This window comes from Rhizobium sp. BK312 (assembly GCF_014193605.1).
Lineage (GTDB): Bacteria > Pseudomonadota > Alphaproteobacteria > Rhizobiales > Rhizobiaceae > Rhizobium.
In genome coordinates, this window is the sequence record NZ_JACHZP010000002.1 from 228,988 (window position 1) to 343,079 (window position 114,092).

105 protein-coding genes, 1 pseudogene and 1 riboswitch (1 of these 107 running past the window's edge) are annotated in these 114,092 nt (G+C 59.7%); of the genes and pseudogenes, 54 read left to right on the top strand and 52 right to left on the bottom strand.

All coding sequences use genetic code 11. The annotated features are described in order from the left end of the window. Positions 1-284 precede the first annotated feature (284 nt). Together FHT85_RS05780 and FHT85_RS05785 are read right to left on the bottom strand one after the other, a co-directional pair. On the bottom strand, positions 285-1,394 hold the full coding sequence (locus FHT85_RS05780) for an acyltransferase family protein (protein ID WP_112410287.1): 1,110 nt from the start codon (positions 1,392-1,394) through the stop codon (positions 285-287). A gap of 209 nt (positions 1,395-1,603) precedes the next feature. Continuing rightward, entirely contained in the window at positions 1,604-2,452 is an 849-nt protein-coding gene (locus FHT85_RS05785) for an alpha/beta fold hydrolase (RefSeq protein ID WP_112410288.1), read from the bottom strand. 154 nt (positions 2,453-2,606) lie between these two features. Between FHT85_RS05785 and FHT85_RS05790 the strand changes: the two genes are divergently transcribed. Further along, positions 2,607-3,527: a LysR family transcriptional regulator gene (locus tag FHT85_RS05790; protein ID WP_112410289.1), complete on the top strand. Its 921-nt coding sequence runs from the start codon at positions 2,607-2,609 to the stop codon at positions 3,525-3,527. Positions 3,528-3,635: 108 nt separating this feature from the next. Then, positions 3,636-4,010 (top strand): VOC family protein, encoded by a 375-nt coding sequence (locus FHT85_RS05795; protein WP_112410290.1) that lies wholly within the window; start codon positions 3,636-3,638, stop codon positions 4,008-4,010. A gap of 86 nt (positions 4,011-4,096) precedes the next feature. Here FHT85_RS05795 and FHT85_RS05800 read toward each other — a convergent pair whose 3' ends face one another. Together FHT85_RS05800 and speB are read right to left on the bottom strand one after the other, a co-directional pair. Continuing rightward, complete coding sequence (locus tag FHT85_RS05800; protein WP_112410291.1) at positions 4,097-4,393, bottom strand: hypothetical protein; 297 nt, start codon at positions 4,391-4,393, stop codon at positions 4,097-4,099. 154 nt (positions 4,394-4,547) lie between these two features. Beyond that, a complete protein-coding gene (gene speB, locus FHT85_RS05805) occupies positions 4,548-5,603 on the bottom strand; it encodes an agmatinase (RefSeq protein WP_112410292.1) in 1,056 nt (351 codons plus the stop codon). A gap of 96 nt (positions 5,604-5,699) precedes the next feature. Between speB and FHT85_RS05810 the strand changes: the two genes are divergently transcribed. After that, entirely contained in the window at positions 5,700-6,863 is a 1,164-nt protein-coding gene (locus tag FHT85_RS05810) for an aminotransferase (protein WP_112410293.1), read from the top strand. Here FHT85_RS05810 and FHT85_RS05815 read toward each other — a convergent pair. From FHT85_RS05815 to FHT85_RS05830, 4 genes are all read right to left on the bottom strand, one after another. Next, positions 6,840-7,379, bottom strand: coding sequence for a flavin reductase family protein (locus FHT85_RS05815; RefSeq protein WP_112410294.1), 540 nt, complete (start codon positions 7,377-7,379; stop codon positions 6,840-6,842). The genes FHT85_RS05810 and FHT85_RS05815 overlap by 24 nt on opposite strands. An 11-nt stretch (positions 7,380-7,390) precedes the next feature. Then, on the bottom strand, positions 7,391-8,731 hold the full coding sequence (locus FHT85_RS05820; RefSeq protein ID WP_183774015.1) for an LLM class flavin-dependent oxidoreductase: 1,341 nt from the start codon (positions 8,729-8,731) through the stop codon (positions 7,391-7,393). A 110-nt stretch (positions 8,732-8,841) separates the two neighbouring features. Next, positions 8,842-9,783: a LysR family transcriptional regulator gene (locus FHT85_RS05825; RefSeq protein WP_112410295.1), complete on the bottom strand. Its 942-nt coding sequence runs from the start codon at positions 9,781-9,783 to the stop codon at positions 8,842-8,844. Beyond that, the gene (locus FHT85_RS05830; protein WP_112410445.1) at positions 9,780-10,523 is read right to left on the bottom strand and encodes a UTRA domain-containing protein; all 744 of its coding nucleotides are present in this window, start codon (positions 10,521-10,523) and stop codon (positions 9,780-9,782) included. Before FHT85_RS05830 ends, FHT85_RS05825 begins: the two co-directional genes overlap by 4 nt. Before the next feature lie 230 nt (positions 10,524-10,753). Here FHT85_RS05830 and FHT85_RS05835 point away from each other — a divergent pair, with 230 nt between their 5' ends. The 4 genes from FHT85_RS05835 (at position 10,754) to FHT85_RS05850 (ending at position 13,773) form a co-directional block, all read left to right on the top strand. Next, a complete protein-coding gene (locus FHT85_RS05835) occupies positions 10,754-11,581 on the top strand; it encodes a transporter substrate-binding domain-containing protein (RefSeq protein WP_112335940.1) in 828 nt (275 codons plus the stop codon). Between the two features lie 97 nt (positions 11,582-11,678). Further along, positions 11,679-12,320 (top strand): amino acid ABC transporter permease, encoded by a 642-nt coding sequence (locus FHT85_RS05840; protein ID WP_112398887.1) that lies wholly within the window; start codon positions 11,679-11,681, stop codon positions 12,318-12,320. Continuing rightward, positions 12,317-12,985 carry an amino acid ABC transporter permease gene (locus FHT85_RS05845; RefSeq protein ID WP_112335938.1) on the top strand — a complete coding sequence of 223 codons (669 nt, stop codon included), beginning with the start codon at positions 12,317-12,319 and terminating at the stop codon, positions 12,983-12,985. Before FHT85_RS05840 ends, FHT85_RS05845 begins: the two co-directional genes overlap by 4 nt. Then, positions 12,982-13,773: an amino acid ABC transporter ATP-binding protein gene (locus FHT85_RS05850; protein WP_112335937.1), complete on the top strand. Its 792-nt coding sequence runs from the start codon at positions 12,982-12,984 to the stop codon at positions 13,771-13,773. Before FHT85_RS05845 ends, FHT85_RS05850 begins: the two co-directional genes overlap by 4 nt. 233 nt (positions 13,774-14,006) lie before the next feature. On the opposite strand, the gene atzF is transcribed toward FHT85_RS05850, so the two are convergent. From atzF to FHT85_RS05890, 8 genes are all read right to left on the bottom strand, one after another. Further along, positions 14,007-15,818 (bottom strand): allophanate hydrolase, encoded by a 1,812-nt coding sequence (gene atzF / locus FHT85_RS05855; protein WP_112410296.1) that lies wholly within the window; start codon positions 15,816-15,818, stop codon positions 14,007-14,009. Further along, a complete protein-coding gene (gene uca, locus FHT85_RS05860) occupies positions 15,818-19,354 on the bottom strand; it encodes an urea carboxylase (protein WP_112410297.1) in 3,537 nt (1,178 codons plus the stop codon). Before uca ends, atzF begins: the two co-directional genes overlap by 1 nt. Before the next feature lies 1 nt (position 19,355). Then, positions 19,356-20,006, bottom strand: coding sequence for an urea amidolyase associated protein UAAP2 (locus tag FHT85_RS05865; RefSeq protein ID WP_112410298.1), 651 nt, complete (start codon positions 20,004-20,006; stop codon positions 19,356-19,358). Between the two features lie 15 nt (positions 20,007-20,021). Then, the gene (locus tag FHT85_RS05870) at positions 20,022-20,840 is read right to left on the bottom strand and encodes an urea amidolyase associated protein UAAP1 (RefSeq protein WP_112410299.1); all 819 of its coding nucleotides are present in this window, start codon (positions 20,838-20,840) and stop codon (positions 20,022-20,024) included. 2 nt (positions 20,841-20,842) lie between these two features. Next, on the bottom strand, positions 20,843-21,664 hold the full coding sequence (locus FHT85_RS05875; RefSeq protein ID WP_112410300.1) for an ABC transporter ATP-binding protein: 822 nt from the start codon (positions 21,662-21,664) through the stop codon (positions 20,843-20,845). Next, a complete protein-coding gene (locus FHT85_RS05880) occupies positions 21,661-22,479 on the bottom strand; it encodes an ABC transporter permease (RefSeq protein ID WP_112410301.1) in 819 nt (272 codons plus the stop codon). The genes FHT85_RS05875 and FHT85_RS05880 overlap by 4 nt, the downstream gene beginning before the upstream one ends. A 53-nt stretch (positions 22,480-22,532) precedes the next feature. Further along, on the bottom strand, positions 22,533-23,606 hold the full coding sequence (locus FHT85_RS05885) for a putative urea ABC transporter substrate-binding protein (RefSeq protein WP_112410302.1): 1,074 nt from the start codon (positions 23,604-23,606) through the stop codon (positions 22,533-22,535). 74 nt (positions 23,607-23,680) lie between these two features. Then, positions 23,681-23,794: riboswitch (guanidine-I (ykkC/yxkD leader) on the bottom strand. A gap of 160 nt (positions 23,795-23,954) precedes the next feature. Beyond that, positions 23,955-24,854, bottom strand: a complete 900-nt coding sequence (locus FHT85_RS05890; RefSeq protein ID WP_112410303.1) for a LysR substrate-binding domain-containing protein — start codon at positions 24,852-24,854, stop codon at positions 23,955-23,957. 104 nt (positions 24,855-24,958) lie between these two features. Here FHT85_RS05890 and FHT85_RS05895 point away from each other — a divergent pair, with 104 nt between their 5' ends. The 5 genes from FHT85_RS05895 to FHT85_RS05915 all read left to right on the top strand — a co-directional run bounded on the left by FHT85_RS05895 (position 24,959) and on the right by FHT85_RS05915 (position 28,231). Further along, positions 24,959-25,717, top strand: a complete 759-nt coding sequence (locus FHT85_RS05895) for an SDR family NAD(P)-dependent oxidoreductase (RefSeq protein WP_210290316.1) — start codon at positions 24,959-24,961, stop codon at positions 25,715-25,717. Positions 25,718-25,979: 262 nt separating this feature from the next. Beyond that, positions 25,980-26,417, top strand: coding sequence for a curlin (locus FHT85_RS05900; RefSeq protein ID WP_112410305.1), 438 nt, complete (start codon positions 25,980-25,982; stop codon positions 26,415-26,417). A gap of 69 nt (positions 26,418-26,486) precedes the next feature. Then, on the top strand, positions 26,487-26,885 hold the full coding sequence (csgH, locus tag FHT85_RS05905) for a curli-like amyloid fiber formation chaperone CsgH (RefSeq protein ID WP_112335926.1): 399 nt from the start codon (positions 26,487-26,489) through the stop codon (positions 26,883-26,885). A gap of 173 nt (positions 26,886-27,058) precedes the next feature. Next, positions 27,059-27,472 (top strand): curlin, encoded by a 414-nt coding sequence (locus FHT85_RS05910; protein WP_162709610.1) that lies wholly within the window; start codon positions 27,059-27,061, stop codon positions 27,470-27,472. Between the two features lie 174 nt (positions 27,473-27,646). Further along, positions 27,647-28,231 carry a DUF4337 family protein gene (locus FHT85_RS05915; RefSeq protein ID WP_112410307.1) on the top strand — a complete coding sequence of 195 codons (585 nt, stop codon included), beginning with the start codon at positions 27,647-27,649 and terminating at the stop codon, positions 28,229-28,231. A gap of 26 nt (positions 28,232-28,257) precedes the next feature. On the opposite strand, the gene FHT85_RS05920 is transcribed toward FHT85_RS05915, so the two are convergent. The 9 genes from FHT85_RS05920 to FHT85_RS05960 form a co-directional block, all read right to left on the bottom strand. After that, positions 28,258-29,223: a magnesium transporter CorA family protein gene (locus tag FHT85_RS05920; RefSeq protein ID WP_112398900.1), complete on the bottom strand. Its 966-nt coding sequence runs from the start codon at positions 29,221-29,223 to the stop codon at positions 28,258-28,260. Between the two features lie 109 nt (positions 29,224-29,332). Then, entirely contained in the window at positions 29,333-30,340 is a 1,008-nt protein-coding gene (locus FHT85_RS05925) for a hypothetical protein (protein ID WP_112410308.1), read from the bottom strand. Between the two features lie 383 nt (positions 30,341-30,723). Beyond that, positions 30,724-32,022 (bottom strand): flagellar hook protein FlgE, encoded by a 1,299-nt coding sequence (locus FHT85_RS05930; RefSeq protein WP_112410309.1) that lies wholly within the window; start codon positions 32,020-32,022, stop codon positions 30,724-30,726. A 160-nt stretch (positions 32,023-32,182) separates the two neighbouring features. Further along, entirely contained in the window at positions 32,183-32,899 is a 717-nt protein-coding gene (locus tag FHT85_RS05935) for a hypothetical protein (protein ID WP_112410310.1), read from the bottom strand. A 122-nt stretch (positions 32,900-33,021) separates the two neighbouring features. After that, positions 33,022-33,651 carry an exopolysaccharide biosynthesis protein gene (locus FHT85_RS05940; RefSeq protein WP_112410311.1) on the bottom strand — a complete coding sequence of 210 codons (630 nt, stop codon included), beginning with the start codon at positions 33,649-33,651 and terminating at the stop codon, positions 33,022-33,024. A 36-nt stretch (positions 33,652-33,687) separates the two neighbouring features. Further along, positions 33,688-33,999: a hypothetical protein gene (locus FHT85_RS05945; RefSeq protein ID WP_112398904.1), complete on the bottom strand. Its 312-nt coding sequence runs from the start codon at positions 33,997-33,999 to the stop codon at positions 33,688-33,690. 70 nt (positions 34,000-34,069) lie between these two features. Beyond that, on the bottom strand, positions 34,070-35,059 hold the full coding sequence (locus FHT85_RS05950) for a TerC family protein (protein ID WP_112410312.1): 990 nt from the start codon (positions 35,057-35,059) through the stop codon (positions 34,070-34,072). A gap of 162 nt (positions 35,060-35,221) precedes the next feature. After that, complete coding sequence (locus FHT85_RS05955; RefSeq protein ID WP_246779894.1) at positions 35,222-35,851, bottom strand: cyclopropane-fatty-acyl-phospholipid synthase family protein; 630 nt, start codon at positions 35,849-35,851, stop codon at positions 35,222-35,224. Between the two features lie 236 nt (positions 35,852-36,087). Continuing rightward, positions 36,088-36,567 carry an Lrp/AsnC family transcriptional regulator gene (locus tag FHT85_RS05960; protein WP_015343530.1) on the bottom strand — a complete coding sequence of 160 codons (480 nt, stop codon included), beginning with the start codon at positions 36,565-36,567 and terminating at the stop codon, positions 36,088-36,090. 300 nt (positions 36,568-36,867) lie between these two features. On the opposite strand from FHT85_RS05960, the gene FHT85_RS05965 reads away from it, so the two are divergent. The 5 genes from FHT85_RS05965 to FHT85_RS05985 all read left to right on the top strand — a co-directional run bounded on the left by FHT85_RS05965 (position 36,868) and on the right by FHT85_RS05985 (position 43,496). Then, a complete protein-coding gene (locus FHT85_RS05965; RefSeq protein WP_112410314.1) occupies positions 36,868-38,622 on the top strand; it encodes an alkaline phosphatase in 1,755 nt (584 codons plus the stop codon). Positions 38,623-38,695: 73 nt separating this feature from the next. After that, entirely contained in the window at positions 38,696-39,160 is a 465-nt protein-coding gene (locus FHT85_RS05970; protein WP_112335913.1) for a hypothetical protein, read from the top strand. Between the two features lie 5 nt (positions 39,161-39,165). Continuing rightward, positions 39,166-39,852 (top strand): ABC transporter ATP-binding protein, encoded by a 687-nt coding sequence (locus tag FHT85_RS05975; protein ID WP_112410446.1) that lies wholly within the window; start codon positions 39,166-39,168, stop codon positions 39,850-39,852. After that, entirely contained in the window at positions 39,849-41,126 is a 1,278-nt protein-coding gene (locus FHT85_RS05980) for an ABC transporter permease (RefSeq protein ID WP_112410315.1), read from the top strand. Before FHT85_RS05975 ends, FHT85_RS05980 begins: the two co-directional genes overlap by 4 nt. A gap of 147 nt (positions 41,127-41,273) precedes the next feature. After that, a complete protein-coding gene (locus tag FHT85_RS05985; protein WP_112410316.1) occupies positions 41,274-43,496 on the top strand; it encodes a DUF1217 domain-containing protein in 2,223 nt (740 codons plus the stop codon). Between the two features lie 85 nt (positions 43,497-43,581). Here FHT85_RS05985 and FHT85_RS05990 read toward each other — a convergent pair whose 3' ends face one another. Continuing rightward, positions 43,582-44,865 (bottom strand): cystathionine gamma-synthase family protein, encoded by a 1,284-nt coding sequence (locus tag FHT85_RS05990; protein ID WP_112410317.1) that lies wholly within the window; start codon positions 44,863-44,865, stop codon positions 43,582-43,584. Between the two features lie 336 nt (positions 44,866-45,201). Here FHT85_RS05990 and FHT85_RS05995 point away from each other — a divergent pair, with 336 nt between their 5' ends. Continuing rightward, on the top strand, positions 45,202-45,981 hold the full coding sequence (locus tag FHT85_RS05995) for a class I SAM-dependent methyltransferase (protein ID WP_112410447.1): 780 nt from the start codon (positions 45,202-45,204) through the stop codon (positions 45,979-45,981). A 99-nt stretch (positions 45,982-46,080) separates the two neighbouring features. Here the strand turns inward: FHT85_RS05995 and ppk2 are convergent, their stop codons facing one another. Together ppk2 and FHT85_RS06005 are read right to left on the bottom strand one after the other, a co-directional pair. Beyond that, positions 46,081-46,995: a polyphosphate kinase 2 gene (gene ppk2 / locus FHT85_RS06000; RefSeq protein ID WP_112335909.1), complete on the bottom strand. Its 915-nt coding sequence runs from the start codon at positions 46,993-46,995 to the stop codon at positions 46,081-46,083. A 147-nt stretch (positions 46,996-47,142) separates the two neighbouring features. After that, positions 47,143-47,931 carry a 3-hydroxybutyrate dehydrogenase gene (locus FHT85_RS06005; RefSeq protein WP_015343521.1) on the bottom strand — a complete coding sequence of 263 codons (789 nt, stop codon included), beginning with the start codon at positions 47,929-47,931 and terminating at the stop codon, positions 47,143-47,145. A gap of 205 nt (positions 47,932-48,136) precedes the next feature. On the opposite strand from FHT85_RS06005, the gene FHT85_RS06010 reads away from it, so the two are divergent. Beyond that, on the top strand, positions 48,137-48,883 hold the full coding sequence (locus tag FHT85_RS06010) for an acetoacetate decarboxylase (RefSeq protein WP_015343520.1): 747 nt from the start codon (positions 48,137-48,139) through the stop codon (positions 48,881-48,883). Positions 48,884-48,919: 36 nt separating this feature from the next. After that, entirely contained in the window at positions 48,920-50,077 is a 1,158-nt protein-coding gene (locus FHT85_RS06015) for a patatin-like phospholipase family protein (RefSeq protein ID WP_112410318.1), read from the top strand. Positions 50,078-50,265: 188 nt separating this feature from the next. Here the strand turns inward: FHT85_RS06015 and FHT85_RS06020 are convergent, their stop codons facing one another. Together FHT85_RS06020 and FHT85_RS06025 are read right to left on the bottom strand one after the other, a co-directional pair. Next, positions 50,266-51,495 (bottom strand): ATP-binding protein, encoded by a 1,230-nt coding sequence (locus FHT85_RS06020; RefSeq protein ID WP_112410319.1) that lies wholly within the window; start codon positions 51,493-51,495, stop codon positions 50,266-50,268. After that, the gene (locus tag FHT85_RS06025; RefSeq protein WP_112410320.1) at positions 51,492-52,184 is read right to left on the bottom strand and encodes a response regulator; all 693 of its coding nucleotides are present in this window, start codon (positions 52,182-52,184) and stop codon (positions 51,492-51,494) included. The genes FHT85_RS06020 and FHT85_RS06025 overlap by 4 nt, the downstream gene beginning before the upstream one ends. Positions 52,185-52,386: 202 nt before the next feature. On the opposite strand from FHT85_RS06025, the gene FHT85_RS06030 reads away from it, so the two are divergent. From FHT85_RS06030 to FHT85_RS06040, 3 genes are all read left to right on the top strand, one after another. Next, positions 52,387-53,148, top strand: a complete 762-nt coding sequence (locus FHT85_RS06030) for a phosphatase PAP2 family protein (protein WP_112410321.1) — start codon at positions 52,387-52,389, stop codon at positions 53,146-53,148. 515 nt (positions 53,149-53,663) lie between these two features. Continuing rightward, positions 53,664-54,293: a ParB-like protein gene (locus FHT85_RS06035; RefSeq protein WP_112336116.1), complete on the top strand. Its 630-nt coding sequence runs from the start codon at positions 53,664-53,666 to the stop codon at positions 54,291-54,293. Between the two features lie 214 nt (positions 54,294-54,507). Next, positions 54,508-55,695 carry an arabinose transporter gene (locus FHT85_RS06040; RefSeq protein ID WP_183774017.1) on the top strand — a complete coding sequence of 396 codons (1,188 nt, stop codon included), beginning with the start codon at positions 54,508-54,510 and terminating at the stop codon, positions 55,693-55,695. A 91-nt stretch (positions 55,696-55,786) separates the two neighbouring features. On the opposite strand, the gene FHT85_RS06045 is transcribed toward FHT85_RS06040, so the two are convergent. The 4 genes from FHT85_RS06045 to FHT85_RS06060 form a co-directional block, all read right to left on the bottom strand. Then, positions 55,787-57,136, bottom strand: coding sequence for a c-type cytochrome (locus tag FHT85_RS06045; protein ID WP_112410322.1), 1,350 nt, complete (start codon positions 57,134-57,136; stop codon positions 55,787-55,789). Positions 57,137-57,256: 120 nt separating this feature from the next. Continuing rightward, positions 57,257-59,521 (bottom strand): xanthine dehydrogenase family protein molybdopterin-binding subunit, encoded by a 2,265-nt coding sequence (locus tag FHT85_RS06050; RefSeq protein ID WP_112410323.1) that lies wholly within the window; start codon positions 59,519-59,521, stop codon positions 57,257-57,259. Beyond that, positions 59,518-59,979, bottom strand: coding sequence for a (2Fe-2S)-binding protein (locus FHT85_RS06055; RefSeq protein WP_112410324.1), 462 nt, complete (start codon positions 59,977-59,979; stop codon positions 59,518-59,520). The genes FHT85_RS06050 and FHT85_RS06055 overlap by 4 nt, the downstream gene beginning before the upstream one ends. A 274-nt stretch (positions 59,980-60,253) precedes the next feature. Beyond that, positions 60,254-60,973, bottom strand: coding sequence for a CDP-diacylglycerol diphosphatase (locus FHT85_RS06060; protein WP_112410325.1), 720 nt, complete (start codon positions 60,971-60,973; stop codon positions 60,254-60,256). 336 nt (positions 60,974-61,309) lie between these two features. Between FHT85_RS06060 and FHT85_RS06065 the strand changes: the two genes are divergently transcribed. Continuing rightward, positions 61,310-61,513, top strand: a complete 204-nt coding sequence (locus FHT85_RS06065) for a hypothetical protein (protein WP_112336114.1) — start codon at positions 61,310-61,312, stop codon at positions 61,511-61,513. Positions 61,514-61,604: 91 nt separating this feature from the next. On the opposite strand, the gene FHT85_RS06070 is transcribed toward FHT85_RS06065, so the two are convergent. Then, on the bottom strand, positions 61,605-61,952 hold the full coding sequence (locus tag FHT85_RS06070; protein ID WP_112410326.1) for an NIPSNAP family protein: 348 nt from the start codon (positions 61,950-61,952) through the stop codon (positions 61,605-61,607). 125 nt (positions 61,953-62,077) lie between these two features. On the opposite strand from FHT85_RS06070, the pseudogene FHT85_RS30425 reads away from it, so the two are divergent. From FHT85_RS30425 to mgrA, 5 genes and pseudogenes are all read left to right on the top strand, one after another. Next, positions 62,078-62,227 (top strand): annotated as a pseudogene (locus FHT85_RS30425) (transposase); the annotation flags it as partial. Between the two features lie 259 nt (positions 62,228-62,486). Next, positions 62,487-62,960, top strand: a complete 474-nt coding sequence (locus FHT85_RS06075; RefSeq protein ID WP_075852751.1) for a (2Fe-2S)-binding protein — start codon at positions 62,487-62,489, stop codon at positions 62,958-62,960. After that, positions 62,960-63,943 (top strand): FAD binding domain-containing protein, encoded by a 984-nt coding sequence (locus tag FHT85_RS06080; RefSeq protein WP_112410449.1) that lies wholly within the window; start codon positions 62,960-62,962, stop codon positions 63,941-63,943. Before FHT85_RS06075 ends, FHT85_RS06080 begins: the two co-directional genes overlap by 1 nt. Continuing rightward, entirely contained in the window at positions 63,940-66,228 is a 2,289-nt protein-coding gene (locus FHT85_RS06085; protein WP_112410327.1) for a xanthine dehydrogenase family protein molybdopterin-binding subunit, read from the top strand. The genes FHT85_RS06080 and FHT85_RS06085 overlap by 4 nt, the downstream gene beginning before the upstream one ends. Before the next feature lie 291 nt (positions 66,229-66,519). Continuing rightward, positions 66,520-67,563: an L-glyceraldehyde 3-phosphate reductase gene (gene mgrA / locus FHT85_RS06090; RefSeq protein ID WP_112410450.1), complete on the top strand. Its 1,044-nt coding sequence runs from the start codon at positions 66,520-66,522 to the stop codon at positions 67,561-67,563. 63 nt (positions 67,564-67,626) lie between these two features. Here the strand turns inward: mgrA and FHT85_RS06095 are convergent, their stop codons facing one another. The 4 genes from FHT85_RS06095 to FHT85_RS06110 all read right to left on the bottom strand — a co-directional run bounded on the left by FHT85_RS06095 (position 67,627) and on the right by FHT85_RS06110 (position 72,554). Next, a complete protein-coding gene (locus FHT85_RS06095; protein ID WP_112410328.1) occupies positions 67,627-68,880 on the bottom strand; it encodes an LVIVD repeat-containing protein in 1,254 nt (417 codons plus the stop codon). Positions 68,881-68,954: 74 nt separating this feature from the next. Then, positions 68,955-69,998, bottom strand: a complete 1,044-nt coding sequence (locus FHT85_RS06100) for a substrate-binding domain-containing protein (protein ID WP_112410329.1) — start codon at positions 69,996-69,998, stop codon at positions 68,955-68,957. Positions 69,999-70,038: 40 nt separating this feature from the next. After that, a complete protein-coding gene (locus FHT85_RS06105; RefSeq protein WP_112410330.1) occupies positions 70,039-71,073 on the bottom strand; it encodes an ABC transporter permease in 1,035 nt (344 codons plus the stop codon). Continuing rightward, entirely contained in the window at positions 71,073-72,554 is a 1,482-nt protein-coding gene (locus tag FHT85_RS06110) for a sugar ABC transporter ATP-binding protein (protein ID WP_112410331.1), read from the bottom strand. Before FHT85_RS06110 ends, FHT85_RS06105 begins: the two co-directional genes overlap by 1 nt. Positions 72,555-72,889: 335 nt before the next feature. Between FHT85_RS06110 and FHT85_RS06115 the strand changes: the two genes are divergently transcribed. Then, positions 72,890-73,039 (top strand): hypothetical protein, encoded by a 150-nt coding sequence (locus FHT85_RS06115; protein WP_162700956.1) that lies wholly within the window; start codon positions 72,890-72,892, stop codon positions 73,037-73,039. Positions 73,040-73,119: 80 nt separating this feature from the next. On the opposite strand, the gene FHT85_RS06120 is transcribed toward FHT85_RS06115, so the two are convergent. Then, the gene (locus FHT85_RS06120) at positions 73,120-75,003 is read right to left on the bottom strand and encodes an MFS transporter (protein ID WP_112335891.1); all 1,884 of its coding nucleotides are present in this window, start codon (positions 75,001-75,003) and stop codon (positions 73,120-73,122) included. A 369-nt stretch (positions 75,004-75,372) separates the two neighbouring features. Next, on the bottom strand, positions 75,373-76,572 hold the full coding sequence (locus FHT85_RS06125; RefSeq protein ID WP_112410332.1) for an MFS transporter: 1,200 nt from the start codon (positions 76,570-76,572) through the stop codon (positions 75,373-75,375). Positions 76,573-76,928: 356 nt separating this feature from the next. Between FHT85_RS06125 and FHT85_RS06130 the strand changes: the two genes are divergently transcribed. The 6 genes from FHT85_RS06130 to FHT85_RS06155 all read left to right on the top strand — a co-directional run bounded on the left by FHT85_RS06130 (position 76,929) and on the right by FHT85_RS06155 (position 82,883). Next, entirely contained in the window at positions 76,929-78,488 is a 1,560-nt protein-coding gene (locus FHT85_RS06130; RefSeq protein WP_112410333.1) for a DUF4070 domain-containing protein, read from the top strand. A 465-nt stretch (positions 78,489-78,953) separates the two neighbouring features. After that, positions 78,954-79,196 (top strand): DUF1127 domain-containing protein, encoded by a 243-nt coding sequence (locus FHT85_RS06135; RefSeq protein WP_112335887.1) that lies wholly within the window; start codon positions 78,954-78,956, stop codon positions 79,194-79,196. 356 nt (positions 79,197-79,552) lie between these two features. Further along, complete coding sequence (locus FHT85_RS06140; protein WP_112410451.1) at positions 79,553-80,227, top strand: response regulator transcription factor; 675 nt, start codon at positions 79,553-79,555, stop codon at positions 80,225-80,227. After that, the gene (locus tag FHT85_RS06145; RefSeq protein ID WP_112410334.1) at positions 80,224-81,579 is read left to right on the top strand and encodes a sensor histidine kinase; all 1,356 of its coding nucleotides are present in this window, start codon (positions 80,224-80,226) and stop codon (positions 81,577-81,579) included. The genes FHT85_RS06140 and FHT85_RS06145 overlap by 4 nt, the downstream gene beginning before the upstream one ends. A 96-nt stretch (positions 81,580-81,675) precedes the next feature. Next, positions 81,676-82,266 carry a class I SAM-dependent methyltransferase gene (locus tag FHT85_RS06150; protein ID WP_210293605.1) on the top strand — a complete coding sequence of 197 codons (591 nt, stop codon included), beginning with the start codon at positions 81,676-81,678 and terminating at the stop codon, positions 82,264-82,266. After that, positions 82,263-82,883, top strand: a complete 621-nt coding sequence (locus tag FHT85_RS06155) for a DedA family protein (protein WP_112335883.1) — start codon at positions 82,263-82,265, stop codon at positions 82,881-82,883. The genes FHT85_RS06150 and FHT85_RS06155 overlap by 4 nt, the downstream gene beginning before the upstream one ends. Before the next feature lie 23 nt (positions 82,884-82,906). Here FHT85_RS06155 and FHT85_RS06160 read toward each other — a convergent pair whose 3' ends face one another. Next, positions 82,907-83,938, bottom strand: a complete 1,032-nt coding sequence (locus FHT85_RS06160; RefSeq protein ID WP_112335882.1) for a class I SAM-dependent methyltransferase — start codon at positions 83,936-83,938, stop codon at positions 82,907-82,909. A 196-nt stretch (positions 83,939-84,134) separates the two neighbouring features. Between FHT85_RS06160 and FHT85_RS06165 the strand changes: the two genes are divergently transcribed. Beyond that, positions 84,135-86,135 (top strand): putative bifunctional diguanylate cyclase/phosphodiesterase, encoded by a 2,001-nt coding sequence (locus FHT85_RS06165; RefSeq protein WP_112335881.1) that lies wholly within the window; start codon positions 84,135-84,137, stop codon positions 86,133-86,135. Positions 86,136-86,169: 34 nt separating this feature from the next. Continuing rightward, entirely contained in the window at positions 86,170-86,556 is a 387-nt protein-coding gene (locus FHT85_RS06170) for an ester cyclase (protein ID WP_112335880.1), read from the top strand. Positions 86,557-86,577: 21 nt separating this feature from the next. Here FHT85_RS06170 and FHT85_RS06175 read toward each other — a convergent pair whose 3' ends face one another. The 5 genes from FHT85_RS06175 to FHT85_RS06195 form a co-directional block, all read right to left on the bottom strand. Beyond that, positions 86,578-87,777 (bottom strand): MFS transporter, encoded by a 1,200-nt coding sequence (locus tag FHT85_RS06175; protein ID WP_112398930.1) that lies wholly within the window; start codon positions 87,775-87,777, stop codon positions 86,578-86,580. Between the two features lie 120 nt (positions 87,778-87,897). Next, positions 87,898-90,228: a cation:proton antiporter gene (locus FHT85_RS06180; RefSeq protein ID WP_112410335.1), complete on the bottom strand. Its 2,331-nt coding sequence runs from the start codon at positions 90,226-90,228 to the stop codon at positions 87,898-87,900. A gap of 153 nt (positions 90,229-90,381) precedes the next feature. Next, positions 90,382-91,587 carry a 3-oxoadipyl-CoA thiolase gene (gene pcaF, locus FHT85_RS06185; RefSeq protein ID WP_112335877.1) on the bottom strand — a complete coding sequence of 402 codons (1,206 nt, stop codon included), beginning with the start codon at positions 91,585-91,587 and terminating at the stop codon, positions 90,382-90,384. A 93-nt stretch (positions 91,588-91,680) separates the two neighbouring features. Continuing rightward, entirely contained in the window at positions 91,681-92,370 is a 690-nt protein-coding gene (locus tag FHT85_RS06190) for a CoA transferase subunit B (RefSeq protein WP_112335876.1), read from the bottom strand. After that, positions 92,367-93,074 carry a 3-oxoacid CoA-transferase subunit A gene (locus FHT85_RS06195; protein WP_112410336.1) on the bottom strand — a complete coding sequence of 236 codons (708 nt, stop codon included), beginning with the start codon at positions 93,072-93,074 and terminating at the stop codon, positions 92,367-92,369. Before FHT85_RS06195 ends, FHT85_RS06190 begins: the two co-directional genes overlap by 4 nt. A gap of 152 nt (positions 93,075-93,226) precedes the next feature. Here FHT85_RS06195 and FHT85_RS06200 point away from each other — a divergent pair, with 152 nt between their 5' ends. Continuing rightward, a complete protein-coding gene (locus tag FHT85_RS06200) occupies positions 93,227-93,982 on the top strand; it encodes an IclR family transcriptional regulator (protein WP_112335874.1) in 756 nt (251 codons plus the stop codon). 3 nt (positions 93,983-93,985) lie between these two features. On the opposite strand, the gene FHT85_RS06205 is transcribed toward FHT85_RS06200, so the two are convergent. Beyond that, positions 93,986-94,870 (bottom strand): helix-turn-helix domain-containing protein, encoded by an 885-nt coding sequence (locus tag FHT85_RS06205; RefSeq protein ID WP_112410337.1) that lies wholly within the window; start codon positions 94,868-94,870, stop codon positions 93,986-93,988. Between the two features lie 116 nt (positions 94,871-94,986). Between FHT85_RS06205 and pobA the strand changes: the two genes are divergently transcribed. Beyond that, positions 94,987-96,159, top strand: coding sequence for a 4-hydroxybenzoate 3-monooxygenase (pobA, locus tag FHT85_RS06210; protein WP_112398934.1), 1,173 nt, complete (start codon positions 94,987-94,989; stop codon positions 96,157-96,159). Positions 96,160-96,344: 185 nt separating this feature from the next. Here pobA and pcaQ read toward each other — a convergent pair whose 3' ends face one another. After that, positions 96,345-97,271 (bottom strand): pca operon transcription factor PcaQ, encoded by a 927-nt coding sequence (gene pcaQ / locus FHT85_RS06215; RefSeq protein ID WP_112410338.1) that lies wholly within the window; start codon positions 97,269-97,271, stop codon positions 96,345-96,347. Between the two features lie 94 nt (positions 97,272-97,365). Between pcaQ and pcaD the strand changes: the two genes are divergently transcribed. The 10 genes from pcaD to FHT85_RS06265 all read left to right on the top strand — a co-directional run bounded on the left by pcaD (position 97,366) and on the right by FHT85_RS06265 (position 105,745). Further along, a complete protein-coding gene (pcaD, locus tag FHT85_RS06220) occupies positions 97,366-98,166 on the top strand; it encodes a 3-oxoadipate enol-lactonase (protein WP_112410339.1) in 801 nt (266 codons plus the stop codon). Between the two features lie 5 nt (positions 98,167-98,171). Continuing rightward, positions 98,172-98,576, top strand: coding sequence for a 4-carboxymuconolactone decarboxylase (pcaC, locus tag FHT85_RS06225; RefSeq protein ID WP_112335869.1), 405 nt, complete (start codon positions 98,172-98,174; stop codon positions 98,574-98,576). A 12-nt stretch (positions 98,577-98,588) separates the two neighbouring features. Then, a complete protein-coding gene (pcaH, locus tag FHT85_RS06230; protein WP_112410340.1) occupies positions 98,589-99,338 on the top strand; it encodes a protocatechuate 3,4-dioxygenase subunit beta in 750 nt (249 codons plus the stop codon). Next, a complete protein-coding gene (pcaG, locus tag FHT85_RS06235) occupies positions 99,338-99,952 on the top strand; it encodes a protocatechuate 3,4-dioxygenase subunit alpha (RefSeq protein ID WP_112410341.1) in 615 nt (204 codons plus the stop codon). Before pcaH ends, pcaG begins: the two co-directional genes overlap by 1 nt. Positions 99,953-99,955: 3 nt before the next feature. Beyond that, positions 99,956-101,008 (top strand): 3-carboxy-cis,cis-muconate cycloisomerase, encoded by a 1,053-nt coding sequence (locus FHT85_RS06240; protein ID WP_112410342.1) that lies wholly within the window; start codon positions 99,956-99,958, stop codon positions 101,006-101,008. 145 nt (positions 101,009-101,153) lie between these two features. After that, positions 101,154-102,326 carry an ABC transporter substrate-binding protein gene (locus FHT85_RS06245; RefSeq protein ID WP_112335865.1) on the top strand — a complete coding sequence of 391 codons (1,173 nt, stop codon included), beginning with the start codon at positions 101,154-101,156 and terminating at the stop codon, positions 102,324-102,326. Between the two features lie 91 nt (positions 102,327-102,417). Next, positions 102,418-103,281 (top strand): branched-chain amino acid ABC transporter permease, encoded by an 864-nt coding sequence (locus tag FHT85_RS06250; RefSeq protein WP_112410343.1) that lies wholly within the window; start codon positions 102,418-102,420, stop codon positions 103,279-103,281. A 1-nt stretch (position 103,282) separates the two neighbouring features. Beyond that, positions 103,283-104,287 (top strand): branched-chain amino acid ABC transporter permease, encoded by a 1,005-nt coding sequence (locus tag FHT85_RS06255; RefSeq protein WP_112335863.1) that lies wholly within the window; start codon positions 103,283-103,285, stop codon positions 104,285-104,287. After that, positions 104,284-105,048, top strand: a complete 765-nt coding sequence (locus FHT85_RS06260) for an ABC transporter ATP-binding protein (protein WP_112335862.1) — start codon at positions 104,284-104,286, stop codon at positions 105,046-105,048. Before FHT85_RS06255 ends, FHT85_RS06260 begins: the two co-directional genes overlap by 4 nt. Then, positions 105,029-105,745, top strand: a complete 717-nt coding sequence (locus FHT85_RS06265) for an ABC transporter ATP-binding protein (RefSeq protein WP_112398775.1) — start codon at positions 105,029-105,031, stop codon at positions 105,743-105,745. Before FHT85_RS06260 ends, FHT85_RS06265 begins: the two co-directional genes overlap by 20 nt. Positions 105,746-105,773: 28 nt before the next feature. Here the strand turns inward: FHT85_RS06265 and FHT85_RS06270 are convergent, their stop codons facing one another. Next, a complete protein-coding gene (locus FHT85_RS06270) occupies positions 105,774-106,256 on the bottom strand; it encodes a hypothetical protein (RefSeq protein ID WP_112410344.1) in 483 nt (160 codons plus the stop codon). Between the two features lie 198 nt (positions 106,257-106,454). Here FHT85_RS06270 and FHT85_RS06275 point away from each other — a divergent pair, with 198 nt between their 5' ends. The 4 genes from FHT85_RS06275 (at position 106,455) to FHT85_RS06290 (ending at position 112,361) form a co-directional block, all read left to right on the top strand. After that, positions 106,455-110,099 (top strand): hydantoinase B/oxoprolinase family protein, encoded by a 3,645-nt coding sequence (locus FHT85_RS06275; RefSeq protein WP_112410345.1) that lies wholly within the window; start codon positions 106,455-106,457, stop codon positions 110,097-110,099. Between the two features lie 84 nt (positions 110,100-110,183). Next, positions 110,184-110,711 (top strand): winged helix DNA-binding protein, encoded by a 528-nt coding sequence (locus tag FHT85_RS06280; protein ID WP_112335858.1) that lies wholly within the window; start codon positions 110,184-110,186, stop codon positions 110,709-110,711. A gap of 302 nt (positions 110,712-111,013) precedes the next feature. Next, a complete protein-coding gene (locus FHT85_RS06285; protein ID WP_112410346.1) occupies positions 111,014-111,844 on the top strand; it encodes an MBL fold metallo-hydrolase in 831 nt (276 codons plus the stop codon). A gap of 79 nt (positions 111,845-111,923) precedes the next feature. Continuing rightward, positions 111,924-112,361, top strand: coding sequence for a VOC family protein (locus FHT85_RS06290; protein WP_112410347.1), 438 nt, complete (start codon positions 111,924-111,926; stop codon positions 112,359-112,361). A gap of 12 nt (positions 112,362-112,373) precedes the next feature. Here the strand turns inward: FHT85_RS06290 and FHT85_RS06295 are convergent, their stop codons facing one another. Further along, positions 112,374-113,120, bottom strand: a complete 747-nt coding sequence (locus tag FHT85_RS06295; protein WP_112410348.1) for a polysaccharide deacetylase family protein — start codon at positions 113,118-113,120, stop codon at positions 112,374-112,376. Further along, positions 113,110-114,092, bottom strand: partial view of a glycosyltransferase family 4 protein gene (locus FHT85_RS06300; protein WP_112410349.1) — the 3' portion only. 115 nt of this gene lie beyond the right edge of the window; only the last 983 of its 1,098 coding nucleotides appear in the window; its start codon lies off the right edge, out of view; its stop codon occupies positions 113,110-113,112. Before FHT85_RS06300 ends, FHT85_RS06295 begins: the two co-directional genes overlap by 11 nt.

Genomic DNA, 114,092 nt, shown 5'->3' on the forward strand with positions numbered 1-114,092 from the left:
CCGGCGGCGGAGCCGGTTGACGTGCCGGTTCGTATCCTCGATATCGCAGGTCTCGCAGCGAAAGCGGTTCTTGTCCGGCATGATGTTTTCGCCAAGGTGCCCAATCTCGGGAAACCCACCGATATGAAGTGTCTTGTGGAGGTCGTTCGATCGCTTTGAAGCCTTCCCGAAAGGTCGATGGTCATTGCTTTGTGCGCTCTGCGGGGCCGCCCAGCGGAACCGACGAGCGCGGAAAGTTCCCTTTGAGGGAGACTGCCATGACCGTCTCGGCGCCCGGCGAATCTTCATTCCGCTCCGGAAATACCTTTCTTAGGCCGAGGTAGATAAAACCCATTCTCAAATAGCCGCGTCAAAACTGACCTGGTCAGCCGTCGGGACGGCTCATCGAAGAAGCGCCAAAGCAGGTATGAAATGCATATCAGAAGCAGTACGGTCATCGTCACAACGGTTTCCGGCGAAGCCGTCGCTCCGACCTTATTGAAGATTACGTAACCGATGTGCTGATGCAGTAGATAAAAGGGATAGCTGATGCCGCCAAGCGCGAGCATCATGCCTCCAGGCAAAAGCGAACGCTGTCGCTTTATTGCCAAGGCGACAATTGCCACAATGGCAAGGCAGGAACAGACAACAACCAGATCGCTATAGTCCACACCGTAATTCTCGCGATTCCATTGGGTCATTTCCAAGGATTGGTACAGGGCAACCGCAACCGATAAGGCAAGCAAAACGAAATTGCGAAGCGTGTAGCCTTCGCGAAACGCGGCGTAAAAAACCAAGCCGATACAGAAAAAGCCGCTTTCGTCGGTCAGCGCGAGATGGCGCATCAAAGGATTGGCAAAGAAAGCACGATCTACTGTTGAAACAAGCAGCCAGCCGACAACAAAGGCCGGATACAGCCGCGGCTTGAAACCGCCCAGTTTTATCAGAACGAAAACCCAACCGTAAAACACGACCTCGTAAGAGATCGACCAATAGGAGCCGTCCATGATCTCTTGCCCTAGCAGTCCGGGCTGGAGGAGTAGATTAGCGGCCCATTGCGCAACGGTCGCGTTGATCTGCGGCGCGCCATAAATGGCGACGATCAGGAACGTCAATGTCATGCATAATACGAACATCGGATAAATTCGCGCAAAGCGCGCGATAGCAAATTGCCCCGGTGTTCGCCCTTCCGCCGAGTAGGCGATGACGAAACCGCTTATCACGAAGAACATCTGCACGCCCAGATATCCGTATTTCAACACTGATATCCAGTCTGGAAGATTCATCTCGGTAAAACCAAGCGTTTTGCCTCGGAACCCGAAATGAAAGAGCGCCACCGCAAGTGCAGCCAGGAACCTGAGCTCATCAAGTACGCCGATCCGCTCAGCGGAAGTGACATGTGGCACCTGCGTCATAGCGACGTCCAAGTCATTCAGCGAGCCCCGCGGTAAAGACAATCCTAAGCTTCAGCATCCTTACACTCAACCGAAGGTCGGAACAAGAAGGCCACTATCGAGCGAGCGTCGACCCGCGACGTCTTGCCCTTCGCCTGCAGTTTTCGGCCTGGACAAGCGCCGCCTGCCCAGGTTTCGCAGGCGGTGCTCGTCCGGACTCGACCAGGATTTCAAGCGGATTTTTGGTTGAGAAACGCCACAACCTCTTCGCTGAAGGCTTGCGCAAACTCGATATTGGAGAAGTGTACGGTCGGGAAGGTTTTCAACCTCGCTCCGGGGATCGTATTGGCGATTGCTTCACCCATGGCGTGCGACGTCACGGTGTCGAACTCGCCGGCGATCACGAGCGTCGGGCTCTGGATGAGGGCGCTGGTACGGCGCATGTCGGCATCGCGCACGGCGGCAAACAGACCAGCGAGTCCCTTGCGTGATATGTTCAGCAACATCTCTCGAAACTGGCGAACAACCGGTCCGTTCGCGGCGATCATCGTTTTCGGAAACCAGTTGCCGAGGAAGGTCTCCGCGGCTTCCCTCATGTCCGGCGCAGCAAGCGTTGCGGCTATCGACCTGTCGAAGGTTTCGGCGGGGCCGAGGTAGGAAGAGGTATTGCTGAGGATCAGACGGTCGATCCGTTCCGGTGCGTGGATGGCAAGCCATTGGCCTACCCAGCCGCCGAGGGACAGGCCAAGAAAATGCGCTCTCTCAATCCCGAGCCAGTCCATCAGCTCCAGCACGTCGCGGCCGAGCCTTCCGTCGGAATAGGCGCCAGCCGGCACGTCCGAGCCGCCATGACCGCGGTAATCATAGCGGATGACCCGAAAGTGTTCGGCGAATTGAGGGATCTGGAGATCCCACATCTGCAGGGTGGTCGCAATGGAATTAGCAAGGATTAGTGCCGGGCGGTCGTCCCGCCCATCGATCCTGTAGGCGATCCGGACGCCATCGCCGGTGGTGAAGAACGACAGGGCGGCCGGCTCTTCGGGATTGAGCGTGGCGAGTTCTGCGGAATTATTCGTCATCGATATGGTCCTTCTCTTGTTGTTGGCACCTGCCGCATTGCCGCAGAATCTGGTTCCGGAAAGCGGGGCGGGGTCGAGAACAGTCCGACGCTAATTCTTTCTTCCTTCCAAAAAAATTGAAAAGATTGGAAAGTCATTGTAAATAGAATCTACAATGCAGCCATTCACGCTCCAGGAAATCCAATGTTTCGATGCGGTGGTCCGCGAAGGCGGCTTTCAAGCGGCGGCCTCCGTGTTGAACCGGTCGCATACGGCCGTGTTTGCAGCGATCGCCAAGCTCGAGGCCAATCTCGGCGTCGCCCTCCTCGATCGTACCGGCTATCGCGTAGATCTCACCGAAGCTGGTCGCTCCTTTCATCGCAAGGCGCAGGCCCTGCTCGGCGAAATGGAAGCGCTACGGGTGCATGCCCGTCAGCTCACAATGGGAGAGGAGACGTATCTGCGCGTGATCCTTGGCGACACCTGCCCGTTGCATGATGGCCTGCAATTGCTCGGTGGCTTCTTCGCCGCCTGTGCGAACACGCGGCTCGATCTGCATTTCGAGACGATTGGCGGACCATCCGAGCGGCTTTTAGAAGACGAAGCCGACCTGATCCTCCATTGGATCGATAAATCCGATCCGCGGCTCGAATGGATCGATCTCGGCGCGATCTCCTTCGTGCCGGTGGTTGCTCCTGACTTCCTGCCATTCGCACCCTCGCGATCGATCACTCCAGAACAAATGCGTGGGTTGACCCAATGCATCATCCGAGACACGGCGCGCGATATTGCAAAACCCAGTTTCTACGTGGTCGAGGGTGCACCGCAATGCACGGTCGCCGATCACGCGATGAAAAAGGAGATCGTCCTTCGCGGCATGGCCTGGGGGCATCTGCCCCGCTTCATGATCGAGGAGGAGTTGCGTGACGGACGTCTGCTCTCCATCACGGGACAGCATTTCCCGGGCATGGATATCGACCTTGTGGCGGCACGCCGCCGCGACCGCCCGCACGGACCCATCGCCAGCCGACTCTGGCACTACATCCAAACGCATCCCCGATTTGCGGATAAGGCCTCGACTTCATCGCCGAGATGAGCAGAATGAGTAGGAGATCGCTCTCCATCAAGAGCTTTGCGGCTGGCCTACGGCAAGGTTAGGCTAGCATTGAATGGGAGCCATTGGGTATTTTACCGGAGATGAAGCATGTTCACTCACGTCATGATCGGCAGCAACGATTTGGAACGAGCCAGAAGCTTCTACGACGCCACATTCGCTGCATTGGGTGGTAATCCGGGCGAGATGGATGAGCGAGGCAGGCTGGTCTATATCCACGAGGGTGGTCGGCTGATGATCACGAAACCGATCGATGGCAAGCCTGCGACCGCGGCTAACGGCGGGACTATCGGTATAGCCGCCGCGAGCCCCGGCCATGTTCTGGCGTGGCATGCCGCCGGTGTCGCGCATGGTGGCATGGCGATCGAAAGTCCGCCCTCCGAGCGCCCGAACGGAGCATTCGTCGCATATCTTCGCGATCCTGACGGAAATAAATTGTCCGCGCGGTCTCACCCGACGAAATGAAATGGGCGTCAAGCGGCGCCTGGGGCAGCCATGGTAATGTCGAGTTCGGGCGGATTTCCGTCACGGCAGCATCAGGTCAATAGCGGTCAATCCCTTCTTTCGGGGATCAGGCGTATCTGAGTTCCATGACGTGCCGAGACCTTGATCGCCGTCGATATCTCACGAAGCGGTCCACGCGCGACGAGCGCCTCCGGCTGAGGGACATTTCCAGGACCCGCATCGATAAAGGCGGCCCAGTCGTCTTCGGAATCGAGCATCGCCATGAACGACGTTGCGACGATTGCTTCGCCGCAGGCGGCGCATCGGAGTATGTATGAGCCTCCGTGGACGATCGATTCGGTCTTGTCTAGTCCGCATGAGGTGCAGAGCAACGTATCACTCATTGCGTCACCCCAATGTCGACTGGTTCAAAGACGTCGCGACAACAGAATTCAACATGCGTTCCAAGAGGATCGATGGCGACACACTGTTGTTTGTTCCGTATCGCCATGAAAACCCAGCCTATGCAGCGAAATTGTCTTTCGCCGAACGCAATGCTCAGCGGTTGCCGATCGACGGACTGAACACCATGAGGCTCAGTATCTCGAAGAGCACTTGAGCTCCAGCATGTGCGGTGTTGGTCGTTGCGTCATATTGGGGAGCGACTTCGACGACGTCGCCGCCTACGAGATTGATGCCTTTCAGTCCGCGTATCAGTTCAAGAACTTCGCGCGTCGTCAATCCGCCGACTTCCGGCGTGCCTGTACCGGGGGCAAAACTCGGATCGAGGCTGTCGATGTCGAAGGATAGATAGGTCGGGCCGTCACCGACGATGGATTTGGCCTTGGCAATGACCGCTTCCATCCCCATTGCGCTGATGTCTTCTGCGTGGATCACGGTCATTCCCGATTTATAGGAGAATTCCCATAGATATTCCGCCGAACCGCGGATGCCGATCTGGATCGTCCTTGTCGGATCAAGCACGCCATCCAGCACGGCGTTGCGAAACGGTCCGCCGTGATGAAACTTCGTCTGATCGAAGGCGCCGCTGGTGTCGCAGTGCGCATCGATATGAATGAGACCCACCGGCTCCTTCCGGCCGACCGCCTTCAAAATGGGATGGGTAATGGAGTGGTCACCTCCGACCGAGAGAGGCACGACGCCGGCATCGACGATCTGGCCGATACGCTTTTCGATGTCCTCGTGACTGAGCTCCAGCCTATAGCGGCTCTGGAACGGCACGTCGCCAATGTCGGCGACGCGAAGATCGAAGACCGGCGCCGTTCCCAGAACGTGGTTATAAGGACCTATCCTTTCGATGGCGCGAAGGGCGCGTGGTCCGAAGCGGGAGCCGGGGCGGTTGGTGACGCCGAGATCCATCGGAATTCCCGTGATCGCGACCTGGAGATTGCCGAAATCAGGCTCGTCGGCTGCGACCTGCATGTAGGGCGCGCTGAGGAAAGTCGGCACACCGGCATATGGTGCCAGTCTTGTGCCGCTCTTGGAGATGATCTTCTCTGCGACTTTGCGAAACTTCTCGTCGAATATCTCGCCGCCTTTGCTGTCTGCAAATTCCGCACGCAGCTGTTCGAGCCGCATCTTGTCCCACACCATTCGCATGCGTCTCCACTTGAGATCCGTATCACTCAACAAAGAGGTTGAGAAAGCAATTGGTATCGTTGTAGCAATCGGTATCAAAGAGAAATCGATATGACCGCTGCAAAATCCAATTCGCTTGTTGCCCGCCTCTCCCCTCCACCCATCCCTTCCGTCGTTGCCTGGGGCCGCGAATACAAGGGATTGAGGGGTCCACTTATTGATCTGTCGCAGGCCGTGCCCGGTTATCCTGCGCATCCTGAAATGCTGCGTCTGCTTGGCGAGACGGCTGCACAACAGGCGATGACGGGATACGGCCCGATCGAGGGCGAGCATTTGCTGCGGCAGGCCTATGCCGCACATGTCGCAAAAGTTTACGGCGCGGACATATCTGCCGGCAATATCCATATCACGGCCGGCTGCAATCAGGCGTTCATGTGCACGGCGATTGCTCTTGCAGGCGCCGGCGATACGGTCGCGCTCACCAATCCTTTCTATTTCAATCACGATACGACGCTGTCGATGCTGGGTATCGGGCGGCGGCTGGTCGACTGCGATCCCGCAACCGGCTTCCTTCCGGATCTCGGTTCAGCAGAGGCCGCGCTTTCCGCCGGCGCGAAGATGCTTGCCGTCGTGACGCCCAACAATCCTACCGGAGCAGTCTATCCGCCCGAGCTGCTTCACGCGCTTTTCAGGCTCTGCCGAAAATATGGCGCCTGGCTGGTCGTCGACGAAACCTACCGCGATTTCCTGGCCGAAGATTACGGCCGGCCGCATGCCCTGCTATCGGAGCCGGGTTGGGAGGATACGCTCGTTCTTCTCTACAGTTTCTCGAAATCCTTCTGCATCCCCGGTCATCGCCTCGGTGCCGTCACGGCAGGTCCCGAGCTCATTTCAGAGATCGCGAAGGTCATGGACAATATGCAGATCTGCGCCCCGCGTTCGGCTCAGATCGCAGTCGCGGCGGCTCTGCCTATCCTTGCCGACTGGCGGGCCGGCAACCGGCTGGAAATTGCTCGCCGTGCCGATGCCTTGAGGGGAGCGTTTTCCGAGCTGGCTGGCTGGGAGATTGCAGCGATAGGCGCCTATTTTGCCTTTGTTCACCATCCTTTCGAGGGGCGATCGTCGTCCGAGGTTGCCGAAGAACTTGCGAGGGAACGCGGCGTGGTCTGCATACCCGGGGCATATTTCGGGGAGGGGCAGGAGCGCTACCTTAGACTTGCCTTTGCCAATGCCGATGCCGCTTCGATCGGACTATTGCCGGATCGGCTGCGCTAGGCAGCGTTCATCAACGGCGGTCGGAAGGTCATGATAGCCGCCTCGCCAGTAGAGCAGCGGTCCGATGTCCTGCCGGATTTCCATCGCACAGATATGCCCGATCAGAATGGCATGGGAATGGTGATGGAATGCGGTTTCGAGCTTGCAGTCGAGGGCTGTCAGGGCATTTTCAAGTGCGGCGGCACCTGTCTTGAGGCGGTACCACCCGGCACCCTCGTAGCGGTCGGCGCCCTTGCGTCCGCCAATGCCGGAAAAGGATTGCGCGACGTGCTGTTGGTCGGCCGCAAGCACGTTGACGCAGAAACAGCCATACCGCTGCAGCGCCGGCCAGGAGGAAGAGATCCTGTTGATGCTGACGATGACGGAAGGCCGATCGGCCGAAAATGAAGAAACCGATGTTGCGGTGAAGCCGGTGCGGTCTTGGCCATCACCCACCGTTATCACGCTGACCGCACCGGCCAGATGACGCATCGATAGTCTGAATTCCGCGTCGCTGATCAGAGCCTCGTCACCCATTGAACAGGCCCTCAGCTCTTGGCAAAACGGTTTGCCGGCGTTGAAATGCCGAGGTTTTCGCGAAGGGTCCTGCCTTCATATTCCTCGCGGAACAGGCCGCGGCGGCGAAGCTCCGGCAGGACGAGCCGCACGAAGTCGTCGAGGCTGAATGGCAAGGTCGGAAACATCAGGATAAAGCCGTCGGCGGCACGCGTCTCGAACCACTCTTCCATGTAGTCGGCGATCTGGGACGGCGTGCCCGTTATGCCATTGCCGGTGTGTTTCTCCGCATAATGCCGGATCAGCTCACCGACGGTGTGACCGCTCTTGACGAAATCGACCAGTTCGTCGAACAGGGCACGCGACCCTTTCGGAGCGGCCGGCAGCCGGTCCATCGGGAAAGGCGCATCGAGAGCCACGCCACGCAGGTCCGCCTCCAGGAATTCGGAGAGCATCAACCGCCCGACATCGGGATGCATCTTGTCGATCAGATAGTCCACCTTCGCCTTTGCCTCGGCCTCGGTTTCACCGACATTGACAACGATCCCCGGCATGATTTTCAGATCATCCCGATCGCGGCCATGGGCGGCCATCCGGCTTTTGACATTGTCGTAGAAGGACCGGTTCCGTTCGATGTTCGATGCGAGGCTGAAGACGATCTCGGCGGTGCGTGCCGCCATATCCATTCCGGGTTCGGAACCACCGGCCTGGGCGATGACGGGACGGCCCTGTGGCGTTCGGGCGATGTTGAGGGGTCCGCGAACCTGGAAGTGCTTGCCCTTATGGTTGAGCGTGTGGTGCTTGTCCTTGTCGTAGTAAACACCGTTTTCGCGATCGAGAAGGAGCGCGCCTTCCTCGAAGCTGTCCCATAGGCCGAAGACAACGTCGACGAATTCGTTGCCGCGTTCATAGCGTAGCGCGTGCGGATCGAGCCCCTCGCGATTGAAGTTATAGCCGGTTTCGTCATGGTCTGACGTGACGACATTCCAGCAGGCGCGGCCCTTGCTCAGATGGTCGATCGAGGCAAACAGACGGGCGACATTGTAGGGCTCATAGTAGCTCGTCGAGACCGTTGCCACGAGACCGAGATCGTTGGTCGTGACCGCGAGTGCCGAGAGCAGCGACAGGGGCTCGAAGCGATTCATCTTTGTAGGAATGCGGGCGAGTGCGTTCGGATCGCCGACGGCCGCTGCCGGAGAATCGGCCATGAACATGAAATCGAATTTCGCCGCCTCGGATCGTTTGGCGACATCGAGCAGATGCGCGAAGTCGTTGGCGCCGTTGACATCGCTTGCCGGATGCAGCCAGGAGGCTGGATGAAAGCCGAACGTATAGACGAAAGTTCCGAGTTTCATCTTGTCGGTCCGTGCCATCGAATTCTCCCTTTATGTCAGTCTCGCATTCCTTTGAAGGCGAATGCGCAAATTATCGCCAGGCGCAAAATTTCATCAATATCGTGCAGCTGAGTTCCGTTTTAGTTTTTCTAAAATGTTGGTGCGGGCGCCGATACCAGACCCTGCTGGCGGGAAATGGCGACGAGCCACTCGCGAAACTGGCGCCCGTGCGGTTTTTCCAAGGCGGCCCGGTCCCAGGCGAGAAAGTAGCTTTCGCGCAGGGGAATGCGTATGTCGAGGGGAATGATGAGCGTCTGCGCCTCCAGCTCATCTGCGATCATCGACATCTGCGCGAGAACGACGCCGCGCTTGTTGACGGCGGCATCAATTGCGCTGCTCGAGAGCGTGAAGGAAAGGCCGGCGGCGGTTTCCTCGAGTGCCGCTCCCGTCTTCGCGGCGAATTCAAGCCAGCTTGGATAGGGCGTGAAATGCCGCTCCCATTCGACATGCAGGAGCGGATATTGAAGAAGTTGCGTCGCAGAAGGCGCTTTGCCCTTGATCAGGGCTGGCGAGCAGGCGGGAACCACCCAATCGCGGAACAGCTCGGTATAATGTTCATGCTGCAGTACGTCCGATCCGTAGCTGATGCGGAAATCGATGTCGTCGAAGCCCATGCGCGGTTCCTTGTCGCGACCGACGATCCTGACATGCGCATTTGGATGAAGGGCCTGCCAGTCGAAGATCCGGCGCCCGATCCATTTGTTGACGACGGAAGACAGCGCGCTGAGAACCAGGGCATTCTCGTTGCGAGCCCGTTCCAGGATCTGCTCCGCGGCTGCGAATTGTTCGAATCCCTTCGATATTTCCTGATGATAGAGCCGCCCCCATTGGGTGAGCTCCACCGTTCGACCATTGCGCTCAAGCAAGGTGACGCCGAGAAAGCTTTCGATCTTCCGAATCTGCTGACTGATCGCCCCGGGCGAAACCTTCAGCTCCAAGGCCGCGGCGCTCACGCTGCCGCAACGGCCGACGGCTTCGAAGGCTTGCAGACCTTTGAGCGGAACTGCCTTGCTGATCCGGTTCTCGTTCAAGAAGCATCTCCCGGTATCGGTAGATCGGTGACGGCTCTCTCATTCGGGTAAAAGTCGCCGGCAAACTGGAAACGATCACCGGGATGGATGAACTCGACATAGGTGACCGTGCGGCTGCTCTGCCATGTCTGACGGATGAGCGTCAGGCAGGCTTCGCCGCGTTCGGTTTCAAGCAGGCGCGCCGTCGCGGCATCTGCCGAGACGGCTCGAATGACATGCCGGGCTTTCGACCAGGGCACCATGTCCAGCAACCATTTGCCTGGTGGTACCGAAGCGAAACTCTCGGTTCTTGCTAAAGGCACCAGGTCCAGCATGATGATGCGCCGCTCAAGCGCATTCGCCTTGCCGTCGACCGCATGCAGGCAGTGAAGCCGCAGGATTTCCGCCCCCACGGTTTCGCCGAGCCGCACCGCGGTAGCAGAATCGAGCCTTTCGACCTTCCGCATCAGCATCGTGTGGCTATGTTCATGTCCCGCCAACTCCGCTTCCGTGGAAATGTCCTGGATGTCCATGACCGTGCGGTCGATTTGCCGCGAAGCGACAAAGGAGCCGAGCTTGCGACGACGTATGATCATGCCACGCTCAGCCAGGGTCGAGAGCGCCTTGTTCACGGTCATCCGAGAGCATTGATATTCTTTCAGCAGCTCGTGTTCGACAGGTATTCGGTACCCCGGCGGCCAGATGCCGCTCACGATCCTGCTTTCGATATCCTTCAGAATTCTCTGATGAATTGGGACCAACGCTCGCCTTGCTCCGGCAATGAATTCAATGTCCGTGAAAACCGCTTCTGCCAGATCCATCGGGCATCATGCGGCATAATTCTTGCGTTCGTTATGTTTTGTATTTGACAGTGTAGGCGAGGCTGTATCTATTTGTATAGACAAAAAAGGTCATAGAAATCGGCCTGACGGGACAATGCTTGGGGAACCTGAACCTTCCGAAGGAAGGGCACAAAACTGGAGAGAAAGACATGACGAAGAATTCGCTTCTGAAGGGGTTGGTTGGCGCCGCACTTTTGTTTGGCGCAACGATTTCGGCCCATGCGGCTGACACGCTTGCCGCGGTCAAGGCCGCCGGCACCCTCAAGGTAGGCACCGAGACTGCCTTCGCCCCGTTCGATTTCATCGATGCAGGCAAGCATGTCGGCTTGAACGTCGACCTCTTCGACGAGATCGGCAAGGAACTGGGTGTGAAGATCGAATGGGTCACGCTTCCATGGGATGGCGTTTTCCCGGCGCTTGAAGCCGGCAAGTTCGACGTCGTTGCCGGTCCGGCAACCATCACCAAGAAGCGCATGGAGCGCTATCGCTTCACGCCGCCGTTGGCCGAAGCGACCATTGCGATCCTGAAGAAGGCGGGTGACAAGACGATCAGCAAACCGGAAGACATCGCCGGCAAGAAGATCGGCGTTGGTAAGGCGACGGCGCAGCTCGACCAGCTCAAGGAATTTTCTGACACCCTGCCGACGAAAGCCGATATCCGCGAATATCCGGCCTTTACGGAATCCTACGCCGACCTGGCAGCCGGCCGTATCGCCGGCGTTGCCAATTCGCTGCCGAATATTGCGTTCGTCGCCAAACAGCGTGAAGGCACGTTCGAAGTCGTGCTGCCGCCCTTCGGCAAGAAGTCCTATTTCGGCTTCATCGGCCTGAAGGACGCCGATCACGCGCCGCTGATGGACGCCATCGATGCCGCCATGTTGAAGATCAAGGCCGACGGCCGCATGGCGACGCTGCAGAAGAAATGGTTCGGCGCAAGCTTTGACACGCCTGACGCTGTCAAGGACCCGGCATTCTGATCAGTCCTCGGAAATCGGCCGTGCCCGCTTTCTTGTCGGGCACGGCTGACGAGCGAGATCACAGCTTCCTGGTCACCACGCGGGCGAACACTCAACAATGTCCATCGAGCTCTTTGGATTGCTTGTGCAGGCATCCATCTACACGGTGACGATCAGCTTTGTGTCGATCTTTATCGGTTTTGCAATTGCGATCCTGATTTCGGGAATGTTGCTGACGGGGCGTAGCCTTTTCGTGCGACCTGCCCAGTTTTTCATCAGCTTTTTTCGCGGCGTGCCGCTGCTGGTGCAGTTGCTGCTGATCTACAATCTGCTCCCGGCCGTCGGCCTCAACGTGCCGAGCATCGTGGCCGCCGTCATCGGCCTGTCGCTCTGCACGGCTGCCTACCAGGCAGAGAATCTGCGCGGCGGCTTTGCCAGCGTGCCGTTGGGCCTTGTGGAGTCGGCGGAGATGGTTGGCCTGACGCCGCGCCAGATCTTTCGCCGCATCAAGGTTCCGATCGCGCTGCGGCTAACCTTTCCGGCTCTTGTCAACGAGGCGATCCTCATTCTGAAGGCATCGTCGCTGGTCTCTGTCGTCGGCATCGTCGAACTGACCCGCATGGCCCAGGATCTTGCCGGCAGCACCTTTCTGCCGCTGCAGATCTTCGCCTCAGCCGGCCTTATCTATCTCGTGATCAACTGGGTGGTGGCGCTTGCCGGCGGCTTGATCGAAAGCAGATTGCCCGGAGTACCGCGATGACCTTCGACATCAACGTCCTGATCGGGCAGTGGCCCGCCATCCTCAGCGGCGCCGGCGTAACGATCATGATCTGGATTATAGGCACCATTGCCGCGGCCATTATCGGTTTCCTGATGGCGGTTGCCCGGCAATATGGCGGCGTGGTGGTCGACAAGGCGCTGGGTGCCATCGTGGCGGTGCTGCGCGGCACGCCGTTTCTTATCCAGATCTTCCTCGTCTATTATGGCGGCCCTTTCGTCGGCCTTGAGCTCGATCCAGTGCCTGCCGGACTGATCGGCATTTCGATCTATGGCGCAGCCTATTTCAGCGAAATCTTCCGTTCCGGATTTCGGGCCGTGCCGAAAGGCCATATCGAGGCTGGCGAATGCGTCGGCTTGACGCGGGGGCAGATCATCAGGCGCATTCTCTTACCCGAGATGACGATGCTGGTGCTGCCGCCCTGCGTGAACATGACCGTCATTCTGATGAAGGAGACGGCAGTCCTCTCCATCATCACCGTGCCGGAATTGACGGCGACGCTCAGTGCGATCGGATCGCAGCAATATGCCTTCGTCGAGGCGCTTTCGGCCCTGGCGCTCTTCTACTGGGTGCTTGTCGAAGTCACCGGCTGGCTTGGCAACCTTGCAGAAACGAAACTTTCCAGATTCAGGTTTTTCAACGCATGAGCGTCCCCGCTATAGAAGTCAGGAATCTCGTCAAGACCTTCGGAGAGACGACGGTCCTTCATGGCATCGATCTTGCCATCGAGCCGGGGCAGGTCTCCTGCCTGATCGGTCCATCCGGTTCCGGCAAGAGCACGCTCTTGCGATGCATGGCTTTTCTTGAAGAGGCAACGCGGGGGACGATCTCCATCAATGGCGAGGTCCTTGGCTTTGCCGAGGATTCTCAAGGGCGTCGTGAACGGATCTCGGCAGCCACCAATCGCTCGATCCGCGCCCAGATTGGCATGGTGTTCCAGCAGTTCAATCTTTGGCCGCATATGACGGCGCTCGGCAATGTCAGCGAGGCATTGAAGACGGTTCACAAGATGAGCCGAAAGCAAGCCGAGGATGCGGCCATGGTGCAACTCGTCAAGGTCGGGCTTGAGGCGAGAGCCGGGCATTATCCCTCGCAACTTTCCGGCGGACAACAGCAACGCGTGGCGATCGCCCGCGCCCTCGCTTTGAAGCCGAAGATCATGCTGTTTGATGAGCCGACATCATCGCTCGATCCGGAACTGACCGGCGAGGTCTTGAACGTCATGCGCGACCTGGCAGCCGAAGGCATGACGATGGTTGTCGTTTCGCATGAAATCGGTTTCGCTGCGACAGTCGGCCAGCAGATCATCTTTCTCGATCACGGCAAGGTGCTGTTTAGCGGGCCGCCCCAAGAAGTGTTCAAGAAGCCGAGAAATCCTCGTCTCGAGCAATTCCTCGATACCTATCTCGATCGTGGTGCATCGATGTTGCTCTGATGCTGATGTGGTGACCGGAGTGAGTGCAATCATCTCGTATGACGGCACTCACTCGTCGGCGTTTTCCCTTCGGCATCGGTGAACCCGCCGCGTACAAAATATTTTATTGGTCTCCGAGGCTGCTTTGCTGCGAGCGAGGCAGCTCATGGCTGCCAATTGCCTGGGTTCTCGCGATCAGGCCATGAAGGACGATTTGCAATGCCTGCAGGAGAATCTTTCTCATCTCGTATCCTTTAAGCCGTGGCATTCGCGGCGCGAATGAAATTTCGCCAGCCGCCAAACCCGGTGATATCCTTGGCACCGGCTGTGGCATGGGCTTCACAGAGGAATCCGGAAACATGGCTGCCGTCCTCAAGCCGGATCTTGCCGATCCCCAGCGGGGCGGGAATATTCTGGACGAAGTGGGCAAATGCGGCCGGCGGTAACGCCCATACCTCGATTTCGATACCGTTGCCGGCAAAGTTCGGATCGCGCACCAAACCCGGCTTGGGTGGTATCGTCCCCGGCAGGGCGAAAAGTCGGTAACTGCCGTCCGTTCGACCCGTCATCATTCTGTATCCGCCTTTTCCGGTGAGCTCGTGGTTGAGCGGCATACCGGTCAGATGCGCGCCGACAACGACGATCGGAACGACGTCAGCGGTTTCGGGTGTTACGCGGCTTCTGTCCGGCAGTGCCGCCATGCGATCCCGACCCATTCCGCTATTTACCGCTCGATGCATGGCATCGGCGAAAGGCGCCAAAGCATCGTCGGTAAAGGCCGGCCCGACGAGCATCACACCGGCCGGCAGATGGCCGTCGGCATCGAAGCCTGCGGGTATGGCGATCGCCGCGCAATCAAGCAGGTTGGCGAAATTGGTATAACGGCCGAAATGGCTGTTTCTGACGATCGGATCGGCCTGCATTTCCTCGACCGTATAGGTCGTGGGGGATGTCGGCAGCATCAGGAAATCGACCTTCTCCCATTCCGCCTTCGTCTTTTGCCGCAATGCTTCCAGCCTGTACTTGCCCTCGAAGGCGGCGACCGCGTCGTAGCCTTTCGCGCCCTCGATGATGGTTCTGACCGTCGGATCGAAATCGCCGGCATTGCTTGCGAGGAAGTCCTTTACCGCCGCGAGGCGCTCTGCAACCCAGGGGCCGTTGTAGAGCAGTTCGGCAGCCTGCCGGAAAGGCGCATAGTCGAACGGGACGATCTCTGCCCCGAGCGATCTCGCCCTGTCGATGGCGGCATCGTAGAGGGCCTCGACATGCCTGTTGCCATAAAATTCGCGCTCGGCCCCATCCAGTACGCCAACGCGCGGGCGCGCCGACGGTAGGCTCGCTGGAGCCGCTTCTCGCGAGAACGGATCACGGGCGTCGTAGCCTTCCATGATCCGGCGAATGGCGACCCCGTCACCAACCGTCGCGGCGAACACCGTGACGACATCGACGCTGCGGCAAGCCGGTACGACGCCAACATTGGGAGCAAGCCCCGGCGTCGGCTTGATGCCGACGAGATTGTTGAAGGCGGCCGGCACCCGGCCGGAGCCTGCCGTATCGGTGCCGAGAGAGAAACTGGCAAGACCTGCCGCCACGGCAACGGCGGAACCGGAACTGGAGCCGCCGGAAACATAGGCGCGATCGAAAACTGAGCGGGGCGCACCATGGGGCGAGCGCGTGCCGTTGAGGCCGGTTGCGAACTGGTCGAGATTGGTCTTGCCGATGACGATGGCGCCGGCAGCCCGCAGACGCGCAACCACTGTCGCATCCGCTTGAGGATGATAGGCAAAGGCCGGGCAGGCGGCCGTTGTCGGCAGACCTGCGACATCGATATTGTCCTTGACTGCAAAAGGTATGCCCCAGAGCGGCAGGCTATTTGGCTCGGGTGCCGTCGTCAGCAATTCCGTCGCCGCAACTCGCAAGGCTTCAGGAGATGTCGGCGTGATGAAGATTGCCGGATCATCTGACGCCCCGCATCGGGCGATAATCTCCTCCACGAGATCGAGCGGCGATAGACCTGCTCCATAAGCCTCTTTCAACGAGGTTAGGTCGAGAATAGTAGGCAGCATCAGATTTCCTCCAGAATGACAAGCACGTCGCCGGCCTTGACGTTGCGCCCAGGTGCTGCGCGCAGATCGCGGACGCGTCCCGCAGCGTGGGCGGTGACGTTGATTTCCATTTTCATCGACTCGATGATGGCCAAAGTATCGCCGGCTGCGACCGGCTGGCCTTCCTCGACAAGTATCTTCCAAACATTGCCGGGCACCGCGCTTTCGATGCCGAAGCAACCTTCCGGTATATCTCCGGCCAGGGCAGGGCTCGCTCCTTCGTCAACGGAAAAGCTGTCGAGCCCCAGCTCCTTCCAGCGTTGCCGTTCCGCCTCGAAGGCTGCCTGCTGCCTGGATTTGAAAGCACCGATCGCCGCAGCCTCGCGTGCGAGGTCCGCCTCATAGGCAGCGTAGGAGAATTCCGTCTCCTCGATCCTGATCGGATAGCCGCCGTGAGGGAAGGCCGCACGCGCCTCGTTCAGTTCCTCATGCGTGACGGGGAAGAAGCGAATCTGGTCGAAGAAGTTGAGAAGCCATGGCTTGTCCTTGGCAAAGACCGGCGTTTGCCGCCAGCTGTTCCAGACCTGGATCGTGCGGCCGAAGAGCTGATAGCCGCCCGGTCCCTCCATGCCATAGATGCACATATAGGCACCGCCGATGCCGACGGCGTTTTCCGGTGTCCATGTGCGCGCCGGATTGTATTTCGTCGTCACCAGCCGATGGCGTGGATCGATCGGTGTGGCGACCGGTGCACCGAGATAGACATCGCCAAGACCGAGCACGAGGTAGCTGGCATCGAAGACGATATCGCGCACCGCCTGCTCGTCGGGCAGGCCGTTGATGCGGCGGATGAACTCGATGTTGGAAGGGCACCATGGCGCATTCGGGCGCACGAGCTCCTGATACTTACGCATAGCAAGCTCGGCCTGCGGATCGTTCCAAGAAAGCGGCAGATGCACGATCCGACTTGGGACTTTGACCTCTTGCGCCGGCGGCAGTTTTGCTTCGATCTCGGTCAAAAGGCCAACGAGGCGTTTCCGCGTCAGCGTCGTACCGTCATAATGGATCTGCAGCGAACGGATGCCGGGCGTCAGGTCGATGATCCCAGGCAGGCGTGCCTCGACGACTGCCTGCATCAGCAGATGCACGCGCAAACGCAGGGCGATATCAAGTGTCATCGGCCCGTATTCGATAAGCAGGTTGTCATCACCCTGCCGGCGATAGACGACAGGCACTGGCCCATCCTGGCTTTGGCCGACGATCGCCGATCCGGTCTCCTCGGGTGCACGGCGAACTGTCGGACCGACGATAGCGTCCTGACTGCGCCGCACCGGGTGAAAACGGATTTTGTCGCCCGGCTTGAACTGGCCCATCTTCCATTGCTCGTCGCGCGCAATGACGGCCGGGCAGACGAAGCCGCCAAGGCTCGGTCCATCGGGACCAAGAATGATTGGCATGTCGCCAGTGAAGTCGATCGCGCCGATCGCATAGGCATTGTCATGAAGATTGGAGGGGTGAAGACCAGCCTCACCGCCGTCGCTACGTGCCCATTTGGGGGCAGGGCCGATCAGGCGCACGCCGGTGCGGGCACTGTTGAAATGCACTTCATAGTCGGTCGAAAACAGCGTCTCGATGTCTTCGTGCAGAAAGAAGTCCGGCGCGCCGTGTGGTCCATAGACAACGCCGACCTCCCAGGTGCGCGTGAGGGCTGCCGGCATGTCCGCAGGCTTGGCCTCGGGCTGCCGTGTTCGTGCCAGTCGCAGCACATGGCCGGTCTGGAGTGTACCGGTCGCATGGCCTCCGAATCGGCCGAGGCCGAAGGTTGCCCTGGAGCCGAGCATGAGCGGCGCGGCGAAACCGCCCGAGACAGCGAGATAGGAGCGCTGGCCCGGGCCTTCTATGGCGCCGATGGCAAGCGTCTGCCCTGCTTTTGCGATGACGGCCTCACCATGCGGTAATGGAACGCCATCGAGGCTCATCGGCATATGGGCGCCCGCAAGCGCGATCGTGACGTTGGAGAAGATCTTGAGCATCGGGCCCGAGACGGTCAGCTCCAGAGCCGCGGTCTCATCGGCATTGCCGACCAGCCTGTTGGCCTGGCGGAACGAGCGCTCGTCCATCGGCCCGCTCGGTGGCACGCCGACATGCCAGAGCCCCAGCCTGCCCGGAAGCTCCTGAATGCTCGATTGCGCGCCGGGCGCCACCACCTCGATCACGTCGGGCACGAAGGGAAAATCCTTCAGCGCCGTCGTTGCCACCTTGCCGCTGGCGAGCAGTTCCGATCCGGCAATTGCCTTCAGATAGTCGAGGTTGGTCTCGATGCCGGAGATGGAGCTTTGCGAAAGTGCGGTTTTGAGTTTCTCGATCGCGGCCGGCCGGTCTTCGGCCGCGACGATCACCTTGGCAAGCATGGGATCGTAATAGGGAGTGACCTCCGTACCCGTCTCGATCCAGCCGTCGACGCGCGTGCCCTCCGGAAAAGTAACTTCGGTCAAAAGGCCGGCGCTTGGCCTGAAGCCCGCATGCGGCATCTCGGCATAGATGCGCGCCTCGATCGCCGCACCCTTCGGAACAAGTCGATCGTTGCCTGTGATCACCTCTTCGCCGGCCGCCTGGCGGATCATCCACTCGACGAGATCAATGCCATAAACGGCCTCGGTGACCGGATGTTCGACCTGAAGCCTCGTATTGACCTCGAGGAAGTAGAATTCCTCGCGTGCGGGGTCGTAAATGAATTCGACCGTGCCGGCGGACTGATAGTGGGCGGAGGTGCCGAGTGCCACCGCCGCTGCATGGAGACTTTTGCGCACCGAAGGCGAAAGATCGGGCGCGGGCGTCTCTTCGATCACCTTCTGATTCCGGCGCTGCAACGAGCAATCGCGCTCGCCAAGCGCGATCACACCGCCTTTGCCGTCGCCGAAGATCTGTACCTCGACATGCCGCGCCCGTGAGACAAAGCGCTCCAGATAGACACGGGCATCGCCAAAGCTTGCTTTTGCCGTGCGTTGCACGCTGTCGAAGGCGGCCTTCAGGCTGGCAGCGTCCTCGCAGAGCTGCATGCCGATGCCGCCGCCGCCGGCCGTAGACTTCAGCATAACCGGATAGCCAATCTCCGCCGCGGCAGCGAGCGCCGCTTCGCTGGTTTCGACGAGGTCGCTACCCGGAAGCAGCGGCACCCCGCTTGTGCGCGCCAATTCGCGCGCCGTGTGCTTGAGCCCGAAGGCGGCGATATTGTCCGGCGTCGGCCCGATGAAGACGATGCCTTCCTTTGCCAGCCGTTCGGCAAAGCCGATGTTTTCCGACAAGAAGCCATAGCCGGGATGCACCGCCTCGGCGCCGGTTGCCTTGCAGGCGGCAATGACGGCGTCGATATTGAGATAGCTTTCCAAGGCCGGCGCCGGGCCGAGCCTGACGGTTTCGTCGGCCATCAGGGGTGCCTTTGAGAAACGGTCTGCGTCGGAATAGACGGCGACGGAGGCAATGCCCATGCGCCGCAGCGTCCCGATGATCCGGACGGCGATCTCGCCGCGATTGGCGATCAATATTTTCTTGAACATCTCAGGCCTCACCGTCCCATACGAGGACACGGATCGGCGTCGGGTCGAAGCCGTTGCAGGGATTGTTGATCTGCGGGCAATTGGAGATGACGAGGAGCACGTCCATTTCGGCCTTGAGCTCGACATAGTCGCCAGGCGCGGAGATGCCGTCGACGATCGTCATCTCACCTGACGGTTCGATCGGCACGTTCATGAAGAAATTGATGTTGGGCACGACGTCGCGCTTGCCCATGCCGTGCTTGGAGACTTCCAGCACGAAATTGTCTCGGCAGGCGTGAAGATATTTCGTGCCGTGGCCGAAACGCACCGTGTTGCTCTCGCAGGAGCAGGCGCCTGCCGATGTGTCATGACGGCCGCAGCTGTCGGCGGTCATCGTCAGCATGACGCGCCCCTCGTTGGAGATGATCCGGGTGCCTGTGGTGATATAGGCGGCGCCCTGTTCGCGCATCGTGTCCTGGTTGGAGTAGCGCTCGGAATAATCCCCGGCATTGTAGAATAGCGTGTCGATCGCTTGTTGGCCGTAGCTATCCTCGATGCGCAGCGTCTGGCCCTTGCGCACGATCGTCGAAAACGGCGCCTCGGCAGCGATGAAATGATCCTGCACCGCGTTGTCGAGCGTGCGGGATGGCGCGGTCTGAATGAAATCGCTCATGATCGTTCTCCCGGCTCAAAGATTGGCGAAGGCGTTGTTTTCAAAGCCGCGCACCGCTTCGGCGGTGGCCGTGCGACACAGATCGTCTTCAGCGATAGGCTGAGCGGCAATGCGGGTCACGGTCACCGGTTTCGGCGCGTAATGCGGGTTTGGATCGAGCGGGTGAGGGCAGTTGGAAAAGCCGACGATCATGTCCATTTCGGCGCGAAGATGGATATAGTCGCCATCGTGCAGTAGTTCCGGCTTCCACACGAACTTGCCGTCCGCATCGACCCGGACGGGCGCGAAAAGCGTGAAGGCGGCGGGAATATCGCGCCGATCCAAGCCTGATTTCGTTGCGAGCAGGACGAAGTTATCGCGGCTGTTGCGCAAGCCTTGGCCATATTTTGCCTCGTTGGAGGCGGCGGTGGAGCCTCCCATCAGGCAATCATGGGCGCCGGACGAATCTTCCGTCACCGAGAACATGACACGCCCCATGTCGGAAAAGATCACGCGGCCCTTCGACAGCGCCGTCGTCCATTGCACCTTGACCGTGTCGACAAGGTTCAGCCGCTCGCTCGGATCCGCGGCGTTCCAGGCGATCAGCGATACGGTGGAAAAGGCATGCTCCTGCGCGATGCGCAGCGTCTCACCCGTCTTGACACGTGTCGACCAGTACCAGCCGCCGGGGACAGTCTCCCGGTAGAGGATAAGGGCGGGGTCGATGGGCGGGGCGGGAAGCGGGCTTGGCGCCGGCAACGCCTTCGGCGCGAATTCCAGCCCCTTGCGTTGATGGTCTTCATACCGCGCGCGATTGGCGGCGATTTCTTCCGGTGAACGTCTGACGTGCTGCATGGCTAAATGTCTCCCGATGGTGCCAGGTCGTCCCGGCGGCGCCCCAGGGAAGAGACCGGGCCGTCCCGGTCGGGGCCAAAGATCGAGGCTGTGCCGGCGATGCGCGGCGGCCAGATGGAAATGTCCTTGGTAATGGTCGCGCCGTAGCGCTCCTTCTCCTCCGGCCGGTCGCGGCGGCGCTCGAAGGCGACGACGCGGGTCGCAAGCGTGAAGGCCTCGCGCATGTCATGGGTCACCATGACCACTGTCATCTGCGTCTCGTGCCAGAGGCGCTTCATCAGCGTATGGATTTCGGCGCGGATGCCCGGATCGAGCGCACCGAAGGGTTCGTCGAGCAGCAGCACTTTCGGCCGCATGATGAGCGCCTGGGCAAGCGCCAGACGCTGCTGCATGCCGCCCGAAAGCTGGGCCGGATACTTGTTCTCCGCGCCGGCAAGGCCGACTTCCGCAAGAAGCTGGCGTGCCTCCTCTATGGCGTTCCGGCGTGCCGAGCCGAACAACCTAGCCTTGTAGCGCGAGGCGGCGAGCTCCTTGCCGAGAAGCACGTTGCCGAGTGCTGTCAGATGCGGAAAGACCGAATAGCGCTGGAAGACCACGCCGCGATCGGCGCCGGGTTCCGCAGGCAGGGCCGCGCCATCAAGCAAGATCGTGCCGCGCGTCGGCTGCTCTTGCCCCAAAAGCATGCGCAGGAAGGTGGACTTGCCGCAGCCGGAGGGCCCGACGAGCGCGACGAATGCACGCGAGTCGACCGTCAGCGAGACATCCTCAAGCACGATCTGATCGCCATATTCCTTCCAGACCTTTTCGATTTTGAGTCCGCTCATGCCTGCTTCTCCAGTTCGGACCAGGGGAAGACGGCGATGCGGATGCGATCGAGCAGGTAGTTCATGAGCACGGCAAGCAGCGTGATCCAGACAACATAGGGAAAGATCACGTCCATCGAGAGGTAGCGGCGAACGAGGAAGATGCGGTAGCCGAGGCCGGAATCGGACGAGATCGCTTCGGCGGCGATCAGGAACAGCCAGGCCGGGCCGAGCTGCAGCCTGAGGCAGGTGATAAGCCGCGGCAGGATCTGCGGCAGCACGACACGAAGGGCGATCTGCCAGGATGAGCCGCCAAGCGTCTCGGCCTTGACGATCTGTTCGCGCGGCAGTTCCAGCGCCTTCAGGGCCAGATCCCGGACCATCGTCGGTGCGACGCCGATGACGATCAGGGCGATTTTGGAGGTTTCCCCAAGGCCCATGACGATGAAGAGGATGGGCAGCAATGCCAGCGGCGGGACCATGGAAATGACGGCGACGAAAGGCGAAAGAAGCGCTCTCAAATAGGGCAGCATGCCGATCAGCATGCCCAGGCAAAGCGCGATCGCCGTGGAGATGCCAAGGCTGGAGAGCAGCCGGACGAGGCTTGCCCCGGTATCGGACCACAGAAGGTAATCTCCCGTGCGCGGATCGGCGATGAAGGCCATGCGGTTGATGGCGTCGGCAAAGCCGGCGAAATTCGGAAGCAGCTTGTCATTGGCGTTTTCGGCAAGTCTTGAGGCAGAGCCGATCGCATAGGCAATGATGAGCAGCGCAAACGGCAAAAGCGTCAAGGCAAGCTGCGCACCGGGACTTGGCTTGGTATTAATCCAGCGCATGAAAGGCTCCGCGGAAAGGCTGGCGGCGCTGGCGCGCCGCCGTTCAAGGAAGCTCAGAGCGACCCGTCGGTGGCCGACTTCATGTAGGCTTCGGTGAAGCGAAGCTTGACGTTGTTGCCGTCGCCGAGGACCTTGCCGTTGGGCATTTCGATGCCGATGACATCGGCGGAAGGCGCGCCATTGCCCAGAAGCCCCTTCTGGAAGAGGAAGTTGCGCACCAGATCCATGGTCTTCGGCAGGTTCGGCGAGGTGGTGAAGGAAAGCGCATCTGCGGGCTTGTCGAAAAGCCGGGTTGCGGCGAGCTGCGCCTCGAAACCCTTGAGGTCGGTGCCCGATGCCTTACCCATGGCCTCGCGGGCGGTCTTACCCTCCGGCGTGTCGGCCTTCGTAAGCGCGGCCGTTTCATACCAGATACCGGTGAGTGCCTTACCGAAATTCGGGTTGTCCTTGAGCACATTGCTGTTGGCGACCATCAGGTCGATGATCTCGCCCGGGACCTGCGAACTGTCGAAGACTTTCTTGGCCGTCGGATCCTCGAGAATGGTCGAAACCAGCGGGTTCCAGGTGACAACGGCCGAGACGTCAGGCGTCTTATAGGCTGCGACCATATCGGCATCCGAGGTGTTGACCACCTTCACGTCGCGTTCGCTGAGCTTGACGCTGTCGAGGGCGCGGGCAAGCAGATAGTGCGAAACGGAATATTCGACGAGGTTGACGTTCTGGCCCTTGATGTCGGAAAGGCTCGTCTTGTCCTTGAGGATGACGGCGTCATTGCCGTTCGAGAAGTCGCCGACGATGACGGCCGTCGTGTCGACGCCGCCGGCAGCGGGAATCGACAGGCCGTCCATGTTGGTCAGCGTCACCGCGTCGAAGGCGCCGGCCGTATACTGGTTCATCGACTCGACATAGTCGTTGAACTGCGTGACCTCGATATTGATGCCGTATTTGTCGGCCCATTTCTTGACGATGCCGTGGTCGCTCGCATAGCCCCAAGGCATCCAGCCGACATAGATCGACCAGGCGACCTTGAAGCTGGTCTTCGGCGCAGCACTGGCGGCGGAACCGAGCCCGAGGGCCAGCGAAACGGACAGGGCTGTAACGGAAAGGATTTTCGAAAAAGTCTGCATTGAAATTCCCCTTTTGCTTTTGTCAAAAAGGGATCGGCAAAGACCATCGCGCCGCCAATCCCTTGGCTTACGAGGTCTCCCGGGCTTTTATCCCGCCGTGCATCCGGTGGGATTTCTCCCCCAGCCGGTGGTGGCTCTCGGACCAGCCACGCTCTCAACGGAGCGCCGGAACCCTAGCCACCAACTCAGCAAAATACGAAGCAAGCGGTGTGCCAGATCGTAACCTATTGATTTTGTTGCCAAGAGGGCGTCACGATTCTGGTGGAAAATTAAGCAATAGAAAAATTTGCACAAACAGTGTGCAAATTTAAGGGTGCGTCTCGACTTGGCACAAGGCTAAGAATTGCCTTAGCGCACCAGTGCATCCTTGGGAAAACCGGCGGCGAGGCTATCGATGAAACTGCGGACCGCTGGCGGGAGACCGCGGCGCGTCGTGAACACAATATGGACCAATCCCTTCACTCCGCGCCAGGTTGGCAATACGCGCACGAGTTCGCCCTGATCGAGCGCTTGTCGGCAAGTGTGATCGGGCAACAATGCGACGCCCAGCCCTGCAAGAGCGGCTGCCCTCACGGCAGTAAAGTCGGCGCAGCCCATTCTCGGTTCATGGCGGAACACGTGCGTCTGGCCCTGCTCCGTCTCGAGAAACCAATTGACCTCACTCTGGTCATCCGTCGTCGAAAGCGTCGGTTGGGTCGACAGGTCATTGAGGCTGTGGATGCGGGCGGCGACCTGTGGGTTTGCAACGAGAATCCGGACCGAATTTCCGAGCGACCTCATGGTCAGCGACGCATCGCCATCGAGCGATGTTCGGACCCGGAGCGCGACATCGATCCGTTCCTCGATGAGGTTGACCGGGCGATCGATCGCGACGAGTTGCAGGCGCACCTTCGGATGCCGTGTCAGGAATTGCATCACAAGAGCGGAGATCGGTTCGACCAATCCTGTCGGACAGCTCATACGGATCAGGCCGTGTGGCTCCGATTGAGCTTCGGCCACCAGGGCTTCGGCGCGCTCGGCTTCCGCCAGCATCGCCTTGCAGCGCTCATAGAAGGATTGGCCGATATCGGTCACCCGAAAGCGGCGGCTCGATCTTTCAATCAGTCGCACCCCGAGCTGCTCCTCCAGCCCCGCAACTCTCCGGCTCAGCTTCGACTTCGGCTCGCGCAGAGCTCGTCCCGCGGCGGCGAACCCGCCGTGGGCGACGACCTCGGCGAAGTAGAATAGATCGTTGAGGTCAGATCGCATCATCGTTCTCCATTTGGAACGATGAGTATCAAATTTGCCTGCTATTTGCAGCATCGTTCTGCTGGCATGTTCTTCTCAACGGCAACCAGCCGCAACAAAGGAGCATGACAGTGAGCAGGAAATTCGAAAACAAGGTCGTGATTGTAACCGGCGGCACGAGCGGCATTGGCCTTGCCACCGCAAAAGCTTTCTCCCAGGAAGGAGCTGCGGTCTTCATCACGGGCCGGCGCAGGGAAGCGCTCGATGCTGCCATTCGGCAGATCGGCGGCCGTGTCAAAGGTGTGCAGGCCGATATGAGCAAGCTTGTCGATATCGACCGCCTGTATGATGCTGTTCAGCAGGAGCATTCGCACATCGATGTGGTTTTTGCGAATGCCGGCGGCGGCGAGATGGTGCCTCTCGGCGCGATTACCGAAGAACACTATCAGAAGACATTCGACACCAACGTGAAGGGCACACTCTTCACCGTGCAGAAGGCGTTGCCGCTCCTGCGCGACGGCGGTTCGATTGTCCTCACCTCGTCGACGACGAGCATTTCCGGCACACCCGCCTTCAGCGTCTACTCTGCAACCAAGGCCGCCGTGCGCAACTTCGCCCGCAACTGGATCCTCGATCTCAAGGATCGCCATATTCGCGTCAATGCAATTAGTCCTGGCGTGACGGAGACAGCCGGCCTCAACGAACTCTTCGGCAATGGCGAGAGCGCCGAGAACACGAAGAATTACCTCGCGAGCCTCATCCCTGCCGGCCGCGTCGGGCAACCGGAAGAGATCGCCAAGGCCGTCCTATTCCTGGCCTCCGACGACGCTTCCTTCATAAACGGCATCGAACTCTTCGTCGACGGCGGTCACGCCCAGATCTAAGGCACGATCGCAAAGAGAACGACCAGATCAGGCATCGCAACGGTGCCTGATTTGCCTCCGGCTTATTGAAGAGGTTTTACGTGCCCGAATGCGAGCGTTGGAGCGGCGTCGCCATAGCATGGGGCGCTCGCTCCTCGACGGCGCGGGTGCGGATCTCTGCGAATGAATGTTGTCTGAATGGTGCCTTCAGCTTCCGTTCCAAGGACAGGTTCTAGAAGAGAGACGTTCAACCGCGGTCCTATCCGCCTCAGGAGACATAGTCATGATCCGCACGTCTATCATTGCAACCGCACTCGCCGCTCTCGTTGGCATCACCGCCGCAGCCCCCGCCATGGCCAATGATGTGCGTATCGAACAATATGGCTGGTCGAACTCCGCAGGCGGTGCTCAGGAAGGATACGGAAACCGGATCAGAACCTATCAGAACGGTGGTTATAACCGGATCATCGGCCATCAATATGGTCGTCACAATCTTTCGGCGGTCGGCCAGGAAGGCCATGACAACTATGGCGCCACCTATCAGAACGGCGACCGCAACGTAGCCGGCATCGGTCAGTTCGGCTCCAACCATACAACCATCCTTACCCAGGACGGCAATGGCAACATCGCGGCCGGCGTACAGGTCGGTCATGGTTGCAGCGCCAATGTCAGCCAAGGCGGTAACGGCAATGTCGCGGCCTTCGTCCAGGCATGCCCTTAAGGCACGGACACAACTGCGCAACGACAAAGACACCAGGATACCAACAGCAGGCCGTTAGGAGGATGACCCATGGCAAATAACGTCAAATATCCGCGCCACCTGATGGCGATTCTAGCGCTGGTCCTGCTTCCCGTCGGCGCGGTAGCGGCCATGACTGCGGCCAATCAATCCGATGGGGCGCGGCTTTGCGAAATCAAGGCAACGCCCGGAGCAGGTATGGTGAGACTGGATGCGCTCGTCCACGCCGACAAGCATGTCGGCGGGACCTACACTTTCCATGTCGAAAAAGCCGGAAACGGTGGAAGTTCCGCGATCAACCAAAGTGGCGATTTCGACGCCAAGGCGGGACAGGCAGCAATCCTCAGCTCCGTTTCGCTCGACTCCAAAGGAACGGAATACAAGGCGACGCTGGATGTCGTGATCGGAAACAAGAGTTTCAGCTGCATAAAGCAGAGCGGCGGCGACTGATCGGCCTACAAGACCCCGCAAATTCCCTAAAAGGGCGCCGACTTCCGGCGCCCTTTTGTCTTTCATCAGCCTGAAATGACTGAACGAGAACTGAACGGGTAATTCCGAATTGGTTCAGCCGCAAAATGCGAGAGTTGATCATCGGCTAAGGCAGCCGACACATGGAGATCAGGATGACCCGCAACGTGTTTAAGATCCTTACCGTCACCCTTCTTGCCGGGACCCTGGGGCAGGTGGCATTGGACGCGCCAGCCTATGCTGGCGGCCGGATCTCGTTCAACCTCGCGCCGGATAATGCCGAGGATGCCAATATTTTCTCCACCGGATTGCGAGTCTATTCGCTCTACCGCGATCTGAAGGGTGCCGACATCCGGCAGCTGGGACGGGGGAATGCGGCCGGCATCGCTCAGGCTGGCCGCGGTAACATCGGCTTCATCCAGCAACGGGGCAATGGCCATTCCGCGACCTTGCAGCAGAATGGCAATAACAACGCCTATGGCATTTTCCAATACGGGCGAAATACGGAAACCAACGTGTTGCAGGATGGGGATAACGGTATTGGTGCTACCTTCAGCTATGGCTGGTAAGTAGTCTAATAAGGCAGTCTAAAGCAGATCGAGAGTAGTGGTCATCCATCGAACTCCGGTCAGGCTCTCTCTCTGGAATTGGGCCATGTAGGGGAAATCTCTTTTCAGCCCGTTTCAGCTGCAAAGATTCATGCAAGAATACGCACCCGATTATTCTACTTTTTGAGCTGCACAATGCCTGAAGAGATCGAGGTTGATACCGATAAGTTGCGCGAAGCCATCGATGAGGAGATCGAGCGGAAGTCCGCCTCGCTGCTGCGTTCCATCGCCCTGACAACGGCCTTCTTCGCGGCACTGGCGGCGATTGGCTCCCTATTGGCGGGAGGCTCAATCAATGAGGCATTGGCTTTAAAGACCGAGGCGACTCAAAAGCAGGCCCAAGCCTCCGATCAGTGGGCTTATTATCAGGCGAAAGGTATCAAGGCTGCGATCCTCAAATCGCAGATGGAGTTGCTTGCCGCGGAAGGCAAACTCGTGGCGTCGGCTCTCGATGAAGAAAGCCGACGATATGCGGACGAAGAAAAATCAATCAGCGCCGCAGCCCATGAACTTGAGAAAATACGGGACGAGAAGGATGAGGAGGCCAATCTCCTCATTCACCACCACCATTATTACGCCTATTCGGTCGCCATGTTGCAGGTTGCGATCGCGCTGGGCGCCGTGGCGGCCCTGACCCGCAAGCGCCCGGCGTGGTGGGGATCCTCAGCTCTGGGCCTCTTGGGTGGCATGCTCCTATTATGGGCCTGGGTCGCGGGGTAGTTCAGCCTTCGCCGTCAAACGCCGCGTCAAAACCAGCCCTTCACCTTGAACCAGACCAATGGAATGACGGTGCTGAGTATGATGACCGCCCAGCCATATTGATATCCCCAAGCCCAATCATATTCGGGTATGTTCTTGAAGTTCATGCCATAGATGCCGGCAATAAGGGTTGGGGGAATGCCCGCGATCGACACGATGGTCAGAACCTTGAATATGTCGTTCTGAGCGATGCCGATCAGTCCGACCAGAGCGTCCAGCACGAACTGGACTTTGTTGGCAAGTTGCTCTTCATAATCCACCAGCGAGTGGATATCTCGGCATAGCCCTACCAGACGCGGCTCGAGATCTTCCGACCAGCCCTTGGCTTGCTGTTCCGTATAGGTCACAACGCGTCCGAGGCCCTGCAGACCATCGCGGATATCGGAGAGGCGGTCTCCCAGACGCCCCACCTGGCGCAATTGTGCTCGCAGCAGCTTGTTGGCGCGGGCAGCATGGTGGCCGCGAGGGTCCTCAGCGCGAAAGGCGCTCGTTGAAAGGCCGTTGAGCTCTCCTGCCAGATGCTCAAGGGCATCGGCGACGCGGTCGACAATGTCCTCGCAGAGCAGGGTGAACACCTCAAGGCTCGATTTTGGCGCATCCTGTGCGGCAAAGCTGGCCGCAACTGCGTCCACCGCCGGCAACGTCATAAACCGGACTGTGACGAGGCGATCCGCAGATAAAACGAAGCCGATAGGAGGGGTTGTGTCGGCTCCCTCCGGATGTCGGGCGGCCGATGGCGTGCTCATATAGAGCACGCCATGCTGATTTCTCAGTCGGCTCGACGTTTCGATTTCACTGAGAGCGCCCAGGGAAGGGAGGGGAGCGCCAACGGCTTCTTCCACGTCCCTCAGCTCGGCGCCGGTGGGGTTTAGGAGGTCGACCCATATAGCGTCTGCTAACGCTTGCGGCTTGCCCTTTTTATCCTCTTGCGGCACCGGGAAAACACTTAGCATCTCTCGTGGTCACTCCCTGCAGTGCGGCGAGGAGCTCTCGCCTCGTTTGATGACTGCGGCGACGACCGGCCGTCGCTTGTCGAATTTCCGGACCTGGCCTTCACGAGACTCACTGCTGATCGCAGATCGGGATCGGCCGGGCAGGCGGTGCGGGATGGTCCTTCTTATACTGGACGATGATCGGCTCGAGGGTCTCCTTGGGCCAGAACTTGGGCGTGCCGATTTCCTTCAGGCAGGATTCGTTCCAGTACAATCCGGATTGGGCAGGGGAATGTCCGGCCGCAACGGCCTTGGCAACCGCCTTGATGTCCGAGGATTCGGGATAGATGTAAAGCGTCGTCGGATTGTCCTTCACCATGGAGATGATCTGATTGGCGTCTGAGGCTGACCAGCTTGTGCAGCCGTCGCTGCGGCCGCCGGCATATTCGACCAGCTTCCCGAGCGGAACATATCCGTCCCGGTTGGCATAGGGGCTCTGCGGGTCTTTCTTCATGCAAATGCCGGCGACCTTAGCCGCCGCATGTCCGCCGATGGCCCGCTGCCGCGCATTGGCGGTTTCGCCCTCGCCGTCAAACTGGAGGAAGGTGCGAAGGTAGGCGACCTCCTTCGCCTGCGAGAGCTTGTAGTAACCCTTGAAGGTCGTCTTCGTCTCTTCCGTCAGATAGGAGCCGCCCGTCGTCAGGTTGGAATCCATCGCGTTGCCGAAGTTCTTCGCACACATGCGGCCATTACCGAAATCGGCAACACCTTTGAGATCGCGACCGCTGCCGTGGCCCGATGAGACCACACGAAAGGTCTGGGCCGCCTCGCAGACGATATAGAAGCGGCCTGCCGACTTGCCGTCATTGGGCGTGTTCGGACGGGTGGCGTCCATGGCGAAGTAGCAGGGATTTTTGACCGTGCCTTCGCTCACTTTCCGCATGTAGAGCGCACGGGCTCTCTGCAGGACCGGCAGGGCAATCTGCCCGTCACCGGCGCCGACATAGGCGCCGAGCCATGCCGGAATATCCGGCTGCCGGGTTGCTGCCAGAGATTGCGATGTGGCGGGGATGACGAGGGCGAGGGAGCAAAGGCTAAGCATCTGGGCGACGCTTCGAAGGGCATATCTCAACCGCACGGAAATGGTTCTCCTATCAAATATCCTGGATCCACACCCGGCACAGCCGGCCAAAGCGATTTTGACAGGAGCCTGCCCCACAAGCTCGGCTGTCATGCGCTCGAATCCAGAAATCATATTTGTGCGCTGCTTTGCTGAACGAGACCCTAACAGGCGCGGGAATCTCTGCTGACCGGGAAAATTCTGTGCCTGCGATTCATTTTTTCTGCCGGTTTGCGTCAGCATTCCTCAGCGATCGCGGCGCAAATATGGCGAAGCTCAGGCGCCTGTGATGCGAAGAAACATTGCATATAGCCAGGAACATCATTGGGACGTGGCACGTATGAAGGCGAAATAGAAAAGGGCCTCGCAGGAGGCCCTTTTGTGATCGATCGGCGCGAAACTCAGCGCTGGAGGTTGACCAGCACGTCCAGCAGGTCTGAGCCCGTCTGGAACACCTTGGAATTGGCTGTGTAGCTCTTCTGTGCCTGGATCATGTCGGTGAGCTGGCCGGCCAGGTCGACGTTCGATGCTTCCAGCGAGTTCGACTGGATGTAGCCGAGGCCGTTGCTGTTGGCGAAGCTAGTGACGGTGACGCCGGAATCGGCGTTGGCCTGATAGACGTTGCCGCTCATGAGCGTCAGCTTGTCCGGGCTCGCGACGGTTGCGAGCGGTATCTGATAGAGCGCTTTCGGATCACCCTTCGCATAATTGGCGTAGACGACGCCGCTCTTGTCGATGGTGATGCCGGTGACGGGCGCCGCTGCCTGCCCATTGGTGGACCCGGTGGAGGCGAAAGCCGAGGCCTTCTGGGTCATCTTGGTCAGGTCCATTGCGATCGACCCCGCAGTCTTCGGATCGGTGATCGTAAAGCTGCCGCCGCTCGTCATATTGCCGTTTGTATCGAAGGTCAGCGTGCTCGTTGCAACAGGACCGGATGAGTAGGGGAAGGATGAGCCGGTACCCGTCGCCGCGTCGGCATTCCGGTAGACGGCGACTTGCCACTGATCCGTCTTCGGCGGTGTTGTGGTGATGTCGGCAGCCTGCGTCTTCGTATAATAGATGTCATACATGACAGTGTTGCCAAGCTTGTCGTAGGCAACCACCGAGCTCTTCTGGGTGTCCGTCGTGGTTGTCGCCAAGTTTGCGCCCGGTAACGTCTCGGTTGCGCTAGGCACCACAACCTTAGCACCCGAATTCAGGTTGCCTGTAAAGCTGCCGGAGGTCGAGGGAGAATTGGCAAGGCCGCTCTGGTTGACGTTGATCGGCACGAGGCCGTCGAAGCCGTTGACGACGACGGCAGGCGCGCCCGATGCATAGGAATAGCCCATCAGCGTATAGCCGGCGGAGTTGACGAGATTGCCATTGGCGTCCGGCTTGAAATCACCTGCGCGCGTCAAAACCGTCTTGCCGTCGGCACCCTGCACGACGAAGAAGCCGGCGCCTCGGATCGACAGATCGGTGCCGGAATTGGTGGATATGGCATCGCCCTGCTGCGAGACCGAATAGCTGACATTCGTCTCGACGCTACCGGAATTGTAATTGCCGCCGCCCGATGGCAGAATCAACGACGAAAAGCTGGCCGTTGCCGACTTGTAGGCCGTCGTGTTGACGTTCGCGATGTTGTCCGACACGGTGCTAAGCTTATTTGCTTGCGCGTTCATGCCTGAAACGGACGTTTTCATGCTACCAAAGATGCTCATTGGTTCCTCGCACGTTGCTGATGCCGCCACGATAGCGAGGGTGACTTGTGTGAAACTGGCTTTTTCCTGTGTTGCAAAGTCGAGAAAAGTTTTCCGCTTCGATAATCGGCGTGCGGCGGAGCTTTGAATTCCGGTGAGGCTGTTAAGTCGCGGACCGTGCCTATTGCGCTGGCAGATGCGGGGCAGGAAAGTCCAGCACGCGGCTGGTATAGCTTTCGATCAGCGCACTGAACGGCGTGCCGTCCGGCAGCTTCAATACGGCGTGATGTTCGAGAAGAAACGGAGGTAGGGCGAGAGGCGCGCCGGCGGATGGTGGGAGATCGGCACCGGTGTCCCAACCTTGCGGGAGAGGCGACCAAAGCAACTTTGCCGACAAATTCGTGCGGGAGAAATTAAGGGCCTGAACGGCCCGACCGAAGGCGACGTCGCTCGTTTCAAGGGCCTTGTTCATATCTGCCGTAAGCTTTGCCGGCACATACCAGTTATCCGCCTCCGACAGCACGCGATCGCCGCATGCGAGGCGCACGCGGCGATAGGCGATAGGCTCGTCAGCTCCGACCGCCAGCAGTTTCCGGATTTCAGCACCGGCAGGCTTGTCCTGGCCGCGCACGCGCTGCGCAACGATTTTCGAGCCTTCCGGGGCAAGCTTATGCGCAGCGCACCAGCGATCGAGCGTTAGCGTGGCGCTGGCATTGCTGAGGAGATCGGCATTCAGTGTCTGCAGGATTGCCAGCGCTTCCAGACGCGAGGTCGGCGTGTCGGGCCACGGAGAAACAGCTGCCATCTCCTGCGCGATCGCCGTCTGCGCGCCAAGGGCAATAGCGAGGGAACTGCCGAGAGTGATCATACGGACGAATGACGGGGGCTTTGATGGCATGCGCTGAAATCCTCCGGCGGATTTGATTTTACGGCCGAGGCCTTATGGCTGACTAATATGTCGCTGGCATAAATGGCAGGCCCGCCGCCATTGGCAAGACCCGAAATATTGGGGATGCGCGTCTATGATCCGATTGCGTTCAGACCTGTGACGGCCATCCGAATAAGACCCGCCGTGGCGACAAAAGCCAGAGCGGAGACGAATAGCGCCGCCAGGATCGTCAGGCCATCCCGCGCCATCAGGGCGACCGCGATCGCCACGAGGGCAACGACCGGCAGATAGTTGCCGAGCGGGATCGGCAGCGCAATGGCGATCGCCAGCAGGAAGATCGGGAACGAGAGCAGCCATTCCATGGTTGCGCCCGTAAAAAGGGCCAGCCGTCCAGGACGAACGACCGTCTCGATCCTGGTGAGGATCGGCGCGCTGTAACGCACGGTGAGTTCCACAATTGACGGCGAAAGCCTGCGCCGGCTCAGGAGCGCCGGCAGCCATATGGTCCGGCGACCGACCGCGATCTGCGCCGCCACCAGGGCAAGCGCACTGCCGAATACGACGCCGAACGGTCCCGGTATCGGGATCAGGGCGGGCAGGGCGAGAAAGAGAATGGTGAAGGCTGTGCTCGTATGCCCGAGGCCGCAGAGCACTTCACCCACCGAAATACCGCCTTGCTCATGGGCGAGCCTGGCCCGGTCGCGCAGCCGCGCCGATGCGGTATCGTCATGCCGCGTGGTGCCAGCCGTCTGTTGCGTCATCCGACGTCACCGGACGTGGCTGATGTAGGTGTAGCCTCAGGCTTCATCGGCAGCTTCCTCCGTTCCTTGGATGAGCTTGATGATGGGCGCACAGTCCGGATTGCTTTTGTCGAGCAGATTGGCGGGGCTGCTCCAGCCGGTCGAGAGGCCGATGACGGTGGAAATCGTCCAGAAGGTGTCTTCGGAGGCGCGCCGCGTGAGGGCAGGGACCTCGGACGAGAGACATGCCTGCGATTGCCTGATGATCTCGACGGGCTGGCCGGCGGCAGCCGCATGCCGCTCAATTTCGGCTTGAAGCGGACCAAGGGCGAAAGTTGCAAAGAGGGCTGCGAGGAGATTGGAGATCATATTTGTACCTTGTCGGAGATCTGTTTGAAGCGGGGAGGGACGTGCCCCGGAGTGGGGGCACCTCACGGCATCAGGCGCTTTCGGTTTCGGTTTTGTTGCGTGTCTTCAGCAGGCTCCAGCCGACGCCGCTTGCAATGATGGCGAAGGTGATGCCGAGCGAGAGGGCGGCGGGGAATTTTTCCAGACCCAGCATGTCGGCGACGAAGATCTTCGAACCGATGAAGACGAGCACGATGGCGAGCGCCGGCTTCAGATACTGGAAGCGATGGATCATGGCGGCGAGTGCGAAGTAGAGGGCGCGCAGGCCGAGGATCGCGAAGATATTCGACGTATAGACGATGAACGGATCGGTGGTGATCGCGAAGATTGCGGGAACCGAATCCACGGCGAAGATCACGTCTGCCACTTCGATCAGCACGAGCGCCATGAAAAGCGGCGTGATGAACCAGACCATCTTACCGGTCTGCGGATTCGGCTGCTTGATGAAGAAGCGCTCGCCATGATGATGGTCGGTGACGTTGAAGCGGCTGCGCATGAAGCGCACGAGCGGGTTCTTCGACACATCCGGCTCGGCATCCTTCACGACCAGCATCTTGATGCCGGTGATGATGAGGAAGGCGGCGAAAACATAGAGCAGCCATGAGAACTCGGCCACCAATGTCGCGCCGACGCCGATCATGATGGCGCGCAGCACGATGACGCCGAGAATGCCCCAGAAGAGCACGCGGTGCTGATAGAGACGGGGCACGGCGAAGAAGGCAAAGATGAGGGCAATGACGAAGACGTTGTCGAGAGCCAGCGTTTTTTCGACGACGAAGCCCGTCATATAGGCAAGGCCGGAATCGGCGCCGAGATACCACCATACCCAGCCGCCGAAGGCGAGGCCAAGGGTGATGTAGAGGACAGAGAGCTTGATGCTCTCGCCGACGCCGATCTCCTTGTTTTCCTTATGCAGGACGCCAAGATCGAAAGAGAGGATGGCGATGACGAGCGCCAGGAAGCTCATCCACATCCAGAGCGGCTTTCCCAGCCACTCGACGAAGAGCAAAGACGTTTCCATGAGAGAAAACCTCTGTCGGCGCAATGTCGGAAACGGTCCGACATCGCAAGAGCGCCGACGGCTCTCACCAGAGGGGCCCGGACCAGCGGGTTGGCCAATAGCTGGGAAGCGACTGTTAGCCTTTCAAGAGGCTTGCGCGCATTTTGCAGCAGAGCAGCAACATCATTTGCCCGTCTCATCCGTCGCCCGACCGACGTGAATGCCGTAAACGCTTGCCCTCTCCTGTGCGACGAAATCCGCCAGGGCAGGGGGAATTTCGACGTGACCGCTGTGCCGCCCGAGGATTTGGAATCCTTTTGGAAGACAGGTCGCGATGCGGTCGATTATCTTTTCATAATCGACAACAAGCATTTCCCGTCCCGCCATGAGGCTGAAAAGCTCCGCGTCGGCGATAATGTGCTCATTTTCGCAAAACCAGTAGGAGGAGATCGTCAGGTCGGGAAGATAGCCGATCGGTGCCGGCAGGTTTCGTTGCTCGAACTGGAAACGCCCAGGCAGTCCGGCAGCCGATATCAGTTCCCGGGCGAGAGAAAGCTGATGTTCGGATATGTCCAGACCGTGAAGCTGAAGCTCGGGATTGCCGGCGAGATAAGCAAAGGCAAGGCTGAAAGCGCCGGAGCCGCAGCCGAGGTCACATACTCTTCTATACTTGTGAACAGGTGCACGAAGGCTGGTGAGCGCTTGCAGGCATTTTAGTGAGTTCCGCATCCCGAATGCACGCATAAAGGCATCGGCGGCGCGGCTATAGTCGAATATCTCTATCTGACGCCTGCTTTCGACGGCATTGCGCAAGGCGATGGAATCGTTGCTGGGATGATACAGATGATTGCATCTGAGCAGGACTTCGGCAAATTCTTCGAAATGCCGCGTCTGTACATCCGTGGTCATGCAAGCCGATCCTCGCCAAGGAGATTGTCTTTGGTATGATTGGAAGGGCTGTATGCGGAGAAAGCAACCCCTCAAAACTTGCCCTTGACGCTCAACAGGGCACGGCCGCGTGGCGGTGACCGCCAAGTGCCTTCGCCATATCAGCCGTGTGGCAAATGAACCGGAAATCCCTCGAAGGTCTTGAGGGTATCGAGGACGATCGCCGTCTTCACGTGCTGAACCGATTCATGCGGAAGCAGCACGTCGTTGACGAAACGGGAGAGATCGGTAAGCCCGCGGGTGGCGACCTTCAGGTGATAGTCCATTTCGCCCGTCAACGCATAGGCTTCCAGCACCTCGGGCAGACCGTTGATGAGCTGCGAAAACCGGCGGGCATTATCGCGATTATGAGTGGCGAGCGTCACAGAAATGACCACGAGCATGTCCAGCCCCAGCCTCTGCCGGTCGAGATTGGCCTGGTAGCTGCGAATATAGCCCTCCGCCTCCAGTCGTGTGCGGCGGCGCGAGCATTGCGAAGGCGATAGCGCGATGCGTTCACCCAGCTCGTTGTTCGTCAGCCTGCCGTCTTTCTGAAGCTCCTCCAGCAGGCGTAGATCCAGTTTATCGAGCTGTTCTTCCATTGCGAAAAATCCTCAAAATCCTCACGAAACGTGCGTAATATTTTCCCCTTCGGTTAAGATAGCAAGTTTTCACTCACGGCGATCAATATAGCTTGCATGATAATGGATTGCGGATGACGACGAATTGACGGGACCGTTTGCATGTGTGCGCAGCATTTTAGATGCGGCACATACAATCAGGATTGCTTATCGGTTTCCGTTTTGGAATTAGTGGTTGCGGAAAGTTGACCCATTTTTACATGATTGTCATCTGGCTTTTATATGTGGGGAGCGGGAAGCAACCAAACGCAGGGGGTATAAATGCGTAAACTTCTTCTCGCCATGATGTCTGCGACCGTAATGTCCGGCGCAGCCCATGCAGCGACAGTCTATCCGTTGGACCGAGCAACGGTACTCGCCGGCTCTCCGTTCGATTTCAAGGTGGAATTCAGCCAGGTCGTGAAGCCGGAAGACGTGAAGGTCACGGTCAACGGCGAAAGCTACGACGCGGTTTTCGGTAAGGCGGCTGATTTCGTCGGCGAAGAAAAGGGTGCTGAGGACAAGGTTCTCGGATCTGCCCTGATCCTGCGTGGCGTCAAGCTCGCAAAGCCCGGCCAGTACAAGGTCGAGGTTTCGGCCGGCGACGAGAAGAAATCCGTCAACTGGGATGTTTATGGCACTTCGGCGACGCCGAAAGCCAAGAACATCATCTTCCTGCTCGGCGATGGTCTCTCGGTTGCGCATCGCACCGGCGCCCGCCTCATGTCCAAGGGCATGACCGAAGGCAAGGCCAATGGCCGCCTCGCCATGGACGACATCCCGCCGGTTGCCTTCATCGGCACGTCCTCGACCTCGGCGATTGCCACCGACAGTGCCAACACCATGTCGGCTTACATGACCGGCCACAAGTCGGCCGTGAACGCCCTCGGCGTCTATGCCGACCGCACGCCGGCAAGCCTCGATGATCCCAAGGTCGAAACCATCGGCGAGGCCCTGCGCCGCACCGGCAAGAAGTCGCTTGGCATCGTCACCACGGCCGAAGTCGAGGATGCGACGCCGGCAGCGCTCGTTTCCCATACCCGCAAGCGTGGCGACAAGGCCGATATCGTCGGCATGATGTATGACGTCAAGCCGGATGTCCTGCTCGGCGGCGGCTCGGCCTATTTCCTGGCGAAAAGCGTGCCCGGTTCCAAGCGCAAGGACGATAAGGATTATATCGCGCTCTTCAAGGATGCCGGCTATGCCGTTGCGACCGACAAGAACGAACTGGCGGCTGCCGCCGGCTCGAACCAGGACAGGCTGCTCGGCCTGTTCCATACCGGCAATCTCGACGTCACGCTCGACCGCGAATTCCTCAAGAAGGGCACTGTCGACAAGTTCCCGAACCAGCCAGGCCTCGTCGATATGACCAAGGTCGCGCTCGGCAAGCTTTCCAAGAATCCGGATGGCTTCTTCCTGATGGTCGAGGGTGCGTCCATCGACAAGATGAGCCATCCGCTCGATTGGGATCGCGCTCTGGTCGATACGATCGAGTTCGACAAGGCCGTTGCCGTCGCCCGCGAATTCCAAGCCAAGAACCCGGATACGCTTATTGTCGTCACCGGCGACCATACGCATGGCGTCTCGATCATCGGCACTGTCGACGATAACAAGCCGGGCACGGAAATGCGCGAGAAGGTCGGCACCTATGCGGCGGCCGGCTTCCCGAACTATGAGGACAAGGATGGCGACGGCTATCCGGACCGCGTCGACGTTTCGCGCCGCCTGTTCATCGCCGCCAACAACGGTCCTGACCACTACGAAACCTTCCGTCCGAAGCTCGATGGTCCTTTCGTTCCGGCGATCCAGAACGAGAAGAAGGAATATGTCGCCAATGAAGCCTACAAGGATGTGCCCGGTGCCGTCTTCGTGCAGGGCAACCTTCCGAAGGACGAGGACAGCGGTGTCCACGCCGTCGACGATGTCGTGCTCCAGGCGGCAGGTCCAGGTGCCGAAGGCTTCCGTGGTTACATGGAACAAAGCGATGTCTACCGCGTGCTGGCCGATACTTTCGCGCTCGGCACCGAAAAGATGTAAGTCCTGACAGGCCATGTGAATAGGACAGGCGGTGTCGAAACCGCCTGTTTTCTCCATTTTATGAGGGTACGCGATGTCGAAGCATCAGATCGCCACCATCAATCGCCGAGACTTTCTGGCCGCCGCTGCAGCCTTGCCTGTCATGGGCATCGCGGTACGTGCCAAGGCCTCCGAGAAACTAGGCTTCGGTGAGCTCTACAAGAGTTTCGGTCCGCTCGGGCTCGAATTTTCCGACAAGGTCAAGCAGTCGAGCGGCAAGGACGTCGCCATCAACGGCTTCATGGCGCCGCCCTTGAAGGCGGAGGCGGCCTTCTTCGTGCTCACGGAAATCCCGATGTCGCTTTGCCCCTTCTGCTCTTCCGATGCCGACTGGCCAGATAATATCGTGGTCGTCTATCTCTCGTCCAAGCAGACATTCGTGCAGTACAACGCGCCGATCATGGCGCGCGGCGTGCTGGAGTTCGGCTCGTGGACCGATCCCGAAACCGGCTTTATCAGCCAGCTGCGTCTCAGGGACGCCTCGTTCAGGACTGTTTGATCCTCATGCTCGCTCTCGATGTTTCCGGCCTGAAGATGCAGTTCCCCGGCCTTGCCGCACCGGTTCTCTCCATCGACCGCTTCCATCTGCCACCGGGCGGTCGGCTTGCGATCACGGGTGCGTCCGGCTCAGGCAAGAGTACCTTCGTCAATGCGATTACCGGGCTGGAAGACGTTAGGGATGGCAGCGTGTCCTGGAGCGGAACGGAAATCACGCGCCTCTCTGCAGGCCGGCGCGACGCCTTTCGCGCCCGCAATATCGGCCTTGTCATGCAGGATTTTCATCTGTTTCCCGGCCTGTCCGCCTTCGAGAACGTCGTGTTGCCGATCAAGCTGACACGGCGCCTTGCGGCCAGCGAACGGGAACGAGCGCTTTATCTGCTGGCGGTGACCGGTATCGCCCGACCGCAGCAAAAGATCGAAACCTTGTCGCGCGGCGAGATGCAGCGTGTTGCCGTTGCCCGCGCACTGCTGTCGCGTCCGGGCGTCATCGTCGCCGACGAGCCGACCGCCAGCCTGGATCGCCAGGCAGGTAACGAGGTTGCAGAGCTGCTGCTGCAATTTTCGGTAGAAGAAGGGACGACGCTCATCGTGGTCACGCATGACACAGCGCTCGCCGCGCGTCTTGGTCGCCGCATCAATCTGGCAAGCGGGCGCATCGAGGAAGACAACCAAGAGGTGGCCGCACAATGATCACCTTCATCCTTGCCGACCTCAGGCGTTTCTGGAGTGGGGCGCTGGCTGTCGTCGTGCTGATTGCCCTGTCAGTCGCGCTGAGCGTGACGGTGACGCTGCAGGAGCGGGCCGTCCGTCTCGGTAGCGCTCGCGCCGCCGAGAAATTCGATCTGCTTGTCGGAGCCGCGGGTAGCGAGACGCAGCTGGCGCTTTCCGCCGTTTTTCTGCAGCCCGCGCCGCTGCCGCTGATGGACGGCGCCGGCCTTTCCCGCCTTGCCAACGATCCGCGTGTCCAATTGGCCGCACCCGTCGGCTTCGGCGATTCTGCCTACGGGCATCCGATCGTCGGCACAACCACAGGCCTTATCTCGTCCCTTTCGCCAACGCTCTCGCAAGGTGCGATGTTTACACACCTCGGCGAAGCAGTTGTCGGCTCCGATGTCGCCTTGTCGACCGGTGCGGAAGTCAAGCCGATGCACGGCACGGCCGAGGCCGGTGGCGAAACCCATACGGCCATCGCCTACAAGATCACGGGCCGCATGGCGCCGACGGGAACCGCTTGGGACCGCGCGATCCTCGTGCCGATCCGGGCGGTCTGGCAGTTGCACGGCATGCATGGCGGGGAATATCACGACCATGATGGCGATGAAGCAGATGCGCACGGCGTGGCCAATCCGGAACAAGATCGTCATGAAGGCCACGAACACGGGCATATCGACGCTGATGCGCCGCTGGATGAGCATTTCGATGCGGAGACGCCTGGCGTGCCCGCCGTTCTCGTCAAGCCGAAAACGATTGCCGATGCCTATCGCCTCAGGCAGGAATACCGCACCGGCACGACCCTTGGCGTCTTTCCAGCGGAGGTGTTGACCCGGCTCTACGCGACGCTCGGCGATGCCCGCAGTCTGCTTCTGGCGATCGCGCTTGGGACGCAAGCAATCGTCATTGCCGCCATCGTGCTTGTCACCATCATGCATGTCGGATCCAGGCGGCGGCAGATCGGTGCCTTGCGGGCGCTCGGAACGCCGGTCCGCTCGATCGTCATGCTTGTCTGGGGTGAGCTCTTCATTCTGTTTGCCGCCGGCATCGCGCTCGGCATCGCGTTTGGCTATCTCGCGGCACTGACGATCTCCGCGAGACTTGCGGCCTCGACGGCGGTGCATTTGCCGGTTGGCTTCGTCTTCGACGATCTATGGCTTGTCGGAGGTTTCGCGGCCGTCGCGGCGATCATCTCCGTCATCCCGGCGGTCAGTGCCTTGCGCTCCAGTCCCGCTACGGCGCTGCGCGCCTGACGGCAGCGGTCGAAAGCGCGTCGGTTGGCCCCTCTTTTCCCGTAGGCTTATGTGACGTTTTGATTGCCGATATAGCTTCGCGCAAGGTCTGGTTGCGATAATCGATGCGGGGTTGACTACTGGTGAACTGCGCTGTGGGGGCGATCTATGATTTCGACGTATCTCGGCTATGTGTCCGCGACAAAGGACATGGCATCGACGCTGGCGGGCATCGCCAAACAGGCGACGGTCAAAAGCGATCAGCAGTATTATGATACGCATATCGGCAAGGTTAAGAATGTCGACGAATTTCTGAACGACTACAAGCTGTACAGCTATGCGATGAAAGCCTATGGCCTGGAGGATATGGCCTACGCCAAAGCCTTCATGAAAAAGGTTCTGACGAGCGATCTCAGCAACGCGAGCAGCTTTGCAAACAAGCTGACGGACAGCCGCTATCGGCAATTTGCTGCCGCTTTCAATTTTGGCGGCGCGTCGAAAAATCAATCCGCCCAAAGCGATTCTCAGAAAACCGATACGATCGGGCTCTATGAGCAATCCTTCGCCAATGAAACCACCTTGGCCAAGAAGGAAAGTAAGTTCTACGATACCTGGATCGACAAGGTGTCGAATGTCGACGACATCGTCAACAGCAGCAGGATGACGGACTATATTCTTCGGGCGCACGGCTTGAGCCCCGACAATATATCGAAAACGTTCCTGAAGTCGGTTCTGACCAGCGATGTCAACGACCCCAACAGCTTCGTTAACACGGCGAGCAACTTCTCCTCCGCATCAGCCCAGTCCTCCGCATCGGTTCAGGCGACATATAAGCTGATTGCGTCGCAGTTCGGCTTCAATGCGGATGGAACGCTTTCCGGCGCGACTGCCCAGACAGCGCAGCAAAAGCAAGACATGATCTCGCGCTATGACAGCATGGTCCCGAATCTGCTGACACCGTCTGCGGCCACCAGCAATAACGACTATTATCGCCAGGCAATCACGAAAGTTCAGTCGCTCAGCGAGATTACTGGCGACAACAGGCTGTTTTCCTATATCAAGACGGCATTCAACCTTGATCCCAAGCTCACCCCGGTCCAGTTCAACCTAGTCTTCACGAATTCCGACTATGCCGCATTGACCGGAATGACCGATATGGTCGCGCATTTCCAGTTTGCATCCGACGGAACGTTGCCGGCCGGTCAGCCGGCACAGACGCCGCAGGCCATCGACGATATCTCGATCAAATATTTGAAGCAGGCCAAGGGCGCGAAACAGGCTCTGTTCACCGATGCCGAGAAACACTACAAGACCGCGGTTGGTGAGATAAAGACGATCGCGGACTTCTTTGCCGCCAACGACATAAAGAGCAAGGATCTTCCCACCGTGGAAGATATGGCGCTTCGCGCCTTTGGCATCGGCAAGAATGAGGTCTCCAGAGATCAGCTGCGCAAGATCCTGGAAAGCGATCCCTATGACAGCAAGAGCTACGTCAACTCGCTGAAAGACAGCAGGTTCGTCGAGCTTGCCAAGGCATACAATTTTGACAGCAAAGGCAATCTGCGGGCGCCTGTTACGGCGCTGTCGCAGACTTCGATCAACAGCTTGATCTCAGCCTATTCCAAGTCGAAGACCTTCGGACTGACCGGCGAGATGCGGGACAAGGCGGTCAAGGATGCCAAGGACGCGGCGACTGAATTCAACAAGTCGATCGTCAAGATCAAGACCGTCGATGATCTCCTGGCCGACAAGAAGCTGACGGAATTTATCCTCGTTGCGAACAATATCGATCCCAAGTCGGTCGACAAGGCTACCTTGAAGAAGGTCTTCACGGCAGACGCCGAAGATCCCAAAGGCTTTTTGAATACGCAGGCAGGCCAGCGCTTCAAGGCGATGGTGAACGTCTTCAACTTCGATGCCAAGGGAAATCTGACGACGGCCAAGATCGAGGCGGGACAGAACAAGGGCGCGCGTCTAGCAACCAACGATCTCTATCTTCATCAGACCCTGGAATCGCAACAGGGCGACTCCAACGAAGGCGTCCGCCTCGCCCTCTATTTCCAGCGCAAGGCGCCGCAGGTCAATTCCGTCTACGATATCATGTCGGATCCTGCGCTCTACAATGTGATCAAGACGACCTATTCGCTGCCCGCATCCATGTCGAACATGGATGTGACCCGCCAGGCGGCGATGCTGGAAAAACTATTCCCCGTTAAGGATCTGCATGATGCTGGGAAGGTGGACAAGCTGCTCAAGCGCTTCTCGGCCGTTTTCGATGCGGCAAATGGCGGAAGCACCGCCTCAGCCGCGTCAGCCATTCTCACACGGGGTGCCGGGATCGGCATGAGCGCGGACCTCATGCTCTCGATTGCCCAGCTTAAATCGCGATAGCGCGTTCCAGGCGCTCCGGCGCAAGAGTTTCGTCGCCTCGCTTGCGGGGCGATCTTCTGATCGCCCGATTGATCTGCGTGTCTCGTCAAGCGGCGTCGAGGGCAGCCGCAAGATCGGCAATCAAATCATCGGGATGCTCAATCCCGATCGACAGGCGGATCGTCGATTCCAGCACACCGATGCGGTGGCGCACATCCACAGGTACGCCCGAATGTGTCGTTGTGGCAGGATGGGAGGCCAGCGATTCCGTCCCGCCGAGGCTGACGGCGAGCTTGAAGATCTGCAGTGCGTTTAGGAATTTGAACGATGCCGGCTGGCCGCCCTTGATGTCGAAGGAGAAGGTGGAGCCCGCGCCGGTGCACTGGGCGGCGAATGTGCGGCCGGTCGCCGAAGAGGGATCGATGTAGGGCAGATAATGGATCTGCTCGACCTTCGGATGGTCCCGCAGGAAATCGGCAACCGCCCGTGCGTTGCTGTTTGCCCGCTCCATGCGGATCTGCAGCGTTTCCAGCGATCGGCCGAGCATCCAGCAGGAATGCGGATCGAGCTGGGTGCCGATCGCTCCCCGCAATGCCTTCACCTGTTTGATGATGGCTCTGGAGCCGAGGGCGGCGCCGGCGATCAGATCGGAATGGCCGCCGACATATTTGGTCAGCGAGTAGAGGGAAATATCCGCGCCATGCTCGATCGGCCGCTGGAAGACAGGGCCGAGCAGGGTATTGTCGCAGGCGATGATCGGCGTGTGTCCCTGCTTCCTGCCGATCGCATGGGCAACGCCGCGGATCATCGCGATATCGACGAGGCTGTTTGTGGGGTTAGCAGGCGTTTCCACGAGAATGATCGAGACACGGCCTTTGGCCATGGCCTCCTCGGCAGCTGCCGTCACCGAGCCTTCGTTGACGCCATCGGCGAAGCCGACGGCGGCGACCCCGAGATTGAGGAATGTCTTGGCGACCAGCGTTTCCGTGCCACCATAGAGCGGCTGCGAATGCAGGATCGCATCGCCCGGGCGTGTAAAGGTGAGAAGGGCCGTCGCGATCGCCGACATGCCGGAGGAAAATAGAGCGCCGCTTTCCGCCTTTTCATAGACGGCAAGACGATCCTCGACGATTTCGCTGTTCGGGTGATTGAAGCGCGAATAGACGAGGCCGACGCCCGTGCCCGCCGGTGGCTCGGTGCGGCCGGAGATATAGTTGAAGAAATCACGCCCGTCCTCGGCCGATTTGAAGACGAAGGTGGAGGTCAGGAAAACCGGTGGCTTGACCGCGCCCTCGGAGAGCTCAGGATCATAGCCGTAATTCAGCATCTGTGTTTCGGGGTGGAGGGGGTGGTTGCCGATATGCGTTTTGGACGGATGCGGCGCAGTCATGACGGTCTCCTCGGCCGATGATGTGAATTTTAGACTCACATTATACATCACTTAGGATGCCGGCTCGCTATTCGTCATCATCTACGATGCTGCTTTGGCTCTGAACCCGATATGAGGCGGAACTATCCAATCAGCGCATGACTATCCGGAATACGACAGAAAGGTCGCTATATCCATGAGTGGCGCTCGCCTTGACGCCGTACCACCCCAATTTTCGAGAGCTTCCGGCTTCGCTGTCGCGGTCCCGCAGAAATGGGGCGTTTCTTGATTGACCGGTCCTAACCGATGAGCAGGCTCGGAGGCGAAATGCATGAAGAAAACCAATGGGGTTTACATTTGAAATCGGGCGTTCGAAAATTTGTATTTCGCGATCTTCAGAAAATCGATGGTTACATCGACCCACCGGATGCGCTTGTCTTCCTGTCGTTGATCGAAAAGCAAAGACAGGAGAAACTTTACGGCGGCCTCGCCGAAATCGGCGTTTATTACGGGCGGTCCTATTTTTTGCTGCGCAAGATCAGTGCCCCCGACGACAATGTGCTTGCGATCGATCTTTTCGACATAGAAGCGGACGGTGCGCAATATCAACGCTTTCTCGACAACGGAAGATCACTGGGCATTCCCGTTGATGAGGACCTCGTCATAACAGGTGATAGCACCGGGCTCGATCCGCAGGCCATCATCGACAGGGTTGGGCAGGTTCGTTTTTTCAGCATCGATGGAGGACATTTGCTTCGCCACATCGTTGCCGACAGCCGGTTGGCGAAGAGCGTACTGGCCGATCACGGCATCATCGCCTTCGACGACACGTTCAATCCGGCTTGGCCGGAGGTGACGGTCGGCGTCTCGGATTTTCTGCGCAGGAACAGCGATACCTTTGCCGCCTTCTGCATGACGAAGTATAAGACCTACGTCTGCCGCCGGGATTTTCATGAGTTCTATCGGGTCGCACTTGGCAGGGCACGACATCTTCTGCCGTTCGAGCATGCCGAGATGGATTTTCTTGGTTCGAAAGTCCTCAGGCTGCATGATCCCATCAACCGGAGGGTTGCCTATGAGCTCTTGCGGCGGCTGGGCTTGGGCGCCATATCCGAATGGGCCTATCGCCCAGCCTGACCTTGAGCCGGCCCGGCTTGCCGGTGGCGGAGTTAGTGATTTCGTTTTTCAAGCAATCCTCAGAGGGGCCCGCCTCAGGCAGGCCCCTCGTCGGCGTGATCAGTAGATTTCGGGCACGTACATTTCCGGCGGTACCGGCGTACGGTGATAGTCTGCATTGCGCATGCGTTCCGGCAGCACGATCTCCGGCTTCGGTACGCTTTCGTAGGGGATCTGGCCCAGAAGATGGGCGATGCAGTTGAGGCGCGCCTTCTTCTTGTCGACGGCGTGGACGACCCACCACGGCGCTTCCGGAATATGGGTGCGCTCCAGCATCTCTTCCTTGGCCTTGGTGTACTCTTCCCAATGCACGCGGCTCTGCAGATCCATCGGCGAGAGCTTCCACTGCTTCAGCGGGTCCTGAATGCGCATGCTGAAGCGGAATTCCTGCTCTTCGTCGGTGATTGAGAACCAGTATTTGAGAAGAATGATGCCGGAGCGTACCAGCATGCGTTCGAAATCCGGCACGGAACGGAAGAATTCCTCCAGCTCCTCCGGTGTGCAGAACCCCATGACGCGTTCCACGCCCGCACGATTATACCAGCTACGGTCGAACAGGACCATTTCGCCCGCCGTCGGCAGATGAGCGGCATAGCGCTGGAAATACCACTGGTGCCGCTCGCGCTCGGTCGGAGCCGGCAGTGCGACCACGCGGCAGACGCGCGGATTGAGGCGCTGGGTGACACGCTTGATGGCGCCGCCCTTGCCGGCGGAATCGCGGCCTTCGAACAGCACAACGACCTTGAGCTTCTTGTACTGCACCCAATCCTGCAGGCGCACGAGCTCATGCTGAAGACGGAAGAGTTCGCGGAAATAGACCCTGCGCTCGAGCGTTGCCTCGCCTTCGCTGACGAGACCTTCGGCAACTAGCTCGTCAATACGATCCTCTTCGAGCTGCATCTCCAGCTCTTCGTCGAAACTGTCGACGATCTCATCCTTGATGCGGCTGAGCGGGTCCTGGGTTTCATCGGTCATTGTGCGCCTCCTGCTCTGTTTTCATGTAGATGCTGCGGCCTAGAGCGTGATTCTGAAAAGTGTTGGCGGTTTTCGGACGGCATCCGGCTCTAGGGGCCGCAGAAAGCCGGCACGCTGCTCAAGCATGTGCCGGCTATGGTTTCAGCATTACTCAGCGGTCCAGCCGCCGTCGACGGAAAGCGTCGTGCCGGTAATCTGCTTGGCGGCATCGCCGCAGAGGAAGACGGCGATGGCTGCGACTTCATCCACAGTCACGAATTCCTTCGTCGGCTGGGCGGCGAGCAGCACATCATGCTTGACCTGCTCTTCCGTCATATTGCGCGCCTTCATCGTCTCGGGGATCTGCTTCTCGACGAGCGGCGTCCAGACATAGCCGGGCGCGATGGAGTTGACAGTCACGCCGTTCTGGGCGGCTTCGAGAGCGATGGTCTTGGTGAGACCGGTAATGCCGTGTTTGGCCGAGACATAGGCTGACTTGAAAGGCGAGGCGACCAGCGCATGCGCCGAGGAGGTGTTGATGATGCGGCCCCATTTGCGCGCCTTCATGCCGGGGATGGCAGCCTTGATGGCGTAGAAGGCAGCAAGCAGGTTGATGCGGATGATCGCTTCCCACTTGTCGTCAGGAAATTCCTCGATCGGGGCAACGAACTGGATGCCGGCATTGTTGACGAGAATATCGAGGCTGCCGAAGGCTTCCTCGGCTTCGCGCACCATGGATGTCACTTCCTCGCCATTCATCATATTGGCGCCGGAGTAGCGGCACTTCACGCCAAAATCGGCCTCGATGGCAGCGCGTTCCTTTTCGATCGCATCGGCATCGCCAAGGCCGTTGATCGTGACATTCGCGCCTTCAGCGGCAAAGGCGCGTGCAATCGCAAGCCCGATACCGCTCGTCGAACCGGTGACCAGCGCATTCTTCGAAGTCAACGAACCCATGATGCAACTCCTGCAATCGTAATGACGTGGTTGGGTAAAGGGAAATGCTCAAGATGGGTGCACACTGCCAGCCGGATATGTCGCTTTGATAACAGTGCGGTTTCGCCTCTCGCCGCAACCCTTCGGCACCTGACACTTCACTGTCATGCAACCGTGCAAATTTGCCGCCGGCGCCTCGCTGTTTCCTCCAACGACGGAAAATACGATGAAGGTCGAAGACATTCTCAAGCATGCCTATGCAATGCCGCTGACCAATCCCTCCTATCCTCCGGGGCCTTATCGGTTCTTCGATCGCGAATATATCATCATCACCTACCGGACCTCGCGCGAGGCGCTTGAGGCCGTCGTGCCCGCGCCGCTCGAAATCGACGAGCCGCTGGTGAAATACGAATTCATCCGCATGCCGGATTCCACTGGCTTCGGTGATTATACCGAGACCGGACAGGTGATCCCGGTGACCTATCGTGGACAAAAGGGCGGCTATGTCCACTCCATGTATCTGGATGACGATGCGCCGATCACCGGCGGCCGCGAGATCTGGGGCTTCCCGAAAAAGCTTGCCAGCCCGAAGATCGTCAACGAGGGCGAAGTTATCGTCGGCACGCTGCATTATGGCAGCGTCCTTTGCGCAACGGGAACGATGGGTTACAAGCACAAGCCGATCGACCAGGGACCGCTTCTGTCCGCTCTCTCGGAACCCAACTTCCTGATCAAGATCGTGCCGCATGTCGACGCCACCCCGCGCATCTGCGAGCTTGTGCGCTACTACTTAACCGATATCACCATCAAGGAAGCCTGGACCTCGCCGGCCGCTCTCGATCTTCGGCCGCATGTCATGGCCGACGTCGCACGGCTGCCTGTGCTGGAAGTGGTTTCCGCGGTTCATTTCACCGCCGATCTGACGCTCGGCCTCGGCGAAGTCGTTCACGACTATCTCGCAGAGCGCAGATAACCAAACCTCATTGCTATTTCATGCTGGAGACGGACCGTGCTTGAACGAAACACCAAGGCCGCAGCCCCAACCATATCGGAAATTGCCGCTCAATATGATCGTGTCGCCCTGGTTTTTCAGGGCGGCGGCGCGCTCGGCGCCTATCAGGCCGGCGTCTACGAGGCGCTTGCCGAAGCGGGATGCGAGCCGACTTGGCTTTCCGGCGTCTCGATCGGCGCGGTCAATGCCGCGATCATCGCCGGCAACGAGCCTGGTCGGCGGCTGCAGCGTCTGGAGCAATTCTGGCAGATCATCTCCGGCCGCAAGATCTGGGCCTATACGCCCGAAGGCGATTTCTTTCGCGATATCCGCAACCGCACCAGCTCGTGGATGACGATGACCATGGGCCAGCCCGGCTTCTTCAAGCCGCGCTTTCCCAATCCCTGGCTGGAGCTGCCGGGCGCAGAAGGTGCCACCAGCTTCTATGACTCGGCAGACCTCAAGAAGACGCTGGAGATGCTGATCGATTTCGACGTGCTGAATGACGGCAAGAAGCGTTTCAGCGTCGGCGCGGTGAATGTGCGCACCGGCAACTTCGTCTACTTCGACACCGATAATATCCGCATTGGCCCCGAGCACATCATGGCGAGTGGCGCCCTGCCGCCGGCACTCCCGTCCATCCGTATCGAGGGCGAATATTACTGGGACGGCGGCATCGTCTCCAACACGCCGCTGCAATATCTGCTCGATCAGGAAGAAGACCGCAGTTCGCTCGTCTTCCAGGTGGATCTGTTCAGCGCCCGCGGCGTCCTGCCGCGCAGCATGCCGGATGTCCTTTCGCGCCACAAGGACATCATGTATTCGAGCCGCACGCGGCAGAACACCGATAATTTCAAGCGCATCCATGGACTGAAGATGAAGCTTCTGGGTGCGCTGAAGCGTGTCCCTAGGGATCAGCTGACCGCAGAAGAGGAAGAACTGATCGCCGATTATTCCGATGCCGGTGTCGTCAACATTGTGCACCTGATCTATCAGCACAAGAACTACGAAGGTCACGCCAAGGATTACGAGTTCTCTGGCACCTCGATGCGAGAGCACTGGGATATGGGCCTCGAGGATACGAAGCGGACGCTGCGCCACACCGACTGGCTGTTACCGCCGTTTACCGACGACGCCGTCGCTATCCACGATCTGCACCGGGAAGACCCGGCATGAGACCGATGTTGCGCTAGAGCAGTTCCAGCAAAAGTGCGAAGCGGTTTTGCGTCCGGAACTGCGTAAGAACAAGAAGATAGAGCGTTTTCGCGATTCGAAGAAAAGCGTGAATGCTCTAGACCGCTACCGCAGACGATTGCGCCGGTCCGGGGAGATTTTTAGGGTCCGCTCGGCCGCGATGGTTTTGCTCAACAAAGCCCGCATTGGCGGGATGCTGTTTCCTGCTCATCGAAACCATGTGTTTCTCCTGGCGTGCTGTCCGTCAAATGGATTGACACCATCGCGCCGCCTTCCGGCCGGTTTGCGAATTCCAGGTGCCCGCCATGGGCAAGCGCGATTGCCTGCACCACGGATAGCCCCAGTCCGGTGCCGCCGGTCGCGCGCGAACGCGAGGGGTCGCCACGCCAGAACGGGTTAACGGCGACGGCATCCATATCCAGCGGAAATCCGGGGCCGCGATCGAGAACGCGGATGATGACGCTATCGTCCGCCACCTGCTCGGTTTCGCATCGCAGCGAGCCGCCCTCTGCAGCGTAGCGGCATGCATTTTCGAAAAGCGCCAATACAGCCTGACGGATACGCGGGGAGTCGGCTGAAATCCAGGCGGGTTTCAGCTCCGTTTCGACCTGCAGCCTGCTGGCTTCCAGCATGGGCTTTGCCACGGCGATGACAGTCTCGACCAATCGCGATGCGTCGATGCGTTGGCGCTCCATCACCAGCTTCTGGCCGATGGCGAGCGACAATGTGCGCAGGTCTTCGACAACCCGCCCCAGACCTTCGACCTGCAGGAGGAGATCGGAAATGATTTTCCGGTCCATCGGAAATACGCCGTCGAGCATACTTTGCAGTGATCCTTGCAGGATGGTCAATGGCGTGCGCAGCTCGTGTGCAACCGCCATGTTGTTGAAACGCAATCGTTCCTCCATCGTCTCCAGGCTGGTCGCAAGAGCGTTGAAGGTTTCGACAAGGCTCGCGACTTCGCGGGCGCTTCGATAGGGGGCGGGGACGCGGACGGAGAAGTCGCCTGATTTAAGGCCCTCGGCGGCAGAGGTGAGCTCTTCGAGCGGATGTGTGAGCCGACGCGCCAGGAAGACGCCGATCACGGCGCAGAGGAGCGCTGACATGAGGCCGAAGACGAGCACGGAAAGCTGCACCTTAAGATCTGTCGGCTCCGTCAGCGAATTAAGATGTTCGACAAGCAGCTTCAACGAATCCCCATCAGGGATCTTGTTTTCACTCAACATCTTGTAGGCTGTTGCGGCTCGCGGCGGCAGGGCATCGCTGATACCCTGCTCCAGATAGGTCGCGTACCAGTTGACCCCCAGATAGGTCAGGCCGACGCTGAGCAGCAGCATGATCGTGATGACGACGGCCGTGAGCGTGGCAAGCGGCGCGCTAGGAAATCTCGGTTTCTTCATCTCGGGTCCGAAAAGCGATAGCCGATGCCGCGTACGGCAGGAAAGAAGCCGATCTGCCCCATTTCCTCCAGTTTGCGCCTGAGATTGGAAATGTGCGTGTCGACGGTACGCACCAAAGCATCGCTTTCCGGCAGGCAGGCATCGAGAATATCGGCACGCGCGAAAGCCTGGGTCGGATGGCGGATCATATAGGCGAGGATGCGGAATTCGCTGAGCGTCAGCGGCAATGCAATACGGCGCTTGTCCTTGTTGATGAAGACGGTATAGCTGCCGAAGTCGACCTCCAGCGCGCCGAAGCGCTTGATGGCGTCTGCTCGCTCGCCCTGCGTCCGGCGCAAGACCGCTCTGACGCGGGCGACAACTTCCTGCGGGTTGAACGGCTTGACGATGTAGTCGTCGGCACCAAGGCGCAATCCGCTCAGGCGGTCGATGTCGTCAGCAACGGCCGTAACCATGATGACCGGCGTCGAGCCGGCCTGACGCAGGCGGCCGAGCACGCCGAAGCCGTCCAGTTTCGGCAGGCGAACATCCAGCAGCACGAGATCCGGCTTCAAAAGCGCATGGTGCTGCAGTGCGGTTTCGCCGTCGCCGGCGCGAACCGTGCGAAAGCCGTCCCGCGTCAGATAGCCCTCGAGTATCTGCGCGATCGCCGGTTCATCCTCGACAATAAGAACGAGACTGTTATCCACCCCTAGCGCCCTGTGCTTCTTCCGTTTTCCGTTCGACTTTGTCGCCCGAACCTTACTATTGCGGACTAAGCCCGCTTCCGCAATTTCCAAACAGTTTTCCGATCGTCCGATGGCCGATTCTGAACAGAGCCTTCATGCGATCTTCGCCATTTCTTGACAATCGGGCTTCAGCTTGGCGCCGTTCCGCCGTTGGAGACATGGCATGTGGAAATTTGCATCAAATTCTTGGAGCGCCGGCTCCGGTCAAATGCGGCCGCGTCAGCTGCAGGCAACTGCGGATAGCGAATTGGCTGTTATCGGCATGCTGATCGTCTGGACCAGCTTCGTCTTTGTGGTTTTTCCGAAGCTCGATCTGGCGGTCGTGCGCCTGTTTGCCCATGGGCATGCTTTCTGGCTGGTGGAGAATCCCTGGCTGAAAGCGGTGAGGGACATCGCTCGCCAAAGCCAGCCCTATATTGTCGGCGCCATGGCTGTCACCGTGGTTCTGCATGTCTTCCTGCCGCGGCGACTGCGGTTCTGCCCTCCCCACAAGCCATTGTTCGTGCTTCTGAGCTTTGCCGCCGGGCCGCTATTGATCGTGCAGACGCTGAAGGTCGCAATCGGACGTGTACGCCCCCGTGACTTGATCGAATTCGGGGGCACGGCGGACTTTACGCCGGTATGGCAGTTTTCTGGGGCGTGCAGCCGCAATTGTTCCTTTCCTTCCGGCGAAGCCGCCGCGGCTGCGGCTGCGTTGTCCCTGTTGATTCTCGTGCCTGCACGGCGCAGATGGATTGCCGCGGCGATCATGGTGCCATGCTCGCTGATCGTGGCATTCAACCGCGTGATCTTCGGTGCTCATTTCCTGTCGGATGTCATGCTCGGGTGGCTTTTGACCATGTTCGCCATGGCCATGATCTGGCGCTGGATCGGCGCGAATTCGCGGGCCATCGATCGCTACGTCACGCGCCTTATGTTCAAATGACCCTATCGCCAGGGTGTCTCCGCAATGCGACAGTTCCAAGCAAACGGATGTTACAAACCTTAACACAACGTTTCTTCACCTTTCCTTCGATCAGCGTTTACCTATTTAGCGTTCGCCATGCCGCCGAACGCGATCAAGGCCGGTAAGGCGGACGGCGAAAGGACCTGGTCAGGGTGAGAGTGATGGGATGGGGTTGGTAGATTGGGCGTTACGGGGAATGCTCGAGATGGATGGCCGGCGCAGGATGCGGTCCCGCAAAGACCATTACGAGCCGTGGGTCCTACTTGCCGTCGAGAGTTTCGAGCGGGAAATGCTGGCCTTCTACAGGCGTTCGCAGTTTACGGTGATCAAGAAAGCCGCATGACAGGCAATTGATCTCCAAACATGAGCTGTGCGTCTCACGGCAGGTTCGCCTTCAGCCGATACAGCTTGCCGACGAGCATATAGCGCCGACCTTGCCGGATCGGCCGGTTATGCTAGGCTTGGATCGTCCTGCCTTTGCGGAGAGCTTTCAAATGGTTACGCTGCGCGAACCGATCCTGCATCCAGTTCCCATCGAAGAATTGAGACCCACCCAGATCACCGTCGGCATGCGCGAAGTCAAGGCCAAGCGCAAGGCTTGGCGCCTCAAGGCGGAAGCGGCGGGCGATAAGGCCGGTGAGTTCCTCGGAAATCACATGGTGCCGACCATTCGGGGACCGCGCGGTCAATACTATGTCATCGATCATCACCATCTTTCGCTCGCGCTTTATGAGGAAGGGGTTAAGAATGTTCTCGTCACGACGGTTGCCGATCTTTCGCGACTTGACCGGGAATCCTTTTGGTTCGTCATGGACTGTCATGACTGGATGCATCCCTTTGACGAAGAGGGGAAACGCCGTGGCTATGAAGACATCCCGAAGAGCATCAAGGATCTGATCGACGATCCCTATCGCTCTTTGGCTGGCGAGCTGCGGCATGTCGGCGGCTATGCCAAGGACACGACGCCGTTCAGCGAATTTCTCTGGGCTGATTTCTTGCGCCGCCGCATCAAGCGCAAAGATCTAGAGAAGAATTTCAAGGCCGCGCTGGAAAAGGCGCACGATCTTGCCAAGCACAAGGATGCCGATTACCTGCCCGGCTGGTGCGGTCCGGTCGCCGAATAACTCTGAACCGATCTCGCAAGCCTGAAGCTTCGTTGGCCGACCGCTCAGCTTCGCGAGCTCGGATTGACTCTGATTTAGCAAGCGCATATTGCAGATGCAGCCAGCCTTGCTGGCCGTAAGCGTTTGACGTCAAGCAACGCACTCAACGATCCTCGTCGGTCGGAGTGCGTTTTTTTTATGCCTTCGCCGATCGAGGAAAAGCCTGGAGATTATCATGGCTTTTCAATCGACACCTGATCCGGCGCGCGGCCGGCTGATGCTGCTCAGCGCCATTCTCTTCATTTCCTATCTTTGCATCGGCATTTCGTTTCCGATCGTACCGCTTTACGTGAGCGGACAACTGCTGCTCGGCAATGTCTGGGCGGGGCTCGGCGTCGGCATCGCCTTTCTGGCGACGATCCTCACGCGCGGTTATGCCGGCGTGCTTTCGGACCATCGTGGCGCCAAGGTGGCTGTGACGCGGGGGCTTGCATTCTATATAGTCGGGGCTTTGACGGCTCTGGTCGCCGGCCTGCTGGCGCACATGCCATTGTCATCCTTCCTGCTCCTCCTTCTGGGACGCTTGGCTCTGGGGCTGGGTGAAAGTCTGGTCGCCGTTGGCGTCATCGCCTGGGGCATCGGCTCTGTTGGCCCGGCGCGTTCGGGCCGGGTCCTGGCACTGGTCGGCGCTGCCATCTATGGAGCGCTTGCGGTGGGCGGGCCGATCGGGTTGATGTCGTTCAGCCGGTTCGGCTTTGCCGGGACGATGGCGATCAGCGCCGTCCTGCCGTTCCTCGGGCTGGTGGCGATCTGGAGAGTTCCCGGCGTTGCGCCGCATCCCGGTGAGCAGCGCCCGCCATTTTGGAATGTCGTCAGCAGGATCTGGCTGTATGGGGCGATCGTGTGCCTTCAGGGCATAGGCTTTGCCGCCATCGGCGCCTTCTTCACGCTCTATTTCCTCGACCAGGGATGGAACTACGCTGGGCTGGGCTTGACCGCCTTCGGCGTCGGCTTCGTTCTGGTGCGCGTGTTCTTCGGCCATCTGCCTGATCGTATCGGTGGCTTGCCGGTCGCCCTCGGGTCACTGGCCGTCGAAGCGGTAGGCCAATTGTTGATCTGGAGTGCCACCGATCCCGTGCTCGCGCTCGCGGGTGCCTTTTTGACCGGTCTCGGATGCTCGCTGATCTACCCTTCCATGGGCCGCGAGGTCGTCCGGCGGGTGGAGCCGCATCTGCGCGGCACGGCGCTTGGCGGCTTCTCGGCCTTTCAGGACCTCGCCTACGGGCTGACGGGGCCATTCGCCGGCCTTTTGGCCGACCGGGCCGGCTATGGCAGCGTCTTCCTGGCGGGCGCTATCGCTGCGATGGCTGGCCTGTTGATTGCGTTCTCGCTCCGTAGAATACGAACCGTCGCATTCAATTGAACGATACACGGCCCCTGCTGCCCGGCGGGGGCCGCATAAAGCACTTCGCGACAACTGCTTTGTGCCGGCAATAGCCAGATGCGGTAGAAAGCTACCGCATCTGCAATATGATCGGGCTGCTGCTGGCCGGATCCGCATGCTCGCGCAACGCCTTCACATCGTTTGCCGCAACCGCTCCGCCATGATTTCCCCAAGATGAGCGCACGAATGTCAGGACATCGGCGATCTGTTGGTCCGAAAGCTGCTGGCGGAACGGCGGCATGCGATAGGCATCCGGAATGCCGCTCGCCACGACCCGGCTGGAGCCGTTCAGCGTTACATTGATCTGCGACGCGTTTTCCTTCGCAAGTGAAGCGGCAGAGCCGGCGAGCGGCGGAATCCATTGCTGCTTTCCGCGTCCGTCGACGCCGTGGCAGAAGCTGCATTTGGCGACGAATGTCTGGGCACCCGGGATGTTCTCGCGGTTGGAAAGCGATACGTTCTGGGCGGTACCTTCGTCATATTGCCAGGGGGTGCCGTCGCGGGCGGGATCGCCGGGCAGGGATTTCAGGTAATGGCTTATTGCCTTCAGATCGTCATCATTCATGAACTGTGTCGAATTGTTGAAGGCATCCGCCATCGAGCCGAAGACGACGGCATGACCGTTCCTGCCGGTCTTTAGGAAGGCATAGATATCGTCCTCGCTCCAGCGCCCAAGGCCGGTATTGGGGTCGCCACGCAGGCTCGGCGCATACCAGCCGTCGAGAAGAGCGCCGGAAAGATAGAGCGGGCTGCTCTCATCCAGCGCCTTTTCAGCCATAGTGATGGCGCGGGGCGTATGGCAGCTGCCGCAATGGCCTGGCCCTTGAACGAGATAGGCGCCACGGTTCCACTGGTCATCGCCGGCCGTTTTCGGCTGATAGGTGCCGCCTTCGGTGAAGACCGCGTTCCAGAGCGCCAGCGGCCAGCGCATGTTCATCGGCCATTTGATGTCGGAAGGTTTGTCCGCCTGTTTCACAGGCTCGACCCTATTCATGAAATAGGCATAGAGCGCACGAATGTCGTCGTCGCTCATCTTCACATAGGAAGGATAAGGCATGGCCGGATAGAGGCGATGCCCATCGCGGGCAACACCCTGGCGCACAGCGCGATCGAAATCGGCGAGCGTATAGTTGCCGATCCCGGCTTCCTTGTCGGGCGTGATGTTGGTCGTGAAGATGGAGCCGAGCGGTGTCCCCATCTCCAGCCCGCCGGCGAAGGGGGCGCTCTTTGGCGTGCTGTGACAGGCGACGCAGTCGCCGAGGCGCGCGACATATTCGCCGTGCTGGAGCAGGTCCTCCGAGGGCGCCTGTATCGCGGCGACATTGTCGAAGGGAGATGCCGGCGTGCGGGTTACGAACCATGCGACGCCGCCGGCCACAAGCACGATAATCAGGAGAAGAACCAGAAGAAGTTTCTTCAAAGGTGTGCCCTCATGTCTTTGCTTCGGGATTTTTTACGCGGCTAGAGCCAACCGAGCCGGCTCTCGGACCAGAAATGAGCCGAGAGCCGGATGTGTGCTTGGCGCAGCGAGTGCTGCGCCTCAGCTTTCAAAGGTGTAGTTGGAGAGAGGCATGCTGCGTATCCGCTTGCCTGTCAGCGTGGAAACCGCATTGGCGACCGCCGGCGGGATGGCTGGCAGGCCCGGCTCGCCGATGCCGCCCATTTCCGCCCCGCTTTCGACGATGCGGACGTGAACGCGCGCCATGCGATCCGGCGGCAGGATCGGATAGAGGTCGTAATTGCGCGCCACCGGCTCGCCGTTCTTGTAGACGGCCTCCTCCATCAGAACCTGTGACATTCCGAGCGCCGTCGCCGAATTGACCTGCGCTTCGATAATCGCCGGATTGACGATGCTGCCGGGGTCGATCGCTTCCCAGACGTCATGGACGACGACCTGGCCGTTGCGGATCGACACTTCGGCGATGGCAGCAGTGTGGCTACCGAACGGAGAGGCCATTGCCACGCCGCGCGCGCGCCGCGAACCGTCGCCTGCCGTGAAGGGCCCCCGTTTCCAGCCGCCGGAGAGGTCGCCGGCCGCTTTCAGGAGATTACTCAGCCGCTCGTTTTTTTGCAGCAGCTTGAGGCGCAGCTCATAGGGGTCCTGCCCACCCTTGTCGGCTAGCTCGTCTAGGAACGTCTCGTAGAAGAAGTCGTTCATGGAATTGCCGACAGAGCGCCAATAGGCGAGCGTCGTCGGGTTTTTGACGTAGATCTGCGCGATGCGGTAGTTCGGGATTGCATAGGATTTGCCGGCAAGGCCCTCCAGGGCCGTCGGATCGAGTGAATCCTCCTTATGACCGTAGACGCCTTCCGTCGGACCCTCGCAAGCGCTGATGGCCTCGAGTGCCACCGGCATGCCGCTGGCGTCGAGTGCGCCGCGAAAGCGTACGGCGGCCATGGGACGCATCGGATCGCGCAGGAATTCCTCCTCGCGGCTCCAGATGAGCTTGACCGGCCGCCCGACCTCTTTTGCGAGCTGGATGGCCTGCGGATAGGGATTGGCCGATGGATACAGGAAATGCCGTCCGAAGAAGCCGCCCAGGATGGGGCTGTGGATTATCACCTTCGATGGATCGAGGCCGGTCAGCTTGGCTATGTCGGCCTGGAATTGCTCGGGCGCCTGGTTGGGCATCCAGAGTTCGAGACTGCCGTCCGGGTTGAAGCGGGCCAGCGTGGACGGAGGCTCCAGCTGCGCATGATGCAGATACTGGCTCCGGTAGGTGGCGGAAACGACTGTCTTGGCGCCGTCGAACGCCTTGGCGATATCGCCGACATTCTCCGCTTCCTTGCCATTGCCCGGCTCGTTGGCGAGCCTGTCGTTAAAGGCTGCGGTCGAGAAATCGGCGGGCATGTAACGGAAGGCGGGATCGGCGTCCGGGCCGGGCTCGCGCCAATCGACCTGGGCGGCCTCGGCTGCCCGCTTGGCATTCCACCAGCGCTCGGCGACGACTGCAACAGCGCCGGGCAGGCTGTGGACGGAATGAACACCCGGCATTGCCTTGAGCTGCTCTTCGTTGCGGATCTTGCCGATGGTCAGGCCGAGGCGCGGCGCGTGCTGCACGGCGGCATGCAACATGCCGTCAACCTTGCAATCAATGGCGTAGACTGCCTTGCCTGTCGACTTGTCGTGGATATCGAGCCGCTCAACCGGTTTGCCGATCCAGCGGAATTTGCTTGGGTCCCGAAGCGTCACGCTCTCAGGAGCGGGAACCGGCAGATCCAGTGCTTCGCTCGCAACGTCGCCATAGGCGAGGCTGCGGCCCGATGCGGCATGAATGACCCGGCCGGGTTCCGTCGTCAGTTCGGTAATCGGCGCATCCAGGCGCTTGGCGGCGGCTTGCAGGATCATGTTGCGGGCGAGCGCGCCGAGCCGGCGCATGGTCTCATAGCTGGTGCGCACCGACATGCTGCCGCCAGTGATGCGCATCTGGCCATGTACGACCAGATAGTCGCTGCCCGTGGGCGCGTTTTCGACGACGAAGGTTTTCGGGTCGGCATCGAGTTCCTCGCCGACGATCTGGGCCATGGCAGTGAAGACGCCTTGGCCGCCTTCGACGAAGGGGCTCATGAAGCGGATGGTGCTGTCCGGGCGGATTTCGAGAAAGGCGGGAACGCGTGTGCCTGGAGGCATTGGGCTTGCCGCCTGCTGGGCTCGCGCGCGGCCAACCGGAACGCCGAAACCAAGCACGAATGCACCCGCGGCGGCACCGGCTGATGTCAGGAGAAAGTGCCGGCGTGAGATGTTGACTGGAGCTCCCGTGGGAAACTCATCTTCGGGAACGAGATTGCGGCTGGTTTCGGTCATAGCGTTTCTCCTTCCTTGGAAGAGAGATCTTTGACTGCCGTCTTGATCGCGTTGTAGGTGCCGCATCGACAGAGATTGATCATCGCCGCAGCGATCTCATCATCGGAAGGATTAGGTATCTGCTTGAGAAGTGCGGTCGCGGCCACGACTTGTCCCGATTGGCAGTAGCCGCATTGCGGGACCTGATGCTTGACCCAGGCGGCGACAACACGCTTTCCAACCGGGTCCGCCTCGATCGCTTCGATCGTCGTAATCTGGCGGCCGGCGACGCTGTCGAGCGGCGTTACGCAGGAGCGCACCACTTCGCCATCGACAAGAACGGAACAGGCACCGCATTCTGCCAATCCGCAGCCATATTTCGTGCCGGTCATGCCCAGCTCGTCGCGGATGATCCAGAGGAGCGGCGTATCTCCCTCCGAATCGACTTGGTAGGATTGGTTATTGATCTGAAGATTCATGAGGCGCCTCCTGAGGCTTTCGATCGCGAACCTTCAATGCCGGTGCTGTTCGATGATCTGGATGCTCAACGAACGGGCGTATAGCTCAGGCTCACAACCCGGACTATAACACTGAACCGCCTGCATCAAAAAGATTAGTAGGTGAATCGCGATAGACGTTAGAAGCCAGATTCATAAATTGGCTTCCAAGCCCATCTTGACTGCTGAAGCAAGGTTCTCGCTGGGCCGATGGGGAGACGATATGGTCGTCGATCTATGCCGTAACTTACTGATCTCAATGCGTTATTGAGCAGCTATGATCCTGCACGTCCTCGCCGCCCATGCCGGGCGTTGCGACATCGGTGAGGACGATGAAACCGGGACCATCGGCAAAATCGGCCCCGACGACCACGAGATTGTGATCGCCCATTTCCTTCGCCGGGTCCTTCAATGTCCTGGCAAGCGCCAGGAACGGATTGAAGTCGCCCAGTGTCTCGCCCTTGACACGGAGCGCCGTGAACGTATGCCCGGCGATAGTATCGGGAAGGGGTGCCCAGTCGGTGCCGATCTTGTCGGCATCGGCCTTGAGGGCAGCCCGTGCGGCGGCGCTCAGGCAATCGACGTGGATATGCAGCTGGTTCTGCGAGCGCGCCTGCTGCGCGTTGACGGCCAGGCTGAGGCCGTCGCGCGGGAGCGCATGTGGCAAGCGGGCCTCGACGTCACCCCGCTCCGCCCACGCATCGGCAAAATAGTTATGTGTTGCAGGATCGAGGAGTGCCGCGCTCTCCATGCCTGTGATCTTATCGGTCGGAATCAGCAGAACCTGCGCCACGCCGCGAAGATCCTTCAGCATCGCATAGTGCTCGGCCGTATTTACCGAAAGGCAGGGTGCAGTTTGTATGACGCACTTGTCATGAACGATCTTCCAGAGCACGTCGGAGTCGGCGAAGGCCGGCGCGAAAAGGAAGGGGAGGAAGGATGCGGCAAGAGCCGTGACGCGACGCGAGAATGTCATGGCAGGAAATTTCCCAGGTTCAAACGGTTTGGCATTGTTCGAGATTTCGGAGGGCTTAGCATAGGCCTATTAGGCTGATGTGACGGCTTGACGGCGGCAAGTGTCAAATGCGGGCAGGCGCGTGCCGTAGAGATTGCGCAACATCAGCTTCGCTTCATCTTGGGCTAAGGCCGCTTTCAGTTTGGTTGCCTAAATGGCAGGAGCCGGGGAAAACCATGCCTCGCCCCAGGGAGGAAAAGGTCACTTGTAGTGACCTTCCAAACATCCGCTGCGAGGCGTTCGCAACGCTCGATCGCCGCAATTTGCGGCAGACAAAAAAACGATCAGGAGCTTGAAATGGGTATCGGAAAGCTGATTGAAGAAGTTGCAGGTGCCGTGGCTGCCGACGAGGCCGTCGAGGCTGTCGACCCGAATGCCGGTTTCCTGACGAAGGCCGCCGCCGCCGTCGCCGGCTTTGAAGGCGTCAACAAGCTGACGGACGTGCTGAAGGAAAAAGAGCAGGAGCCGGCTGCCGATAATAGCAGCGATCAAAACGGCTGACTGGAAAGCAGCAGGCGCGCGCGTCGAAAAGATTTTGAAAGCCGGGCATGTCCCGGCTTTTACCTCAGGCCCATCAATCTTCTATCGGTTTTCAGCCATCGGCCTCGACGGAGATAAAGGGGCGAAAGAATCCAGTCGGCTGCAGGATCGAACTGGCGATATTGGCGATGATCGGGCCTGCCGTCTCGCTCCTAGCCAGAGCCTCCCTCCAGGCCGGATCAGCCACGAACGCCGCCCATTTCCGCTGGCGCTCCTCCAGCGATTGCCATTCAAGGAAATAGATGAGGTCGTTGCTGGAGGGGCCGACCATCGTCGTCCAGAAACCGAGGGGGCGGATGCCGAGCCGGCTCCAGATCGCCAGTGTCGCCGTTTCGAAGCGCTCCTGGAGCGCTGGCAGCTTGCCGGGCAAGCAAGTATAGATGCGCATTTCATGGATCATGAAAAATCCTCCTTGGGTGAATTCAGAACAGGCCGAGACTGTCCCCGCGAGCCAGATTTAAAAATAGTTGAGCGATAACAGCGGGTTGTGATTCCCTGTGGTATTGAAACAAAACGGCGTTTTCGATGACGTGCTCTACTATTGCTCGATTTGAGCATAACTGAAGCAGGCTTCATTTTTCAAGTGATTTTACGGACCGGGAATGGGCGTTGATCAATTCCCTGATTCCGCCGGCATGCAGTGGTGGGCGACGTAGGACAAACAGCAGGGGCTCTTTCTCATTCTCCGATCGGTTCCAAGATTTGCCCGCCTGCCGGGGGCTTGACGAAAACAAGCCAGGCGTTAACTTAAACGGAGGCGCCTCCGTTTATTGATGGCGCCCTTTGCGTCCTTATTCAGATGAGAACCGACCGTGACACCACAATTCCATCGGCTCCGTCTTCCTGAAAGAAACCCATAGCAACCGGTAGACCGACGAAGAGTTTCTACTAGATTTCGTAGGTCTCATCTTCGTGACGATGGCAGGAGCTTATCATGACACGAACCATCCACATCGCGCTCGACATCAATGGGCAGCGCCACGAACTCGATATCGAGCCACGTGTGACGCTGCTCGATGCGCTGCGCGAGCATCTCTCCCTCACCGGCACCAAGAAGGGCTGCGATCAGGGACAGTGCGGCGCCTGCACCTGCCATGTTGACGGAAAGCGCGTGCTATCCTGTCTGACGCTGGCTGCACAGGCCGAAGGTCGCGAGATCACGACGATCGAGGGGCTCACCGGCGAAGCCGGCGATCTGCATCCGGTGCAGGCGGCTTTCATCGAGCATGACGCCTTCCAGTGCGGCTATTGCACGCCGGGCCAGATCATGTCGGCGGTTGCCTGCATTCGCGAAGGGCATGCCGGATCGGATGCGGAAATCCGCGAATATATGTCCGGCAATCTCTGTCGGTGCGGGGCCTATAACAGCATCGTTGCGGCGGTGCGCCAGGCCGCGGAGGTGGCATGATGCGAAACTTCTCCTATCTGCGCGCCACATCGACAGCGGAAGCTGCTCAGGCGGCGCAACAGGCCGGCGCCATGCTGCTTGCCGGCGGAACGACGCTGCTCGATCTTGCCAAATGCGGTGTCGGCGAGCCCGATACGGTCATAGACATTACTCATCTCTCCGGCATGAGCGGCATCACTGTTAACGCCGATGGTGCAACGATCGGCGCGCTTACCACGATGAGCCAAGTCGCCGACCACAAGGATATCCGCGCTGCCTTCCCGGCAGTTTCCGAATCGCTGTCCCTGGCCGCCTCCGCCCAGCTCCGCAACATGGCGACGATCGGTGGCAATCTCCTGCAGCGCACGCGCTGCTCCTATTTCCGCGATCCCGGCGCCTTTCCCGCCTGCAACAAGCGCAATCCCGGCTCCGGCTGTTCGGCGATCGGCGGCATGACCCGCAATCACGCCGTGCTTGGAACGAGCGAGGCCTGTATCGCCTCCTATCCGGGCGACCTGGCGGTTGCTCTGGTCGCATTCGATGCCGTGGTGGAGACGGATAGCCGCAAAGTTGGCATCGACGATTTCTTCCTCGTTCCCGGTGACACGCCGAACAAGGAAACCGTCCTGCAGCGCGGCGAGATCATCACCGCCGTTACTATTCCTGCCTCCGCCGCCGCCCGGAACTCCACCTACCTCAAGGTTCGCGATCGGCAGTCCTATGAATTTGCTGCCGCGAGTGCCGCAGTTGGCCTGGAGCTTGAAGCCGACGGCAGGACGGTCCGCGATATTCGCATTGCCATCGGCGGGGTCGCCACCAAGCCCTGGCGGGCGCGCAATGTGGAGCAAGCGCTGATCGGTAAGGCTCTCACCTCGGAAGCCGTCGAAAAAGCCAGCCGGTTGGCCATGGAGGGGGCCGTCGATCATGGCGGCAATCGTTACAAGATCGAACTTGCGCCGCGCGTCATTGCCCGCGTCATTTTCAAAGTGAGAGGTCTCGCATGACCATGATGGAACCCCGCAAACATGGCGATGCGTCCGACGGCACCGTCGGCGGTCGTCAGTCGCGCTTCGAAGGCAGGATGAAGGTGACGGGTACGGCGACCTATGCTCTGGAGTATCCGGTCGAAAACCTCGCTTATGCCGTCCTCATCCAGAGCACGATTCCGGCCGGCCGCGTTATCAAGGTCGATGCTTCGGCAGCACTTGCGATCCCAGGCGTGCTGTTAGTGCTGACGCCGGAGGACGATCTCGGTCTCAAGCTTTCGGCTGATTGGGGCGGCAACAAGCCTGCCGACGGCCCGTATTATCCGCTGCCGCGGGAGGTGCAGTTTAACGGCCAGTCGATTGCCGCCGTCATTGCCGAAAGCCGGGAATTGGCGACGGAGGCCGCCAGGTTGGTGCGCATCACCTATGAAGAGAGCAAGCACGTCGCCGATCTCAACGATCCGAATGCCGGCGAGGGCAAGCTCATGGAGCCGCTCTCGGTTGCCTGGGGTAATGCCGAGGCTGCACTTGCCGCTTCCCCGGTGCGGATCGAAGCCGAATATTCCACTCCGCGCGAATATCACGTGGCGATGGAGCCGCACGGGCTGACGGCGAAATGGGATGGCGACCAGTTGACCATCTGGGAACCCAGCCAATGGTCGCATGGCATGGCGCGCATGTATTCCGAATGGTTCGACATGCCCTATGAGAATGTCCGGATCATCTCGCCCTTTATCGGCGGTGGTTTCGGCTCCAAGGGGCAGCCGCTCGCCTATGGCGCAGTCGCCATCGCGGCCGCCAGAAAGCTCGGCCGACCAGTGAAACTCGCGGTCACCCGCCCACAGAATTTCACCAGCTATGGCGGACGCGCCGCGACCAGGCAGAAGATCGCGCTTGGCGCGACGGAGGATGGCATCCTGCAGGCGATCGTCCATCGCGGCGCCAGCGAAACCTCGCTCGATGCCGACTGGCCGGAGCAGACGGGAGCGGCAACGTCAATCCTCTACAAGGTCGAGAACTTCTCCTCGCAGCACCGCGTCGTGCCGGTCAATAGCGTCACGCCGGGTGCCTTGCGGGGACCGGGTAAGAATCCAAGCGCCTATGGCATCGAATGCGCGATCGAGGAACTGGCCTACAAGCTCGGCATGGACCCGCTGGAGCTTCGGCTGAAGAACTATGCTGATCACGACTATCAGTCCGGCAAGCCATGGTCGACACGCCGGCTGCGAGAAGCGCTCACTGAGGGCGCTGAAGCCTTCGGCTGGTCGCGGCGCAGCCACGCGCCGCGCTCGATGCGCGATGGCAAGACGCTGATCGGCTGGGGCATCGGTTGCGGCACCTTCCCGGTCATCCGGGCGCCGAGCGAAGCGATGATCCGTATCCTTGGGAGCGGCCGTGTCGAGGTCGTCAGCGGCGCGATCGACATGGGGCAGGGGACCTATACGATCCTTGCCCAGAGTGCCGCGGAAGTCTTCGGCATTCCCGTGGATCAGGTCGAAGTCCATCTCGGCGATTCACGCCTGCCGGGTTCGGCGATCGCTGGGGGCTCGATGCTGGCCGGATCGATCATGGGCGCCGTACATAAGGCAGCGGTTGCGGCCCGCGACGAACTCATCGGCCTTGCCCTCAGCGATGCCAGCTCGCCCTTCCGCGAGACGGGCGCGAACACGCTGAACTTCGCCGAGGGGCGCATCGTGGCACCGCGCGGCGAAACCCCATCGCTGACTCTGGCCGAGCTGATGTCCGCGCTGAAACGTGAGGAGATCGAAGTCCGGCGCAATACCCTGCCCGACGGTGCGAACGCACAGGAACAGCTTCAGGCCTGGACCACCATGGCTAAGGTTCAGGGGCCGACCATGGGCGATTATTCCATGCACAGCTGGTGCGCCCATTTCGCTGAAGTGCGGGTCGACGAGGATTTCGGTACGGTACGCGTCTCCCGCATGGTCTCCGCCTTCGATTGCGGCCGTCTCTACAATCCGAGATTGGTCGAAAGCCAGTGGCGCGGCGGCATCATCATGGGTATCGGCCAAGCGCTTCTGGAGGAGGGCCTGATCGATCAACGTAACGGGCGAACCGTCAACAACAATGTCGGCGATTATCTCGTGCCGACGAATTCCGACATTCCGGACATCCAGGTGATCTCCGTCGGTGTGCCGGATTTCAATGCCTCGGCACTTGGCGGCAAGGGGGTCGGCGAGGTCGGTATCGTCGGCGTGGCGCCGGCGATTGCCAACGCCGTATTCCATGCCACCGGCAAGCGCGTTCGCGACTTGCCGATCACATTGGAAAAGCTGCTCTAAGGGCAGGGGGGTCGAGCCGCATTGGGTAAAGCATGCGGCTCGAATGCTTCGAGGCTACCCCAGTTCCGGCGGGAAGGAATGGGCGACCGCAGATTTTTGTGCGGTTCGCCAGAATGCCGAAACGAGATCGGCGCGGTTCTCGAAGCGCTTGGTCAGCAACCTCATTGTGCTGGAAAAAACTTCTCCTCTTTAATCGATAAAAAATATGGATTGGCTTCTCATCGAATGCCTCTCTGCCATTCTGTGCCCCGATCTACCCGCACCAACATGATCGACAGAAAGACAAAAATCATGACCTACCGCCCCGATCCGGAACGCTATGACTCGGCCCATTTTCGCCGTGGCGGTCGAAGCGGCCTCAAATTGCCCGCCATCTCCTTCGGCCTCTGGCACAATTTCGGCGATACGACGCCCCTCGATGTCCAAAGGTCGATCCTTTTCAAGGCTTTCGATCTCGGCATCACGCATTTCGATCTCGCCAATAATTACGGCCCGCCGGCGGGAAGCGCCGAGATCAATTTCGGCCATATCCTGAAACAGGATCTGGCCGCTTATCGCGACGAGCTCATCATCTCGTCCAAGGCCGGCTGGGATATGTGGCCGGGTCCCTATGGCCGAGGCGGCGGGTCAAAGAAGGCGCTGCTTTCCAGCCTTGACCAGAGCCTCACCCGGCTCGGTGTCGATTATGTCGATATCTTCTATTCCCATCGCTTTGATGCGGAGACGCCGCTGGAGGAAACGGCCGATGCGCTTGCTCAGGCGGTCCGGCAAGGCAAGGCGCTCTATGTCGGCGTATCGTCCTATTCCGGCAACAAGACGCGTGAAATCGCAGCACTTCTGAAGGAGCGACAGGTGCCGCTTCTGATCAATCAGCCGGCCTATAATCTCTTCAATCGCTGGATCGAGAAGGATTTGCTTGCCGCGACGGATGAAGTCGGAGCCGGTATCATCGCCTTCACGCCGCTTGCCCAGGGCTTACTCACCAACAAGTATCTCAACGGCGTTCCCCAGGATGCCCGCGTCAATCGGCCGGGCGGGGACTTCCTGCGTCCGGAGCATTTGAAAGAGGAAAACATCGATCGCGCCCGGGCGCTCAACGAGATCGCCAAACGTCGCGGGCAGTCGCTCGCTCAGCTTGCCATCGCCTGGGTTCTTAGGGATCCGCGCGTGACGTCGGCCTTGATCGGTGCAAGCTCGGCGCATCAGGTCGAGGAAAACGTGGCCGCCCTGAACGACCTCACGTTCAGCCCCGAGGAACTCGCGGAGATCGATCGTTATGCCGTCGAAGGCGGTATCAATCTTTGGGAAAAGCCCTCGCATGACGAGGCCGTCTGATACGATTGAAGGATCTGCCCGAACCAGCGGGCAGATCCCTTTTGCCGGAGCTAAGCTCGCGCGTCAGCCGCCATATTCTATGATCTCAAGTCCGGCATTGTAATCCGTCGCATAGATCAGACCCCTGGCGTCCACAAAGACGTCGGCGGACTGGATGACTTTTGGACGGCCGGGACGGCGGTCGGTCATGACATTCGGTCCCGCGGGCACGAGAGCGCCCGTTTCGACCGGACGATAGGGGTCGGAAATATCGAAGGCGCGAATGCCGGCATTCTGCCAAGTCGCAAAGATCAGCGTCTCGGAGACGAACGAGCCGGGCCGGTTTTCGTGCAGATTGTGCGGTCCGAAATGGCCGCCCTTCTTCGTGTAGTCGATTTCGGTCGGGATAGGGAAAGTCGAGATGCTGATCGGGTTTTCGGGCACGCGGATGTCGAAGATCCAGGTATGTTTCCGGCCGTCTTCCTCATTGTCCAGCACGGCTTCATCCGCCACGACAAGAAGATCGCGGCCGGGAAGCGGCAGCGGCGAATGCGTGCCGCCGTCATAGGGCGGGCACCAGTTATGGTGCTTGATGAGCCGCGGGGAGGAATGATCTTTGATATCGAGGAGCGTCAGTCCGCCATCTCGCCAGCAGGCATAGGCGGTGTCGCCATGGACGAGTGCATGGTGCAGGGCATAGCGCTTGCCGTCGCCCCAATCAGGCGTTTCTCCCGCCGCCCTGTTCATGCCGGGGAGCCACCATTGGCCAACAAGTTCGGGCCTAGTTGGATCGGCCATGTCGATGGTGACGAAGATATAGTCGGTGAAGCCGTCGAGCAGCGCCGAGGCATAGGCATAGCGGCCGCCGACATACCATAGCCGGTGAAAGCCGACGCCTTCGACATCCAGTTGGCCGATCTTGCGCGGCCTGTCGGGAACGGAAATATCGAACACGCTCATGCCGGCGGTCCAGGTGCGCTCACGCTTTCTGAAGGCGACTGTCTCGCCGACGGACTGCGTATAGTAGGCCTTCTCGCCCGTGAAGGTTTCCACGTCGGCGAAAAGGTCGAGCGCATTGATGACCAGCAGCAAGTCCTCATGCGTCTGCAGATGGATGTTCCAGGTATTGGCCGGCGCCGGCATGTAGTTGACCGTCTTGGGGTTTTTCGGGTCGCGCACGTCAACGATCGAGAAGCCCTGAGACCAGGGATGGGCGACATAGGCGTAGCCTTGATGAACCATCAATTGCAACCCATCGCTACGGCCGCCGATATCGCTATGGCCGATCAGTGTCATGTTGTGGGCGAAGTCGGGTTCGGGCAGGTCGGTCGACGCCATGGATCCTCTCATGCATAAACAGAGTAAAGAGGGCCGCCTTTGACGGCGGCACCTGCGAAAGCAGCTGATAAATCTCAGTTCTTGGCCGCCGGGATCCAGGCAGCCGTCGCGGCATCGCTTTTCAGGAAGGCCGGGAATTTCTGCTGCAACTCTTCGATCGTGCCGATCTTGTTGTTGATGAGATCGTCACGCGTAATCAGCGTCGGCTGCAGGAGAACGGAGCGGCCCGGAGACTGGCCGGCGATGGCGAGCGAAACGGCGCGAACGGAAACTTCCCCGACGACGGCAGCGTTCGTGGCGGCCGTCGCGACCCAGGCGCTGTCCGGCTCGATCATCAGCTGGATATCGGCGGTCGAGGTGTCGACGCCATAGATCTTCACCTGACCGGAAAGGCCGAGCTCGTCGATGGCGAGCTTCGCGCCTTTGGCGAATTCATCCCATGGCGTGAAGATCACCGAAATATCCGGATTGGCGCGCAGCACCGCCTTCGTCTGGTCGGCGACGGAGGCGGGAATGGTGTCATTGACCACGCCCCATACGGCCTTTTCCTTGAGATTGTGCTTGGCAATGAAATCCTTCCACACCGCATAGCGGCGGTCGAGCGGCGCGAAACCGGCAACGTAGACGGCACCGCCGGTGAAGCCATCACCCTTATCCTTCACGGCCTGGTCGAGCACGAGCTTGGCCATATCCTTGTCGCTCTGTTCGATCTGCGGAATTTGCGGATTGTCGAGGTTGACGTCGTAGGCGACCACCTTGATGCCCTTGTCGAGCGCCTTCTGCGCGACATCCTTCAGCACCTCGGGACGGCCATTATTGATGATGATGCCGTCAACACCGAGATTGATCGCCTGCTCGACAAGATTGCGCTGGGTATCGTTGTCGTTGCGGGCCTGCGAGACGGTGAGGTTGACGCCGAGCGCATCCGCCTGCCGCTTGACGCCGGCCTCGAAGGCCTGCAGCCAGTCGCCGCTGCCAAGGAAGCTGATGACGGCGATATTGACGGGCCTTTTATCGAAAGGAGCGGGCGCGCCGCTAAGTCCCGCCGCCGATACTGTGGTCATGAAAAGCGAGCCGGCGACAATGGCCGAAGCGATGATTTTGAATAATTTGATCATTGAAAATCCATTGAATGTTGAGTTGGGACGGATGGCGGGGTCACGCTCTGCCGCGGCTGATCCCATAGGTAAGTGCGAGCGCACCGACGAGGACGGCGCCCTTGATAAAATCCTGCGTGTAATAGGGCGCGTTCAGCATCGTCAGGCCGTTCAGAAGCACGCCGACGAAGACGGCGCCGATTGTCGTGCCGAGAACGTTCGGACGGCGCAGTCCCAGCACGGCAAAGCCGATGAGCGAGGCTGCGACGGAATCCATCAGCAGCGAGGCACCGGAGGAGACGTCGCCACGGCCGACGCGGGCGGCAACGATGATGCCGCCCAGCGAGGCGAGAGTGCCCGAAAGCACATAGGCAAAGGTCTTCAGGCGGGCGACATTGGCGCCGGCCAACCGTGTCGCCGCTTCATTGCCGCCGGTGGCGTAGAGAAGGCGACCAAGACGCGTACGCTCGGTTAGCACATAGAGCGCGAGCGCGACGATCAGCATGAGGATGACGGGAAAGGGAATGATGCCGAACAGGCTTGAACGTCCGATTGTTAAAAAGGCGGGGTCGACCCTGCCTGACGCCGTCGTCCCGTCGGGAAGGATCAAGCCGACCGAGATCGAGCGCCCTGCCGTCGGGATCAGCTGTAGCCCCGTCAGGAGAAACATGGTGGCCAACGTCGCCAGCAGATCCGGTACCTTGAGCCTGACGATCAGTAGAGCATTGGCAAGCCCGACGATCGCGCCGAAGGCAAGCACCAGCGGCACGGTTTCATAGGCGTTGAGACCCCATACGATCATCGCATAGCTCGCGGCCATGACACTGGAGGCAGCTACCGCGCCAACGGAAAGATCGAAGCCGCCGATGGCGAGCGTCACCGTGACGCCGGCACCGATGATGGCGACCACCGAAACCGCCTGCAGGATGCTCATCAGATTATTGATGTTGATGAAGGCCGGCTGGGCGAAACTGAAGATGATGACGAGGGCAAGAAGGAGGAGAAATACCGCCCCCCGCCGCACGAATTCCTGCGGTGAAACCGTATTGCTTGCTGGCCTGACCTGTTCTGGGATTTCTGCGGTACCTTCACTCATCAGGCATATTCCTTGTTCTGTCGGCCGCCTGCGGCCGCGTCAGCGACGTCTGTGAGACCATGATGCTCCATCAACAGCACCCGATCAGCGACTTCGAGCGCCTCTTCCGGATCGGATGTCGCGATCAGCGTGGCGCGGTCGGTGTAGGCGCGTATGGCCGCGATAATGTCCTGGCGGGCGCCGACATCGACCCCCTGGAAGGGCTCGTCGAGAAGCATGAGCCGGCTTGGCTCCGCCTCCCAGCGGGCGAGCACGACCTTTTGCTGATTGCCGCCGGAAAGCGACCAGACGGATGCCTCGGGACCGGGGGCCTTGATGCCGAGGCGCCGGATGGCCTTTTCTCCCTCGCGGCTTTCCCGCCCAGAAAACAGGAAGCCCGACGGGTACCAATGTTTCAGATGCGGCAGGCTGATCGTTGCCGCAATACTCTCTCCCGGCCAGTCCGATGGCATGAGAGAAGAGCGATGGCGGTCAGCGGCGGCCATGACGACGCCGCGGGCGATTGCATCCGCGGGTGAGCCCGGCTGAAATGCAATGCCGTCCAGGAGTGCAGTTCCTGAGGCAAAGCGCTCAAGGCCGAAAAGTGTCGACAGAAGCCGGCTCTTGCCGGCGCCGAGAACACCGGTGATGGCGACGACCTCGCCGGCATGGAGCCTCAGATCGATCGGTGGGCTGTCGGCAAGCAGCCGGACAGCCTGAAGTTCCAGTATGGTCCGGTCGAATTGTTCACGGCGATGTGGGCGAGCCGCCTTCATGGGGCGGCCGATCATGGTTTCAATGGCGGCATCGAAGTCAATTGGGTGCGAGAAAGCACCGACATTGCGGCCGCCCCGCAGGATATCAACGCGATCGGCGAGCGCATCGAGATCTGCCGTACGGTGCGAAATATAGAGAATGCCCAGGCCGCGGGCCTTCAGCCGGCGGACGATATCGTAAAGCCGGGCCGTTTCGCGCGCAGAGAGGCTTGCGGTCGGCTCATCCAGGATCAGCAATTGCGCTTGATTGGAAAGGGCGCGCGCAATGGCGACCATCTGCCGGTCGGCTGTGCCCAGATCGCCAAAATCGCGGTCGAGCGGCAGGTCGAAGCCGGCTTCCGATAGGATTGCTTCCGCCTTCCGCCGGACTGAACGCTTCAACAGAAAGAAGGGCTGGCGTCCGTCAACATATTGGTTGAGCAGCAGGGCATCCGCGACCGAAAGGCCGGCGACCCCGACGACGTCGGTCGATTGATGCACGGTAACGATGCCTCGCGCCGTCGCCTCGGCGGGGCTTTCGGGCCGATAATCCGCTCCGTTCCATAGGATTACGCCTGAATCGGCGCGATGAATGCCCGACAGGATTTTAACTAGCGTCGACTTGCCCGCGCCGTTGGCCCCCATCAGCGCGACGACCTCGCCGCGATCGACGGTCAGAGACGCTGCCGCCAGGGCCTGTGTCGAGCCGAAGGCAAGAGAAAGATTTTGGGCATCCAGCAAGGTCATGGGCAAGGGGTCACCGATTGTCAGCGGTACTCGTAAGCCACTGGCATTCAATTAAAAGGACAAGCCTTGCTTTGTTTATTTAATCTATAGAATAAATTTTTTCTGCGCTTCGGTTCGCTCCCGTTCCGGTCTCTACAGGTGGGCGGCGGGACTGAGTAAGCCTTGCTCACGCCTGTCTCCGGGGAGTTTAATTTGTCTGAAATTGCAAGGGAACCGCAAAACCCTTCCTTTAATCTACTATTTTTATAGACAATATAAAACCATTAAATATCAGCAATTTCCGCGATGGCGAAGTACTCACGTCGCGCTTGCGGAAACGTTCACCAGGGGTTTTCATGGATACGGTACTCTATCTCGCTTCTCTCGCAACGCGGCCAAGCCTTGCCGCAACCAAACGCGTCTGGTCGAGCCTGCAGCATTTTCTGGCGGGCCTGATGGTCCTCTTTTCGCTTCTGGTGCTGCTGCACGCATTTTGCGGAAGCTGAGATTCGAGCTTCGATCAGAAATGGATGAAGCGAAGAAAAAAGCCCGGCGTGCCGTATGTGAACGCCGGGCTTTTATGCGGTTACTTGATGCTGTTCAGATCGACGCCCTTGGTTTCGCGAACGAAAATTAGCCCGATAACAAGGGTCATCGCAGCGATCGCGATCGGGTACCAGAGGCCATAATAGATATCGCCCTTGGCGGCGCTCATGGCGAAGACCGTTGCCGGTAACAGGCCACCGAACCAGCCGTTGCCGATATGATAGGGGAGCGACATGCCGGTATAGCGGATGCGGGTCGGGAACATCTCGACCAGGATCGCGGCAATCGGGCCGTAGACCATCGTCACATAGATGACGAGGATGGTCAGGATGAGGATGGTCAGCGGCCAGTTGATGGCTGCAGGATCGGCAACCACTTTGAAGGCGCCACCCTTGGGGATGGTGTAGACCGGCATATCAGTTGCGCCACTGGCCTGATCCGCTGTCAGAAGCTTCGCCTTGACGAGATCCGCAACTGGGGTGACTGTCTTGTCGCCCGCCCGCACGGTCGCCGCGTCAAGCCCCAGTTCGGGGTTGGCGGCGATGAAGGCGTCGAGCTTGGCGTCCGGCACCTTGACAGGGTCGCGCACCAGAGGGAAGCCGGCCTTCTGCAAGACGAGGTTCATGTCGTGCGTGAATGCCGCATTCTTTGCCGCTGCACCGGCCCCTGCCGCCGTTGCATCGTAAGAGGTTATGGTCGCGTCGCCGACCTTGACTGTCGCCGGCTGCCCGGCTGGTCCGTCGACAATCGTATAGGGCACGGAAGACTTCGCCAGGAAGGAGGTGGCGATGTCACACGAATTGTTGAACTTGGCGGTTCCCACAGGATTGAACTGGAAGGTGCAATCGCCGGGAGCAGCCGTCACCGTCGCCCGGACGGTTTGCTCCGCCTGGGCGAGCGCCGGATTTGCGGCGTGGGTCAGCGCCTTGAACAGCGGGAAGTAAGTCAGGATCGCAAGCGCCAGGCCCGCCATGATGATCGGCTTGCGGCCGATCTTGTCAGACAGCCAGCCGAAGACCACGAAGAAGCCGCTGCCGATCAGAAGCGCGATCGCGATCATGATGTTGACGGACTGGCCATCGACTTTCAGCACGTTCTGCAGGAAGAACAGGGAGTAGAATTGGCCGGCATACCAGACGACCGCCTGGCCGGCGGTGAGGCCGAGTAACGCGATCAAGGCGATCTTGGCATTCTTCCACTGGCCGAAGGCTTCGGAAAGCGGAGCCTTGGAGCCCTTGCCCTCCTCCTTCATCTTCTTGAAGGCCGGCGATTCGCTGAGAGACAGCCGGATCCAGACGGAGATGGCGAGCAGAAGGCAGGAGAGAAGGAAGGGAATACGCCAGCCCCATGCCGCGAAAGCCTCCTTGCCCAGCGCATTCTGGACGATCAGGATGACGATCAGTGACAGGAACAGGCCGAGCGTCGCAGTCGTCTGGATCCAGGAGGTGTAATAGCCGCGTTTGTTGTCGGGCGCATGTTCGGCGACATAAGTTGCAGCACCGCCATATTCGCCGCCAAGCGCCAGACCTTGCAGCATGCGAAGGATGATCAGGATGACAGGCGCGGCGAAACCCCAGCTCGCCGATCCGGGAAGGACGCCGACGAGGAAGGTCGAAAGACCCATGATCAGGATCGTAACGAGGAAGGTGTATTTACGTCCGACAAGATCGCCGATGCGCCCGAAGACGAGGGCGCCGAACGGCCGCACGAGGAAGCCTGCGGCAAAGGCGAGCAGGGCGAAGATATTGCGGGTTGCTTCCGGATAGTCGCTGAAGAAGGCCGTTCCGATGAAGGCGGCCAGAGAACCGTAAAGATAAAAATCGTACCATTCGAACACGGTTCCAAGGGAGGAGGCGAAGATGACCTTCTTCTCTTCCCTGGTCATGCCTCGACTCGTCGTCTCGGCCACGGACGTGGATGCCATGAATCAATCCTCCCAATTGCACCAGGGACATGGTCAAAAGACCCGTGTCATGTCCCCCATAATGACATTACGCAGGACTTTCCTACCGATGGGCGCGGAAAGTCGCGCCAGTGGGTGCTCTCCTGATTTCCTCCCCCAGAAGATCACGCACCTGATGCATATGTGAGTGTTGGCCAAAAATTGAAAATTGCAATGGCTGCAACCGCTGCCGCTTATGAAAATCTGTGCGTAAGCATCAAGAAATACGAATGTGTCCTCCCCAGCGTGGCGGCAAGGGCTTGTCGCCGAGAAAAGCGATGCCGGGTGCGGCGAAATATGAGGCACCCGGCACGGTTCACAGAAGCGGATTCGGGCCGTTTTCGGCTTGTTTCAAGCCGGCTGCAGCTGCAGGCGCCGCATTGGCGGAAAGGCAAGTGCGATAGCGGCCGCCCCCAACCCCACCATCGACGAGCCGATGAAGAGCCAGGAGTAGTTGGCGAAGGTATCGAAGATCCAGCCGCCGATCAGAGGTCCGGCTGCCATGCCGATGCTCGAGAGCATCGATGCCGCTCCAAAGACGGTGCCGATGACGCGCGGCCCGAAATATTCGCGCGCCAGCACGGCATAAAGCGGCATCACGCCGCCATAGGCGCTGCCGAAGACGACCGCCAGCGCATAGAACTCGCCGAGTTCGCTGACCAGCAGATAGGTGGCAAGTGCCGCCGCCTGTACCAGGAGGCCGGCGACCAGCACCGGTTTCACACCGAGCCTGTCCGCCAGCGTCCCGTAAAGGAGGCGGCCGCCAAGACCCGCAAGGCCCTCGACACTATAGATGCTGACCGCCGCCATCGGCCCCACACCACAGATGGTGGCGTAACTGACCATGTGGAAGATCGGTCCGGAATGGGCCGCACAGCAGGTAAAGAAGGTCGCGCCGAGCACGAGGAACTGCGGCGAGCGGAAGATCCGGCCAAGGGGCAGGCGCTGCTGTTCCCTTTGCCCGTCTGCGCCGGGGGCTTCGGCAAGAACAGGTGCTCGCCGCACCAGCAGCGCCGCCGGTATCAGCAGAACCCAGGCCATGATGCCGATGACAAGCATGGCAAAACGCCAATCGTAAGCCGAAATCAGGTAGCGGGCGAAAGGAGACACCGTCATCGGTGCGACGCCCATGCCGGCTGAGACCAGGGACACCGCCAGGCCTCTGCCCTTGTCGAACCAGGCGGTCGTTGCCGCGATCATCGGCGCGAAGAAGGCGCTGGCGGCAAGACCGACGAGAATGCCGTAGGTCAGCTGGAATTGCAGAAGCGAGCCCGCCCGGCTTGCCAGGACAAGCGCCAGCCCAAGCAGCAGCGCGCCTATCACAACTACGATGCGGATGCCAAAGCGATCGCTTGCGGCTCCCCAGGCAAAGGCACCGAGGCCCATGGTCAGGAAATTCAGCGTCATGGCGGCGGCGATGCCGGCATGCGACCAGCCTGTCTCGGCGGCGATCGGCACCTGGAAGATTGCCAGGGAAAACATCGCGCCGAGCGCAACACAGGTCATCAGCGCGCCGGCGCCAACGATCACCCAACGATAGGACGAACTCATTTGCAGCTCCCTTCATCCGGTTCGGTTCAAGGCGCGAAAGATCCGATAATATGCTTTCGCGCCATGTCTGGAATAAAGACGATTGCATCGGGACGATTTCGACATTGCTGCCGAAAAAATTTTTAGCGGCATTGCAAACCATGTTTATGAGTACCTGCCGACGAGATCGCCAGGAGGCAATGGCGTCGTCAGTATCCCGAATTTAATCTTGAGCTCATATAGGGCTGCTAAGACAGCCGCCTCGATGCTGGAAGACCCTGCTTCGCAGCCGGAAGGCCGGCGCATGCAGCTGCAAATGACATACAGGCTCAAAGCAATACCGAACCAGATCTTCATATCATGGAGCGGACCATTCAATGGCTCATATCGTCATCATCAATCCGCGTTTCGAAACCTCTTATTGGGGCATGGAGCACGCTCTGCCGCTGTTCGACGTCAAAGCTAACCTTCCGGTGGCGTGCCTGCCTTTGCTGGCGGCGCTGACGCCTGCGGAACATACCGTCACTCTGGTGGACGAGAATATCGAGCCGATAGACTACGGCCTTTGCGAGAGGGCCGATATCGTTGCGCTGACGGGGATGATCGTCCAGCGCTTTCGTATGACGGAAATCCTGACCGAGCTCAAACGGCGCAACTGTTTCACCGTCGTCGGCGGACCTTGGGTTACGGTCAAGGAGGATTATTTCGGCAACCTCGTCGACGTCTCCTTCATCGGCGAGGCCGAGGAGACTTGGCCCAAATTCCTGGCTGAATGGCAGGAGGGCCATCATGCCCGGCGCTATGAACAGGCTGACAAGACGGATATGAGCAAGGTGCCCGTGCCGCGCTTCGATCTCCTGAAGATGGATGAATATGCTGTTGGCAGCATCCAGTTCTCGCGCGGCTGTCCGTTTACCTGCGATTTCTGCGATATCATCGTGGTTTTCGGCCGCAAGCCGCGCATCAAGACCAGCACGCAGATCGTCGCCGAGATGGAGGCCCTGCTCGCTTCCGGAATGGATACGGCTTTTATCGTCGACGACAATCTCATCGGCAACAAGAAGGCGATCAAGGAGGTGCTGCGCGATGTCGTCGCCTGGCAGGAGCGCCATCATTATCCGATGACGTTCCTGACGGAGGCGTCGATCGATCTGGCTGACGATGCCGAACTGATGCAGCTGATGGTCGATGCCAATATCCGCACCGTCTTCATCGGCATTGAGACGCCGAACGAAGAGGCTCTGCGCGAAACCAAGAAGCTGCAGAACCTGCGCAAGGGCGGGACGATGCTGGAGAAAATCCACGCGATCCAGCAGACCGGCATGGAAGTCTGGTGCGGCATGATCCTGGGCTTCGATAGCGACGATGCGACCATTTTCGATGCGCAGCGGGTCTTCATCAGGGATGCGCGCATCGTCAACGCCATGATCGGCATGCTGGCGGCGATCCCGAAGACGCCGCTCTATACACGTCTCGCCAAGGAAGGCCGTCTCGATCATGACGATCCGCCCGCCTACGGCACCAATGTCATCCCGCTCAAGCTCTCGCGCGAAACCTTGCGGGACGGATATCTTTCGGTCTTGAGCGATCTGCATGAGCCGGCCGCCTATTTCGATCGGCTGGATGCGCTTTACATCGATGCGCGTATCGAACCGGAAAGTAGCCGCTTACGTCACCTGCGCCGCCATCCGCTGCGTTTGCTGGCGCTCAACGCGACATGGGCATTCGAGGCGGTCGGGATTTTCCTCCGGTTGATGCGCCGGGTGAAGGAAGCGGATCTGCGCGCCACTTACCGTGCACGGCTTTTCAATCTCCTGCGGCATCGGCGCTCGCCCGTCGTCCTGCAAATCTACGCGATCAAATGCGCCATGCACTACCATGCCCATATCATGGTGCAGCAGATGCGCACTGGCGGCGGTATCGTTAATTCGTTCTAGCGAAGAGTTTTGAACTCAGTAAGTTTGGTTATCGGCAACCTGCCTTGAGACAGCCGACTGACAGCGCGTCAGCCGCCGCTTTGACATCGTCGTCACTGTTGCTTCGCTGCAACAAATTGCGTCAGATGTTTGCAATTCGAAATTGTGGGGTTGCCGATTTCCGGATCTTGCGTATTATTACGCTCATCCGCAAATCGAACAGGGAGGCGTGATATGCATAATCCACATATGTTTACATACGTCTCCGGCGGAATGATGTCGATGGCCTTGGTGTGTGCTGCACCAACTGCACGACGACTCTATAATTAAAGCTTTAAAAAGCTTTATCTGTCGCCGTTTAGGCGTGTTCCCATTAAACCTATATGACCTGCCCAAGGAATGACTTGGTGTGTCGTTGACGCATCCGCCCCTGAAGTCGGTCAAGCTTCAAGAGGACCTGGTCGCGTGATTGCGCCAGGAATAACGATGACTCATTCACAATTTATAGTTGCCGAAAGTTTGATGGCAACGGTCGATGAACTGTACCAGAAATTCGGTGCCTGGAGGACTGTACGTGCCCTGTTGTTTGTCGCCTGGAAACGGCGACAGATCTATCAGCAGGTATCCGAACTATCGAATTATCAGCTTCGTGATATCGGTCTTCCCGAGCGTGAGGAAGGTCTGGACTATCGCAGCTTGCTGGCATTGCATGTGAGCCGCCTCAAATGAGGTGGGCTTGATGCAGGTAAACGCTTCACGGCTCTTCCTTCTCGATCTCTGTTGCTTCGAGAATGGCGGCGCGGCAGCAAAATCAGGACGGGCGAGAAACCATTTGCATGGTGGGTTCACTACTCTGTTCGCTGTAGCTTACCTATCGGCCGCCGCACGGCGGATATCGCAGGGGGAGGCGATGCCTTCCCCTGCGACTTGACTGGCGTCGAAAGCCGAACTGGCCGCGATCTTCGGATGCCGGCAGCATATCGGTTCAAATTCTCCAATGAATAATAAAGTGTAGCCCGGATAGGGTCGCAATCTTCCCGCAATCCGCTTATGCAATGCAGTCGTTCCATTTTGGGGATGGTTCATTGCGGATCTTGTTGCTAGAGGACGAGCCGGAAATGGCTGCGGCGCTGAGCGCTGCGTTGCAGGCTCGCGATGCCATCGTCGATCACGTGTCGATGCTGTACGATGCCGAAGAGGCTGCGATAAATCTTCCCTATGATGTCATTCTCCTCGACCGGCAGGTTCCGGATGGAGACGGCTTGTCGATCATTCCGAAGTTGAGGGCTGCCGGCATCGATACGCCCGTCATCGTGTTGACGGCGCGCGGCGATCTCGGCGATCGCATCGGTGGTCTCGATACCGGCGCCGACGATTACATCGTCAAACCATTTGCCATTGAAGAACTGCTGGCGCGATTGCGCGCCATTCTGAGACGCCCCGGCGAGTTGCGGACCGAGGTGGTGAATTTCGGCAGGCTGTCCTATGACTTCGGCTGCCACGATATCCTGATTGAAGGCGAGCGGCTCGAATTGCCGCGCCGGGAAGTTCTGGTCTTCGAGGCGCTTGCGCGCCGGCTTGGCCGCACGGTCCCGCGCCATGCTCTGGAAGAGGCCGTTTACGGGTTCAGCGAAGATATCCAGTCGAATACGCTGGATGCGCATATCTCCCGTCTTCGTCGCAAACTTGCATTGGTGGAGTCCGGCCTGGAGATTCATCCCGTTCGCGGCATCGGCTATCTGATGAGATTAAAATCATGAACACAAGCCGGCCTTCCCTGCGATGGCGTCTCGTATCGCGCCTGTCATTCCTGCAGGCGATCTTCCTGTCCTTGCTTGCGGTGCTGATCGTCGCCGCCTTGTGGGCGACCGGCAGCTTTATCTCGCTTCAGCCGGAAGACGAGACCATCGATGCCATCTCTCGGTCGATTGACCGCGATCAGAATGGCGCCCTTGCATTGACGGAAACACCGGCGCTTTTGGCGCGGCGCGAGAACCTGCCAGGTCTCTGGTTCGTCGTGCGCGATCGCAGCGGTGCCACAATCAAGGACGGAAACGTGCCGCCGGCCTATGCAGCGTTCGGCGCTGCGCTCGACGGCATCGGACAGGCTCGTTTCGGCAGCAATCTCGGTGGCAGCACCGTGCCCGCCGCACGGCTGCAATGGGTGTCGTCTCCGGCCGGCGAGATCCAGGTCCTGACGGGCGTGGATGGTACCGTGTCGACGGTCCGCGTCCTTGGTGCGGTCGGCATCGTCTTCTTCAGCGCCCTTCTGCCGCTGTTGATCGTTACGGCGATCGCAACGATGATTGCAGCACCGCTGGTGGTTCGCCGCGCTTTTTCCTCGCTGGATTCCGCCGTTGCCCGCGCCGGGCAGATCGATATCAATCGCCAGGGGACGCGGCTGCCGGTCGACGATGTCCCGCGTGAAATCCTGCCGCTTGTCGAAGCCGTCAATGATGCATTAAGGCGGCTGGACGAAGGCTATGAGCGGCAGAAGCGTCTTTTCTCCCATCTTGCCCATGAATGGCGGACCCCGGTTGCGATCCTGCAGGCACGTCTCGATGGCCTGCCCGCAGGCCCTTTGAAGGAGCGGCTCTTCGAAGATACCGTCCGCCTTGCGACGCTTGCCGAGCAGTTCCTCGATCTTCAGCGCCTCAATCACCGCTTCGAGCCGGTTTCGGTCGATCTCGTGGAGGTCGCTGAACACGTCGTTTCAGAACTAGCGCCGCTCGCGATCGCCGCCAATTATGAACCCTGCTTCATCAAGGACGAGGAGGCCGTGGAAGTCCTTGGCGATCGCATGGCCATCGAGCGGGCCGTTACCAACCTCGTACAGAACGCGATCCAGCATGGCGGTCGCCGTGGCAGGATCACCGTCCATGTCAGCCGCGCCACCGGTATCACCGTAAGCGACGAAGGAAGCGGTATCCCGGAGGAAGAACGGGACCGTATCTTCGAGCCGTTTCATCGTCTCCAGGGACGCACTAAGGGATTCGGCCTCGGGCTGAACCTCGTCCAGGAAATTGCCAGGCTCCATGGTGGAAAGGTTTGTGTCCTCGACGGACCGACGGGTGGCGCGGCCTTCAGACTGAGCTTTCCGATGGCCGGATAGCCTATCGGCTCCCGATGCAATGTTCTCGCAATCGGCTCCTCCTAGGAAAAGCCTGTCGTGCAGGCGAATCTCCTGAGGCCCTATTGGCGGGAACACATGTCAAACACATCACTATTTCTGCGAACTCTATTGACCAATCCGCGCATGGTCGGAGCGATCGCCCCCTCCGGTCCGGTACTGGCCGATCTGATCACAAGCGAAATCGGTCCTTCGGCGGGACCGGTTCTCGAGCTCGGCCCGGGCACGGGAGTGTTCACACGAGCCCTTCTCGCACGCGGCATATGCGAAAGCGATATTACGCTGATTGAATCCGCTGATAGTTTTGCCAGCCTGCTTCGCCAGCGGTTTCCTGATGCCCGTGTCATCTGCGCCGATGCTGCACGGCTTGATGCTTACGGCTTGCCGGAAGGAAAGCAATTTGGCTGTGCTATTAGCGGATTGCCGCTGCTCAACATGTCGCCGAAGACGGTCATTGCCATTTTGACCGCGGTCTCGGCGAGACTGCGCGAGGGCGGGGCGCTCTATCAGTTCACCTATGGCCTGCGCTGTCCGATACCGCATCGCCTGCTTGACCGGTTTGGTTTCAAGGCAACGCTGCAGGGCCAGGTGCTGCGCAATTTTCCGCCTGCCAGGGTCTATAAGATCGTCCGCCGCAGGCCGATAAATTCTCCGGCTGCTGCCACATGAGCGGCTCCTCCTATCTATTGGATGCTCTGCCCGATCTGGCGGCATGGGGGCTGTTCGGCCTTGCATTGTGTTCCGCAATCGAGAAGCTTGTCCCCATCCTGCCTTCGATCGGCTTGTTTTTGATGCTGGGCATGCTGGGCATCGCCCACCCGGTTGATCTGCCCGCAGCGATCGCCGTTACCGCTGCCGGTTCAATGGCAGGTTCGCTGTTCTGGTATGGAATAGGCCGTTGGCTGGGACCTAAGCGTGGCGACCTCTTCGTGCTGAAGATGGTCCGGCGTCTGGAGATTAAAGAAGAGTGGTATCTGCGCCTGAAGCGCAATTATCATGGTCATCCCGTGCGGGCCACGTTCTTCGGTCAGCTTGTGCCTGTTGTCCGGGCCTATATGGCATTGCCGGCAGGCGTGCTTGCCATACCGGCGCCAGGCTTTGCCATCGCGACATTCTGCGGCGCATTGATCTGGAATACGCCGTTTCTGGTATCGGGTTATTTGTTGCGTCAACAGATATTGGCGCCAGATACAGCAGCGCCTGCCGCTATCGCAGCAATCATCTTGGTTAATCTTCTGGTGCTTGCGCTGCTTCGACTTTGCCGGCCAAGCCGCAGCGCGGCTTAGCCGGTTATCGCGCTTGCGGTCGGCTATACGGTCAGAACGGCGTATATGACGCCGCCGTTTTCGCCGCGTGTCAGAGAAACATCGGCGATCGGGTGCTTGACCTTGTCGATGATCGACTGGACATCCTCATCCGTTCGCCAGATCAGCGGCCAGTTCATGAAAGTTTCCATGTAACCTTCGACACCGATATCCTTGGCGAAGTTTGCAAGCAGGAACTTGCCGCCGGGCTTCAGCATCTGCAGGCAGCGCTCCGTCAGACGCACGGCTACGCTTTCGGCCAGATAATCGTAAAGGCCGGCTGCATAGATGAAGTCGAACGTGCCGAGCTTCTGCGCGCGTCCCAAAATGGTGCGAACGGAGCCGTTGATTGCTTCGATGCAGCTGCCATGGAAGGCCGAGGCCACCGTCCCGACGCTGACCGGATCCTGATCAAGTGCGACCCAGCGCTTGAGCCTGCCGCTCTGCAGAGCTTGGGAGAGCTCGGCTTCGCGAAGATGGCCGGCCGCGATTGCCAGGACTTCGGCGCCATCCGTCGCCTCCGCCACCGCATCGACATGGGCTGCCAGGATCTCGCGCCTTTCGCGCACGGCGACGGCGGATGCTGCACGCCGGGTGAAATCGTAAACTTCTGCGCCCAGCGCCGAAGCTTCCGCCACCTGTGCGGCAACGGCTGGATGTTCATAGATGAAATCCAGCAGATAGGCGTCCCCGCTATAGCCGCGCGGCTTTTCGAAAGACCATCGCGTCAGAGGGTCCTGCAGCAGGTAGGACGACACGGGGTGCCCCTGCGCCACCGAGGCCAGATGCGCCCAGGTCAGGGGTGTCGTCTTATTTTTCAGCGCCTGCAGACGCTCCGTCAAGGCTTTCATGGTGCCTGGAACGGGCGCGTTTGCTTCGAACGCCTGTTGCGTGAGGGAGAGAATGAGGGCGAGTTCGGCCTCGCCCTCCTTTATTTGGTCGGTTGCAATGTTGTTACCGGACGATCTCGTATGTTCCGAGATGGACTGAGTGGTAACGAGGCTGAAGCCATCTAGAGCGGTTTGAAATTGTTTCAATTTTAAATCATTCCGTGAACACTCCGCAAACCATATCTCAGATAAAAATTGAGCGCTATGGTTTTGTTAATGTCGCTGCGTCAACGCTGTCGTTATCAAACGGATCAAATTGGCCGCCGTGGTGAAGCGAGCGATTGGTTCATTCGAGCGACGCAAAGGTAACGCGGTGGACATGAAGTCTCGGCTAACTCGGGTGATGATGAGCATGCGTCAATTGTCGGGAGGAAGCGAACTTGGCCGGAGCGCTGCTCTGGGCACGGATCATCCCGATGAGCTGCGTGTGCTCTACAAAGCCTATAGCAATGATGCGCGGCGCGCCCTGGCTCGCAGCGGTCTGTGGCTTGCCGTGCCCGTCTATGTCCTTTTCCTCATCACGGATCTGGTCTTCATTCCGGATGTCTCGCATGTGACGATCCCTGCACGGTTTCTGATCGGCGGGTTTTCGCTTCTGGTGCTGGAAATCCAGTTTTCCCGCCTGCGTCGTGCCGGCGAGCTGGAGGCGACCTGTGCGGCGGCTGTCGTTCTCGGATATGTCGTGTGGCTGCTGCCGGCATTGCAGACGACGAATGCGGAGGCATTCTCTTATTATGCCGCGTTCGGTGCCATCTTCATGATGGGCGTTAACTTGTTCTTCAGTCTCGAGTTCGGTCTTGCACTTGCCTCGTCGGGGCTGATCTTTGCCTTCTTCCTGCTATCGCTGACGGAATTTCACTACAGCGCCGCCTATTGCCTGGCTTTTACGACCTTCTATCTCTGCTGCTTCGTGTTCACCTCCTATGTGAACTGGAAATTGAACAAGGAACGTTTCAACGTCTTCCTCAATGCGCGAGAAGCGGAATTGCAGCAGCAGCAGGCAACGGAGCGCGGCGAGGCGCTTCTGCGGCTTTCCATTACCGATTCCCTGACTGGAATGGAAAATAGGAGAGCCGCCGATATAAGGCTGAAACAGTTTTGGGATCGTTGGCGCGAAAAGCGCGCTCCTTTTGCCATTCTTCTGGTCGATGTCGACTTCTTCAAGAAGTACAATGACTACTATGGCCATCAGGAGGGCGATCACTGTCTCGTCACGGTTGCCAACGCGCTGTCGAATATCGTCGCTCCACTAGGGGCGACGGTCGGGCGTTATGGCGGCGAGGAATTCATCGTTATTCTCGATCTGGAGAGCAGCTCGGATGCGCTGGCGCTGGCGGAGGCGATCTGCCAGGGGATCGAAGCTCTCGATATCGTTCACGCGCAGCGCCTGGACGGTTTCCGGCATGTCACTGTCAGTGTCGGCGCGACCATTACCAGAGATCTCGCTGGTGCAAAGCTGGAGAATGTGATCAATGAGGCCGACCGCGCGCTCTATTCCGCGAAGGCGAGCGGCCGCAATTGCGCGCGGATCTTCGACCCGAACGAGCTGCCCGGCGGCGACGCAAGCGAGAACATCGCGGCCATCCTGAAGATCGCCATTCAGCAAAATCTCGTTTCGCTGGTCTATCAACCGATTCAATATCTCAGGACCGGAGAGATCGGAGCTTATGAGGCTCTGATGCGTCTGCAGCTGCTCGATGGGTCGAATTCTTCGCCGGCTGTCTTTATTCCTGTCGCCGAGCGTACGGGTGCCATCATCGAGCTCGGTTACTGGGCAATCAGAAGAGCATGCTGCGATTTGCTCACCCGGGACATTGTCGACACCGTCAGCATCAATGTTTCCCCGATCCAGCTGCGGGCCCCAGGCTTCGCTGCGCAGGTCGCAGCCATTCTGGCGGAAACGGGCGTCTCCGGCCATAGGGTTGCGTTCGAAATCACCGAGGGCGTCGACATGGAGATACGCCCGGATGTGCTCGACAGCATCCAGGATCTGAAGAAGCTCGGCATCAAATTCTGGCTGGATGATTTCGGCACAGGCTTTGCCGGGTTGTCATGGCTTCGCCTGATGGAGTTCGAAACCGTCAAGATCGACAAATCCTTCCTGCATGATGCGGCAAACAACGACGGCGCCAAGATTCTGCTCGAGGATATTATCGGCCTGGTGCGCAATCGCGGTCACCGCATCCTGGTCGAAGGCGTGGAAGACGAAGAGCAGCTCAATCTTGTCAAATCCTTTGGCATCGACGCCGTTCAGGGATACCATATCGGCCGACCGGCACCGGCGCTCAAGCATCCGATTGCAATGATGAATGCCGGCCACCGCCGTCTGCAGGCGACTGCCTGAGAAACCGGCTGTCACCCAGCCGAGGGTAATGAGAATGGCAAGCACCGACCTTTCCGAGATCTATCGAGGGTACATTGCCTGTCTCAACGGGCAGGATTGGCCGAGCCTGCGCAAATTCGTCCATGAAGACGTATGGTATAATGGCGCCCATGTGGGGTTGTCGGGCTATCGGCAAATGCTCGAAGGTGATTTTCGCGCCATCCCCGATCTTCATTTCGATATCGCTCTGCTCATCTGCGAGCCGCCGCGTGTCGCATGTCGCCTGCAATTTGATTGCAGACCGACGGGGCTGTTGTTCGGCATGGCGGTGAACGGCAGAAGGGTCCAATTCGCTGAGAACGTCTTTTATGAGTTTCTGGATGGACGAATTCGGCACGTCTGGTCAATCATCGACAAGGCCGCCATCGCAGCCCAACTCTGACAATCACCGCCACTAATGATGCTATTCGTGCCCAAGGCGCAGTGCCATGAACCCAGCCGCAAAAGCGGCGAGGCCGCTTGCGATAATCGGGCCGGAATAGCTGCCGGTATGGTCGAAAATAAAACCGGCTGCCGTCGGCCCGATCAAGGCTGCGATACCGACCGCCGTATAGAGATACCCGATGACGGCGCCGATGTTGCGCGTCCCGAACAGATCGGCCGCCACAGCGGGATAAAGGCCGACGCAGCCGCCATAGCTCATGCCGAACGTCAGTGCGAACAACGCCAGCTGGATCATGCCTGATGCCAATGCCCAGAGAGCAAAGGACGCGGCTACGGCAAATGTCAGAGACGCCAATAGCCGGCGCCGGCCGAAGCGATCGCCGAGCCCGGCCAGGAAAAAGCGCCCGACCACGTTGCCGACGCCAATAAGGCCAACAAGAGTGGTTCCGTCTTGCAGCGAGAGACCCATGTCCTGGGCTGCCGCAACGATATGGACATAGGGAATGAAGGTGCAAAACGACGACAGAACAAGCACGGCATAGAAAAGATAGAACCGTCCGTCCCGCCATATGGCAGCATTTACATGCTTGTCCGCTCGACTCCGGGATGGATCCGGATTGTCACGCCTTTTGCGGATGAGCATTGCGGTCGGCAATCCGAACACGGCAAATAGACACGCAAGCGCGATGAAGCAGCCTCGCCAGCCAATGAAGGGGAGCGCCTGGCCGATCGCAAAGGGCAGCACCAGGGTGCCAAGGCCAATTCCAGCGGTCGCGACGCCGGATGCCTGGCTGCGTCTGCGGATAAACCAGGATTGTACGGCGCCAAGGGCTGGAACGTAGGAGAGGCCGATCCCCAGGCCAACGCCGAAGCCGTACCAGATATAGAGCGACACGAGAGATCCGGCGCGGCTGGCGCCGATATAGCCGAGAATCATGGCAGCAAGCCCCAGAAGAACCAAGCTGCGCGGCGACCATCTGTCGGCGAGCGGCCCGGCAATCGCGCCCAGGGAATAGAAGAGGAATGCGGAGATGGAGAAGACGAGGGCAATCTCGCCGCGAGAGGCGCTAAACTCCGCGGCAAGTCCCGGCAAGGTGGCGGAGAAGGAATAGGCGGCTCCGAAGGTCACGGCCGTCAGCACATGGGTCGCGGCGACGACCTTCCATCCCTCCCGCGTATCGGCTTCTTCGTGGTCACGCGAAAGGGCAAGGTCGGACATCGGTGCGCTCGGTCAAATCATATTGCCGGCCAATATGGACTAGGAGGCAGCATAGGAAAAATGAATAGCGTTGATGTGTTTTATTGATTCTCCTGATCCATCTCACGGCTGATGGTCGGCCTATTCGCGAATTGCCTGCGAGGAGGAGGCCAGATCTGTTTCGATGAAAATGCAGGATCTGTCGGCGGCCTGCAGCACCGTGTCGGCGATGCTTCCGTAGGAAAGGCTACCACTGGCTCTTTTGCTTACGCCGAGCACGATCAGATTATATCCGCCGCTGCGCGCATGCCGCAAGATCGAGAGCTCCGGCGAAGGTCCTTGCTGAACGACCTTTTCGATCTGTACGCCATAATAATCTGCAATGGCGCCGACCTTATTCAAAATATCCCGATGGTCGTTGCCTCGGTCGCTAATACGCGGAATAGCGCCGGCGCGGCGCGGCTCGACGATTAATAACAGCGCGCAATGGGCGTTTGCCGCCTTTGCGATCGCGAGCCCGAATTCGGCGGCGCGGATGGAGCGCTCGGTGCCACTGACGGGAAGCAGTATCCGCAGATCTCCCGGATGCTTTGGAAGCGGGCCGCGTGCCGTGATGATCGCCGGAGTTCCCTGGAACGCCGATGTCATGACCTGCAGCGACGGGCCGAAGCGACCATCGTCTCCCAAGGAGGGTTCGATGCCCGCCAGGAGAAGATCGTGGCCTGTATCGGAGACGTCTTCGAGTACGGTTTCGAGCTTGTCGCTCTTTTCTCGGATTGTCACATGGATATCGCCTTCGCCAGCCAGGTTCTGCTCCGGTGGCGCCGACGCAAGCAGATCAGTGGCGTATTGGCGCAGATCTTCGGCGATTGCCTTGGCGTGCGACGCTGGATGCAAGGCTCCCATAGCACCGGGCGTGTCTGGAGTTTCATCGGCTCCGCGCGCATCCATCACCGTGACGGGCATCTTGCGCGTCACCGCGAAGAAAGCGGCTATCCAGGTTGCCAGGCGGCTGCTTTGCGAACCGTCGACAGCCAGCAGGATGCGCTCAAAATTTCCGAGGAAGCTCTCGCTTTCGAACTGTTCGCGCTCCAGACGATTGCGCTCCTCCTCACGCAGTGGCAGGCGGGCAAGCGCCCACCGAAGCGTCGGCGGCATCGCCATGGTGGTGATGACGGCCATGGCGACGATGACGGAAAAGAGTTTTTCGTCCAGCACGCCGACCGACAGGCCTATGGTTGCGACGATCACCTCCGTCGATCCGCGTGCATTCATGCCGCAGCCGAGCGCCAGGGCCTCCGATGCCGAATAGCCGCCGAACCTGGCGGCGGCAAAAGCGCCTCCGAACTTGCCGATACTTGCTATGATCACGACAGCAGCCGTCAGCAGCAGGATGGAAGGATCGGCAAGTACGGTGAGATCGGTCTGCAGACCGGTCAGTCCAAAAAAGACTGGCATGAACAGAGCCGTCGTCAAAGCCCGAAGCTGCACATCGATCTGACGTGTGAGAATAGGCGATTCACCGACCAGAATGCCGGCGACGAAAGCGCCGAGCACGGTATGGACCCCGATGAAATTGGTGATGATCGCCATCGTGCCCATGATTGCGACGATGGCGCTGAGCACGGGCAGGTCGCTACGGAAATTGTCGTTGGTCCAGCGGATGATTTCGAAGACCGCCCGTCTGCCGACGGTGAAGCTGACGGCCATGAAGGCCAATGTGCCGACGACGCTGGTCGCGAGCGTCGTCAGATCGACCGTGCCTTTTTCGGCCAAGCCGAACGTTATGGCAATGATGACCCATCCGATCGTGTCATCGATGATGGCGGAGGCGACGATGAGTTGGCCGATGTTCCGGCGCATGAAGTCCATCTCGCGAACCACGGAAGCGACGATCTTCACCGAGGAGATGGAAAGCGCAGTGCCAAGGAAGAGGGAGGTGACCAGCCGTTTTTGAGGATCGGGAAGCAAGGCGTCGGGAATGAGTTCGCCCAAGGCAAATCCCGCAGCAAACGGGATGACGATACCGGTCAGCGAGACGCCGGCCGCAGATTTGCGCAAGCGTTTTGCAAGACCCAGATCGGTTTCCATGCCGGCAAGCAGCAGGAGAAAGAGAATGCCGAGCTGGCCGATCGCGTCGGTCATGCTCTTTTGTGCGCCGTCTGAAGGAAAAAGGCTCGCTTGTGCATGCGGGAAGATCAGGCCGAAAAGGGAGGGGCCGAGAATGATGCCGGCGATGATCTGGCCCATGATCGATGGCTGGCCGATGCGCACCATCAATTCGCCGAGCAGCCTGCCCGATACGACAAGCAGAATGATCTGGACCAGAAACAGCCCTTCCGAAGGGTGGCTGGCTTTCTGTCCCTCGGCAGCGAAGGCGGATTGCGTAATCGACAGCAATACGGTGATGGCAATGAGAATGATAAGGGCGCTTGGCGGAAATGCTTTTAAGACGTTCTGGCGTGACGGCATGGACTGATCCCACTGAGCAGCAGGAAAACGCGCCAAAGCCTTTGCCGTTCCAGATCATCGCTGATCGCCGCCGTCGCGGGCTAATATCGCGCACTCAGCAGCGGGCATGGTCCGCCGCGCATCGGGCCGCGAACCATGGGCTGGTCGGAACGATCAGACCCGTTCCAGCGCTATGGCAATTCCCTGGCCGACGCCGATGCACATGGTGGAAAGCGAATAGCGCCCGCCGGTTTCCTTGAGCTCCAGGGCAGCCGTGCCGGCGATGCGCGCGCCCGACATGCCAAGCGGATGGCCAAGCGCAATGGCGCCGCCATTGCGGTTGACGCGCGCGTCGTCATCGGCGATGCCGAGTTCGCGCAGCACAGCAAGCCCTTGCGAGGCGAAGGCTTCGTTCAATTCGATGACGTCGAACTGTTCCTGGCGCATGCCGAGGCGGGCCATCAGCTTGCGCGAAGCCGGTACGGGGCCGATGCCCATGATACGCGGAGGGACACCGGCGGCCGCCCCACCAAGGATGCGAGCAATCGGCGTAAGGCCATATTTTTTAGCTGCTGCTTCAGACGCAATGATGAGCGCGGCCGCGCCGTCATTGACGCCAGAGGCGTTGCCGGCCGTCACCGTGCCGCCTTCCTTCTTGAAGGGCGTGCCGAGCTTGGCGAGCGCTTCCATCGAGGTTGCGCGCGGATGCTCGTCCTTGCCGACGATCACGGGCTCGCCCTTGCGCTGCGGGATCGTCACCGGTGCGATTTCCTTGGCGAGGCGGCCGTTTTCCTGGGCAGCGGCAGCCTTTGCCTGCGAGCGAACGGCAAAGGCGTCCTGATCTTCGCGGCTGACCTTGTAATCTTCCGCGACGTTCTCGCCGGTTTCCGGCATGGAGTCGACGCCATACTGCTTCTTCATGACAGGATTGATGAAGCGCCAGCCGATGGTGGTGTCGTAGATCTCGGCATTGCGCGAAAAGGCGCTTTCGGCCTTGGGAATGACGAAGGGCGCGCGCGACATGCTCTCAACGCCGCCGGCGATCATGATGTCAGCCTCGCCGGCGCGGATGGCGCGGGCAGCCGCGATGACGGCATCCATGCCCGAGCCGCAAAGCCGGTTGATCGTCGTGCCGGGCACCGAAATCGGCAGGCCGGACAGCAGGCTTGCCATGCGCGCGACGTTGCGATTGTCCTCGCCCGCCTGGTTGGCGCATCCATAGATCACGTCGTCGATGGCTTCCCAATCGACCGAGCCGTTGCGCTCGATCAGCGACTTCAGCGGCACGGCACCGAGATCATCGGCACGAACCGAGGAGAGCGACCCGCCAAAGCGGCCGATCGGCGTGCGGATATAGTCACAGATGAAGGCTTCGGTCATGGTCTTCTCCCAACGGCATGTTGCGCAAAAGCGGCTTGCGAAATATTATAAGCTTAAAGCATCGCGCGCGAGTCTGAAAGGTCGTAACGGGCTTCAGAGCTTCGGCACGATGAGGTCGGCAACGGGGCGATCGATATGGAGCGGCGCGCCGGTCATCGCCTGCAGCTCGTCCATAGTCATCGCAGCGAGCTTTTCACGGACGACGAAACCTTGCTTGCCAATGTCGATGATCGCATGGCTCGTATAGATGCGGGTGATGCAGCCGACGCCGGTCAGAGGAAAGGTGCAGGCCTCCACCAGTTTCGGCTTGCCGTCCTTCGTTACATGTTCGGTGATGACGAAAACCTGCTTGGCGCCATGGACCAGATCCATGGCCCCGCCGACGGCAGGCACACCTTTGGAGCCGACGCGCCAATTGGCGAGGTCGCCATTCTGCGCCACCTGATAGGCGCCAAGGATCGCGACATCCAGATGGCCGCCGCGCACCATGGCGAAGCTATCGGCGTGATGGAAGAAGGAGGCGCCGGGCTTTAGCGTGACGGCCTTCTTGCCGGCGTTGATCAGATCCCAATCTTCTTCGCCTTCCGCCGGCGGCTCGCCGAAATTCAGGATGCCGTTTTCAGTGTGGAAGATCGCCTGACGGCCTGGGGGCTGGTAGCGGGCGACCATTTCCGGAAAACCGATACCGAGATTAACATAGGCGCCATCTTCGATATCCTGAGCTGCGCGCCAGGCGATCTGGGCGTTGGAGAGCTTGATGTCTTCGCGTGTGTCGATGGTCATACGTAGGCCACTCCGGCTCGAATGAGATTTTCTTCCTGCTGCGGATCGGCGACTTCCACGACACCGTTGACAAAGATGCCGGGGGTAACGATGCGCTCCGGATCGAGCTCGCCCGCGGCAACGATTTTCGAGACTTGCGCGATCGTCTTGGCCGCGGCCATGCACATCAGCGGATTGAAGTTGCGGCCAGCCTTGTTGTAGATGAGATTGCCCTGCACATCGCCGACTTCAGCTTTGACAATGGCGAAATCGGCCTTGAGCCAGCGCTCCTGAACATAGTGGCGGCCGTCGAACTCGGCGATGACCTTGCCGTTGGCAAGCTCGGTGCCATAGGCAGTCGGGGTGTAAAAGGCTGGAATGCCGGCGCCGCCGGCGCGGATGCGTTCGGCAAGAGTCCCCTGAGGCACCAGCTCCAGCTCGATTTCTCCGGCCAGATAGCGGTCCGTGAAGGCGCGTGGATCGGATGAACGCGGGAAGGAGCAGATCATCTTCCTGACCATGCCCGCGTCGATCATCGCAGCGATGCCGATACGCCCGTTGCCGGCATTGTTGTTGATGACGGTCAGGTTCTTCGAGCCTTTGTCGATCAGCGCATGGATGAGTTCGATCGGCACGCCGGAGCCGCCAAAGCCGCCGATCATGACGGTCGCGCCATCGCCGATGTCGGAGACGGCGGCTGCCGTGCTCGCGATTGTCTTGTCCATGCCGAAACTCCCACTTGCCATTGCGGGCGGATTGAGACGACCCGTCCTCTTCCTTTCGAATAGATCAGCATGGTCTGGACGGCAATCATTTTGTGCGTTATTTGATTTTTGTTCATATATCGCACAAAATGAGTGAGAGATCGGAGGCTGATATGCGCGAAACGGATTTCGTCAGCGGCTTTGCCAAGGGATTGAAAGTCATCGAAGCCTTCGGCGAGACGCAGCAGCGTCTGACGATTGCCGAGGCATCGAAGCTGACCGGCCTCGATCGCGCCACGGTGCGCCGTTCGTTGCTGACGCTCTCCGAACTCGGTTATGCCGTCTATGACGGCAAGTTCTTCACGCTGACGCCGAAGATCTTGAGGCTCGGCCATGCCTATCTGGCCGCGACGCCGCTGCCGACCATCATCCAGCCGCATCTCGATCAGCTTGCCGAGCGCGCCGGGCAGAATGCTTCAGCCTCGGTTCTCGACGGCACGGAGGTCGTCTACATTGCCCGCGCCTCGCAGCGCCGGGTGATGTCGATCAACCTGACGCCGGGCAGCCGGCTTCCGGCCTTCTGCGCTTCGATGGGCCGCGTCCTGCTTGCCGCCTTGCCGGAAAGCGAGGCGCGTGCGGTGCTGGAGCGGAGTGACCTTAAGGCGAATACTCCGAATACAAAGACCGATCCTGAGGAGCTGATAGCCGAGTTCCGCCGGGTGAGGGAGCAGGGCTATGCCGTCATCGATCAGGAACTGGAAATCGGCCTTTGCTCGATTGCCGTGCCGGTGGAAAACGATCGCGGTCAGACGGTGGCGGCGATCAATATCGGTGCTCCGGCTGCTTACGTCGCGGCTTCCGACATGGCCGAGCGCTTTCTGCCGCTGCTGAAGGAAACGCAGAAGGCTTTGCGGCTGGTGCTGCCGTAACCATCACATTCCCAGCCTCACCCGCTCCTTGAGCCGCCAGGTGCGCGGCGTCTGGCCCGTCTGCTTCATGAAGAAGCGGGAGAAATAGGCGGGGTCGGCAAAGCCGAGGCGATAGCTGATTTCCTGGACGGTCGCGAAGGTGAAGACCAGTTCGCGCTTGGCCTCATCCAGCAGCTTGCGTGTAATGAGCTCATGCGCGCCGCGTCCGGTTTTGCTGCGGACGATGCGGCTGAGATGGGCCGGCGAGATGCCGAGGCTCTCGGCATAGAAGGCGGCCGGCTTGTGCGAACGGAAGTGGCGCTGGATGAGACCCTGCAGCATCTCCATGCGGCGCTCGTTCTCGTCGCTGAGCGTCGATCCTTCATCGGCCTTTTGAGCTATGCGCGCCGTCAGTAGCAAGGCCGAGGTCAGATAGGCATCGAGTAGATCGTTGCGGCCGTTACGATGGCTGGCAAATTCTTCGCCCAGGCGTTTTAGCGTCTTGGCGACATACGCCGCGTCTTCGTTTTGAGTGTCGAGCAAAGTCAGATGCGGCTCGGCAAGCCATGTTCCGAGCCGGCTGCGATCGCCCGGGGATGCCTTCAGATGCGAGATCAACACCGTGATGACGAAGCCGTCTATATCTCGCGAAAATCGGAATCCGTGATTGAGCCGTGGCGGAACGGTAATGACGGTGGGTGGCGTGATGGGATGGGGAGTTCCGTCAAAGATGGCGTCACCGGAACCGGCATCGATGTACAAGATTTGAAAGAAGCTCTCGTGCCGGTGCGCACGGATTTCCCAGTGATGGAGACTGCTGCGAGAGGGAATTGTCTCGCAATGCAGCCAGAAATCCGGCTTCCGGCCGGTATTTTCGCCATAAAGCTCGTAGGTCGGCACGGTCTTCATCGCGGCTCTCCTCCCTTGCCATGCTCGATTTGTGCAATTTCATGACCGAAATGTCCATTGCGGACTTGCCTCGCGCCGAAGAGACTTGAAGCAAGAAATACGCATGGGAGGAGACGATGCGCACTCAAGTCGCCATTATCGGTTCGGGGCCGTCCGGGCTGCTGCTCGGCCAGCTGCTGACGGAGGCCGGTATCGACAACGTCATTCTCGATCGCGTCGGCAAGGATTACATTCTCGGCCGCGTCCGCGCCGGCGTTCTTGAAGAAGGCACCGTCCGGTTGCTGGATCAGGCGAAGGCAAGCGCACGTTTGCATGCCGAGGGCTTGCCACATGACGGCTTCTCGCTTGCCTTCGACGGCCGCGATCATCGCATCGACCTTCATGGTCTCACCGGGGGCAAGCGAGTCGTCATTTACGGTCAGACGGAGATGACCCGCGATCTGATGGCCCGCCGCGAGGAAAGCGGTGCTCCAACCATCTACAGCACCGCCAACGTCCAACCGCATGGCTTCGATGGCGATACGCCCTATCTGACTTACGAGAAGGACGGCATTTCGCATCGCATCGATTGCGATTTCATCGCCGGCTGCGACGGCTTTCACGGCGTCAGCCGCAAATCGGTTCCGCAAAAGGCGATCCGCAGCTTCGAGAAGGTCTATCCCTTCGGCTGGCTTGGCGTGCTGGCGGAGGTGGCACCCGTCAATCACGAGCTGATCTATGCCAACCATCCCCGTGGTTTCGCTCTATGCTCCATGCGATCGATGACACGCAGCCGCTATTACATTCAGTGTCCGCTCGACGAGAAGGTCGAGGACTGGAGCGACGATCGCTTCTGGGATGAGTTGCGCTGCCGCCTGCCGGCCCATCATGCCGAGGCTCTGATCACCGCACCATCCTTCGAAAAATCGATCGCGCCGCTGCGCTCCTTCGTCGCCGAACCCATGTGCTTCGGCCGTCTCTTCCTTGTCGGCGACGCCGCTCACATCGTGCCGCCGACCGGAGCCAAGGGGCTCAATCTGGCGGCCAGCGACGTGCACTATCTATTTTCGGGCCTTGCCGAGCATTATCAGGATCGCTCAAATGCCGGATTGGAAGCCTATTCCGCCCGCGCGCTCGCTCGCGTCTGGAAGGCGGTACGCTTTTCCTGGTGGATGACGACGATGATGCATCGTTTCCCCGATACCAGCGATTTCGACCAGAAGATCCAGGAAGCCGAGCTCGATTATCTCACCCATTCGCGCGCCGCATCGACCGCGCTCGCTGAGAATTATGTGGGCCTGCCGTTTTGAAGCGGGGCAATCGCATATGGATAGGCAAGCCCCTCATCCGTCCTCTCACAGTTCGCTTCGCTCAACTGTTCGAGTCCACCTTCTCCCCGCACGCGGGGCGAAGGGGTTTGGCACTGTCGCCCCCTCTCTCCGTCAAAACGGGGAGAGGGCTGGGGTGAGGGGCATTTCCAGTTTTCTAAGCCGCCTCAAAACTTCTTGGCGACCTCGCTTGCCGCTTCCCGGATTGTCTGCATCAGGATCGACAGGGGCAGGCTTGGAATGGCGTCGGTGCGCATGGTCAAGCCGACCGGTCCTTTCGTCTCGCTGGTATCGATCGGCAGAAGCGCCAGCAGGCCATCATCGACATCCCCGGCAACGACGCCGGCTGAGATGATCCAGATGGCGTCGCTCGATCGCACGAAGGCGCGGCCGAAGGAATCGGAGACGGTTTCGATCTGGTTGGGCAGTCCGCCGGCGCCGTTGGCGATCAGAAAGCTCTCGACGAAAGGGCGGATGATCGAGCCGCGCGTCGGCATCAGGATCGTGTAGCGGTTGAGATCGGAAAACAGCGATTGCTGGGCGGAAAGCAGCGGATGGCCGGCCCGGACGGCGAAGACGACCTGTTCGGAGTAGAGATGCTCGAAGGAAAAGCCGGTCATCTTGTCGGGGCTTGCCAATCGGCCGACGACGAGGTCGAGATCGCCGATCCGCAACTGCTCCAGAAGCACCGCGTTTTCGCCTGTCACGATCTTGATGCGGCTCCAGGTCTCCTCCTTGAGAAACAGGTCCATCGCTCGCGGCATGATGCGTGTCGAGACCGTCGGCAGCGCACCGACGCGGATCGGCGGCGCTTCACCGGAACGCTCCTGTGAGACAGAATCGAGGCCCTGGCGAAGTGCCGTCAGAGCGGCGCCGGCATGGCGGAGAAAAACTTCGCCGTAGCGGGTGATGCGGATGCCACGCCCGTCGCGCTCGAAGACGGCGACACCAAGTGCCTCTTCCAGCTCGCGGATCGTCTTCGTCACTGCCGGCTGGCTGATATTCAACAGGCCAGCCGCCTTGATCACGCTTTTCTGGCGCGCAACCTCGACAAAAGTCTGCAGATGGCGGAACTTGATGCGTGCGTCGAGCATGCTCACTCATAACCCTGGAGTTATCGTAGAGCAAAGAAATATCATTTTACCTAACCGGATTATACATCCAATCTCGCGTCCGAGGAGATTTCCAGTGCAGTTTGCCCGCATTAACGACGTCACGATCCACTATCAGATCATCGGCGGTCCAGCCGACAAGCCGGTGCTTGTCTTTGCCAATTCGCTCGGCACCGATTTCCGGATCTGGCGGGATGTGATCGTGCGGCTCGCCGGCGATTTCGCCATCGTGCTCTACGACAAGCGCGGCCATGGGCTCTCCGATCTCGGTCAGATGCCCTATTCCATCGAGGATCACGCCACCGACCTTGCCGGCCTGCTCGATTTCCTCTCCGTCAAGAATGCCATTATCTGCGGGCTGTCGGTCGGCGGGCTGGTCGCGCAGTCGCTCTATCAGCGGCGCCCGGATCTGGTGAGAGCGCTGATCCTCTGCGATACCGCTCACAAGATCGGCACGGCCGACAGCTGGAATGCCCGCATCGCGCAGGTCGAGGCACATGGCATTGAATCCATCGTCGATTCCATCATGGAACGCTGGTTCACGCCGGCCTTTCGTCGTCCGGAAAACATCGCCTTCGCCGGCTATTGCAACATGCTGATCCGCCAGCCGGTCGCAGGTTACGTCGCCACTTGTGCTGCCCTTCGCGATGCCGATCTGACCGAAGCCGCGGCCAAGATCGCCGTGCCCACCATCTGCATCGTCGGTGATCAAGATGGCTCGACCCCGCCGGAACTGGTGCTGTCGACGGCAAAGCTCATTCCGAATGCGCGTTATGAAGTGATCAAGGACGCCGGCCATATTCCCTGCGTCGAACAACCCGAGGCGTTGACCGAAGTCATCCGTGCCTTCATCGACGTCGTCCTGCGTGGAGAATAAGCCTGATGAATGACCCTACCGCGCCGTCCGAGCGTTATCTACAGGGCATGGCGACGCGTCGCGCCGTGCTCGGCGACAGCCATGTCGATCGGGCCCAGCAGGGGTCGACCGATTTCGATCAACCGTTCCAGGAATTGATCACCGAAGCGGCCTGGGGGCACGTCTGGTCGCGCCCGACTCTCAGTCGGCGGGAGCGCTCGATCGTGACGATCGCGCTTCTGGCAGCGCTCGGTCAGGATGATGAGGTCGCCATGCATGTGCGCGCCACGCGCAACACCGGCGCGACGCGCGACGATATTTGCGAGGCGCTCCTGCATGTGGCGATCTATGCGGGCGTGCCGGCCGCAAACCACGCGATCAAGATAGCGAAGCAGGTTTTCGAACAGATGGACGCCGAACAAGCGGCATGAAACGAGGCAGACATGTCCGATAGAAGCAACAGCAAGCCCGAAACGGGCGCATTTTTTGCGCGGGATCGCGCTTGGCATCCGCCGGCCTTCGCGCCGGGATACAAGACCTCCGTTTTGCGCTCTCCACAGCGCGCCTTGCTCTCGCTCGACGGGACGATTTCGGAGATCACCGGACCGGTCTTTGGCCATTCCATACTGAACGAGCTCGACAACGACCTGATCCATAACTTCGCCAGGCCTGGCGAGAGCGCTATCGGCGAGCGGATCATTGTTCATGGTCGCGTGCTCGACGAGCGCGGCCGGCCAGTTCCGGGCGTCTTGCTTGAATTCTGGCAGGCCAATGCCGGCGGGCGCTATCGCCACAAGAAGGAAACCTATCTCGCCGCCATCGATCCGAATTTCGGGGGCTGCGGCCGCGCCATTACCGATGGGGAAGGGGGCTACGCCTTCCGCACCATCCGCCCCGGTGCCTATCCCTGGCCGAACGGCGTCAACGATTGGCGGCCGGCACATATCCACTTCTCCGTTTTCGGCCATGGCTTTGCGCAGCGGCTGATCACGCAAATGTATTTCGAGGGCGACCCGATGATCTGGAAGTGTCCGATCGTCGGAACGATCCCCGACAAACAGGCGATCGAACAGCTGATCGCGCCGCTCGATTGGGGCAACACGATCCCGATGGATGCCCGTGCCTATAAATTCGATATCGTGTTGCGCGGTCGCCGTTCGACCCTGTTCGAAAACCGACTGGAGGGCAATTGATGGTACAGGATCTCGGCTATCTGAAGGAAACGCCGTCGCAGACGGCAGGCCCTTACGTCCACATCGGCCTGACACCGAATTACAGCGAAATCGGCGGCGTCTATGAGACCGATCTCGGCTCCGTCATGGTCAACGACAAGACGCTCGGCGAGCGCATCACGGTGACGGGCAGGGTATTGGACGGCGCGGGAGCGCCGGTCAAGGATGCTGTTCTCGAAATCTGGCAAGCCGATAGCGCCGGGCTTTACAACAGCCCGTCGGAGCTGCGCGGCACAGCCGATCCGAACTTTACCGGCTGGGGGCGTTGCCCGACCAATTCCACCGACGGCGTCTTCCGCTTCGAGACCATCAAGCCCGGTCGCGTTCCCTTCAAGGACGGCCGCAAGATGGCGCCGCACATCACCGTCTGGATCGTCGCACGCGGCATCAACATCGGCCTGCATACACGCATGTATTTTCCGGAAGAGACTGAGGCCAACGCTGAAGATCCCTTGCTCGCACGCATCGAACATAAGGATCGCCTCGCGACGCTGATTGCCACGAAGGAAGGCTCCGTCTACACCTTCGATATCCATTTGCAGGGCGACAAGGAAACGGTTTTCCTCGATATATAGGCCATGAGCGTTTCTCCCTTCGATCATCCATTCCTGTCCGGCCTCCTCGGCGACGAGGAGATTGCGGCGTATTTCTCGGCCAAGGCCGATATCCGCGCCATGCTCTCTTTCGAAGCGGCGCTTGCCCAGGTCGAGGGGCGGCATGGGCTGATCCCGCAGGAGGTGGCTGCGCATATCGCTAAGGTCTGCGCGGATTTCGAGCCCGATCTACAAAGCCTGCGGAGGGCAACGACATCGGATGGCGTTGTCGTGCCGGATCTTGTTCGGCAACTGCGCAAGGCGGTCGGAGAGGATGCCGGCAAACATGTCCATTTCGGCGCAACCAGCCAAGATGTCATCGATACCAGCCTGATGCTGCGGCTGAAGGCAGCGGCATTTATTCTGAGCAGCCGTCTCTTTGCGGTATCCTCCGCACTCACAAAACTGGATGAACGTTTCGGATCGAACCGGCTCATGGGCCGCACCCGGATGCAGGCGGCGATCGCAATCACCGTGTCCGATCGGCTGCGGGCGTGGCGGCATCCGCTCGATCAATATCGCGACCGGCTGACGCAGGAGAGTTTTCCGCTGCAGTTCGGTGGGGCTGCCGGCACGCTGGAAAAATTCGGCCCGCGGGCGGCCGAAATCAGGAGCTTGCTGGCGCAGGCGCTCGGCCTGACGGACGAGCCGCAATGGCAAAGCCAGAGAGGGCGCATTGCCGAACTGGCGGGGCTCCTGTCCATGATCTCGGGCAGCCTCGGCAAGATCGGCCAGGATGTTGCACTTCTGGCGCAGGCGGGCGAGGAGATCGAGCTTGCCGGCGGTGGCGGCTCCTCGGCTATGCCGCACAAGCAAAACCCGGTCGCCGCCGAAACGCTGGTCACGCTGGCCCGCTTCAATGCCGTCCAGCTTTCGGGCATTCATCAATCGCTGGTACACGAGCAGGAGCGCTCGGGGGCTGCCTGGACGTTGGAATGGCTGCTGCTGCCGCCCATGGTGGTGGCAACAGCCGCATCGTTGCGCCACGCGTTACAACTGGCTGGTTCGGTCAAGCGCTTGGGAACGACAGTCGAGTAAGATATTTGTCGCTATTCATAACTGGATTGATATGGAAGCAAGGTTTTATTTCATTTTACATTACCAATTCCCGTGAGAAGTTGGTGATGATCGAAATTTGAATGATCAAGGGCGGCATCAGAAACGGCTGCCGGGAGGAGAAAAAATGAAACGGTTTGTCTTGGCCGCCCTTGCGGCCGTTGCTCTTGGCAGCGCTGCCTATGCCGATACCATCAAGGTCGGCGTCATCGGTCCGTTTTCTGGCCCGTTCGCGCTGCAAGGCAAGAATTTCAAGGCAGGCATCGACGCCTATATGGCCGTGAATGGCAAGAAGGTCGGCAATGACGAGGTGGAAGTGATCTACCGCGACGTGCCGCAGGCCGATCCCGCCCAGTCGAAGGCGCTGGCCCAGGAACTCGTCGTCAAGGAGAAGGTCCAGTATCTCGCCGGCTTCTACTTTACCCCGGATGCGATGGCCGTGACGCCGATCCTCAAGCAGGCCAATGTGCCGATGGTGATCTTCAACGCCGCGACTTCGGCCATCGTCACCAAGAGCCCGCTTGTCGTGCGGACCTCCTTCACCACCTGGCAAACCTCGACGCCGATCGCCAAGGTTGCCTATGATGCCGGCGTCAAGAAGGTCATCTCCGTCGTCAGCGATTACGGTCCAGGCGTCGATGCTGAAAATGCCTTCAAGGCCGGTTTCGAGAAGCAGGGCGGCGAAGTGGTCCAGGCGATCCGCATGCCGCTGTCGACCAACGACTTCAGCCCCATCATGCAGCGCATCAAGGATTCCGGCGCCCAAGGCGTCTTCGCTTTCCTGCCGTCAGGCCCGACGACGCTCGGTTTCGTCAAGGCCTACAATGAGAATGGCCTGAAGTCCGCCGGCATCAAGCTTTTTGCACCCGGCGACCTCACGCAGGAATCCGATCTACCGGCACTTGGCGACGCCGCACTCGGCATGCAGACGACCTTCCACTATGCGATCGCGCATGACTCGCCCGAAAACAAGGCTTTCGTTGCCGCCGCCGACAAGGCGATCGGCAATCCGGCCGAGCTGACCTTCCCGGCCGTCGGTGCTTTCGACGGCATGCATGTCATCTACAAGATGATCGAGGCGACCGGCGGCAAGCAGGATGCGCAAAAGGCCGTCGACGCCGTAAAGGGTCTGTCCTGGGTCAGCCCGCGCGGCCCGGTGACCATCGATGCGGAAAGCCGGCATATCACGCAGAATATCTATCTGCGCGAAGTCGCCAAGGGCGGTGACGGCAAGTACTACAACAAGGAAATCCAGACCTTCGAGAAGCAGGGCGATCCAGGCCTTGCTGCCGCGAAGTAAGCGCTCCTGAAGCTCCAACCCCTGATCGGAAGCCTCCGGTCAGGGGTGTGACGACAGCGGCCGCGCAACAACAACCGGACCAGCAATTTCAATGCAAACCGTGCTCAGCATAGCAGTCGATGCCCTCGCTTACGGCATGGTGCTGTTCGTCATTTCCATCGGGCTTTCCGTCACTATGGGGTTGATGCGCGTCGTCAATCTGGCCCATGGCGCCTTTGCCATGATCGGCGGCTATATCGCCTCTTATGCCGCACATGATCTTGGTCTTGGCTATGCCGCCGCCGTATTGCTGGCCGTGGTCGGCACGGTCATCATCTCCATCCCGATCGAACGGCTGCTTTATCGGCGCATCTATGGTGCGCCTGAGTTGACGCAGGTTCTGATGACGATCGGCATCACCTTCTGCATCATCGGTATCGCCAACTACGTCTTCGGTCCGACCTTGAAGACCATTCCCTTGCCAGGCAGCCTGCAAGGCTCCGTCGACGTTGGCTTCCGTACCATTGGCACCCATCGCATCTTCGCGATCGTCTGCGGTCTCATCGTCGCTTTGGCTTTGTGGTATACGATCGAGAAGACCTCCTTCGGCGTGAAGTTGCGCGCTTCCGTCGATAACGCCGCAATGGCGGCGGCTCTCGGTGTCAGAACGGAAGTGGTCTACGCCGTCAGTTTCGCCGTTGCCGTTGGGCTTGCCGCCTTCGGCGGCGTGGTGGGTGCCGAACTGCTGCCGGTCGAACCCTACTATGCTCTGCGCTACATGGTGACCTTCTTGGTTGTCGTCTCCGTCGGCGGCGCGGGCTCGATTTCCGGCGCGCTGCTCGCCTGTCTCATCCTTGGCTGCATCGATACGACTGGCCGTTACCTTATGCCGGAATATGGGGAATTCTTCTTCTATCTGGCCGTCATCGCCATCATCTGCGTCTTCCCGCGCGGCTTTGCAGGGAGAATGAAGTAACATGGCTTTGACCCTTGAAAGAGAGGCCGCACCGATCGTGACCAGACATCGTACATTCGGGCAGGATCTGATCGCGGTAGCGGTCATCGTCCTGTTGGCTGCCGCCGGCTACCTGTTGTTTCCGGACAACCTCGCTCTTCTCACGCGGCTGATCGCGATCGCGCTTCTCGTGCTGTCGCTCGATCTTGTCACCGGCTATTGCGGCGTGGCGACCCTCGGCCATGCAGCGCTGTTCGGTGCCGGCGCCTACGCTGCCGGCATCGCATCCGCCCATTACGGCATCAACGACCCGCTGCTGATGACGCTTGCTGGCATTGCAGGCGGCGCACTTGCCGGATTGGTCTGCTCCATCGTCATTCTGAGAGCTCATGGTCTGCCACAGCTCGTGCTATCGATCGCGCTGATTTATCTCTTCCACGAATTCGCCAACAAGGCATCGAGCTGGACAGGCGGAAGCGACGGTCTGTCGGGCATTTCAGCCGATCCGTTGTTCGGTGTTTTCGAGTTCGATCTCTATGGGCACACGGCTTACCTCTACGGCGTGGCACTCCTGCTGATCGTGCTCGTGCTTTTGCGCTTTCTCGTTCGTTCGCCCTTCGGCATGCTCTGCCGCGGTATTCGGCAAGATCCCTTGCGCATCCGCGCCATGGGAGCCTCGCCCAAGGTAGCTCTCATCAAGATGTATGTCATTTCCGGTGCCGTTGCCGGCATCGGCGGCGCCTTGACCGCGATCTCGACGCAGGTCGTCGGCCTCGACAGCCTTTCTTTCACACAATCGGCCGAGGCGCTTGTCATGCTCGTGCTCGGCGGTACAGGTTCGCTGTTCGGTGCGCTCGTCGGCACGCTGATCTTCATGCTGTTCGAGGATTACGTCTCTGCCGCCAATCCCTTCCACTGGCTGACGATTGTCGGTGCGCTGTTGATCCTCGTCGTTCTCTTCGCGCCGAAGGGTATCTACGGTACGGCCGCCGCCTATGTTGCCCGTCGCCGGGAGGCGCGAGCATGAACGCGATTTTCGAGGTTAGCAATCTGAAGAAGGCGTTCGGCGGCCTGACGGTGACGAACAATGTCAGCCTATCGATGGCGCCGGGAGATCGTGTGGCTCTCATCGGCCCGAACGGCGCGGGCAAGACCAGTTTCGTCAATCTCGTCACGGGCAATCTGCAAGCGGATTCCGGCGAGGTCCGCATCGGCGGTCAGAGCGTCAACAAGGTCGATGCCATCGGCCGGGTCAGGCGCGGCCTCGTACGCTCGTTCCAGGTGACGCGGCTGTTTCAGGATATGACGCCGGCCGAGCATGTCGGCATGGCCGTGCTGCAGCGGACGGGTCGCTCCAGTCGCATGTTCGGCAATTTCCTCGCGATGCGCGATGTCATGGCCGAGACGGAGGAGCTGCTCGGCACACTTGGTCTCGCTTCTCTCGCGCATCGCAAGGTCAGCGAGATTGCTTACGGCCAACAGCGGCTCCTGGAAATTGCCGTTGCCATGGCCCTGAAGCCGAAGGTGCTTCTGCTCGACGAGCCTGCCGCCGGCGTGCCGCAAAGCGATACGGGCCGCATCGAACAGGCGCTGGCCGATCTGCCGGCAGATCTCGCCGTGCTGATGATCGAGCATGACATGGACCTCGTTTTCCGTTTTGCCAAGCGCGTGGTCGTGCTCGCCGCCGGCACGATCATATTCGATGGTTCGCCGAAAGACGTGACGCAGGACGCGCGGGTGCGCGAAGCCTATCTTGGGAGCTACGCCAATGCCGGCCACGCCGCTTGAAGTCGAAAACCTGTCGGCCGGCTATGGTCCGACGCGAGTGCTGGAAGGGGTTTCCTTTTCCGTGCCGGCCGGCGGCCGGCTTGCCGTGCTCGGCCGCAACGGCATGGGCAAGAGCACGCTGCTTGCCACGCTCGCCGGGCAGACCCGGCGCTATGATGGCCGCATCCGGCTGGGTTCGGCCGATATTGCCGGGCTGCCCAGTGCCAGACGCGCCCATCAGGGCCTCGGCTATGTGCCGCAGACGCGCGATGTCTTTCCGACGCTGACGGTGGAGGAAAATCTGTCCGTCGGGCTCAAAGGGCGGCCGAAGAGCGCCCTGCAGGAAGCCTATGACATGTTCCCGCGCTTGAAAGAGCGACGTCGCAACCTTGGCGGACAGCTGTCCGGCGGCGAGCAGCAGATGCTGTCGACCGCACGCACGATCCTCGGTCGCCCTTCCGTCCTGCTTCTGGACGAGCCGTTGGAAGGGCTTGCGCCCGTCATTTGCGAGGAACTGATGGCGGCTTTCGCCGAGCTCGCCAAGGCGGGCGACATGACGATCCTGCTCGTCGAGCAGCGGATCCAGAGCGCACTGGATTTTGCCAGCGATGTCGTCATTCTGGAGCGCGGGCGGCTTGCCTGGAAGGGGACGCCCGAGGCGCTCGCAAGAGATCATGATGTGGTCGACCGCCTGCTTGGCGTCGGTGGCCTGCACTAGCGGCAGTCTCTTTGTGTCGGTGACATCATTATGGCTCTGGGTCCCACTCGACGGCTTCGCGCAAATAGCCTTCCGGATCGCTCACAAACCGAGTGGCCTCGGACTGCGTGATGGCTCGAATGAGAGCGCCGCTGTGGGGTCTGATGATGCCGCCGCTCCTAGTCACCAAAACACAGTCTGTCTCGCGCGCAAATGCGCAAATGCTGCCAACGAGGGGCAGGGATAAGTTGGATACATTTAAGCGAAACTGAATATATTCAATCGCAGTACCTTGAAAGGCAATATGTACGTCATCTGTCTTCACGTCTCCCCAGATGCGGAGGTCCGGCGCCCAAGACTGCGTTTCGGGTAACATCGTATCGACGCGTTCGAAAATCGCGTCGATGGTTTGCTGGGAAAAGTTCAGTTGGATCGCATCAAGCTGGTCGCGACTCATGCGCGCGGCAGCCACACCGTTGACGGCGGCGGCCGATGACGGGATGAGGTTAAAGGCGAACTGCCATAGTGCCATGTCAGAGACCCTAATCGTGCCTTAAATGTCGCCCAAGCGGATCATGTAATGAATGGTGACTTCCATCGGGTCTGCATTCTGATTCAGCGTCGGTTGAAGCACAGCCGCATTGGGGAATGAACCCAGCGGCAATCACCAATAGCTATTGACGACAAAACGTTGACGATTTATCGATATATTATCATCGTTGTTGGTGTAATGCTGCTGGAGGTGGATTTGTCGGAGAAGATTTCGGATCGTTGGGATTTCTGGATCGATCGCGGCGGTACCTTTACCGATGTCGTCGGGCGTGATCCGTCCGGCGCTCTCCACGCCCGGAAGGTCCTCTCGGAAAATCCCGAGGCTTATCGCGACGCAGCCGTCCACGGCATCCGCCTGCATCTCGGTCTCGGCAAGAGCGAGCCGGTTCCTGAAGGTGCGATCGGCGAGGTCCGCATGGGCACGACGGTCGCCACCAATGCGCTGCTCGAGCGCAAGGGTGAGCGCCTTGCGCTGGTGACGACGAAGGGTTTCCGCGACGCGCTGCGCATCGGCTACCAGGAACGCAAGAAGATCTTCGCGACCGAGATCGTCAAGCCGGAAGCGCTTTACGAAGATGTTGTCGAGATCGAGGAGCGCGTGCTTGCCGACGGCACCGTCGAACTGGCTCTGGATGAAAAGGCTGCGGAAGCTGCGCTGCGCGATCTCCTTGCTAGGGGTTATCGCTCCGTCGCCATTGTTTTCATGCATGCCTATAAATTTCCGGCCCATGAGGCGGCGGTCGCCCGTATCGCCCGATCCCTCGGCTTTGATCAGGTTTCCGTCAGCCACGAAGTGTCGCCGCTGATCAAGCTGGTCGGCCGTGGCGATACGGCTGTGATCGATGCTTACCTGTCGCCGGTGCTCGGCCGCTATATCCGCCAGGTCTGCGATGAGCTTGATGTCGAGCGGACCGGCGCGCGCGTCATGTTCATGATGTCGTCGGGCGGATTGACGGCCGCAGACATGTTCCAGGGCAAGGATGCGATCCTTTCAGGCCCGGCCGGCGGCGTGGTCGGCCTTGCCAAGACTGGCGAACAGGCAGGCTTTGCCAATGTCATCGGCTTCGACATGGGCGGCACCTCGACGGATGTGGCGCATTTCGATGGTGAATATGAGCGCGCCTTTGAAACGGAAGTGGCGGGTGTCCGCGTCCGTGCGCCGATGATGCTGATCCATACCGTTGCGGCCGGCGGCGGCTCGATTCTGCATTTCGATGGCGATCGCTTCCGCGTCGGTCCGGATTCGGCCGGCGCCTTTCCTGGACCTGCCTGCTACCGCAACGGCGGCCCGCTGGCCGTCACCGACGCCAATGTCATGGCCGGTAAGCTGCTGCCGGAATTCTTCCCCTCCATCTTCGGACCGAACCAGGATCAGCCGCTCGATGTCGAGATGGTGCGCGCCAAGTTCGCAGCGCTCGCAGCCGAGATCGGCGATGATCGCAGCCCGGAAGATGTCGCCGACGGCTTCATCCGCATCGCGGTTGCCAACATGGTCGAGGCGATCAAGAAAATCTCGGTGCAGCGCGGCTATGACGTGACGCGCTATGCGCTCAACTGCTTCGGCGGTGCCGGTGGGCAACATGCCTGCCTGGTCGCAGATGCGCTTGGGATGAAGAGCATCCTTCTGCATCCGATGTCCGGTCTTCTCTCCGCCTATGGCATGGGGCTTGCCGATATCCGCGCAACGCGCCAGAAGGCGCTCGGTGTTTCCCTCGATGACGCTGCACCAGCAGCTATCGCAGCGCTTGGCAGCGAACTGCGCGGCGAATGCGTGCCCGAGCTGGAAGCGCAGGGCGTCGCAACGGCCGACATCAAGACGGTCCAGCGCGCCCATATCCGCTATGCCGGCACCGATACCCTGCTGGCAGTCGAGACGACCTTTCCTGAGATCGACGCTCCCGCGCGGCTGCGCAGTCAGTTCGAGACGCTGCACAAGCGCCGCTTCGGCTTCGTTGCCGAGGATAAGCCTTTAGTGGTGGAAGCCGTCGAGATCGAAACGATCGGCGGTGCTGCCGCCGATATCGCAGTCGAGCTGGAGACGATAGCCGAAGGTGAAGCTGAGGCGGCAAGGCGCACCGCCTTCTATTCGAACGGTGAAAGTCACGATGCGGCCGTCGTTCTGCGCCAGGCGATCAAGCCCGGCCAGACCGTGACCGGCCCGGCCATCGTCATCGAACCGAACCAGACGATCGTCATCGAAGACGGCTGGCAGGCGCAACTGACCGCCAGGGATCATATCGTCCTCACGCGCATCAAGGCGCTGCCGGAGCGCAGTGCCATCGGCACCAAGGCCGATCCTGTCATGCTGGAGATTTTCAACAATCTCTTCATGTCGATCGCCGAGCAGATGGGCATGACGCTGCAGAACACCGCCTATTCGGTCAACATAAAGGAGCGGCTGGATTTCTCCTGCGCCGTCTTCGACGCCGAAGGCAATTTGGTTGCGAACGCGCCGCATATGCCGGTTCATCTGGGCTCGATGGATGCGTCCGTGGCGACCGCCATCCGGGAAAACGCCGTCATCCATCCGGGCGACGTCTTCCTCATCAATGCGCCCTATAACGGCGGTACGCACCTGCCGGACCTCACGGTCTGCACTCCCGTCTTCGACGATTCCGGCAAGAAGATCCGCTTCTGGGTCGCGAGCCGCGGCCACCATGCCGATATCGGCGGCATTTCGCCGGGATCGATGTCGCCGCTTGCCACCCATATCGAGGAAGAAGGCGTCTATATCGACAATTTCAAGCTGCTCGATCGCGGCAGATTCTGTGAGGCAGAACTTACCAAGCTGCTGACAGGTGCACGTTATCCGGTGCGCACGCTGGCGCAGAACATCAACGATCTCAAGGCCCAGGTCGCTGCCAACGAGAAGGGCGTCGCCGAGCTGAAGAAGATGATCGTTCACTTCGGTGAAGATGTCGTCGACGCCTATATGGGTCACGTTCAGGACAACGCCGCCGAAAGCGTGCGCCGCGTTCTCGACCGTCTGTCGGACGGTGAATTCAGCTATGAGATGGATCAGGGCTGCAAGATCGTCGTCAAGATTTCGATCAACAAAGACAAGCGCGAGGCAACTGTCGATTTCACCGGCACCTCGGCACAACGCCCTGATAATTTCAACGCGCCACAGCCGGTGACGCGGGCGGCCGTGCTCTATGTCTTCCGCGTGCTTGTCGAGGCCGATATTCCGATGAATGCCGGATGCCTGAGGCCGATCCGCATCATCATCCCCGAAGGCACGATGCTGACGCCGGAATATCCGGCCGCCGTCGTCGCCGGCAATGTCGAAGTCAGCCAGGCCGTGACCAACTGCCTGTTCGGCGCGGTCGAGGCGCTCGCTGCAGCCCAAGGAACGATGAACAACCTGACCTTCGGCAACGATGCCTATCAATATTACGAGACGATCTGCTCCGGCGCACCGGCAGGACCGGGCTTCAACGGCGCCGATGCCGTGCATACGCACATGACCAATTCGCGCCTGACGGATCCCGAAATCCTCGAGACGCGGTTCCCGGTCGTACTGGAGGATTTCCACATTCGTCCGAATTCAGGCGGCCGTGGCAAGTGGAATGCCGGCAACGGCACGCAGCGCACCATCCGCACGCGCGAAAGGCTGGAATTCGCGATCCTGTCGGGACATCGGCGCGTAGCGCCCTTCGGCGTCAAGGGCGGCGAGGCAGGCCAGACGGGCCGCAACTATGTCCGTCGCAACGATGGCAGGATCGAAGAGCTGATCGGCTCAGCCCATACCGTGCTCGAAGCGGGTGAGGCCTTCACGGTCGTCACTCCCACCGGCGGCGGCTACGGGAAGCGGGACGAATAGGAATCTAATGTTGGAGCCGAGCGGCAATCGCCCGCTCGGCCTGTTGATCTGCAGGGCCTTGATCCGGGTTCGAAGGAGTTTCAGGTGACGTCCGAAGAAAAGAGCGAACGGCGTGAATTGATCGTATCGTCGGCCCATCTGGCCGGTGGCAGCTCGCCGGCTCTGTCGGAGCTGGAATATGGGTCGATCCTCTTTTCGCATGCCTTCAATCGATGGCTGGTGCGCTGCATGGCGGCGGCCGGCGTGCCTGGCCTTTCGCCGATCGAGATCCTTATCATCCATTCCGTGCGGCATCGCGACCGGCCGAAAACGCTTGCCGATCTCTGCCTCGTCCTCGACATCGAGGACACGCATGTCGCCAATTACGCCATCAAGAAGCTCGAGGCGGCAGGCCTTGTCAAAAGCGGCAAGGCCGGCAAGGAAAAGACTATCCGGGTCACCGACAAGGGCCTGGACGCGCTGAAGCGCTATACCGAAATTCGCGAGCGGCTGCTTGTCGAGGCGACGAAGGTATCGGGTCTCTCGCAAGATGACCTCTCCGATATTGCCTCGCATCTCAGGGCACTGTCCGGCTATTACGAACAGGCCGCACGGTCGGCCGCGACGCTGTAAGATAAAGGCGCGCAAGTTTCTCCCAAATCTTTTTGGCTCTTCCCAAGATTCGCTTTTCATCGAGCGCTAATATAATTTGGGTCGCTGGCGTCACACGCTAATTCCCGCCTCTTATCTATTCTGCCATTTCATACCTATATTAGATCTGTGCGATCCGTTGGCGGCAATCCGTTCAACGATCGATGTCGGCAGACCGATGAGATCCAGTTTTTACCACCGCGCAACTTTTGGAAATTGCTGGCTTCGCACGATAGCAAAAGTGTGCTTTTTTTGACCGAAAGGGGAATGGTGTAAAAACTTCCATGAACAACGATAGTTTTGAGCTGAAATTTTGGGGCGTGCGGGGAAGCATCCCTGTATCGGGACCGGAATTTGAGCGGTACGGCGGTAATACGTCGTGCATAGAGTTACGGCATGCGGGCAGGCATATCTTATTCGACGCCGGAACGGGTTTGCGCGAAGCGGCCGGCTCGCTTGCCAAGGAAGGGGTCCGCGATATCGATCTCTTCTTCACTCACTCCCACTACGACCACATCATCGGGCTGCCTTTCTTCAACGCGATCTACGATCCGCGCGTCAGCGTCGATCTCTGGTCGGGCCATCTGGCAGGCAAGACGACGACGCGGCAGTTGATCGGCCAGTTCATGCGGCCGCCATGGTTTCCTGTTGAACCCGACATCTGTCGCGCGACGATGAATTTCCGCGATTTCGCCGCCGGCGATACGTTGAAGCCGCATCCGGGCATCGTCATCCATACGACGAGGCTGAACCATCCCGGCGGCTGTATCGGCTATCGCATCGAATGGGCGGGCCGGGTGATCGCCATGGTCTATGATACCGAGCATGTGGCAGGCAAACTCGATGAGGCGGCGCTTGAATTGATGGCGGATGCAGATCTTGCCATCTACGATGCGACCTATCTCGAAGCGGAGATGCAGAAATATCTCGGTTTTGGCCATTCTACATGGCAGGAGGGCATCAAGCTCGCCAAGAAGGCTGGTGCCAAGCGGCTTGCCATGTTCCATCATGCGCCTGGCCGAACTGACCGAGAACTGGATGACATGCAGCACGATGCGCAGAAGAGCTTCCCCGAAGCGTTCTTCGCCTTTGACGGACAATCGCTGCAGCTCTGACGTACGTTTGGCCGCAAGCGCCCATTGTTAGACCGGGCAGCACCCCGTAGACTGGAAAGACTTTCGGGAGGTTGCAAGCATGGCCGTCAAACGGATGGACAATGTCGGAATCGTCGTCGAAGACCTCTCCGGCGCGATCGATTTCTTTGGCGCGCTTGGCCTTGAGCTCGAAGGGCAGACGACGATTGAGGGAGAATGGGCCGGGCGTATCACCGGGCTCGGCGATCAGCGCGTCGAGATTGCCATGATGCGCACACCGGATGGGCACAGCCGGCTCGAGCTTTCCCGCTTTCTCGCGCCGGCTGTCGTCGCGGATCACCGGAACGACCCAGTCAACGCTTTGGGCTATCTCCGGGTCATGTTTGCCGTGGACGACATCGACGAGACGCTTGAAAGGCTCCGCAAGCGCGGTGCGCAGCTCGTCGGCGAAGTCGTCCAGTATGGCAACGCATATCGGCTCTGCTATATCCGCGGGCCTGAAGGGCTCCTCATCGGGCTTGCTCAGGAACTTAGCTAAACGCGATGCGCTTTAATATACGAAGTTGCCGACCGGCCGCCATTCGATGGCGGCATGGTCGGCCGTTTCCTCGAACAGCGTCTCGACGAAATCCCAGGTGAGATCGTCATGGACGAGATGGTGCGTCATCACCCCGATCGGTTCGTCGTGACCGTCGAAGCGGATCCGGAGCTCTTCCACGAGACGTCCGATCACTTCGGCATGTGGTAAACCGCCACGCACCCCGTGCCATCTCATGATATCGATATGCGTATTGATCAAGCCGATGGGGGCCTGTTTTGCCAATCCGAAGACGGAGACGGCGCGATAGCCGAAGGGGGCGAGATGCGGCAGCAGCGCATCGTCGATCCTGTTCCACGGCGGCACCAGCAGCGGTACGAACTGCTTGCCATAAAGAGCTTCGAGCTTATCGAAACCGCGATGCAGCTCGTCGAGCACGACCGCCTGCGGCCGGTGCAGGCCGAGTTCCTGCTTCTTGGTATCGTCAGGCGCATAGTTCTGGTGGGTCCAGCCATGCACGGTGGCGGTGACGCGGCTTTCGCCCGCCAGCCGTTCGGCGAGTGCCTTGCCCGTCGGTTGCGGAATGATCGCAAGCGCGATAGGCACGTCGAAACGATTGGCAAGCGATAGAAGCCGGTCGAGGGCAGGGGTCGGCTCGATGGCGTCGTCGTCGCGGAACCATAGCTTCGCCTTTCGCCCGGCCGCGCTCCATCGCTGCAGCTCGTCGCGCAGGGGCTGCCAATCGGCTCTATCGCTCATAATAGGAGTCTCCCAGATATTTTCGAAGAATGGTTTCCAGCCGCTTTGATGCGGCGGGCAGTGAGCGCTCCTGATGCACGAAGTCATAGGCTGCGTATGCCATGGCCCGATGCCGGCTCGCGTCGTTCAAAAGCTCGGCGATAGCCCCGGCATAGGCCTCGATATCGCCTTCCTGTGTTAGAAGTCCTGTCATGCCCGCCATCACCACTTCCGGCACACCGGCCGTTGCCTGCGCGACGACTGGCAGGCCCGCTGCCTGCGCCTCAAGATAGGCGAGGCCATAGGCTTCGTTGCATCCTGGCCAGACGTAGAGACCGGCTATCGCCAGCTCTTGCGCGATCTCTGCGGTGGAACGTTCTCCGCGCCAGACGATGCGGTCTTCGCCAAATGCGGAGAACAGCGACCTTACCTCGCCGCGCATCGGCCCGTCACCGATAACGGTCAGGGTCCAATCCTGATCGCGGATGAGATCGAGCGCACTTGCCAGCATGGCGTAGCTATCGAACTTGTCGCCCCTGCGCAGCATCGCCACCGTAATCAGCCGTCGCGGATCGGCGAAGGAGCGTGCAAAGGGCGCGGTATCGATGAAGGGCAGGAAGCGCTCGTAACGGCCCTCGGGAATTGCATCGAGCAAACCGATCCGGTCGCGCTCGGTGAAGCACAGATTGACGGCGGCAAGCCTTACCGCATCGGCAATAAGGCGCTGGTTCTCGTGCCAGCCGGTCTCGTCATGACGGCGGGAGTAGGAAGCCTCGGCCGTGACATAGGGGATATTAAGCCTCCTGGCGACGAACGGGCCGATGAGATCGGGTGTCTTGTAATAGGGATGATAGGTCAACCATAGATCCGGCGATGCCGTATGCTGCCACTGCTCCAGCAATTGCTCCGCCTCACTTTTCGCCTGCCGGGCGATCTCCACGCGTGGGCCGGCGTCCGGAGTGAGCGTGAAGCTGCGCAATTCGGAAGCGACGT

Bases quoted from the DNA above. Each gene is read 5' to 3' on its own strand.
- FHT85_RS06270 (WP_112410344.1), bottom strand. From the start codon at position 106,256: ATGGCACTATGGCAGTTCGCCTTTAACCTCATCCCGTCATCGGCCGCC.
- FHT85_RS05810 (WP_112410293.1), top strand. From the start codon at position 5,700: ATGACCGCTGCAAAATCCAATTCGCTTGTTGCCCGCCTCTCCCCTCCA.
- FHT85_RS06180 (WP_112410335.1), bottom strand. From the start codon at position 90,228: ATGCCGTCACGCCAGAACGTCTTAAAAGCATTTCCGCCAAGCGCCCTT.
- FHT85_RS06295 (WP_112410348.1), bottom strand. From the start codon at position 113,120: ATGAGCGATAGAGCCGATTGGCAGCCCCTGCGCGACGAGCTGCAGCGA.
- FHT85_RS05845 (WP_112335938.1), top strand. From the start codon at position 12,317: ATGACCTTCGACATCAACGTCCTGATCGGGCAGTGGCCCGCCATCCTC.
- FHT85_RS05990 (WP_112410317.1), bottom strand. From the start codon at position 44,865: ATGACTGCGCCGCATCCGTCCAAAACGCATATCGGCAACCACCCCCTC.
- FHT85_RS05800 (WP_112410291.1), bottom strand. From the start codon at position 4,393: ATGAGTGATACGTTGCTCTGCACCTCATGCGGACTAGACAAGACCGAA.
- FHT85_RS05875 (WP_112410300.1), bottom strand. From the start codon at position 21,664: ATGAGCGGACTCAAAATCGAAAAGGTCTGGAAGGAATATGGCGATCAG.
- FHT85_RS05940 (WP_112410311.1), bottom strand. From the start codon at position 33,651: ATGACGCAACAGACGGCTGGCACCACGCGGCATGACGATACCGCATCG.
- FHT85_RS06145 (WP_112410334.1), top strand. From the start codon at position 80,224: ATGAACACAAGCCGGCCTTCCCTGCGATGGCGTCTCGTATCGCGCCTG.
- FHT85_RS05850 (WP_112335937.1), top strand. From the start codon at position 12,982: ATGAGCGTCCCCGCTATAGAAGTCAGGAATCTCGTCAAGACCTTCGGA.
- FHT85_RS05910 (WP_162709610.1), top strand. From the start codon at position 27,059: ATGACCCGCAACGTGTTTAAGATCCTTACCGTCACCCTTCTTGCCGGG.
- FHT85_RS05795 (WP_112410290.1), top strand. From the start codon at position 3,636: ATGTTCACTCACGTCATGATCGGCAGCAACGATTTGGAACGAGCCAGA.
- FHT85_RS05900 (WP_112410305.1), top strand. From the start codon at position 25,980: ATGATCCGCACGTCTATCATTGCAACCGCACTCGCCGCTCTCGTTGGC.
- FHT85_RS05880 (WP_112410301.1), bottom strand. From the start codon at position 22,479: ATGCGCTGGATTAATACCAAGCCAAGTCCCGGTGCGCAGCTTGCCTTG.
- FHT85_RS05915 (WP_112410307.1), top strand. From the start codon at position 27,647: ATGCCTGAAGAGATCGAGGTTGATACCGATAAGTTGCGCGAAGCCATC.
- FHT85_RS05780 (WP_112410287.1), bottom strand. From the start codon at position 1,394: ATGACGCAGGTGCCACATGTCACTTCCGCTGAGCGGATCGGCGTACTT.
- FHT85_RS06290 (WP_112410347.1), top strand. From the start codon at position 111,924: ATGGCCGTCAAACGGATGGACAATGTCGGAATCGTCGTCGAAGACCTC.
- FHT85_RS06170 (WP_112335880.1), top strand. From the start codon at position 86,170: ATGGCAAGCACCGACCTTTCCGAGATCTATCGAGGGTACATTGCCTGT.
- mgrA (WP_112410450.1), top strand. From the start codon at position 66,520: ATGACCTACCGCCCCGATCCGGAACGCTATGACTCGGCCCATTTTCGC.
- FHT85_RS06175 (WP_112398930.1), bottom strand. From the start codon at position 87,777: ATGTCCGACCTTGCCCTTTCGCGTGACCACGAAGAAGCCGATACGCGG.
- FHT85_RS05935 (WP_112410310.1), bottom strand. From the start codon at position 32,899: ATGCCATCAAAGCCCCCGTCATTCGTCCGTATGATCACTCTCGGCAGT.
- FHT85_RS06265 (WP_112398775.1), top strand. From the start codon at position 105,029: ATGCCGGCCACGCCGCTTGAAGTCGAAAACCTGTCGGCCGGCTATGGT.
- FHT85_RS05785 (WP_112410288.1), bottom strand. From the start codon at position 2,452: ATGACGAATAATTCCGCAGAACTCGCCACGCTCAATCCCGAAGAGCCG.
- FHT85_RS06080 (WP_112410449.1), top strand. From the start codon at position 62,960: ATGCGAAACTTCTCCTATCTGCGCGCCACATCGACAGCGGAAGCTGCT.
- FHT85_RS05870 (WP_112410299.1), bottom strand. From the start codon at position 20,840: ATGCAGCACGTCAGACGTTCACCGGAAGAAATCGCCGCCAATCGCGCG.
- FHT85_RS05840 (WP_112398887.1), top strand. From the start codon at position 11,679: ATGTCCATCGAGCTCTTTGGATTGCTTGTGCAGGCATCCATCTACACG.
- FHT85_RS06205 (WP_112410337.1), bottom strand. From the start codon at position 94,870: ATGAAGACCGTGCCGACCTACGAGCTTTATGGCGAAAATACCGGCCGG.
- FHT85_RS05945 (WP_112398904.1), bottom strand. From the start codon at position 33,999: ATGATCTCCAATCTCCTCGCAGCCCTCTTTGCAACTTTCGCCCTTGGT.
- FHT85_RS05950 (WP_112410312.1), bottom strand. From the start codon at position 35,059: ATGGAAACGTCTTTGCTCTTCGTCGAGTGGCTGGGAAAGCCGCTCTGG.
- FHT85_RS05885 (WP_112410302.1), bottom strand. From the start codon at position 23,606: ATGCAGACTTTTTCGAAAATCCTTTCCGTTACAGCCCTGTCCGTTTCG.
- FHT85_RS06085 (WP_112410327.1), top strand. From the start codon at position 63,940: ATGACCATGATGGAACCCCGCAAACATGGCGATGCGTCCGACGGCACC.
- csgH (WP_112335926.1), top strand. From the start codon at position 26,487: ATGGCAAATAACGTCAAATATCCGCGCCACCTGATGGCGATTCTAGCG.
- FHT85_RS05980 (WP_112410315.1), top strand. From the start codon at position 39,849: ATGATCACCTTCATCCTTGCCGACCTCAGGCGTTTCTGGAGTGGGGCG.
- FHT85_RS06150 (WP_210293605.1), top strand. From the start codon at position 81,676: ATGTCAAACACATCACTATTTCTGCGAACTCTATTGACCAATCCGCGC.
- FHT85_RS06130 (WP_112410333.1), top strand. From the start codon at position 76,929: ATGGCTCATATCGTCATCATCAATCCGCGTTTCGAAACCTCTTATTGG.
- FHT85_RS05985 (WP_112410316.1), top strand. From the start codon at position 41,274: ATGATTTCGACGTATCTCGGCTATGTGTCCGCGACAAAGGACATGGCA.
- FHT85_RS05930 (WP_112410309.1), bottom strand. From the start codon at position 32,022: ATGAGCATCTTTGGTAGCATGAAAACGTCCGTTTCAGGCATGAACGCG.
- ppk2 (WP_112335909.1), bottom strand. From the start codon at position 46,995: ATGACCGATGAAACCCAGGACCCGCTCAGCCGCATCAAGGATGAGATC.
- pcaC (WP_112335869.1), top strand. From the start codon at position 98,172: ATGAATGACCCTACCGCGCCGTCCGAGCGTTATCTACAGGGCATGGCG.
- FHT85_RS05890 (WP_112410303.1), bottom strand. From the start codon at position 24,854: ATGCGATCTGACCTCAACGATCTATTCTACTTCGCCGAGGTCGTCGCC.
- FHT85_RS06055 (WP_112410324.1), bottom strand. From the start codon at position 59,979: ATGAATCTTCAGATCAATAACCAATCCTACCAAGTCGATTCGGAGGGA.
- FHT85_RS05960 (WP_015343530.1), bottom strand. From the start codon at position 36,567: ATGGAAGAACAGCTCGATAAACTGGATCTACGCCTGCTGGAGGAGCTT.
- FHT85_RS05790 (WP_112410289.1), top strand. From the start codon at position 2,607: ATGCAGCCATTCACGCTCCAGGAAATCCAATGTTTCGATGCGGTGGTC.
- FHT85_RS05815 (WP_112410294.1), bottom strand. From the start codon at position 7,379: ATGGGTGACGAGGCTCTGATCAGCGACGCGGAATTCAGACTATCGATG.
- FHT85_RS06120 (WP_112335891.1), bottom strand. From the start codon at position 75,003: ATGGCATCCACGTCCGTGGCCGAGACGACGAGTCGAGGCATGACCAGG.
- FHT85_RS05895 (WP_210290316.1), top strand. From the start codon at position 24,959: ATGACAGTGAGCAGGAAATTCGAAAACAAGGTCGTGATTGTAACCGGC.
- FHT85_RS06255 (WP_112335863.1), top strand. From the start codon at position 103,283: ATGGCTTTGACCCTTGAAAGAGAGGCCGCACCGATCGTGACCAGACAT.
- FHT85_RS06060 (WP_112410325.1), bottom strand. From the start codon at position 60,973: ATGACATTCTCGCGTCGCGTCACGGCTCTTGCCGCATCCTTCCTCCCC.
- atzF (WP_112410296.1), bottom strand. From the start codon at position 15,818: ATGCTGCCTACTATTCTCGACCTAACCTCGTTGAAAGAGGCTTATGGA.
- pcaG (WP_112410341.1), top strand. From the start codon at position 99,338: ATGGTACAGGATCTCGGCTATCTGAAGGAAACGCCGTCGCAGACGGCA.
- FHT85_RS06010 (WP_015343520.1), top strand. From the start codon at position 48,137: ATGAAGGTCGAAGACATTCTCAAGCATGCCTATGCAATGCCGCTGACC.
- FHT85_RS06260 (WP_112335862.1), top strand. From the start codon at position 104,284: ATGAACGCGATTTTCGAGGTTAGCAATCTGAAGAAGGCGTTCGGCGGC.
- FHT85_RS06075 (WP_075852751.1), top strand. From the start codon at position 62,487: ATGACACGAACCATCCACATCGCGCTCGACATCAATGGGCAGCGCCAC.
- uca (WP_112410297.1), bottom strand. From the start codon at position 19,354: ATGTTCAAGAAAATATTGATCGCCAATCGCGGCGAGATCGCCGTCCGG.
- FHT85_RS06125 (WP_112410332.1), bottom strand. From the start codon at position 76,572: ATGAGTTCGTCCTATCGTTGGGTGATCGTTGGCGCCGGCGCGCTGATG.
- FHT85_RS05965 (WP_112410314.1), top strand. From the start codon at position 36,868: ATGCGTAAACTTCTTCTCGCCATGATGTCTGCGACCGTAATGTCCGGC.
- pobA (WP_112398934.1), top strand. From the start codon at position 94,987: ATGCGCACTCAAGTCGCCATTATCGGTTCGGGGCCGTCCGGGCTGCTG.
- FHT85_RS06200 (WP_112335874.1), top strand. From the start codon at position 93,227: ATGCGCGAAACGGATTTCGTCAGCGGCTTTGCCAAGGGATTGAAAGTC.
- FHT85_RS06110 (WP_112410331.1), bottom strand. From the start codon at position 72,554: ATGACCTTGCTGGATGCCCAAAATCTTTCTCTTGCCTTCGGCTCGACA.
- FHT85_RS05865 (WP_112410298.1), bottom strand. From the start codon at position 20,006: ATGAGCGATTTCATTCAGACCGCGCCATCCCGCACGCTCGACAACGCG.
- pcaH (WP_112410340.1), top strand. From the start codon at position 98,589: ATGTCCGATAGAAGCAACAGCAAGCCCGAAACGGGCGCATTTTTTGCG.
- FHT85_RS05920 (WP_112398900.1), bottom strand. From the start codon at position 29,223: ATGCTAAGTGTTTTCCCGGTGCCGCAAGAGGATAAAAAGGGCAAGCCG.
- FHT85_RS06050 (WP_112410323.1), bottom strand. From the start codon at position 59,521: ATGACCGAAACCAGCCGCAATCTCGTTCCCGAAGATGAGTTTCCCACG.
- FHT85_RS05820 (WP_183774015.1), bottom strand. From the start codon at position 8,731: ATGGCACGGACCGACAAGATGAAACTCGGAACTTTCGTCTATACGTTC.
- FHT85_RS06100 (WP_112410329.1), bottom strand. From the start codon at position 69,998: ATGATCAAATTATTCAAAATCATCGCTTCGGCCATTGTCGCCGGCTCG.
- FHT85_RS06245 (WP_112335865.1), top strand. From the start codon at position 101,154: ATGAAACGGTTTGTCTTGGCCGCCCTTGCGGCCGTTGCTCTTGGCAGC.
- FHT85_RS06020 (WP_112410319.1), bottom strand. From the start codon at position 51,495: ATGAAGAAACCGAGATTTCCTAGCGCGCCGCTTGCCACGCTCACGGCC.
- FHT85_RS06095 (WP_112410328.1), bottom strand. From the start codon at position 68,880: ATGGCGTCGACCGACCTGCCCGAACCCGACTTCGCCCACAACATGACA.
- FHT85_RS06275 (WP_112410345.1), top strand. From the start codon at position 106,455: ATGCTGCTGGAGGTGGATTTGTCGGAGAAGATTTCGGATCGTTGGGAT.
- speB (WP_112410292.1), bottom strand. From the start codon at position 5,603: ATGGTGTGGGACAAGATGCGGCTCGAACAGCTGCGTGCGGAATTTGCA.
- pcaQ (WP_112410338.1), bottom strand. From the start codon at position 97,271: ATGCTCGACGCACGCATCAAGTTCCGCCATCTGCAGACTTTTGTCGAG.
- FHT85_RS06285 (WP_112410346.1), top strand. From the start codon at position 111,014: ATGAACAACGATAGTTTTGAGCTGAAATTTTGGGGCGTGCGGGGAAGC.
- FHT85_RS06155 (WP_112335883.1), top strand. From the start codon at position 82,263: ATGAGCGGCTCCTCCTATCTATTGGATGCTCTGCCCGATCTGGCGGCA.
- pcaF (WP_112335877.1), bottom strand. From the start codon at position 91,587: ATGACCGAAGCCTTCATCTGTGACTATATCCGCACGCCGATCGGCCGC.
- FHT85_RS05970 (WP_112335913.1), top strand. From the start codon at position 38,696: ATGTCGAAGCATCAGATCGCCACCATCAATCGCCGAGACTTTCTGGCC.
- FHT85_RS06005 (WP_015343521.1), bottom strand. From the start codon at position 47,931: ATGGGTTCGTTGACTTCGAAGAATGCGCTGGTCACCGGTTCGACGAGC.
- FHT85_RS06030 (WP_112410321.1), top strand. From the start codon at position 52,387: ATGTGGAAATTTGCATCAAATTCTTGGAGCGCCGGCTCCGGTCAAATG.
- FHT85_RS06105 (WP_112410330.1), bottom strand. From the start codon at position 71,073: ATGAGTGAAGGTACCGCAGAAATCCCAGAACAGGTCAGGCCAGCAAGC.
- FHT85_RS06070 (WP_112410326.1), bottom strand. From the start codon at position 61,952: ATGATCCATGAAATGCGCATCTATACTTGCTTGCCCGGCAAGCTGCCA.
- FHT85_RS06195 (WP_112410336.1), bottom strand. From the start codon at position 93,074: ATGGACAAGACAATCGCGAGCACGGCAGCCGCCGTCTCCGACATCGGC.
- FHT85_RS06115 (WP_162700956.1), top strand. From the start codon at position 72,890: ATGGATACGGTACTCTATCTCGCTTCTCTCGCAACGCGGCCAAGCCTT.
- FHT85_RS06165 (WP_112335881.1), top strand. From the start codon at position 84,135: ATGATGAGCATGCGTCAATTGTCGGGAGGAAGCGAACTTGGCCGGAGC.
- FHT85_RS06190 (WP_112335876.1), bottom strand. From the start codon at position 92,370: ATGACCATCGACACACGCGAAGACATCAAGCTCTCCAACGCCCAGATC.
- FHT85_RS06040 (WP_183774017.1), top strand. From the start codon at position 54,508: ATGGCTTTTCAATCGACACCTGATCCGGCGCGCGGCCGGCTGATGCTG.
- FHT85_RS06135 (WP_112335887.1), top strand. From the start codon at position 78,954: ATGACTCATTCACAATTTATAGTTGCCGAAAGTTTGATGGCAACGGTC.
- FHT85_RS05835 (WP_112335940.1), top strand. From the start codon at position 10,754: ATGACGAAGAATTCGCTTCTGAAGGGGTTGGTTGGCGCCGCACTTTTG.
- FHT85_RS06035 (WP_112336116.1), top strand. From the start codon at position 53,664: ATGGTTACGCTGCGCGAACCGATCCTGCATCCAGTTCCCATCGAAGAA.
- FHT85_RS05975 (WP_112410446.1), top strand. From the start codon at position 39,166: ATGCTCGCTCTCGATGTTTCCGGCCTGAAGATGCAGTTCCCCGGCCTT.
- FHT85_RS06065 (WP_112336114.1), top strand. From the start codon at position 61,310: ATGGGTATCGGAAAGCTGATTGAAGAAGTTGCAGGTGCCGTGGCTGCC.
- FHT85_RS06250 (WP_112410343.1), top strand. From the start codon at position 102,418: ATGCAAACCGTGCTCAGCATAGCAGTCGATGCCCTCGCTTACGGCATG.
- FHT85_RS06240 (WP_112410342.1), top strand. From the start codon at position 99,956: ATGAGCGTTTCTCCCTTCGATCATCCATTCCTGTCCGGCCTCCTCGGC.